The sequence below is a fragment of the Kribbella sp. WER1 genome (genome assembly GCF_054189145.1).
Genome location: NZ_CM135186.1, coordinates 3,768,948 through 3,884,290 on the forward strand (window position 1 = coordinate 3,768,948; position 115,343 = coordinate 3,884,290).

The 115,343-nt window shown below is 69.9% G+C and carries 90 protein-coding genes and 4 pseudogenes (2 of these 94 cut by a window edge); 48 read left to right on the forward strand and 46 right to left on the reverse strand.

All coding sequences use genetic code 11. The features are described from left to right. On the forward strand, nt 1-155 hold the 3' portion of the coding sequence (locus ACXJJ3_RS18190; RefSeq protein WP_458171357.1) for a G5 domain-containing protein. 244 nt of this gene lie to the left of the window's left edge; 155 of the gene's 399 nt are visible here — the last part of the coding sequence; its start codon lies beyond the left edge, outside the window; the stop codon is at nt 153-155. On the opposite strand, the gene ACXJJ3_RS18195 is transcribed toward ACXJJ3_RS18190, so the two are convergent. Together ACXJJ3_RS18195 and ACXJJ3_RS18200 are read right to left on the reverse strand one after the other, a co-directional pair. Continuing rightward, nucleotides 156-629, reverse strand: coding sequence for a YceI family protein (locus tag ACXJJ3_RS18195; RefSeq protein ID WP_458171358.1), 474 nt, complete (start codon nt 627-629; stop codon nt 156-158). It abuts the gene before it with no gap. Nucleotides 630-659: 30 nt separating this feature from the next. Further along, nucleotides 660-1,079: a pyridoxamine 5'-phosphate oxidase family protein gene (locus tag ACXJJ3_RS18200; RefSeq protein ID WP_458171359.1), complete on the reverse strand. Its 420-nt coding sequence runs from the start codon at nt 1,077-1,079 to the stop codon at nt 660-662. 38 nt (nt 1,080-1,117) lie between these two features. Between ACXJJ3_RS18200 and ACXJJ3_RS18205 the strand changes: the two genes are divergently transcribed. The 4 genes from ACXJJ3_RS18205 to ACXJJ3_RS18220 all read left to right on the forward strand — a co-directional run bounded on the left by ACXJJ3_RS18205 (nt 1,118) and on the right by ACXJJ3_RS18220 (nt 6,063). Beyond that, complete coding sequence (locus ACXJJ3_RS18205; RefSeq protein WP_458171360.1) at nt 1,118-2,071, forward strand: DUF5937 family protein; 954 nt, start codon at nt 1,118-1,120, stop codon at nt 2,069-2,071. 86 nt (nt 2,072-2,157) lie between these two features. Continuing rightward, entirely contained in the window at nt 2,158-4,716 is a 2,559-nt protein-coding gene (locus tag ACXJJ3_RS18210; RefSeq protein ID WP_458171361.1) for a glycosyl hydrolase, read from the forward strand. A 368-nt stretch (nt 4,717-5,084) separates the two neighbouring features. Beyond that, complete coding sequence (gene thiS / locus ACXJJ3_RS18215) at nt 5,085-5,288, forward strand: sulfur carrier protein ThiS (RefSeq protein ID WP_458171362.1); 204 nt, start codon at nt 5,085-5,087, stop codon at nt 5,286-5,288. 1 nt (nt 5,289) lies between these two features. Beyond that, on the forward strand, nt 5,290-6,063 hold the full coding sequence (locus ACXJJ3_RS18220) for a thiazole synthase (RefSeq protein WP_458171364.1): 774 nt from the start codon (nt 5,290-5,292) through the stop codon (nt 6,061-6,063). Here ACXJJ3_RS18220 and ACXJJ3_RS18225 read toward each other — a convergent pair. Beyond that, the gene (locus ACXJJ3_RS18225) at nt 6,038-7,894 is read right to left on the reverse strand and encodes a DUF6807 family protein (RefSeq protein WP_458171365.1); all 1,857 of its coding nucleotides are present in this window, start codon (nt 7,892-7,894) and stop codon (nt 6,038-6,040) included. The genes ACXJJ3_RS18220 and ACXJJ3_RS18225 overlap by 26 nt on opposite strands. An 81-nt stretch (nt 7,895-7,975) precedes the next feature. Between ACXJJ3_RS18225 and ACXJJ3_RS18230 the strand changes: the two genes are divergently transcribed. Further along, a complete protein-coding gene (locus ACXJJ3_RS18230; RefSeq protein ID WP_458171366.1) occupies nt 7,976-8,362 on the forward strand; it encodes a RidA family protein in 387 nt (128 codons plus the stop codon). Nucleotides 8,363-8,366: 4 nt separating this feature from the next. Here the strand turns inward: ACXJJ3_RS18230 and ACXJJ3_RS18235 are convergent, their stop codons facing one another. Further along, a complete protein-coding gene (locus ACXJJ3_RS18235) occupies nt 8,367-9,239 on the reverse strand; it encodes a serine hydrolase (RefSeq protein ID WP_458171367.1) in 873 nt (290 codons plus the stop codon). Then, nucleotides 9,236-10,336, reverse strand: coding sequence for a LysR family transcriptional regulator (locus tag ACXJJ3_RS18240; RefSeq protein ID WP_458171368.1), 1,101 nt, complete (start codon nt 10,334-10,336; stop codon nt 9,236-9,238). The genes ACXJJ3_RS18235 and ACXJJ3_RS18240 overlap by 4 nt, the downstream gene beginning before the upstream one ends. 121 nt (nt 10,337-10,457) lie before the next feature. Here ACXJJ3_RS18240 and ACXJJ3_RS18245 point away from each other — a divergent pair, with 121 nt between their 5' ends. Then, on the forward strand, nt 10,458-11,363 hold the full coding sequence (locus ACXJJ3_RS18245) for an MBL fold metallo-hydrolase (RefSeq protein ID WP_458171369.1): 906 nt from the start codon (nt 10,458-10,460) through the stop codon (nt 11,361-11,363). On the opposite strand, the pseudogene ACXJJ3_RS18250 reads toward ACXJJ3_RS18245, so the two are convergent. The 3 genes and pseudogenes from ACXJJ3_RS18250 to pdxR all read right to left on the reverse strand — a co-directional run. Next, nucleotides 11,353-11,811 (reverse strand): annotated as a pseudogene (locus tag ACXJJ3_RS18250) (GNAT family N-acetyltransferase); the annotation flags it as partial. The gene ACXJJ3_RS18245 and the pseudogene ACXJJ3_RS18250 sit on opposite strands and share 11 nt — an antisense overlap. Nucleotides 11,812-11,893: 82 nt before the next feature. After that, nucleotides 11,894-12,067 (reverse strand): annotated as a pseudogene (locus tag ACXJJ3_RS18255) (GNAT family N-acetyltransferase, cg3035/Rv0428c family); the annotation flags it as partial. A gap of 82 nt (nt 12,068-12,149) precedes the next feature. Further along, the gene (pdxR, locus tag ACXJJ3_RS18260; protein WP_458171371.1) at nt 12,150-13,529 is read right to left on the reverse strand and encodes a MocR-like pyridoxine biosynthesis transcription factor PdxR; all 1,380 of its coding nucleotides are present in this window, start codon (nt 13,527-13,529) and stop codon (nt 12,150-12,152) included. 83 nt (nt 13,530-13,612) lie between these two features. Between pdxR and ACXJJ3_RS18265 the strand changes: the two genes are divergently transcribed. Continuing rightward, a complete protein-coding gene (locus ACXJJ3_RS18265; RefSeq protein WP_458171373.1) occupies nt 13,613-14,893 on the forward strand; it encodes an FAD-binding oxidoreductase in 1,281 nt (426 codons plus the stop codon). Then, nucleotides 14,890-15,390 (forward strand): tetratricopeptide repeat protein, encoded by a 501-nt coding sequence (locus ACXJJ3_RS18270; RefSeq protein ID WP_458171375.1) that lies wholly within the window; start codon nt 14,890-14,892, stop codon nt 15,388-15,390. Before ACXJJ3_RS18265 ends, ACXJJ3_RS18270 begins: the two co-directional genes overlap by 4 nt. Here the strand turns inward: ACXJJ3_RS18270 and ACXJJ3_RS18275 are convergent. From ACXJJ3_RS18275 to nhaA, 3 genes are all read right to left on the reverse strand, one after another. Next, on the reverse strand, nt 15,387-16,229 hold the full coding sequence (locus ACXJJ3_RS18275; protein WP_458171376.1) for an SAM-dependent methyltransferase: 843 nt from the start codon (nt 16,227-16,229) through the stop codon (nt 15,387-15,389). The two genes, ACXJJ3_RS18270 and ACXJJ3_RS18275, sit on opposite strands and share 4 nt — an antisense overlap. A gap of 103 nt (nt 16,230-16,332) precedes the next feature. Then, nucleotides 16,333-16,773, reverse strand: coding sequence for a rhodanese-like domain-containing protein (locus tag ACXJJ3_RS18280; RefSeq protein WP_458171377.1), 441 nt, complete (start codon nt 16,771-16,773; stop codon nt 16,333-16,335). 65 nt (nt 16,774-16,838) lie between these two features. Continuing rightward, entirely contained in the window at nt 16,839-18,719 is a 1,881-nt protein-coding gene (nhaA, locus tag ACXJJ3_RS18285; protein WP_458171378.1) for a Na+/H+ antiporter NhaA, read from the reverse strand. A 109-nt stretch (nt 18,720-18,828) separates the two neighbouring features. Here nhaA and ACXJJ3_RS18290 point away from each other — a divergent pair, with 109 nt between their 5' ends. The 3 genes from ACXJJ3_RS18290 to ACXJJ3_RS18300 all read left to right on the forward strand — a co-directional run bounded on the left by ACXJJ3_RS18290 (nt 18,829) and on the right by ACXJJ3_RS18300 (nt 21,519). Then, nucleotides 18,829-19,521: a GAF and ANTAR domain-containing protein gene (locus ACXJJ3_RS18290; RefSeq protein WP_458171379.1), complete on the forward strand. Its 693-nt coding sequence runs from the start codon at nt 18,829-18,831 to the stop codon at nt 19,519-19,521. 150 nt (nt 19,522-19,671) lie between these two features. Continuing rightward, complete coding sequence (locus ACXJJ3_RS18295; protein WP_458171380.1) at nt 19,672-20,820, forward strand: ROK family transcriptional regulator; 1,149 nt, start codon at nt 19,672-19,674, stop codon at nt 20,818-20,820. Nucleotides 20,821-20,856: 36 nt separating this feature from the next. Then, on the forward strand, nt 20,857-21,519 hold the full coding sequence (locus tag ACXJJ3_RS18300) for a GNAT family N-acetyltransferase (RefSeq protein WP_458171381.1): 663 nt from the start codon (nt 20,857-20,859) through the stop codon (nt 21,517-21,519). Here ACXJJ3_RS18300 and ACXJJ3_RS18305 read toward each other — a convergent pair. Continuing rightward, nucleotides 21,460-21,999 carry a CGNR zinc finger domain-containing protein gene (locus ACXJJ3_RS18305; protein ID WP_458171382.1) on the reverse strand — a complete coding sequence of 180 codons (540 nt, stop codon included), beginning with the start codon at nt 21,997-21,999 and terminating at the stop codon, nt 21,460-21,462. The two genes, ACXJJ3_RS18300 and ACXJJ3_RS18305, sit on opposite strands and share 60 nt — an antisense overlap. A 146-nt stretch (nt 22,000-22,145) precedes the next feature. Here ACXJJ3_RS18305 and alr point away from each other — a divergent pair, with 146 nt between their 5' ends. From alr to ACXJJ3_RS18350, 9 genes are all read left to right on the forward strand, one after another. Continuing rightward, a complete protein-coding gene (gene alr, locus ACXJJ3_RS18310; protein WP_458171383.1) occupies nt 22,146-23,303 on the forward strand; it encodes an alanine racemase in 1,158 nt (385 codons plus the stop codon). Then, nucleotides 23,300-24,256 (forward strand): D-alanine--D-alanine ligase family protein, encoded by a 957-nt coding sequence (locus tag ACXJJ3_RS18315; RefSeq protein WP_458171384.1) that lies wholly within the window; start codon nt 23,300-23,302, stop codon nt 24,254-24,256. Before alr ends, ACXJJ3_RS18315 begins: the two co-directional genes overlap by 4 nt. Continuing rightward, nucleotides 24,253-24,873, forward strand: a complete 621-nt coding sequence (locus tag ACXJJ3_RS18320) for a M15 family metallopeptidase (RefSeq protein WP_458171385.1) — start codon at nt 24,253-24,255, stop codon at nt 24,871-24,873. The genes ACXJJ3_RS18315 and ACXJJ3_RS18320 overlap by 4 nt, the downstream gene beginning before the upstream one ends. A 71-nt stretch (nt 24,874-24,944) precedes the next feature. After that, the gene (locus tag ACXJJ3_RS18325; protein ID WP_458171387.1) at nt 24,945-25,424 is read left to right on the forward strand and encodes an NAD(P)H-dependent oxidoreductase subunit E; all 480 of its coding nucleotides are present in this window, start codon (nt 24,945-24,947) and stop codon (nt 25,422-25,424) included. Nucleotides 25,425-25,519: 95 nt separating this feature from the next. Beyond that, nucleotides 25,520-26,977 (forward strand): NADH-ubiquinone oxidoreductase-F iron-sulfur binding region domain-containing protein, encoded by a 1,458-nt coding sequence (locus ACXJJ3_RS18330; RefSeq protein WP_458171388.1) that lies wholly within the window; start codon nt 25,520-25,522, stop codon nt 26,975-26,977. Then, on the forward strand, nt 26,974-29,790 hold the full coding sequence (fdhF, locus tag ACXJJ3_RS18335) for a formate dehydrogenase subunit alpha (protein ID WP_458171389.1): 2,817 nt from the start codon (nt 26,974-26,976) through the stop codon (nt 29,788-29,790). Before ACXJJ3_RS18330 ends, fdhF begins: the two co-directional genes overlap by 4 nt. Next, nucleotides 29,787-30,005 carry a formate dehydrogenase subunit delta gene (locus ACXJJ3_RS18340; RefSeq protein ID WP_458171391.1) on the forward strand — a complete coding sequence of 73 codons (219 nt, stop codon included), beginning with the start codon at nt 29,787-29,789 and terminating at the stop codon, nt 30,003-30,005. The genes fdhF and ACXJJ3_RS18340 overlap by 4 nt, the downstream gene beginning before the upstream one ends. 176 nt (nt 30,006-30,181) lie before the next feature. Next, nucleotides 30,182-31,330: a molybdopterin molybdotransferase MoeA gene (locus ACXJJ3_RS18345; RefSeq protein ID WP_458171392.1), complete on the forward strand. Its 1,149-nt coding sequence runs from the start codon at nt 30,182-30,184 to the stop codon at nt 31,328-31,330. A 43-nt stretch (nt 31,331-31,373) separates the two neighbouring features. After that, nucleotides 31,374-31,850: an SRPBCC family protein gene (locus ACXJJ3_RS18350; protein WP_458171393.1), complete on the forward strand. Its 477-nt coding sequence runs from the start codon at nt 31,374-31,376 to the stop codon at nt 31,848-31,850. Nucleotides 31,851-31,874: 24 nt separating this feature from the next. Here the strand turns inward: ACXJJ3_RS18350 and ACXJJ3_RS18355 are convergent, their stop codons facing one another. Then, entirely contained in the window at nt 31,875-32,303 is a 429-nt protein-coding gene (locus ACXJJ3_RS18355) for a MerR family transcriptional regulator (protein WP_458171394.1), read from the reverse strand. Nucleotides 32,304-32,323: 20 nt separating this feature from the next. Continuing rightward, nucleotides 32,324-33,358, reverse strand: coding sequence for an aminotransferase class V-fold PLP-dependent enzyme (locus ACXJJ3_RS18360; protein ID WP_458171395.1), 1,035 nt, complete (start codon nt 33,356-33,358; stop codon nt 32,324-32,326). Between the two features lie 143 nt (nt 33,359-33,501). Between ACXJJ3_RS18360 and ACXJJ3_RS18365 the strand changes: the two genes are divergently transcribed. After that, on the forward strand, nt 33,502-34,536 hold the full coding sequence (locus tag ACXJJ3_RS18365) for an aldo/keto reductase (protein ID WP_458171396.1): 1,035 nt from the start codon (nt 33,502-33,504) through the stop codon (nt 34,534-34,536). Here the strand turns inward: ACXJJ3_RS18365 and ACXJJ3_RS18370 are convergent. After that, entirely contained in the window at nt 34,502-35,197 is a 696-nt protein-coding gene (locus ACXJJ3_RS18370) for a glycoside hydrolase family 75 protein (protein WP_458171397.1), read from the reverse strand. The genes ACXJJ3_RS18365 and ACXJJ3_RS18370 overlap by 35 nt on opposite strands. 118 nt (nt 35,198-35,315) lie before the next feature. Here ACXJJ3_RS18370 and ACXJJ3_RS18375 point away from each other — a divergent pair, with 118 nt between their 5' ends. The 4 genes from ACXJJ3_RS18375 (at nt 35,316) to ACXJJ3_RS18390 (ending at nt 38,813) form a co-directional block, all read left to right on the forward strand. Further along, nucleotides 35,316-35,495 carry a hypothetical protein gene (locus tag ACXJJ3_RS18375; RefSeq protein ID WP_458171398.1) on the forward strand — a complete coding sequence of 60 codons (180 nt, stop codon included), beginning with the start codon at nt 35,316-35,318 and terminating at the stop codon, nt 35,493-35,495. A gap of 45 nt (nt 35,496-35,540) precedes the next feature. Then, entirely contained in the window at nt 35,541-36,560 is a 1,020-nt protein-coding gene (locus ACXJJ3_RS18380) for a LacI family DNA-binding transcriptional regulator (protein ID WP_458171399.1), read from the forward strand. A gap of 98 nt (nt 36,561-36,658) precedes the next feature. Further along, nucleotides 36,659-38,161: an arabinosylfuranosidase ArfA gene (gene arfA, locus ACXJJ3_RS18385; protein WP_458171400.1), complete on the forward strand. Its 1,503-nt coding sequence runs from the start codon at nt 36,659-36,661 to the stop codon at nt 38,159-38,161. Between the two features lie 25 nt (nt 38,162-38,186). Next, a complete protein-coding gene (locus ACXJJ3_RS18390; RefSeq protein ID WP_458171401.1) occupies nt 38,187-38,813 on the forward strand; it encodes a TMEM175 family protein in 627 nt (208 codons plus the stop codon). On the opposite strand, the gene ACXJJ3_RS18395 is transcribed toward ACXJJ3_RS18390, so the two are convergent. Further along, the gene (locus ACXJJ3_RS18395) at nt 38,788-39,240 is read right to left on the reverse strand and encodes a GNAT family N-acetyltransferase (RefSeq protein ID WP_458171402.1); all 453 of its coding nucleotides are present in this window, start codon (nt 39,238-39,240) and stop codon (nt 38,788-38,790) included. The genes ACXJJ3_RS18390 and ACXJJ3_RS18395 overlap by 26 nt on opposite strands. Before the next feature lie 59 nt (nt 39,241-39,299). Here ACXJJ3_RS18395 and ACXJJ3_RS18400 point away from each other — a divergent pair, with 59 nt between their 5' ends. Then, nucleotides 39,300-41,867 (forward strand): GNAT family N-acetyltransferase, encoded by a 2,568-nt coding sequence (locus ACXJJ3_RS18400; protein WP_458171403.1) that lies wholly within the window; start codon nt 39,300-39,302, stop codon nt 41,865-41,867. On the opposite strand, the gene ACXJJ3_RS18405 is transcribed toward ACXJJ3_RS18400, so the two are convergent. The 3 genes from ACXJJ3_RS18405 to ACXJJ3_RS18415 form a co-directional block, all read right to left on the reverse strand. Then, nucleotides 41,847-42,371 (reverse strand): hypothetical protein, encoded by a 525-nt coding sequence (locus ACXJJ3_RS18405; RefSeq protein ID WP_458171404.1) that lies wholly within the window; start codon nt 42,369-42,371, stop codon nt 41,847-41,849. The two genes, ACXJJ3_RS18400 and ACXJJ3_RS18405, sit on opposite strands and share 21 nt — an antisense overlap. Beyond that, the gene (locus ACXJJ3_RS18410; RefSeq protein WP_458172031.1) at nt 42,368-52,126 is read right to left on the reverse strand and encodes a hypothetical protein; all 9,759 of its coding nucleotides are present in this window, start codon (nt 52,124-52,126) and stop codon (nt 42,368-42,370) included. Before ACXJJ3_RS18410 ends, ACXJJ3_RS18405 begins: the two co-directional genes overlap by 4 nt. Before the next feature lie 761 nt (nt 52,127-52,887). After that, nucleotides 52,888-53,154 carry a hypothetical protein gene (locus ACXJJ3_RS18415; protein ID WP_458172032.1) on the reverse strand — a complete coding sequence of 89 codons (267 nt, stop codon included), beginning with the start codon at nt 53,152-53,154 and terminating at the stop codon, nt 52,888-52,890. 707 nt (nt 53,155-53,861) lie between these two features. On the opposite strand from ACXJJ3_RS18415, the gene ACXJJ3_RS18420 reads away from it, so the two are divergent. Next, nucleotides 53,862-54,152, forward strand: a complete 291-nt coding sequence (locus ACXJJ3_RS18420) for a hypothetical protein (RefSeq protein ID WP_458172034.1) — start codon at nt 53,862-53,864, stop codon at nt 54,150-54,152. A gap of 1,130 nt (nt 54,153-55,282) precedes the next feature. On the opposite strand, the pseudogene ACXJJ3_RS18425 reads toward ACXJJ3_RS18420, so the two are convergent. From ACXJJ3_RS18425 to ACXJJ3_RS18435, 3 genes and pseudogenes are all read right to left on the reverse strand, one after another. Then, nucleotides 55,283-55,663 (reverse strand): annotated as a pseudogene (locus ACXJJ3_RS18425) (WXG100-like domain-containing protein); the annotation flags it as partial. Then, nucleotides 55,660-56,013 (reverse strand): hypothetical protein, encoded by a 354-nt coding sequence (locus tag ACXJJ3_RS18430; protein WP_458171405.1) that lies wholly within the window; start codon nt 56,011-56,013, stop codon nt 55,660-55,662. The pseudogene ACXJJ3_RS18425 and the gene ACXJJ3_RS18430, both read right to left, overlap by 4 nt. Beyond that, a complete protein-coding gene (locus ACXJJ3_RS18435) occupies nt 56,010-56,372 on the reverse strand; it encodes a YbaB/EbfC family nucleoid-associated protein (protein ID WP_458171407.1) in 363 nt (120 codons plus the stop codon). The genes ACXJJ3_RS18430 and ACXJJ3_RS18435 overlap by 4 nt, the downstream gene beginning before the upstream one ends. A gap of 120 nt (nt 56,373-56,492) precedes the next feature. Here ACXJJ3_RS18435 and mycP point away from each other — a divergent pair, with 120 nt between their 5' ends. After that, complete coding sequence (gene mycP, locus ACXJJ3_RS18440; protein ID WP_458171409.1) at nt 56,493-57,761, forward strand: type VII secretion-associated serine protease mycosin; 1,269 nt, start codon at nt 56,493-56,495, stop codon at nt 57,759-57,761. 46 nt (nt 57,762-57,807) lie between these two features. Here mycP and ACXJJ3_RS18445 read toward each other — a convergent pair whose 3' ends face one another. Both ACXJJ3_RS18445 and ACXJJ3_RS18450 read right to left on the reverse strand, forming a co-directional pair. Then, complete coding sequence (locus ACXJJ3_RS18445; RefSeq protein ID WP_458171410.1) at nt 57,808-58,113, reverse strand: hypothetical protein; 306 nt, start codon at nt 58,111-58,113, stop codon at nt 57,808-57,810. A gap of 29 nt (nt 58,114-58,142) precedes the next feature. Beyond that, nucleotides 58,143-58,463 carry a hypothetical protein gene (locus ACXJJ3_RS18450; RefSeq protein ID WP_458171411.1) on the reverse strand — a complete coding sequence of 107 codons (321 nt, stop codon included), beginning with the start codon at nt 58,461-58,463 and terminating at the stop codon, nt 58,143-58,145. A gap of 152 nt (nt 58,464-58,615) precedes the next feature. Between ACXJJ3_RS18450 and eccCa the strand changes: the two genes are divergently transcribed. Genes eccCa through ACXJJ3_RS18465 form a run of 3 tightly spaced genes read left to right on the forward strand, consistent with a single transcriptional unit; the run spans nt 58,616 to nt 64,530 of the window. Further along, the gene (gene eccCa / locus ACXJJ3_RS18455; RefSeq protein ID WP_458171412.1) at nt 58,616-62,551 is read left to right on the forward strand and encodes a type VII secretion protein EccCa; all 3,936 of its coding nucleotides are present in this window, start codon (nt 58,616-58,618) and stop codon (nt 62,549-62,551) included. Nucleotides 62,552-62,573: 22 nt separating this feature from the next. Next, nucleotides 62,574-62,969 (forward strand): hypothetical protein, encoded by a 396-nt coding sequence (locus ACXJJ3_RS18460; RefSeq protein ID WP_458171413.1) that lies wholly within the window; start codon nt 62,574-62,576, stop codon nt 62,967-62,969. 1 nt (nt 62,970) lies between these two features. Next, complete coding sequence (locus ACXJJ3_RS18465) at nt 62,971-64,530, forward strand: hypothetical protein (RefSeq protein ID WP_458171414.1); 1,560 nt, start codon at nt 62,971-62,973, stop codon at nt 64,528-64,530. A gap of 47 nt (nt 64,531-64,577) precedes the next feature. On the opposite strand, the gene eccB is transcribed toward ACXJJ3_RS18465, so the two are convergent. Beyond that, nucleotides 64,578-66,002, reverse strand: a complete 1,425-nt coding sequence (eccB, locus tag ACXJJ3_RS18470) for a type VII secretion protein EccB (protein ID WP_458171415.1) — start codon at nt 66,000-66,002, stop codon at nt 64,578-64,580. A gap of 1 nt (nt 66,003) precedes the next feature. Continuing rightward, nucleotides 66,004-67,386: a type VII secretion integral membrane protein EccD gene (eccD, locus tag ACXJJ3_RS18475; protein WP_458171416.1), complete on the reverse strand. Its 1,383-nt coding sequence runs from the start codon at nt 67,384-67,386 to the stop codon at nt 66,004-66,006. 121 nt (nt 67,387-67,507) lie between these two features. On the opposite strand from eccD, the gene ACXJJ3_RS18480 reads away from it, so the two are divergent. Genes ACXJJ3_RS18480 through ACXJJ3_RS18490 form a run of 3 tightly spaced genes read left to right on the forward strand, consistent with a single transcriptional unit; the run spans nt 67,508 to nt 70,027 of the window. After that, nucleotides 67,508-68,119, forward strand: a complete 612-nt coding sequence (locus ACXJJ3_RS18480; RefSeq protein ID WP_458171417.1) for a hypothetical protein — start codon at nt 67,508-67,510, stop codon at nt 68,117-68,119. Beyond that, on the forward strand, nt 68,116-68,682 hold the full coding sequence (locus tag ACXJJ3_RS18485) for a hypothetical protein (RefSeq protein ID WP_458171419.1): 567 nt from the start codon (nt 68,116-68,118) through the stop codon (nt 68,680-68,682). The genes ACXJJ3_RS18480 and ACXJJ3_RS18485 overlap by 4 nt, the downstream gene beginning before the upstream one ends. Before the next feature lie 4 nt (nt 68,683-68,686). After that, nucleotides 68,687-70,027 carry a serine/threonine protein kinase gene (locus ACXJJ3_RS18490; protein ID WP_458171420.1) on the forward strand — a complete coding sequence of 447 codons (1,341 nt, stop codon included), beginning with the start codon at nt 68,687-68,689 and terminating at the stop codon, nt 70,025-70,027. Nucleotides 70,028-71,098: 1,071 nt separating this feature from the next. Here ACXJJ3_RS18490 and ACXJJ3_RS18495 read toward each other — a convergent pair. After that, nucleotides 71,099-71,509 carry a pentapeptide repeat-containing protein gene (locus tag ACXJJ3_RS18495; protein WP_458171906.1) on the reverse strand — a complete coding sequence of 137 codons (411 nt, stop codon included), beginning with the start codon at nt 71,507-71,509 and terminating at the stop codon, nt 71,099-71,101. Here ACXJJ3_RS18495 and ACXJJ3_RS18500 point away from each other — a divergent pair. The 3 genes and pseudogenes from ACXJJ3_RS18500 to ACXJJ3_RS18510 all read left to right on the forward strand — a co-directional run bounded on the left by ACXJJ3_RS18500 (nt 71,406) and on the right by ACXJJ3_RS18510 (nt 75,968). Continuing rightward, a complete protein-coding gene (locus tag ACXJJ3_RS18500; protein ID WP_458171908.1) occupies nt 71,406-72,344 on the forward strand; it encodes a fibronectin type III domain-containing protein in 939 nt (312 codons plus the stop codon). The genes ACXJJ3_RS18495 and ACXJJ3_RS18500 overlap by 104 nt on opposite strands. 393 nt (nt 72,345-72,737) lie before the next feature. Next, entirely contained in the window at nt 72,738-74,360 is a 1,623-nt protein-coding gene (locus ACXJJ3_RS18505) for a DUF222 domain-containing protein (protein ID WP_458171421.1), read from the forward strand. Between the two features lie 362 nt (nt 74,361-74,722). After that, a pseudogene (locus ACXJJ3_RS18510) lies at nt 74,723-75,968 on the forward strand (IS256 family transposase). Between the two features lie 789 nt (nt 75,969-76,757). Here ACXJJ3_RS18510 and ACXJJ3_RS18515 read toward each other — a convergent pair. The 7 genes from ACXJJ3_RS18515 to ACXJJ3_RS18545 form a co-directional block, all read right to left on the reverse strand. Beyond that, the gene (locus ACXJJ3_RS18515; RefSeq protein ID WP_458171422.1) at nt 76,758-77,570 is read right to left on the reverse strand and encodes an SAM-dependent methyltransferase; all 813 of its coding nucleotides are present in this window, start codon (nt 77,568-77,570) and stop codon (nt 76,758-76,760) included. A 111-nt stretch (nt 77,571-77,681) separates the two neighbouring features. Next, nucleotides 77,682-79,799, reverse strand: a complete 2,118-nt coding sequence (locus tag ACXJJ3_RS18520; protein ID WP_458171424.1) for a transglutaminase TgpA family protein — start codon at nt 79,797-79,799, stop codon at nt 77,682-77,684. Next, on the reverse strand, nt 79,796-80,932 hold the full coding sequence (locus ACXJJ3_RS18525) for a DUF58 domain-containing protein (RefSeq protein WP_458171425.1): 1,137 nt from the start codon (nt 80,930-80,932) through the stop codon (nt 79,796-79,798). Before ACXJJ3_RS18525 ends, ACXJJ3_RS18520 begins: the two co-directional genes overlap by 4 nt. Continuing rightward, entirely contained in the window at nt 80,929-82,968 is a 2,040-nt protein-coding gene (locus tag ACXJJ3_RS18530) for a fibronectin type III domain-containing protein (RefSeq protein WP_458171426.1), read from the reverse strand. Before ACXJJ3_RS18530 ends, ACXJJ3_RS18525 begins: the two co-directional genes overlap by 4 nt. A gap of 2 nt (nt 82,969-82,970) precedes the next feature. After that, the gene (locus tag ACXJJ3_RS18535) at nt 82,971-83,933 is read right to left on the reverse strand and encodes an AAA family ATPase (RefSeq protein WP_458171427.1); all 963 of its coding nucleotides are present in this window, start codon (nt 83,931-83,933) and stop codon (nt 82,971-82,973) included. A 51-nt stretch (nt 83,934-83,984) separates the two neighbouring features. Beyond that, nucleotides 83,985-85,253 carry a sensor histidine kinase gene (locus tag ACXJJ3_RS18540; protein WP_458171428.1) on the reverse strand — a complete coding sequence of 423 codons (1,269 nt, stop codon included), beginning with the start codon at nt 85,251-85,253 and terminating at the stop codon, nt 83,985-83,987. Between the two features lie 34 nt (nt 85,254-85,287). After that, on the reverse strand, nt 85,288-85,962 hold the full coding sequence (locus tag ACXJJ3_RS18545) for a response regulator transcription factor (protein ID WP_458171429.1): 675 nt from the start codon (nt 85,960-85,962) through the stop codon (nt 85,288-85,290). A 53-nt stretch (nt 85,963-86,015) separates the two neighbouring features. Here ACXJJ3_RS18545 and ACXJJ3_RS18550 point away from each other — a divergent pair, with 53 nt between their 5' ends. Genes ACXJJ3_RS18550 through ACXJJ3_RS18565 form a run of 4 tightly spaced genes read left to right on the forward strand, consistent with a single transcriptional unit; the run spans nt 86,016 to nt 91,124 of the window. Then, nucleotides 86,016-87,614: a BTAD domain-containing putative transcriptional regulator gene (locus tag ACXJJ3_RS18550; RefSeq protein ID WP_458171430.1), complete on the forward strand. Its 1,599-nt coding sequence runs from the start codon at nt 86,016-86,018 to the stop codon at nt 87,612-87,614. Continuing rightward, nucleotides 87,611-88,864, forward strand: a complete 1,254-nt coding sequence (locus ACXJJ3_RS18555; protein ID WP_458171431.1) for a hypothetical protein — start codon at nt 87,611-87,613, stop codon at nt 88,862-88,864. The genes ACXJJ3_RS18550 and ACXJJ3_RS18555 overlap by 4 nt, the downstream gene beginning before the upstream one ends. After that, on the forward strand, nt 88,861-89,502 hold the full coding sequence (locus ACXJJ3_RS18560; RefSeq protein WP_458171432.1) for a LuxR C-terminal-related transcriptional regulator: 642 nt from the start codon (nt 88,861-88,863) through the stop codon (nt 89,500-89,502). The genes ACXJJ3_RS18555 and ACXJJ3_RS18560 overlap by 4 nt, the downstream gene beginning before the upstream one ends. Beyond that, nucleotides 89,499-91,124, forward strand: a complete 1,626-nt coding sequence (locus ACXJJ3_RS18565) for an AAA family ATPase (RefSeq protein ID WP_458171433.1) — start codon at nt 89,499-89,501, stop codon at nt 91,122-91,124. The genes ACXJJ3_RS18560 and ACXJJ3_RS18565 overlap by 4 nt, the downstream gene beginning before the upstream one ends. Before the next feature lie 659 nt (nt 91,125-91,783). On the opposite strand, the gene treZ is transcribed toward ACXJJ3_RS18565, so the two are convergent. The 4 genes from treZ to ACXJJ3_RS18585 all read right to left on the reverse strand — a co-directional run bounded on the left by treZ (nt 91,784) and on the right by ACXJJ3_RS18585 (nt 98,728). Continuing rightward, nucleotides 91,784-93,520, reverse strand: a complete 1,737-nt coding sequence (treZ, locus tag ACXJJ3_RS18570) for a malto-oligosyltrehalose trehalohydrolase (RefSeq protein WP_458171434.1) — start codon at nt 93,518-93,520, stop codon at nt 91,784-91,786. Between the two features lies 1 nt (nt 93,521). Beyond that, nucleotides 93,522-95,915: a malto-oligosyltrehalose synthase gene (gene treY, locus ACXJJ3_RS18575; RefSeq protein WP_458171436.1), complete on the reverse strand. Its 2,394-nt coding sequence runs from the start codon at nt 95,913-95,915 to the stop codon at nt 93,522-93,524. Then, a complete protein-coding gene (glgX, locus tag ACXJJ3_RS18580) occupies nt 95,912-98,023 on the reverse strand; it encodes a glycogen debranching protein GlgX (RefSeq protein WP_458171438.1) in 2,112 nt (703 codons plus the stop codon). Before glgX ends, treY begins: the two co-directional genes overlap by 4 nt. 246 nt (nt 98,024-98,269) lie before the next feature. Beyond that, on the reverse strand, nt 98,270-98,728 hold the full coding sequence (locus ACXJJ3_RS18585) for a hypothetical protein (protein WP_458171439.1): 459 nt from the start codon (nt 98,726-98,728) through the stop codon (nt 98,270-98,272). A gap of 45 nt (nt 98,729-98,773) precedes the next feature. Here ACXJJ3_RS18585 and ACXJJ3_RS18590 point away from each other — a divergent pair, with 45 nt between their 5' ends. The 6 genes from ACXJJ3_RS18590 (at nt 98,774) to ACXJJ3_RS18615 (ending at nt 106,280) form a co-directional block, all read left to right on the forward strand. After that, a complete protein-coding gene (locus ACXJJ3_RS18590; RefSeq protein WP_458171440.1) occupies nt 98,774-100,894 on the forward strand; it encodes a bifunctional polysaccharide deacetylase/glycosyltransferase family 2 protein in 2,121 nt (706 codons plus the stop codon). A gap of 9 nt (nt 100,895-100,903) precedes the next feature. After that, nucleotides 100,904-101,659, forward strand: a complete 756-nt coding sequence (locus tag ACXJJ3_RS18595) for a S1 family peptidase (protein WP_458171441.1) — start codon at nt 100,904-100,906, stop codon at nt 101,657-101,659. 4 nt (nt 101,660-101,663) lie between these two features. Then, nucleotides 101,664-102,032, forward strand: coding sequence for a cupin domain-containing protein (locus ACXJJ3_RS18600; protein ID WP_458171443.1), 369 nt, complete (start codon nt 101,664-101,666; stop codon nt 102,030-102,032). A 1-nt stretch (nt 102,033) separates the two neighbouring features. Further along, a complete protein-coding gene (locus ACXJJ3_RS18605; RefSeq protein WP_458171444.1) occupies nt 102,034-103,338 on the forward strand; it encodes a hypothetical protein in 1,305 nt (434 codons plus the stop codon). A gap of 69 nt (nt 103,339-103,407) precedes the next feature. Beyond that, nucleotides 103,408-105,150: a hypothetical protein gene (locus ACXJJ3_RS18610; RefSeq protein WP_458171445.1), complete on the forward strand. Its 1,743-nt coding sequence runs from the start codon at nt 103,408-103,410 to the stop codon at nt 105,148-105,150. After that, nucleotides 105,132-106,280 carry a DegT/DnrJ/EryC1/StrS family aminotransferase gene (locus ACXJJ3_RS18615; protein ID WP_458171446.1) on the forward strand — a complete coding sequence of 383 codons (1,149 nt, stop codon included), beginning with the start codon at nt 105,132-105,134 and terminating at the stop codon, nt 106,278-106,280. The genes ACXJJ3_RS18610 and ACXJJ3_RS18615 overlap by 19 nt, the downstream gene beginning before the upstream one ends. Nucleotides 106,281-106,292: 12 nt before the next feature. On the opposite strand, the gene ACXJJ3_RS18620 is transcribed toward ACXJJ3_RS18615, so the two are convergent. From ACXJJ3_RS18620 to aceB, 8 genes are all read right to left on the reverse strand, one after another. Beyond that, nucleotides 106,293-106,994 carry a hypothetical protein gene (locus tag ACXJJ3_RS18620; protein ID WP_458171447.1) on the reverse strand — a complete coding sequence of 234 codons (702 nt, stop codon included), beginning with the start codon at nt 106,992-106,994 and terminating at the stop codon, nt 106,293-106,295. Between the two features lie 197 nt (nt 106,995-107,191). Then, the gene (locus ACXJJ3_RS18625; RefSeq protein WP_458171448.1) at nt 107,192-108,160 is read right to left on the reverse strand and encodes a phosphotransferase; all 969 of its coding nucleotides are present in this window, start codon (nt 108,158-108,160) and stop codon (nt 107,192-107,194) included. A 345-nt stretch (nt 108,161-108,505) separates the two neighbouring features. Beyond that, entirely contained in the window at nt 108,506-109,285 is a 780-nt protein-coding gene (locus ACXJJ3_RS18630; protein WP_458171449.1) for an ATP-binding cassette domain-containing protein, read from the reverse strand. Then, nucleotides 109,278-110,243, reverse strand: coding sequence for an ABC transporter ATP-binding protein (locus tag ACXJJ3_RS18635; RefSeq protein WP_458171450.1), 966 nt, complete (start codon nt 110,241-110,243; stop codon nt 109,278-109,280). The genes ACXJJ3_RS18630 and ACXJJ3_RS18635 overlap by 8 nt, the downstream gene beginning before the upstream one ends. Then, nucleotides 110,240-111,145: an ABC transporter permease gene (locus tag ACXJJ3_RS18640; protein WP_458171451.1), complete on the reverse strand. Its 906-nt coding sequence runs from the start codon at nt 111,143-111,145 to the stop codon at nt 110,240-110,242. The genes ACXJJ3_RS18635 and ACXJJ3_RS18640 overlap by 4 nt, the downstream gene beginning before the upstream one ends. Continuing rightward, nucleotides 111,132-112,109 (reverse strand): ABC transporter permease, encoded by a 978-nt coding sequence (locus ACXJJ3_RS18645; RefSeq protein ID WP_458171453.1) that lies wholly within the window; start codon nt 112,107-112,109, stop codon nt 111,132-111,134. The genes ACXJJ3_RS18640 and ACXJJ3_RS18645 overlap by 14 nt, the downstream gene beginning before the upstream one ends. A 2-nt stretch (nt 112,110-112,111) precedes the next feature. Then, nucleotides 112,112-113,869, reverse strand: a complete 1,758-nt coding sequence (locus tag ACXJJ3_RS18650) for a peptide ABC transporter substrate-binding protein (RefSeq protein ID WP_458171454.1) — start codon at nt 113,867-113,869, stop codon at nt 112,112-112,114. Nucleotides 113,870-113,989: 120 nt separating this feature from the next. Further along, nucleotides 113,990-115,343: the 3' portion of a malate synthase A gene (gene aceB, locus ACXJJ3_RS18655; protein ID WP_458171455.1), read on the reverse strand. It continues 212 nt past the right edge of the window; 1,354 of the gene's 1,566 nt are visible here — the last part of the coding sequence; the start codon falls outside the window, past its right edge; its stop codon occupies nt 113,990-113,992.

A 115,343-nucleotide genomic window follows, 5' to 3' on the forward strand; every position in this document is an offset into this window, starting at 1 on the left:
ATCCGAACTACAGCGGCTGTGTTCCGATCGCGAGTGATGTCGACTGTGCGGGTGGCAGCGGCAACGGGCCGGAGTACGTGCAGGGGCCGATCCGGGTGATCGGGACCGATATCTATCGGTTGGACGCCGACCACGACGGGATCGCCTGCGAGTAGTCAGCGGCGGGTGGCGGTGACGTCCAGGTCGACGACCACGTCCGGATGGACCAGCGCGGTGGTGAACGCGTTCCAGTTGGCATGCCAGGTGTGGCGGTTGAGCGTGACGGTCGCGGTGAAGTGGGCTTCGCGGGCGGTCTGAGTCACAACGAAAGGGACCGTCAGCGGCTGGGTTGTTCCGCGCAGGGTCAGATCGCCGGTGACGTCGTACCGGTCGGCGGAGCGTTGGGTGATCGCGGTCGTCACGAAGGTCATCACCGGGTACGCCGCCGTACCGAAGAAGTCCTTGCGGAGTTGGTCGTCGCGGCGGGAGTTGCCGGTGTTGACACTGTCCAGCCGGACTGTCACCCGGCCGGCGGCGGGGTCCAGGGTGCCTTCGAAGGTCTCGAAGCGGCCGTGGACCCTGCTGCCGACCCGATGCGCGGCGGTGAACCCGATGCGGCTGCGCGTCTGGTCGAGAACGTATTCAGGCATGCCGGTACGACGAGGCAGCACCCCGAAGTGTCAGCCGATCACCCCCGTGGTGATCCGCCGGGGCGTGATGTCGAACATCGAGTCCTCCGGAGGATTCGCCAGGTACGCCGCCCGTGCCTCCTCCGGCAGGTACTTCGTGACCATCGCGTCCAGCAACGCCGGATCGAGCGGGAGGAACCGTGCGACGCCCTGCATGTTGACGTAGCGGGCGGTCGGCCCGTCGGCGGTCTGGATCGAGAGCGAGAGCTCACCCGAACCGGTCCGGTGCAGGCGGGTCTTCTTCGACCTGGCCGGGGTCATCACCTGGAAGCGATTGCCGTCCGGGACGTGGTGGAACCACACCGGCGTCACGTGCGGCGACCAGCCCGGGTCGTCGATCGCGAACACCGCGACCAGCGGCAGCGCCAGGAACTCGGCCATTTCCTTGTCGTCCATCGTTCGAAACCCCATGGACGCACCCTCCCACCCGCCACCGACATACTTGTCCGGTGCTCACGTACGTCCTGAACTCGCAGGACCTGGCCGACGTACGGTTCGCGGTGTCGCCGGTCGCGGAGATGGTGCTGTCATTGCGCGCTCTCCGGGAGCCCGGGCGCTTCCCGTTGCAACTCGGGTGGGTCCGGGCGGTGCAGCCGCGGGTGACCGAGCTCGACTGGGACGTACTGCGGTGGCTGGTCAACGACACCATGGGAAGCCCGGACTTCCTCACGCCGCGGCCCTCGTCGCCGTTGACGCAACTGTCGGACGAGCTGGACCTGATCGCGGCCGTGGACCAGGAAACGTTCGAGAAGCAGCTCATCGCGGTGAACGGCGAACTCCCGGAAGCCCTGATCATCGACAAGGTCGTCCAGGCGCTCGGCGACTACTGGCACGCGATGATCGCGCCGTACTGGAACCGTATGCGGACCCTGCTCTCCGCAGACATCAGCTACCGCGGCCACGTCCTCACACAGCACGGCACCGGCGCAATGCTCAACGGCCTAGGCCCTGCGATCAGCTACGCGGACGGACTCCTCAAAGTCGACAGGGTCGCCGCGCTGAGCCGTCAAGAAGACATCAACGGTCGCGGTCTCGTACTCCAACCGACGCTCTTCGGCCCGTACGCCGTCATTCCGTTCGCGCCTGGCGCCGATCCGCTGCTCGGCTACCCGCCACGCGGCCAGGCGAACCTGTGGTCGGTCGCCGAACCACCGTCCCACCAAGACCTGGCCCAGCTGATCGGTACGCCGCGGGCGCGCATCCTCGCGCTGTTGACGTACCCACGCACCACGACCGACCTGGCCGGCGAACTGCAGGTCACCCCGTCCGCGGTCAGCCAGCACCTGCAACTGCTCCGCCGTACCGGGCTGGTCGAGCCGCAGCGCACCGGCAAGCAGGTGCTCTACCGCCCGACCGAGCTTGCCGCACTGCTCACCGGTAGCGAACCGTTGACACCGCTTTAACATCCGGTAATAGTTTGCGAAAGCGATTTCGCATACACGTCGTGGCAGCCGACGTCCCCGCACACCGCCCTGAAACAGGAGTCGGCATGAGACGTACTGTTGCGCTCGTCCTCGGAGTTCTCCTCCTCGGCATCGGCACCATCACCCCGGCCCACGCCGCGACCCTCGCCCTGACCCCGATCACCACCGGCAACGTGTTCACCGACGGCCAGCCGGTCAAGATCGGCCTGACCACCGACGCCTCGACGGTGACCTGGTCGGCCGCCGACGTCAACGGCGCCGTGGTCGCCTCCGGCAGCCAGGCCGCCGCCAGTACCTTGCAGGTCGCGGTCACCACCCGCGGCTGGTACGACCTGACCGTCCAGGCCGGTACGGCGACCGCCCGGACCACCTTCGCCATCCTCAGCCCGCTCAGTACGGCGCCGGTCGCCGGCCTCACCACGAACCGGGTCGGCGACTTCGAGAGCACCGCCGAAGGCTGGACGTTCTACCCGGGCAGCGAGTACCCCGGCGCGACCGGGAGTTTCGCGCTGGACAGCACCGGAAACCACTCCGGAACAAGTTCCGGAAAACTTTCCGGCGATTTCTCTGCCGGTGGCGCGTACGTCAGCGTCAACCGCCCCCTCCCCTCGGTCGCCGCGACCAGCGTGAGCTTCTGGGCGAAGACGCCGAACCTGTCGTTCCTCACGTTCCGCATGACCGATTCGACCGGTCAGGTCCACCAGCAACGCCTGACGTTGTCAGGGGCAACGGACTGGCAGCCGTTGAGCGTCACCCGGTTCGACGGCGGCAAGCAGTACAGCCACTTCGGCGGCGCGAACGACGGCGTCTGGCACGGCCCGGCCAAGCAGATCGAGATCATCCTCGACAAGGGCGCGATCAGCGGCGCCACGAGCAGCAGCGTCAACCTCGACGACCTCACGCTGAACGCCCCGGCGGCCGCACCCACGACACCGCTCGGCGACTACGAGAGTGCCGCGGAAGGCTGGTCGTTCTACCCGGGCAGCGAGTTCCCCGGCGCGACCGGCAGCCTCAGCTACGACACGGTCGCCCCGGAAGCGGGCGCGCAGTCGGCCAAGCTCAGCGGCGACTTCACCGGTGGCGGCAACTACGTCGCACTGCAGCGCAACTTCGTCCCGATCGACCTCAAAGCCCTTGATCTGTGGGTGAAATCGAGCCAGCTCTCCTCGATCGGTCTGCGGCTCACGGACGCGACCGGCCAGGTCCACCAGCAGCGCCTCGCGATCTCCGGATCGGCCTGGCAGCACCTCAGCGTCAGCCGCTTCGACCAGGGCTCCGGCTACCTGCACTTCGGCGGCGCCGACGACGGCGTCTGGCACGGCCCGGCGAAGGCGATCACGCTCACGTTGGACAAGAGCGCCATCAACGCCAGCGGTACGACGGCGACCGTTAACGTCGATGCGGTCGCCGCGACCACGGCCCCGACGTACCAGGGTGCCGGGACGCACTTCGGCGGTGCATGGAACCAGGACCTGATGCCGGTGCTCGCGCAGTCCGGGGCCCGATCCGCGCGCGACGAGGCGCAGTGGTCCGCCATCGAGACGACCGTCGGAAACTACAGTTTCCCGCCGAAGTTCACGTCCTACCTGCAGTCCTTCCAGTCCAACGGGATCGACCCGCTGCTGATCGCGGACTACGGCAACGCGAAGTACGACGACGTTCCGGACAACATCTTCGACGCACCGTTCACCGACGCCGGACGGGCCGGGTTCGCGAACTACGCCGACCAGCTCGCGACGCAGTACCCGCAGGTGAAGAACATGGCGATCTGGAACGAGTGGGACGTCAACGCCGCCGGCCCGTCGAACTTCACCCCGGACAGCTACCTGGCGTTGCTCAAGGCAACGTATCCGAAGCTGAAGGCGAACCACCCGGGGCTCACCATCATCGGCGGCGGCGACACCGACGTCACGCAACAGGCGTGGTTCCAGCAGTTCTGCCAGCTCGGCGGGCTGAAGTACCTGGACGTCGTCTCGGTGCACCCGTACAACTACCTGAACGCCCCGGAGAGCCTCGGCACGTTCCTCGACCAGGTACGGGCGACGATCCGCCAGTACAACGGCGGTGTCGACAAACCGATCTGGATCACCGAGGCCGGCTGGTACACCGGGGCGGGCAGCGCGGCGCCGGTCAGCGAAGCGACCCAGGCGATGTACGTCGCGCGCGCAATGCTCAACGTCCCTGGGCACGACGCCGACCGGTTCTACCCGTACGACTTCAAGAACGACGGCATCGACCCCGCCAACCAGGAGCACAACTTCGGACTGGTGCACAACGAGGCCGACGCGCTCGGCGCCTACACCCCGAAGCCGTCGTACGTCGCCTTCGCCACGGCCGCTCGGCAGCTCCGCGGGGCGACGTTCCTCGGCAAGGAGTACCCAGGCAACGGGCTGATCGACCAGGTGTACGCCGCCAACGACGGCACCCCGTTCCGCGCGATCTGGGCGGCGTCCGGCGCCAACACCACCGTGACGGTCAACGCCACCGGCCCTGTCCAGGTCACCAGCCTGTACGGCCTCCCGTACACCCTGACCCCGAACGCGAACGGTCAGGCCACCGTCACCGTCGGCACCTGGCCGACCTACATCTCCGGCTCGACCGTGACGTCGGTGACGACCCCCTGAGCCGGGATCGCTCGTGACGGATCAACCCGTGACGAGCGATGCACTGATCGTGGTAGCAGCAGAGCTGCCGGAGGAGCTCGGTGTGATGGCGCACGACACCGAGCTCCCCGCCACGATGGAGAACCACACGGCCGAGTTGCGGAACGTTCCGAAACCGTGTTCCGAACTTTTCCGAACCGCGCCGGTTCGCCCCCGGCGACGACCTGCTCCTCATGCCCGCAGTGCGAGAGCAGGTGATACCGCTCCTGGCCGGGGCGCTATAGTCGGGACTGTCCGCGGGAGCTTGCAGGGAGTGGGCTGAGAGGGTGACTGGGCCGTCACCGACCGCTGAACCTGAATCGGGTAATTCCGGCGTAGGGAGGAGCGGGATGGAATCCGTCTGGGTGAACGGTACGGCGGTCGACGGGCCGGCCGGGCGTTCGGTGGCCGAACTGGTCGCGGAATACTCCGATCGGAGTACCGGGATCGCGGTCGCGGTGAATCAGAACGTGCTGACCAAGGCCGAGTGGGCGCAGACGACAGTGCGGCCGGGCGACCGGGTCGAGATCGTCAGCGCGACGCAGGGAGGCTGAGATGGACGATCCCCTCGAGCTCGGCGGGCGGACGTACGCGTCCCGGCTGATCATGGGCACCGGCGGTTCCGCGAACCTGGAGGTGCTGGAGGAGGCGTTGGTTGCCTCTGGCACCCAACTGACCACGGTCGCGATGCGGCGGCTCGGCACCGGCCACGAGGGCTCGGTGCTCGACGTACTGAAGAAGCACAGCATCGACGTACTGCCGAACACGGCCGGCTGCCACACCGCCGCCGAGGCCGTCCTGACCGCGAAGCTGGCCCGTGAGGCGCTGGAGACCGACCTGATCAAGGTCGAGGTGGTTGCCGACGACCACCTGTTGCTGCCGGACCCGATCGAGCTGCTGGACGCCGTGGACGCCTTGGTGGCCGACGGTTTCACGGTCCTCCCCTATACCAACGACGACCCGATCCTGGCCCGCCGGCTGGAGCAGGCGGGGTGTGCGGCCGTGATGCCGTTGGCCGCACCCATCGGTTCGGCGCTCGGCATCCGGAACCCGCACAACATCGCGCTGATCGCCGAAGCCGCGAACGTCCCGGTGGTCGTCGACGCCGGCATTGGTACGGCGAGTGACGCCGCGCTGGCGATGGAGCTCGGCTGCGACGCGGTGATGCTGGCGACCCCGGTGACCCGCGCCGAGAAGCCCGCGCTGATGGCGGCCGCGATGCGCGACGCGGTCTCCGCCGGCCGGAACGCCCGCCTGGCCGGACGGGTCCCGCGCCGCTGGCAGTCCGCGCTCGCGTCGTCGCCTACAACTGGCCTGCCAGCCTTTTAGCCTCCGCCGCATCCAGCGGCCGATCCAGGAGTACGGCGGTCAACGCCAACGTCAGCTCCTGGTTCGGTTGCAGCGCCAACGATTCGTCCCACGCCAGCGCCGGACACACGCCGACGTACTGCGAGACCCGCAGGAACCACGGCCGGACCTGCTCGGGCTGCACGAGCAGCAGGCTGACCTCGCCCTGCACGAACGCGATCCACGGGCTGGTCGACCCGAACGCCGCCTCCAGCCCTTCACCGTCCGCGCTCAGGACAACGATTTCGGAAAACGGCAACCGCCAGAAGATCCCGCCGTACGCCGCGCCGTCGCGACCGGTCGTCGCCGGGCTATCGATCCGGATCGAGCCGTACCGGGCGGTGAGCACGCTCCGCCAGTCGAGCCGCCAGCCGCCGAGCGCCAGGTCGCCCGTGAGGCTCCGGCGTTCCACCAGCTGCGGGCGGCCCTGTTCGTCGTACCAGGTGATGTCGTCGACGAGTTCGCGATCGTCGACGGTGACGCCGCGGCTGCGTTGCTGGCCGTGGTTCGTGAGCAGGGTCGGGCCTTGCCCGCGGACGTACGTGCGCGCGCCCCAGTGCGACGTCCCGTTCACCTGCGCGACGGCGAGCGAGACGCCGTAGTGGTGCCGGTGGTCGACCGGGCTGACCTGCGTCAACGGATGCCCGCCGAGCGTCCGGACCGGATGCAGGTACGGGCGCGGCGCATGCACCTGCGGCATCCGCCGGCCGAACTCGTACCGGGCGAGCAACCCCGCGGAACTCCCGAGCTCGTACACGTCGCCCTGCCGCTGCCACCCGATCCGGTCGTCCGCCGCCGCGGGTCGCCGCTCCTGCGGCACCGGCCCGGTACTCGCCCGCACCGCCAGCCGCAGCTCCGGTACGTCGTCCACCGCGTCCGACGGCCCCGCGATCGACGCGAGCAATCGCTGCCACGCCAGCTCCCCGAGGTCCTTCTGTGGCACCCGAACGGTCGTCAGCGAAGGTACGGCGAACCGTGCCAGCCCGATGTCGTCCATCCCGGTCACCGACAGATCCGCCGGTACGGCGACCCCGACCTCGTTGAGCCGCGCGAGCAGCCCGAACGCGACCAGATCGTTGAACGCGACCACCGCCGTCGACCGCGACTCGAGCACCCGCTCCATCGCGCCGTACCCGGCCTCGATCGACCAGCCGCACTCCAGCCGGACCAGGTCCAGCCCGGGGATCTCCCGCTCGGCGACCTCGAGCGCGCGGAGCCGCAGCGTGTTCGACGCGGACGCGGCCGGTCCGGACAGGAACGCCAGCCGTCGATGCCCGAGCCCGACCAGGTGATCCACGACGATCCGTACGGCGCGGCCGTAGTCGACCACCACCGACGCGACCTCCGCCGGGCCCTGGCGGTTGACCAGGATGACCGGCTGCACCTGCGGCAGCAGCTCGACCAGCCGCTCCTCGTCCATCCGCGGCGACACCATGATCAACGCGTCGCAGCGCCGCCGGGCCTCGATCGCGATCGCCGCCTCGGCCTCCGGGTCCTCGTCGGTCTCCGCGACCAGCACCTTGTACCCGGCCGCGGCGGAGGCGTTCGTGATGCCGCGCAGAATCTGTTGGAAAAGGGGGTTTCCGAGATCAGGAACAACGAGCGCCACCATGTTCGTCCGGCCGAGCGAGAGGCTCCGGGCCAGGTCGCTCGGGCGGTAGTTCAGCTGCTCGGCCGCGGCCCGGACCCGGGCGACGATCTCGGGTGCGACGCTGAGACGGCCGTTCATCACCCTGGACACGGTCGCCCGCGACACCGACGCTACGCGTGCGACGTCGGCGATCGTGATGGTGTCCTTCGGTGTCCGGCCCACGTCCGTATCCTCTCCCGATGGAAACCGGTTTCTCAACCCCCGGTGTGATCGGATGGACCTACACACCGAACGGAGGAAAAGGTGACAGAACTGGAGTTTCCGCAGGTCCAAGGCGTTGCCCCAGGCAACGGCTATAGCCATGTGGTGACCGGAACCGGCCAGTGGGTGGCGATCTCGGGGCAGGTGGCGCTGGATGCGGACGGGGCGTTCGTCGGGATCGGCGACCCGGGTGCCCAGGCCGAGCAGGTGTTCGCGAACCTCGAGCGCTGCCTCGCGGCGGCCGGTGCGACGTACGCGAACGTGGTGAAGCTGACGTTCTTCGTCACCGACATCGGGTTCCTGCCGGCGATCCGCGTCGTCCGCGACCGGTACCTTCCGGGACCGAAGCCTGCGAGTACGGCGGTGCAGGTCGCGGCGCTGTTCAGCCCCGACGCACTGATCGAGATCGAGGCCTACGCGGTGGTGTGAACGCTCAGCGGAGCAGGTCGACGGCGAGGCGGGCGGCTTCGCCGATGGCGGCGTCCACGCGGGGCTGGCGTACATCGCCGCGAGCCGCGAGGGTGAAGACGGCGAGCGCGTACGCCGATCCGCCCGGCAGCGTGACCACGCCGACCTCGTGGCGGAGCGCGCCGAACGTGCCGGTCTTCCCCGCGACGCGGATGCCGTCGTGCGGGAAGCCGGACGCCAGCCGGTGCAGGAAGATCTGCCGCTGCATGGCCGCCCGGACGAACTCGGTCTGCCCGGGCGACAGCAGTTCACCGGCCCACAGCCGGCGGAGCAGGAACGTCATGTCGCGCGCCGTACTCGCGGAGGCGTTCGCGGCCTCGTAGACACCGGCCGGGTCGGTGCGGTCGTTGTCGGCGAGGACGGCGAGCGCCGCGTCCGGATCGTTGGTCCCGGTACGTCGTTGCAGGTCGCGGAGGTTGCCCGCGGTACCTCGGCGTACCCACGTCCGTTCGAGGCCGAACTCGGTGAGCAGGCCGGCGAGACGACGGAGGCCGACGAGGTCGAGGAGGGCGTCGGCGGAGGCGTTGTCGGAGACGGTCATCATCGAGAGGGCCAGGTCGCGGAGGGACGCGGTGACGGGGTCCGCGAAGAGGGAAAGGCCGGTGGGGCCGGCGGTCTTCGTGGTCGGGTCGATCGTGAGTTGGTGGCGCGGGTCGAGTTCGCCGAGGTCCACGAGGCGGCAGAAGCCGGCGAGCAGCGGGAGCTTGTAGACCGAGGCGAGCGGCACGATTCCGTCCGGGTCGACCTCGACCGTGGCGGACGGGTCGTCCAGCGCGACGGCGTGCAGCCAGCCGCGGACGCCGGCGTCCTCGAACACGCCGCGGATCCGCGCGTTCACGAGGCGAGCGCTTCCGTGAGGTGCTCCATCACGTCGTTCGGACGGAGGAACGGCGTCCGCGTCCGCGACCACACCAGCCGCAGGCGCAACGGGAGTGGATCCCCGGCCAGGCGGTATCGGGCGACGCCGGGCGCAGCCAGCGTGGGATCGGCCGTCACCAGCAGAGCCTGACCCGCCGCGACCATCGCGAGCCCGGCCCGCTCGTCCGTCACCACCACCGTCCCACCGCCCGGCCGATGCAACGCCACCGTGTCCACAAACAGATCCCGCGCCGCCGGCGCCTCCGCCCGAGGCCGCACCGCCACCGGCAACCCCTTCAACTCCCGCAACCCCACCACCTCATGCAAGCTGTTGGAGAAGGCCGCACGCCCCGACTTACCTCCATCCACGGCGCGCTCGTCTCCCGCACCCCCGCTAACGGCACGCCCGCCACCCGCACCACGCCCGCCGCGGTCGGCACGGTCGGCACGATCAGCGCGGTCGCGTTCGCCGGCCCGAGGGGCGCGTCGGGCGGCCGCCAACGCTTCGCCCAGGTCCTGCACGTCGTCGCCGCCACGGACCCGGCGGCCGAGGTCGCCCGCCGTCTGCGGCACGAGGGCCCAGGTCGGCAGCAGCACCACGCAGCCGGCTTCCAGGCCGTCTAGGACTGTTGGGTGTTGTACGACGGCGAGCGTGAGTCGGCCGGTGCCTACCTGGTTGACCAGTGTGCTGGTGGGGGACGTGACCACCGTGACTCGGCTGCCGGGGATGGAGGCGGCGCAGGCGGCCGCGAGCGCCGCGCCGGCGGCGGGTGGGACTTCCGGGGTCAGGCCGAGACGGATTTCCGGGCCTTCGGGGTCGCGGGAGACGGCGGCCTGGTGGAGCTCTTCCAGCGAGGTGAGGGCGCGGCGGGCGTACGGCAGCAGGGCGGCACCAGCCGCGGTGAGTTCGACGCTGCCGGCGCCACGTTCGAAGAGCTTGGCGCCGACGAGGGACTCGAGCCGACGCAACCCCTGGGACAGCGGTGGCTGGGTGATGCCCACGACCCGGGCCGCGTCACCGAAGTGCTGCTCCTCGGCCAAGGCAACGAAGATCTGCAGATGACGCTCAGTCAGCATCAGGACCCCGCTGACCTGCAGTGATATCTCCAGACAATCGGTGCATGCCCAAGAGCATATTCGACAGGTGTGGCCGCCCTCCCCTTGACTGCAAGCCCAGGGACGACGAGAGGAGACGAGCGTGAAGGTGAGCAGGAGAGGCATGCTGGCCGGCGCGGCCGCCGTCGGAGCGGTTGGCGTGGTCGGCTTCGAAGGACAGGCAACCGCCGAGGTCAAGCGAGAGCCCGTGGAGCTGACCTGGTTCGGCACGCACGCGTGGGAGATCCGCTGCGGCAAGGCCGTCGTACTGACGGACCCGTGGTTGACGCGCTTCAAGACCGGCACGTTCACCCCGGAGGGCGCCGACCCGAAGACCAAGCTGGTCATCAAGCCGGCCGTGATCGACAAGTACCTCAGCACCGCGGACGCGATCCTCGTCCACCACGGCCACTACGACCATATGGCCGACGTCCCGTACGTCGCGCAGAAGACCCAGGCGACCGTCCTCTGCACCGAGACCCACGCGAACCTGCTCCGCGCGATGAAGACCCCGGGCGATCTGCTCTCACCGGTCCGTGGCGGCGAGTACCTCCCGTTCGACGGGTTCGCGATCGAGGTCTTCCCGTCGCTGCACTCCTGCGGCGGCACGCGCCACACGTACGCCTACCCGGGCTACCGGTACGCCGTCCCGCCGCGCCCGCGGGTCATCGAGGACCTGGTCGAAGGCGGCACGCTCGCGTTCGTGATCACGATCGGCGGCCTCCGGATCCTCAGCCTCAGTACGGCGAACTTCGACCCGATCGCGCTCCGCGACCTGCAGGTGGACGTCGTACTCGCGGCACCGGGCGGCGAGCCGGGCATCACCGACCGGCTCCTGCAGACGCTCAAGCCCGTCCGCAAGGTCGTCGCGACCCACTGGGACGACTTCGACCAGCCGCTCGACGAGCCTGGCGTCCCGTGGACCGACCTGACTCCGCTGCGGACCTCGGTCCAGAAGGCCGGCGCCGAGTTCGTCGTCCTGGATCACCTGCAGAAGGTCACGCTCTGACCCGGTAGTGGTACCGCGAGACCGTCCGGAACCCGAGCCGTTCGTACAGCGCCCGCGCCGGCCCGTTGCTCTCGACAACCTGCAGCCAGACCCGGCCGATCCCCAACGTGCTTGCCTCATGCAACAACCCGTGGATGACCGACTGCGCCAGCCCCTGGCGCCGATGGCCCGGGTCGACCGCGAGGCAGTACAGCCCGGCCCAGTCGTCGACGAGCGCGAGCCGGCCGATCGCCTTGACGGGTTCGCCGGACGGGATCACGGCGTACAGCGCCCGCGCCCGGTTCAGGATCTGCCGGGCGGCGGCCTGTGCGGCGGATCCGCCGCGGCCGTCGACGGCCCACCAGAAGTCCATCCAGGCGTCGTCGGGCGCGGCGGAAATATTCACCGGTGCGGCCGGTTCGCCGAGGTGTGCGAGGACGTCGGCGACCTCGGCGCCCATCACCCAGCGTCGGGTTCCGGACTTCGTATCCGCGAGCGGCGAGCCGGTCGTCGAGGTCGTCGGGCTGGGCCGCCGGGCCGACCTGGAAGGACGGCGCGATGTCGTGCGCGAGGTACAGGTTCTCCACGTAGTCCAAGGCTTTTCCGAGGTCGAACGGCGCGCCCTTGGGGAGCACGGAGTTCGCTCGGAGGGTGACGCCGGCGTTGCGTCGGACCACCCAGCCGTCGAGTTCGGTACTGTCGGCGGCGGGCCAGCCCTGGTTCATCAGGGTGTCGATTCGAGCTGCGGCGATCACTCCACCAAGCGTAGAACCGGCCGGATCGAATTGCAATGAAATGGATAGTTATTCATAGATCGCGGATCGCGTCGGCGAGCAGGTCGATGCCTTCGACAACCTCGCTCCGGCTCAGCGATCCGTACCCGAAGACCAGCCCGGCCGGCCCGTCTCCGGCCAGCCAGTATGGCGCCAGCCCGTACACCCCGAGCCCCCGCTCCAGCGCCGCGTCCTGCAACGCCACCTCGTCCAGCCCCGGCGGCAACCAAGTCATCACGTGCAGCCCGGCGGACACCCCGACCGGCTCCAGCTCCGGAACCCGCGCGGCCAGCCGTTCGACCAGTGTGTCCCGCAGCTCCCGGTACCGCGGCCGCATCCGCCGCAGATGCCGGTCGAACTCGCCGTGCGCGACGAAGTCCGCGAACGCCAACTGGTCCAGCACCGGCGACCCGCGATCGTCCATCAGCTTCGCCTGCGTCATCGGCTCGACCAGCGACGACGGCAGGATCAGCCACCCCAGCCGCAGCCCGGGCGCCAGCGTCTTCGACGCGGTCCCGGCGTACGCGACCCGATCCGGCGCCAGGCCCTGCAGCGCACCGATCGGCTCCCGGTCGTACCGGTACTCCGCGTCGTAGTCGTCCTCGATCACGAGCCCACCCCACGCGACCAGCGCGGCCCGCGTCTCGGCCGACGCCACCGCCCCGGTCGGGAACTGGTGCGCGGCCGTCACCAGTACGACGTCCGCGCCGGAGCGCGTCAGCGCCGCCACGTCGAGGCCGGTCGCCAGCATCGGTACGCCGACGACCTCGATCCCGGACGCCTCCGCGACCTCGCGCAGGTCGTTGTCGGACGGATCCTCGACCGCGAGCCGTTTGTAGCCTTGGGCAACCAGCACCTGCAGCAGCAGCCGCGAGCCCTGCGCGAAACCGTTGCAGATCATCATGTTCTCCGGACGCGCCGCCGTACCGCGGACCCGGTTCAGGTAGTCGGAAAGCGCCGTCCGAAGTTCGAGCGTGCCGCGTCCGTCGATGTAGGCGAGGCTGCGGTTCGGGGTCTCGTTCAGGACCCGCCGGACCGAGCGGAGCCAGGCGGCGCGCGGGAACTGCGACACGTCCGGCTTGCTGTACCGGAAGTCGATCCGCGGCGGACCGGCCGTGGGCCGGGCCGTGGCCGACGGGGAGATCACGGCGATGTCCGCGACCAGCGTGTAGCCGCCGCCCCGGCTGATCAGGTAGCCCTCGGCGACGAGCTGCTGGTACGCCTCGACGACCACGCCGCGGGACAGGCCGAGGTCCTGCGCGAGCGCGCGCGTCGACGGCATCACGGTCTCGGCGCGCAGCAGGCCCGCCCGGATCCGGGTCCGGATCGCGCTCTCGAGCTGCTGGTGCAGCGGTACGCCGTTGTCCCGGTGCAGCTCGACGAGGAGTTCGCCGGCTCCGGAACTGGTCCTCATTCGGCTCACAGAACTGGACCTTATCGGCGTACCGCCGCGCTGTCAGGGTGGTGACCACCACCGATTCACCAGGGGAGATGACGATGACCGAGATGCTGCGCAGTGGGGACGCCGGGTACGACGAGGCGCGGACCGTGTGGAACGCGATGATCGACCGGCGGCCGGCCGTCGTCGCCCGGTGCTCGAGCACCGCGGACGTCGCGGAAGCGGTCCGCTACGGACGCAAGGCCGGTCTGGAGATCGCGGTCCGCTGCGGCGGGCACAACATCGCCGGGCTCGCGGTCCCGGACGGCGGGCTGATGATCGACCTGACCCCGATGAACGCGGTCCGGGTGGACCCGGAGGCGCGCCGGGCGTGGGTGCAGGGCGGGGCGCTGCTGGGCGAGCTGGACCGGGCGGCGCAGGAGTACGGGCTGGCGACCACGGCGGGCAACGTCTCGCACACCGGCGTCGGCGGGCTGACGCTCGGCGGCGGGATGGGCTGGCTGGCCCGGCGGTGCGGGCTGGCCTGCGACAACGTCGTCTCGTACGAGGTCGTCACCGCGGACGGCTCCGTGGTGACCGCGAGCGCCGACGAGAACCCCGAGCTGTTCTGGGGCCTGCGCGGCGGTGGCGGGAACTTCGGGATCGTGACGTCGTTCGAGTTCCGGCTGCACAGGGTCGGGACGCGCGCGCTGATCGTCGAGTTCACGTACCCGTCGGCGGCCGGTGTCGACGTACTGCGGGGCTGGCGGGAGCTGAACGCGACGGCGCCGCGGGAGGCGACGTTCACCGCGGCGATCTCCGCCGACTCGGTGACCGTCGGATACATCTGGGTCGGCGAGGGTGGGGACGAGTTGCTGCCGGCGTTCCGGGCGCTCGGGCCGGTCACGGGCGAGGTCGTCGAGGAGACGACGTACCTGAAGCTGCAGACGCGGGACGACAGCCTGCAGGGCCACCGGTACCGGCGGTACTGGAAGGGGCACTACTTCAAGTCGCTGCCCGACGAGGTGATCCGGGCGCTGGTGGACAACCCGGGCGTCGGCGCGAGCCTGCAGGCGTACGGCGGCGCGATCGCCGAGGTGCCGGACGGCGACGCGGCGTTCAGCCACCGGGACACGCTGTTCGAGTTCGTCACCGCGACCCGCTGGGAGGACCCGGCCGAGGACGAGGCCAAGATCGAGATGCTCCGCTCGTACGCGGCCACGCTGGCGCCGTACGCCGGTGGCCTGTACGTGAACACGCTCAACGAGGACCCCATCCAGCGCGCGTTCCCGCCCGCGAAGCTCGAGCGGCTCGTCGCGCTCAAGACGGCGTACGACCCGGAGAACGTCTTCCACCTGAACCAGAACATCCGTCCGGCACGCGGCATGATGGTGGTGTGACGACTGAGCTGACGCCGGAACTGGCCGCGACGATCGAGGAAGGGTTCGCACGCCGGGACCGGGCGAACATGGGCCCGACGATCGCGTTCTTCGAGAAGCTGCTCGGCGAGCACCCGGACAACCCATACGTGCTGTACGAGGTCGGCGGGTCGTACGACACCGCCGGGCAGGAGGAGACCGCGGTCGGGTACTACGAGCGCGCGCTGCCCGGGCTGTCCGGCGAGACCCGCCGCAAGTGCCTGGTGCAGTACGGCAGCACGCTGCGGAACCTCGGCCGCTTCGACGAGTCGCTGGCGCTGTTCAAGAAGGCGTGCGCGGAGTACCCGGAATCGGACTCGCTGCGCGTCTTCAAGGCGCTCACGCTGCACGCGGGCGGCCACCAGGACAAGGCGCTCGCCACGCTGCTGCTGGTGATCGCCGACAAGGTCGACTCCCCCGAGATCAAGCGCTACGAGGCCGCGATCCGCGGCAACGCCGAATACCTCTCGGGACTCTAGTTCTTGCGGGCGAGGCCGCCGTAGATGGCGTCGCGGACGCCGGGCTCGGGCTCCTCGTCGACGCGGCCGCCCGGGACGTGCCAGTCGACCAGCCGGACGACGCCCGGATCGAGGATCTCCATCCCGCCGAACAGCGAGGAGATCTGCTCGACCGACCGGAACGCCAGCGTCGGGAACGCGTGCTTGATCTTCTCCTGCAGCTCGGTGACGAGCGCGTCGACCGCGCCGCCGTCGCCCGGCTTGCACGCGTGTGTGATCGCGAGGAACGACCCCGGCGGCAGCGCCTCGACGTACTGCCGGGCAACCGCCAGCGTCTCGTCGTAGTCGGCGATGTGGTGCAGCATCAGCGCCATCACCAGCGCGACCGGCTCACCGGCGGACAGCAGGTCCGCGATCGGCGGCTCGGCCAGCACCTCGGCCGGCTTGGTGAGGTCCGCCGCGACGAACTGGGTCCGGTCGTTGTCGAGCAGCAACGCCCGCCCGTGGGCGACCACCGACGGGTCGTTGTCGACGTACACCACCAGCGCCTCGGCGTTCGCCCGCTGGGCGATCTGGTGGGTGTTCTCGGCGGTCGGCAGCCCGGAGCCGGCGTCGATGAAGCGCCGGACCCCGCGCTCCTCGGCCAGCCAGGTGACGACCTCCTTGAGCCAGCGCCGGTTGGCCCGCGCCCACTCCGGCGCCTCCGGCGCGACCTTCATGATCTGCCGGTACAGCTCCCGGTCGGCCTCGTAGTTGTCCTTGCCGCCGAGGAAGTAGTCGTAGACCCGCGCGACGCTCGGGTGCGCGGTGTCGATACCGAACGCGACCAGCCCACCGTCGTACCTCGGCTGATCGGTCACGCTGTCTCCTCACGTCAGGTCTCGTCCGAGCCTAACGCACGGAGCGTCAGCGTTTCACCACGGCGTGTTCAATCCTTGTCAAACCTCAACATTCACAGGGTTTTCAGCAGGCACAGGCGACGCCGAGGGGCGCGCTCAGCGGGTCGGACGCGCGCCGTTCGATGCCGGCCGCGGTCTCGATCGGACCACCTTCGCGGACCCAGTACTCGAAGCCGCCGATCATCTCCTTCACCGGGTACCCGAGCCGCGCGAACGCGAGCGCCGCCTGGGTCGCGGCGTTGCATCCCGGACCCCAGCAGTACGTCACCACGGTCGCCCCGTCCGGTACGACGGCGGCCGCCGTACGCTCGGTGATCTCGCGGTGCGGCAGGTGCACCGCGCCCGGTACGTGGCCCTGGTCCCAGCTCTCCTGGCTGCGGCTGTCGATCAGCACCCAGCCGGTCACGCCGGCCCCGATGTCCGCGGCGACGTCGGCCGCGTCCGTCTCGTACGCCAGCCGCCCGGCGAAGTGCGCGACGGCGGCCTCATCGATCTGCTTGGTCATGACGCCCAGCGTCGGGGATTCCGCCGTGCACCGACAGTGGCAGGAATGCCCTACTGCATCAAGATTCAGCCGCGACGGATCTTCGACCGCGCCCGGGCCACCTTGATCGCCTGCTTCAGCGTGTCCACGTCGTACGCGCCGTAGTGCCGCTGCCCGTTCACGAAGAACGTCGGCGTCCCGGAGACACCGCTGGTGTCCGCGGACTCGACGTCCTGCGCGACCCGCGCGGCGGCCACGTGCCGCTTGACCTCGTCGTGCAACCGATCGGTGTCCAGACCGAGCCGTTCCGCGTAGCTCATCAGGTCCTTCGGCTGCAGGTTCTCCTGGTGCGCGAGCAGCAGGTCGTGCATCTCCCAGAACGCGCCCTGCGCCGCGGCCCCCTCCGCGAACTCGGCCGCGATCTGCGCGCGCGGGTGCACGTCGGACAGCGGCAGGTGCCGCCAGACGAAGCGCAGGTCGTCGTCCTGCAAGATGTCGCGGACGATCGGCTCGGCGAGCCCGCAGTACGGGCACTCGAAGTCGCCGTACTCGACCAGCGTCACCGACGCCTCCGCCGGGCCGCGGATGTGGTCGCGGTCCGGGTCGACCGGGTCCGTCAGGTCGAGCAGTTGCTCCGCGTCACCGAGCAGCGCGAGCGCCTTCCGCGGCGGCGACAGCAGCTTGGCGGCGCGGAACACCGCCCAGGTCAGCGCGGACGCCACGATCACCGCGGACAGCAGGCCGACCTTTGCCTCGGCCAACTGGTCGCCGTCGAACGCGATCGTTGCAATCAGCAACGAGACGGTGAAGCCGATGCCGGCGATCGTGCCGCTGCCGAGCACCGAGGCCCAGCCGACTCCCGGGCGGACCCGTCCGCCGGTGACCCGTTCGAGCAGCCAGGAGATCCCGGTCACCGCGATCGGCTTGCCGACGACGTACCCGAGCAGGATGCCGAGCGTGATCGGCGAGCTGAAGGCGCGGCCGAGGAACCCGGCGTCGATCGTCACGCCGGCGTTCGCGAGGCCGAACAGCGGGACGATCAGGTAGCTCGTCCACGGGTGGTAGAGGAACTGCAGGCGTTCGTTCGGCGAGATCGTCGTGGTCAGGCCGACCGTCGCGGAGCGCGCCAGCTCCGGCGTCGGCTGCTCGCGGAACAGCCGGAACAGGCCGGTCGCCTCCTCGAGTTCCTCACGACCGGGCGAGTACGCCGGCGCCGTCAGGCCGATCGCCAGCCCGGCGACGACCGGGTCGACCCCGCTCTTCAGCAGGAAGGCCCACATGAGGACGCCGAGAACGACGTACACCCAGGATTTGCGGACCTTGAGCAAGGCGAGGGCGAGGACGACGGCGAACGCGACGACGGCCAGTACGAGCGGGACCAGCTTCACGTCCGCGCTGTAGACGACCGCGATCACCACCAGCGCGAGCAGATCGTCGACCACGAACACCGTGAGCAGGAACACGCGGACGCGATCCGGTACGCCGCGACCGACCAGCGCGAGCAGCCCGAGCGCGAGCGCGGTGTCCGTCGACATCGCCACACCCCACCCGTGGGCGCCCGGCCCGCCGCCGTTGAACGCCGTATAGATCAGTACCGGCGCGACCATGCCCGCGACGCCTGCGAGCATCGGCAGCACGAACCGGCTGCGCTCCCGCAGATCGCCGAGGTCGAACTCCCGCCGCGCCTCCAGCCCCACCACCAGGAAGAACAGCGTCATCAGCCCGCTGTTGATCCACTCCCGAAGGTCCAGCGCGAGCTCGTGCCCTCCGAGCCCCAAGGAGAAGTCGGTCCGCCAGACCGCGTCGTACGTACCCGGCGCCACATTCGCCCACACCAGGGCAGCGACGATCGCCGCCGCCAGCACCCCGGAACTGCCCGCCTCGGTCCGCAGAAACGCCCGCAACGGCGCCGCGAACTCCCGCCGCCAGTCGGTCCGCCCGCCCAACAGACCAGCCACGTCCGCCATGAACACACTGTAAATGGAGGGCCTTGATTCTTGGGGCGGCTAACACTCTTCGGGCCTCGGCCTGCATGATGTGCGGTGCCCGACTGCAGTCCATGCCCTGGAGATTCCAGTGACTGAGCCCGATCTCGCCAACTCCGCGGACACGTTCGCCCGGTTGGCAATCGAGCTGCACGATGCGCCCGGTGTCGAGGAGACGATCGATGCGGTGGTGCAGTTCGCCCAGCAGGCGTTGAGCTGCACGTATGCCGGTGTCGCCCTGTACACGCGCGGTTCGCAGGCCGAGATCGCCGCGGTGACCGATCCGGTGGTGACCGCGTTCTACGAACGGCAGATCGCCACCGAGAGTGGCCCGCTGATCACGGCGCTGCGAGAACGGACGGTAGTCCTGATCCAGGACACCGCGTCCGACGCGCGCTGGCCCCAGCTCGGTGCGGATTCGCCGGCGATCCGGAGCGTTCTCGACGTACCGTTGGCCACCGGTGACGCAGCGCGACGGACGGTCGGGGTGCTCGGGCTGTACGGCGCCGAGCCGGGCGCGCTGACCGCCGACGACGAGGCGATCGCGTACGTCCTCGCGCAGCACGCGTCGGTCGCGGTGGCGTCCGCGCGGCACGAGGAGACGATGGCGCAGGCGGTCGACGCCCGGAAGCTGGTCGGCCAGGCGATGGGGATCCTGATGGAACGCTTCGACGTGGACGGCGACCGCGCGTTCGCGATCCTCAAGCGGTACTCGCAGGACACCAACACCAAACTGCGCGACGTCGCGCAGCAGCTCATCGATACGCGCAAACTCCCACACTGACAACGATCTGACACCGTTGTCCGCACGCGGTACCGGGCAAACCGTTGCATACTGCGAGATGAGCTTGACGCCGGGACTTGTGCGGCCAGTACTGCGGGCCGGGTCACGTCCCGGCGCCACAAGCCTTGGGCATCGCCTAATCTGAACGGCATGGGTGAGTGGCGGCCGTTGGCGGGGCCATCGAGGCAGGTCGCGCTGGAGATCCTGCTCGACGGGCCCTTGTCGCGCGCTGAGCTGTCCCGGCGGGTCGGCCTGTCGCCCGGGAGTCTGACCCGGCTGACGAAGCCGATGGTGGAGTCGGGGCTGCTGGTCGAGGTCGAGGGCGGTCCCACCGACGCCCGGGTCGGCCGCCCGTCGCAGCCGCTCGACCTGGACGCGAACGCGCACCACTTCGCGGGCATCAAGCTCACCGGCGACTCCGCGATCGGCGTCCTGACCACCCTGCGTGCCGACGTACTGGCCAGCGTCGAGCGCCCGATCGTCGACCAGACCCCGTCGGCCGTCGCGGACCTGGTCCTCGAGATCACCGACGAACTCCAGCTCCAGGTCCCGGGCGGCCGGCCGCTGACCGGGCTCGGCGTCTCGATCGGCGGCCGGATCGCGAACCGCTCCGAGGTCCGCTGGGGCCCGTACCTGAACTGGGTCGACGTACCGTTCGGCGACATCCTGGCCGCGCACACCGCGGTCCCGATCGTGCTCGCGAACGACCTGACCTCGCTCACCGAGGCCACCCACTGGTTCGGTGAGGGACGGAACTCGGACCGCTTCATCCTGGTCACGGTCGGCGCCGGCGTCGGCTACGGGCTGGTCGTCCACAACCAGGTCGTGGACAGCCCGGACGTCACGCTCGGCCTGATCGGGCACTACCCGCTGCTCCCCGACGGCCCGCTGTGTGACCGCGGCCACCGCGGCTGCGCGCTCAGCCTGCTGACCGTCGGCGCGATCACCAGCCAGCTCGGCACGGCGCTCGGCCGGACGGTCGGGTACGACGAGGCGCTGGATCTCGCGGCGAAAGGCGATCCCGCCGCGCGCGAGGTGGTCGGGCGCGCGGGCCGCGCACTGGGCAAGCTGATCGCGGCGGCCGCGAACTTCACCTTGCCGGAGCTGGTGGTCCTCGGTGGCGAAGGCATCCGGCTGGCCGAGGTCGCCCACGAGGACCTGCTGGCCGGGCTGCACGCCGACCGGCACCCGTCGGCGGCCGAGCTGCCGATGGTGATGCAGCCCGCCGACTTCAGCGAATGGGCCCGGGGCGCGGCAGTGGTGGCGATCCAGACCTTCGTCCTCGGAACGTCGCAGTAACTGTCTATTCTTCAATAGTCAGTTACACTCGTGGCCATGATGAGGCGATGGCTGGAGGGCTGGCGGCTGTGCCGCGGCCTGGAGCCGGTGATCGAGTACCCCGACGCGTACGTCGCCGTACTGCGGTTGCCGGGACGTGACCGCGAACTGTTCACCCGGACGGACGACCCCGCGACGGTGCACCGGCTGGCGACCGGCCTGCCGGAGGACACCTGGCTGACGGTCACCACGCGGACCCCGGATCGGATCACCGGCCAGCTGGTGGCCGCAGGCACCCATCCGTTCCCCGAGCACAACACGCTGATGTCGATCGACCTGCGCCCGGGCGCGCAGGCGGTTGACGGGTATCTGCTGAAGCTCACGTCCGAAGGGCCGCTCGACCACGTGCACCTGGTGACCTCGGACGGCGTCGTCGCCGCGCGCGGTAGGGCGGCCGTCGTCGGAGCGGATGCCGTGATGCACGACATCCAGACGGATCCGGCGTACCGGCGGCGCGGGCTCGGGAGCGTGGTGATGGGCGCGCTGGCTGGGCGAGCGATCGACCGGGGCGCACGGACCGGACTGTTGATGGCGACCGCCGACGGCTTCCAGCTGTACCGTCGCCTCGGCTGGACCGCCGAGGCGACAATGGTGACGGCGTCAGGTGCTCGTCTTGGCCCGGTGCGCGGCGACCTTGGTGCGGTTCTGGCAGGCGGTTGAGCAGAAGCGCTGGGTGCGGTTCCGCGTCGAGTCCAGGAACAGGTCGTCGCAGCGCACCGCCGCACACCGGCGTACCCGCTCCAGCTCTTCGCTGCCGAGCAGCATCGCGACCGCGGTGGCGAACTCGGCCAGCCACCCGGCCGCGGCGTCCGGGCTACCGAAGTGCAGGTGCCACGGTTCGCCCACGGCTCGGGTCAGTTGCGGCGCCGCCTTGGTCTGCTGCAGCAGTTGATTGACGAGCGGGACCGCCCGGTCGACGTCCGGCAGGCTGCCGAGCGCGTCGTACAGCGTCTTCGCACCGGTCGCGTAGTCGGCGGGATCGACGACCGGCGGGCGCTTGGTGGTCAGCCGCAGTACGGCGTCCACCGCGGCCGCGTCGACCGCGCGCGCCGGACGGCCCTGCCGCTCGGCGGATCCGAAGGTGTTCGCGAGCGCGATCGCGGCGGTCAGCGAGTCCTTCAGGTGATCGGTGGCTTCCACCGGACCAGTATCCGCGAAAGTTCGGTGCGGCGGGCGAATTCATTCACCGGGATGAGGTCCGTCATACCAGGGTCGTAGTCGGTGCCGGCAGACATCCGCCCGCACTCCGATGATGCCGATAGTTGCCAGAAACAACAATGATCGGCATGTACCTCGTGCAGTCCCACCACCGCCCGGCAACCCGTGGGATCGCCGGACTGGCCGAAGCGATCGTCGATCTGTCCGCCGTCCGGGAAAATGTCCGAAACTTCCGAAAGCGTGTTCCGCAGCAGCTGATGGCGGTCGTCAAGGCCGACGCCTTCGGCCACGGCGCCGTACCGGTCGCCCGGGCCGCGGTCGAGGCAGGCGCGAGCTGGCTCGGCGTCGCGCACGCCGACGAGGCGCTGCAGCTCCGCGCGGCCGGGCTGCGGGTCCCGATCCTGACCTGGCTGTACGACGCCGCCGAACTGATGCTGCTCGGCGACGTCGACGTCGACGTCAGCGTGTCAACGGTTTCCGAACTGCAGCGTGTGGTGTCCACACCGTCCGTCCAGCACGTCCACCTGAAACTGGACACCGGACTCCACCGGGCCGGCAGTACGCCTGACCAGTGGATCGAGCTCACCCGAACGGCGGCGCACTACGAGGCGCTCGGCGCCGTCACGGTCCGCGGGATCTGGTCGCACCTGTCGCACGGCAGTTCCGCCGACGCCGTCGAGAGCACGCGCCAGCTGCAGTTCCTGCGGACCGGGGTGGGCCTCGCACGGCGGGCCGGGCTGCGGCCGGACGTCGTCCACCTGGCGAACTCGGCCGGGTCGCTGACGCTCGACGCGCCGGACACCGACCTGGTCCGGCTCGGCGCCGGCCTGTACGGGATCGACGAGCTCGGCATCGGATTGCGCCCGGCGATGCGGTTGGTGACCAAGCTCGCCCAGGTACGCCGGATCCGCGCCGGCGAAGGGGTTTCGTACGGCCACGACTTCGTCGCCGACCGGGACACCACGATCGGCCTGGTCCCGATCGGGTACGCCGACGGCATCCCGCGGGTCGCCGGACGGCGCGCGAGCGTGTGGTGCCACGGCGTACGGATGCCGGTGGTCGGCCGGATCGCGATGGACCAGTTCGTCGTCGACGCCGGCAACCACCCGGTCGAACCAGGCACCCCCGTAACAATCTTCGGCCCCGACACCTCCGGCTCCGCCCCCGGCATCTCCGGGGAGCCGACGGTTGTGGAGTGGGCTGACTGGGCGGGCACCATCCCGCACGAGATCTACTGCGGCATCGGCCACCGCATCCCCCGACGCTACGAGGAAGGTGCGCGATGAAGGTCGCGATCGTGATGGGCGGCGCGAGCCCGGAACACCAGGTGTCCCTGGCCAGCGGCCGGGGAATCGCGAAGGCCGTCGAAATCCTCGGCCACACAGCGATTCCGCTGGTGATCGATGCCAACGGCAACTGGACCGACGGACAGCACGAGGCGATCGAGATCCTGCAGGCGTGCGACGTCACGATCCCCGCCCTGCACGGCGAAGGCGGCGAAGACGGCCGCCTGCAAGGGTTCTTCGACTCTCTAAACATCCCGTACGTCGGCAGCGGCGTCGCGGCCAGCGCGGTCGGGCTGGACAAACACCTGACCAAGGCGATCCTCACGGCGCACGGCATCCCGGTCACGCCCGGCGTCACCCTGCGCGGAACCGACCTCACCGACACCGAGGCGATGCTGCAGAAGCTGAAGGTGGCCGGCTTGGACTACCCGCTGTTCGTGAAGCCCGCGAACGGCGGATCCAGCTTCGGCGTCACCCGCGCGACGGACCTCCCGTCCTTGCTGACCGCGATCGCCGACGCCGCGCCGGACGTGCTGGTCGAGCGCGAGATGGTCGGCCGCGAGATCGACCTCGCCGTACTGGAGTTCCCGGACGGTCGCGTCGACACCGCGCCCGCGCTGGAGATCCACCCGGATCCGGAGCAGCCGTTCTTCAACGCGACCGCGAAGTACGACAGCAGCGCGACCCGGTTTGTCGTACCGGCACCGCTCGACGCCGACCTCGCGGCGCGGTTGCGCAGTACGGCGATCGAGGTCTTCGAGGTACTCGGCTGCGCGGGGCTGGCGCGGGTGGACTTCTTCGTCCCGGCGGACGGACGGCCGGTGGTGAACGAGATCAACACGTTCCCCGGGTTCACGCCCGCCTCGCAGTTCCCGCGGATGTGGGCGGCCGCCGGGCTGTCGTACGCAGAGGTCGTCGACACCCTGATCCGGACGGCGGTGGCGCGCGGATGACCGTACTGCTGAGCGACGACCGGATCACCGCGATCCCGGCGGTCGAGAGCGGCGAGCCGCTGGTCGACCTGTTCACCCGCGGGCTGGCGACGATCGGGCAGCAGTTCGCGCGGGAGAGTGTCGCGGACCGGCTCGCGGTGGCCGACACGTTCCTGCCGGCCGGGATCCGGTTGCAGATCGTCGAAGGTCTCCGGCCGGTGGAGAGCCAGCGCGAGATCTACGACGGGTACTGCGCCGAGCTCCAGCGGCTGCATCCGGGGATCTCGGACGCCGACGTCCGCGTACTGGCCAGCCGGTTCGTGTCGCCGATCGAGGTGGCGCCGCATGTCGCCGGCGCCGCGGTCGACCTGACGCTGCTCGGCGCGCACGGGCCGCTCGACCTGGGGACGCCGATCGACGCGACCCCCGAACAGAGCGACGGCGCCTGCTTCTTCGCGGCGGCGAACATCAGCCGCGAGGCCCGGACGAACCGCGCACTGCTGGCCGACGTACTCACCTCTGCCGGGCTGGTGAACTACCCGACCGAGTGGTGGCACTGGTCGTACGGCGACCGGTACTGGGCGTTCGTCGAGGACCGGCCGAGCGCGCTCTACGGTCCGGCGTACAGCATGCGCTGATAGGCGCTGCCTATCGGGTGATAGGCAGCGTTGCTTTGACTGCGGGCCATTGGCGACGGAATGTTGTATACATGAATGAGGTCATGGTCACCGCCCGCGTCCGCGCACGACGCGTCCGCGAGATCGCCGCGGGGCTGGCCGATCTGCGCGGCCCCTTGTTGCCGATCCTGCATGCGGTCCAGGAAGAACTCGGGTATGTCGACCAGCCGGACGTGGCGGTGATCGCCGACGTCCTGAACGTCGCGGTCGCCGAGGTCCACGGCGTCGTCACGTTCTACAAGGACTTCCGGCGTACTCCGGCCGGCCGGACGACGGTTTCCATCTGCCAGGCCGAGGCGTGTCGTGCCGCCGGTGCGGTGCCGCTCGGGGAGCACGCCCAGCGGTCGATCGGCTGCTCGTTCGGGGAGACGACCGCCGACGGACGGATCACGCTGGACGAGATCTACTGCTTCGGCAACTGCGCGTTGGGACCGGCCGTGCAGATAGCCGGCAGGCTGCACGGCCGGGTGACGCCGGGCAGGCTGGACGCCCTGCTCGGGGAGGCCCGATGACGACGCCGCCCAGCACGCGCGATCCTCGGGATGTGCCCGTCGTCCACGTCTATGTACCGAAGGACTCGGCTGCGCGTTCCGTGGGGGCGGACGAGGTGGCTGAGCGTTTTGGTCTGGTGGACGGAGTGGAGGTGGTCCGCACCGGGTCGCGGGGGATGTTGTGGCTGGAGCCGCTCGTGGAGGTGGAGACGGCGGACGGGCGGGTCGGGTACGGGCCCGTCGCGGTCGAGGACGTGGACGGACTGGTGGCCGGCGGGATGCTGGCGGGGGCTGAGGTTGGGCCATATCTCGGGCCGGTGGAGGAGCTGCCGTGGATGCGGCGGCAGCAGCGGTTGACGTTTGCGCGGGTGGGGGTGGTGGATCCGCTGTCGACCGCCGACTACGAGACGTACGGCGGTCTGCGCGGATTGCGGAAAGCGTTGGCGTTGCCGCCGGGTGAGGTCGTCGAGAGCGTGGTCGAGTCCGGGCTGCGCGGGCGTGGTGGCGCAGGCTTCCCGACCGGGATCAAGTGGCGGACCGTGATCGACGCCGACGCCGACCTGAAGTTCGTGTGCTGCAACGCCGACGAGGGCGACTCCGGCACGTACGCGGACCGGATGCTGATCGAGGGCGACCCGTTCACGCTCATCGAAGGGATGACGATCGCGGCATACGCCGTCGGTGCCGCGGAAGGGTACGTCTACCTGCGGTCGGAGTATCCGGACGCGGTCGAGACCTTGAGGGCTGCGATCGAGCGGGCCCGGGAGGTTGGCTGGTTGGGGCCGGACGTGCTCGGCGCAGGGTTCGGCTTCGACCTGCACGTCCGGGTCGGCGCCGGCGCGTACATCTGCGGCGAGGAAACCTCCATGCTGGAAAGCCTGGAAGGAAAACGTGGCATGGTCCGCGCCAAGCCACCGATCCCTGCACTACAAGGGCTTTTCGGCCGCCCGACGGTGGTCAACAACGTGTTGTCGTTGGCAACGGTTCCGGCGATTCTCGCGGACGGCGCCGCCGCGTACACGGCGTACGGGGTCGGGCGCTCCCGCGGTACCAGTGTCTTCCAGCTCGGCGGGAACGTCGCCCGCGGCGGAATCGCGGAAACCGCTTTCGGAATCACCCTCGGCGAGCTGGTGAACGACTTCGGCGGCGGTACGGCGTCCGGGCGCCCGGTGCGAGCCGTCCAGGTCGGCGGGCCGCTCGGCGCGTACCTGCCGGTCGACCAGTTCGACCTGCCGATGGACTACGAGGCGTTCGCGGCCGCCGGGGCGATGGTCGGGCACGGCGGGATCGTGGTGTTCGACGACACCGTGGACATGGCCGCGATGGCGCGGTTCGCGTTCGAGTTCTGCGCGGCCGAGTCGTGCGGCAAGTGCACGCCGTGCCGGGTCGGCGCGGTCCGCGGTGTCGAAACCGTCGACCGGATCGCCGCCGGCACCGACCGGCAACGGAACCTGGTGCTGCTCGAGGACCTGTGCGACCTGATGACCGACGGTTCCCTGTGCGCGATGGGCGGCCTCACCCCGATGCCGGTCCGCAGCGCCGTCCGCCACTTCGGAGAGGACTTCCAGGCATGACCCTGCTCAAGGAACCCGATTTCGGAACGCCGGAACGACCCGGTCCGGCGACGATCACGCTGACCGTCGACGGGGTCGCGGTCCAGGTCCCGCCCGGTACGTCGGTACTGCGGGCCGCGAAGCAGGCGGGCGTCGACGTACCGAAGCTGTGCGCGACCGACAACCTGGAGGCGTTCGGGTCGTGCCGGTTGTGCGTGGTCGAGATCGACGGCGTGAAAGGTACTCCGGCCTCCTGTACAACACCGGTCGCCGACGGCATGGTGGTCCGGACCCAGAACCAGCGGCTCGGGAAACTCCGCCGTGGCGTGATGGAGCTGTACATCTCCGACCACCCGCTCGACTGCCTCACCTGCTCCGCGAACGGCGACTGCGAACTGCAGGACATGGCCGGCGTCACGGGCCTCCGCGAGGTCCGGTACGGCTCCGGCGCCGAGGCCGGCGCGAACCACCTGGACGCGCCGACCGATTCGTCCAACCCGTACTTCGACTTCGAGGCGTCGAAGTGCATCGCCTGCTCCCGCTGCGTCCGCGCCTGCGACGAAGTCCAAGGCACGCTGGCGTTGACGATCGAGGGGCGCGGTTTCGACTCGAAGGTCGCGGCCGGTGCCGGCGTACCGTTCTTCGAGTCGGACTGCGTGTCCTGCGGGGCGTGCGTACAGGCGTGCCCGACCGCGACGTTGCAGGAGAAGTCCGTGGTCGAGCTCGGGATGCCGACACGGACCGTGCTGACGACGTGTGCGTACTGCGGGGTCGGCTGCTCGTTCAAGGCCGAGCTGCGCGGCGACGAGCTGGTCCGGATGGTCCCGTACAAGAACGGCGGTGCGAACGAGGGGCACTCGTGTGTGAAGGGCCGGTTCGCGTTCGGGTACGCGAGCCACCCCGACCGGGTGCTCGAGCCGATGATCAGGAACACGCTTTCGGAACCGTGGCGAACAGTTTCCTGGGACGAGGCGATCACGTTCACCGCGCGGCGGCTGCGGGAGATCCAGGCCGCGAACGGCCAGGGCTCGATCGGCGCGATCACCTCGTCGCGGACCACGAACGAAGAGGTGTACGCGGTCCAGAAAATGGTGCGCGCCGTGTTCGGAAACAACAACGTCGACACCTGCGCGCGGGTCTGCCATTCGCCGACCGGGTACGGGCTGAAGCAGACGTTCGGGGAATCTGCCGGCACTCAGGACTTCCGGTCCGTGGACGCGGCGGACGTGATCCTGGTGATCGGCTCGAACCCGACCGACGCGCACCCGGTGTTCGGGTCCCGGATGAAGCAGCGGCTCCGGCAGGGCGCGCAGCTGATCGTGATCGACCCGCGGCGGATCGACCTGGTGCGCTCGCCGCACGTCGAGGCGGCGTACCACCTGGAGCTCGCGCCCGGGACGAACGTCGCGATCGTCAACGCACTCGCACACGTGGTGGTCACCGAAGGCCTGGTGGACCGCGATTTCGTGAACAGCCGGTGCGAGGACTTCGAGGCCTGGGAACGGTTCATCGCGCAGCCGGAACACAGCCCGGAAACAGTTTCCGAAATTTCCGGCGTCCCGGCGGAGACGATCCGCGCGGCGGCCCGGCTGTATGGGACCGGCGGGAACGCGGCGATCTACTACGGCCTCGGCGTCACCGAACACAGCCAGGGCTCCACGATGGTGATGGGCATGGCCAACCTCGCGATGGCGACCGGCAACATCGGCCGCCCTGGCGTCGGCGTGAACCCGATGCGCGGGCAGAACAACGTGCAGGGATCGTGCGACATGGGTTCGTTCCCGCACGAGCTGCCCGGATACCGGCACGTGTCGGACGACGACGTACGGTCGGTCTACGAGCACCTCTGGGGTACGCCGATCCTGAACGAGCCCGGACTGCGGATTCCGAACATGTTCGACGCGGCGATCGACGGGTCGTTCAAGGCGCTGTTCGTGCAGGGCGAGGACATCGCCCAGTCGGATCCGAACACGCAGCACGTGTTCGCCGCGCTCGGCGCGCTGGAGTTGCTCGTCGTCCAGGACCTGTTCGTCAACGAGACCGCGAAGTTCGCGCACGTTTTGTTGCCGGGGACATCGTTCCTGGAGAAGGACGGGACGTTCACGAACGCCGAGCGGCGGATCAACCGGGTACGGCCGATCATGGCGCCGCGGACCGGGAAGCAGGAGTGGGAGATCGTCTGCGAGATCGCGCAGGCGATGGGATACCCGATGCACTACGACTCGGCCGCGCAGATCATGGACGAGATCGCGCTCACCACGCCGACGTTCGCCGGCGTCTCGTTCGGCAGGCTCGACGAGCTCGGCTCGATCCAGTGGCCGTGCGACGCGGCGCATCCGGCCGGCACGCCGATCATGCACGAGGACGACTTCACCCGCGGCAAGGGACGGTTCATGGAGACCGTGTACGTGCCGACGTCGGAGCGGTCGACGCGGAAGTACCCGCTGATCCTGACGACCGGGCGGATCCTGTCGCAGTACAACGTCGGTGCGCAGACGCGGCGGACCGCGAACGTGGCGTGGCATGCCGAGGACGTGCTGGAGATCCATCCCCACGACGCCGAGGTTCGCGGCGTGACGGACGGCGACCTGGTCGCGCTCTCCAGCCGGGTGGGGCGCACCGAACTCCGCGCGAAGATCTCCGACCGGATGCCGGTCGGGGTCTGCTACACCACGTTCCACCACCCGGTGAGCGGCGCGAACGTGGTCACCACCGACAACTCCGACTGGGCCACCAACTGCCCCGAGTACAAGGTCACGGCTGTCCAGGTCGACCTGGTCCCGTCGCCCGTCGCAGTCGAGTCCGAGGCGGTAGTTGCTGGGGGCAAACGATGACCGTCGGGGTGCCGCCGTACGTGCGACTGGCGAACGAGATCGCCGCCCAGTTCGCCCACCGCTCCCCCACGGAGGCTGCCACCGCGATCGCCAACCACATGAACGCGGTCTGGGACCCCCGCATGAAACAGGCCCTCATCGCCCACGCCAATTCCGGCGCCACCGACCTGACCCCCACCGCAGCCCTCGCCGCCCAGCAACTCCAAACCCCGTGACCCAGCCCGGCGAACCACACACGGCGTTACCCGGAGAGGAGCTCGCTCGCCGCGCGGGTGAGCAGGAGGTGTCGGGCCGGTTCGACAAGCGGCTGGGGGTTGGAGAGGGTGGGGGTGTGGACGACAGGCCCGGGGAGATACGCGCGCGTCGAAGGCGCGATGCCGTCGAGTGGGATGTGGCTCGGCAGTTGGCGTTTGCGGTCGCGCGGCCGGGGCGGGTGGTTTCCCGGGAGCTGGCGGACGCCGACGGATGCGTGCTGGGCACCCCGCTCGTCGCGCCCGTCGCCGTACCAGCCGTGGATCGGTCGGCGATGGACGGGTACGCCGTCCGCGGGGACGGGCCGTGGCGGATCGTCGGACACGTCGCGGCCGGAAGCGCGGATCCGGGCGCGCTGGAGGACGGCGAGGCGACCGGCATCGTCACCGGTGCGACGGTCCCGGCGGGAGCGACCTCCGTCGTACGGTCCGAGGATGCGGTCGTGAACGGCGACCGACTGGAAGGACCAGCGAAGACGGGACGGCACATCCGGCGGACAGGCGAGGAGTGCAAGCCCGGCGACCAGCTGCTGCCGGCAGGCATCGTCGTCGACCCGGCCGTCCTCGGACTCGCCGCGACCGTCGGCCTGAACCGCCTCACGGTCGTCCCGCACCCCACCGTCGCGGCCGTCATCACCGGCGACGAACTCGTCCGGCGCGGCCCGTCCTCCCCCGGCCGGATCCGCGACGCGATCGGCCCGATGCTGCCGGGGCTGATCACCCGCGCCGGCGCCCACAACGGACCGCTCACCCACCTCGGCGACGACCGCGACGCCCTGGTCAACACCCTCAAGGACACCGAGGCCGACCTCGTCCTCGTCTCCGGCTCGTCCGCCGCCGGGCCGGCCGACCACCTCCGCGCCGTACTCACGGACCTCGACGCCGAGCTGATCGTCGACGGTGTCGCCTGCCGCCCCGGTCATCCCCAGGCGCTCGCCCAGCTCCCCGACGGCCGTCTCGTCCTCGGCCTCCCCGGCAACCCGCACGCCGCGCTCGTCGCGTTCCTGACCCTCGGCGTCGCCGCGATCACCCGGATGCGCGGGCTCGCCCTCCCCGCGCTCGCGAACATCGCCGTACCGGGCGGCATCACCTGTCACCCGACCAACACGAGACTCGTCCCGATCCGCCGCACCCCGCAGGGCGCCGTACCGGTCGGCCACGACGGCGCCGCCATGCTCCGCGGCCCGGCCGTCGCCGACGCCCTCGCCGTGGTCGCTCCAGGCCCGTCCGAGGCGATCGCCGCCCGGCTGCTCCCGATCGACCCGGGCGCCCGCCCGTGGATCTTTTGACCCGAAATGTCGAGCCTGTCGCGGCACGTCCGACGTACCGGGCATGAATGACTACGGAGTGACCGGTGCGACCACCGGTGTCGAGGTACTGATGCAGCTGCCGGCCAGCACCGTCTGGGCAGGGATCACCGCGATCGACCGGTACGGCGAGTGGAGCCCGGAGTGCTACTACGGCGCCTGGCTGGAGCCCGCCGTCCGTTTCGAGGCACGAAACCGTTTTCCGAACGGCCTGGAAACCTATGTCACGTGTAGCGTCACCGCCTTCGAGGTGCCGAAGCGGTTCGGCTGGAACGTGTATGGCGGCGAGGAGGCCCCGCTGGCGAACTGGACCTACGAGCTGGAGGCCCGCGGCGACTCGACCCTTGTCCGGCAGACCTTCACGCACGGACCGGGCGACAGCGGCTTACGGCTGGGCGTCGGCAAGAACCCGGACCGCGCCGCCGAGATCATCCAGGGCCGCCTCGACGAACTGGCCGCGAACATGCGGAAAACACTCGCCGCGATGGAGTCCGCACTCTGACCTCGGCCGAGAGCACCCGGCAAATCAGGAGGCTTCGCTCTTCTCGGCCTGCGCGGGCGGCGTAGTCCACAGACAGTCGGCGGTCCCCGCGTCGACGTGCTGCTGGTAGATGTCGACCTTCCAGGTGATCACGTTCATGCACTCGTTGAGCTCGGCGATCTGCGCGGCCACGTAGTCCTGGTGGCTCTTCAGCAACGCGAGCCGGTCCGCCTCGTTGCCGGGACCCTGCCGGACCAGGTCCGTGTACTTGCGGATCGTGTCCAGCGGCATCCCGGACGAGCGGAACTTGATGCACATGTCCAGCCACTCGACGTCGTCCTCGGTGTAGACGCGCCGCCCGTTCGACTCCCGTCGTACCTGATCGGCGAGCAGGCCCTCGCGCTCGTAGAACCGCAGCGCGTGCACACTCAGCCCGGTCCGCTCCGCCACCTGCCCGATACTCAGTCCACCCATGTCCGCACCCTAACCCCGCACTAGATCAGCGGCTTCAACGCCGACAACGCCTGCTGTACGTCGGCCCGTGTCGTGTAGACGTGGAACGACGCCCGCAGCTTCCCGTCCCGTACGGCGGCCCGGATCCCCGCCGCGGCGAACGCCTCCTGCGCGCCGGGCAGCTCCGTACTGACGATCGCGCTGTTCGACGGCGGCAGCCCGAGCCCGGCGCGGAACTCGTTCGCCAGCTCCAGGTTGTGCCGGTTGATCGTGTCGACGCCGATCTGCTCGACCAGCTCCAGCGCGGGCGCCGCCCCGACGAAGCTGAACCACGCCGGCGACTGGTCGAACCGCCGCGCTCCCGGATCGAGCTCCATCGCCGGTCCGTAGTACGAGCCGTGCACGTCGCGGGCGGCGTACCACCCGGCGGCCGACGGGCGGCAGCGCTCCTGCAACCGCGGCGACAGGTACCCGAAGGTCGCGCCGCGCGGCGACATCAACCACTTGTAGCTGTGGGCGATCAGCGCATCCACGCCGTCCACGCTGAGCGGGTGCCAGCCGACCGCCTGAGTCGCGTCGAGCACCACGAGCGCGCCGATCTGCTTGCTCGCGGCAACTACCGCGGGGAGGTCGAGGACGTCGCCGGTCGACGACTGCACCGCACTCACCGCGACCACGTCGATCCCGGGCGTGATGGACGCGACCAGCTCCGCGGACGGTACGGCAACCACCTGGACGCCGCGGTCCGCGTGCACCTGCCACGGGAACACGTTCGACGTGAACTCGACGTTGTCGGTCAGCACCTTCGCGCCGTCCGGCAGCGCGTTCGCGATCGGCGCGACCGCCGCGGACACTGTGCTCCCGACGAACACGTCCGCCGCCTGCGCCCCGATCAGCCGCGCGAACGACTCCCGCGCCCGCGTCGTCGACTCGTCCCACGGCTCCCAGTTGGTCGCACCCACCCGCCAGTCCGCCAACGCCGCCTGCAACGCCTCCCACGCCGGCCGCGGCGGCAGCCCGTACGACGCGGTGTTCAGCCAGCCCGCCTCCGGTTCCCAAAGCTCCGCGATCTGCATCCCCTCACCTTACGGACCCCTCTTTGAGCACCCACCAACCACTCTCCCGGTCTCGAAACGGTTGGTGGGTGCCCAAAGAGGGTTGACCTAGACAGCGCTCTAGCTCCTAGCGTCGGGGCTCCGATACGAAGGAGTGACAAGAGATGCGTTACCGCATGCTGGGCGGGACCGGGATCGAGGTCAGCACCCACTGCCTCGGGGCGATGATGTTCGGTGCGGTCGGCAATCCCGACCACGACGACTGCGTCCGGATCATCCACGCCGCACTGGACCAGGGGATCAACTTCGTCGACACCGCGGACATGTACTCCGCGGGCGAGTCCGAGGTGATTGTCGGCAAGGCGCTCAAGGACCGCCGCGACGACGTCGTCCTGGCGACCAAGGTGCACTTCCCGTTCACCGAAGGACGGAACCGGAGCGGCAACTCGCGCCGCTGGATCACCCGCGCGGTCGAGGACAGCCTGCGCCGCCTCGGCACCGACTGGATCGACCTGTACCAGATCCACCGGCCGGACCACACCACCGATATCGAGGAGACGCTCTGGGTACTGAGCGACCTGGTCAGCGCCGGCAAGATCCGCGCGTTCGGCTGCTCGGCGTTCCCCGCCGAGGACATCGTCGAGGCGTACCACGTGTCCGACCGCCGCGGCTACGGCCGCTTCCGGACGAACCAGCCGCCGTACTCGATGATGGCCCGCGGCATCGAACGCTCCGTGCTCCCGACCAGCCGCCGCCTCGGCATGGGCGTGCTGACGTACAGCCCACTCGCCTTCGGCTTCCTGTCCGGCAAGGTCCGCAAGAACCAGCCCCTCGACTCCACCCGCGCCGCAATGGCCCCAGACCGCTTCGACCCGACCCTCCCCGCGAACGCGGCGAAGTACGACGCCGTCGAGCAACTGGTGGAGGTTGCCGACAGCATCGGTACGACGCTGCCCGAACTGGCACTGTCGTTCGTGACGTCCCACCCCGCCGTCACCTCGGTGATCACCGGCCCGCGCACCCTGGACCAACTCAACGGCCTGATCAACGCCGCCGACCGCACCCTCGACGACAAAACCCTCGACCGCATCGACGAAATCGTCCCACCCGGCACCGACCTCTACCGCGCCGACGCCGCCTGGCAACCCCAATCAATCACCGACATCACCCAATGGCGCCGCCCACTGTCCGACCGCTGACGAAGGCGTTCGCGGCCGCTTCTCCCTTGCTGACGGCGTCGGCGGTGTTCTCGATCGGGGTCGCTGTTATGCCGGGGAACAGGATGTAGGTGACGACTGGGCCGTCGACGCCGCCGGAGGAGGGGTCGGGGTTGATGCCGAGTTGCTGGGCGAGTTTGTACGAGCCTTCGCCGATGATGCCGGTGGGGCCCTCGTCGCCGACGACGGCGTACGCGACCTTGTCCTGGTAGACGACCGCGGCGACGGTGCCGCCGGTGATGCCGGAGTCGGGGTAGCGCCAGAGGGAGCTCGGGAGCGGGACGACGATGAACGGGAGGCCGGCCGAGTTCAGTGGCTGGTCGTCGGACTGATGGAACGAGGTGTCGTTCTGGAAGTCCGGGTCGGTGCTCTTGTTGCACTGGGTGGTCTGCTGGCCGTCGCAGTCGATGTCGAGGTCGGCGGTCCAGTGCACGGCGTCGCCGGACTTGCAGACGGCGACCGTGGCGGGTTCGTCCTCGTCGGTCGCGTACTTGCCGTTGGAGAGCTGCATCTCGCAGGAGGCGCGGGCGCGGAGCTGGTCGGCGGTCGGGCCGGCCTCGACGGCGGCCTGCGTCGGCTGGAGCGGGACGATCAGCCCGGTGAGGGCCAGGGCGAGGCAGAGCACGAGCGTACGGCGAACCATCGCAACCTCCGGTGGGGCGAACGGAAGATGAAGGTTTTCGCCAACGACACTACAGGTATTGGTTACTTATTGACAGTCGTATCGTGGTGATAGGCAACGATTCGCCAGGGAGGGTGTCATGAGCTTCGACAGGCCCGGTCTGCCGCATCCCGGTCACGAGATGGATCCCGCGGTCGACGACGCGCTCCGCGAGGAGGGCGTCGAGTTCACCGACGACGACGAGCCCGACATCCCCGACCACCCGGGCGGACCGTCCGCCGGTCCGCAGCCGAATCCCCCACGCCGCCCCAAGGACTGACCCACTCCGTACGTCGTGCACTACCGTGACGCCCATGGTGACGGCATGGCGGTGACGATGCGGGACGTCGCGCGCGCGGCCGGGGTGTCGCCGAAGACCGTGTCGAACGTGATGAACGGGTACCCGTACATCCGCGAGGAGACCCGGACCAAGGTGCTCGCGGCGATCGACGCGCTCGACTACCGGATGAACATCTCGGCCCGGAACCTCAAGTCCGGGCGCACCGGCGTGATCGCGCTCGCCGTCCCCGAGCTCAGCAACCCGTACTTCGCCGAACTCGCCGACGCCACCATCGAGGCCGCCGGCGACCACGGCCTGACCGTGATGATCGAGACCACCGGCGCCGACCGGGAACGCGAACTGTCCGCGCTCGCCCGCCCCCGCGGCCATCTCGTCGACGGGCTGCTCTACAGCCCGCTCGGGCTCGGCCCGGAGGACGTCGACGAACTCAACACCTCGACGCCGATGGTGCTACTCGGCGAGCGGATCTTCCACGGCCCGGTCGACCACGTGATGATCGACAACGTCGACGGCACCAAGGCGGTGATCCGGCACCTGCTCGACCAGGGCCGCCGGCGGATCGCGGTGCTCGGCGTCCGCCCGGGCGAACAGGTCGGCACGGCGGCCATCCGGTACGGCGCCTACACGTCGACGCTGGCCGAGTACGGCGTACCGGTGGCGGCGGAACTCGCCGTACCGGGTGGGGCGTGGCGGCGGTCGAGCGGTGCGGATGCAGTGCACGAACTGCTGGAGCGCGGGGTCGAGTTCGACGCGGTGTTCGCGTTGAACGACCTGTTGGCGCTCGGGGCGATGCGGGCGTTGATCGGTCGTGGGCTGCGGGTGCCGGAGGACGTTGCGGTGGCCGGGTTCGACAACATCGACGAGTCGGCGTTCAGCAGTCCGGCGCTGACCACGGTCGACGCCGGGCGGGTTCAGATCGCCCGGACCGCGGTCGAACTGCTGGTCCGCCGGCTGGGCGGCGACGACGCGGCGCCCGCGGAGATCGTCGCGCCGTACGAACTTCACCTGCGGGAGTCGACCGGAGCGCAGCCGACCTCCGGCTGACGCCCGACGGGCGGCCGAGGCCCGGCTCTTGACCTCGGGCGGGTGCTGCCCGATGATCTTCTACACCGATGTACTACACCGATGTAGAAGGAGTGCTCGTGCCGTCTGCCAGCCTCACCTTGGATCCCGCCTTCGGGGTCGCGCCGGTCAACCGGCGGACCTTCGGCACGTTCGTCGAGCACATGGGCCGGTGCGTCTACACCGGCATCTACGAGCCCGGCCACGCGACCGCCGACGAAAACGGTTTCCGAAACGATGTCCTGGAGTTGACGCGGGAGCTCGGCGTCTCCGTGGTCCGTTACCCCGGCGGGAACTTCGTGTCCGGCTACCGCTGGGAGGACGGCGTCGGCCCGCGCGATCAGCGCCCGCGCCGGCTCGACCTCGCCTGGCACAGCGTCGAGACGAACGAGTTCGGCCTGGACGAGTTCAGCCAGTGGTGCGTCAAGGCCGGCGTCGAGCCGATGATGGCGATCAACCTCGGCACTCGCGGCGTCCAGGAAGCGCTCGATCTACTCGAGTACACCAACCACCCCGGCGGTACGGCGCTGTCGGATCTCCGCGTGTCACACGGTGCGACGCCGTACGGGATCAAGCTCTGGTGTCTCGGCAACGAGCTCGACGGGCCGTGGCAGGTCGGCCACAAGACGCCGGCGGAGTACGGACGTCTGGCGGCCGAGACCGCGCGGGCGATGCGGATGATCGAACCGGACCTGCAGTTGGTCGCATGCGGATCGTCATCCTCGAAGATGCCGCTGTTCGGAACCTGGGAACGCGATGTCCTGCGCGAGACGTACGAGTTCGTCGACTACATCTCCTGCCACGCGTACTACGGCAACGACGACGGCGACACCGCGTCGTTCCTGGCGTCCGCGGTGGACATGGACCACTTCATCGACTCGGTCGTCGCAACCGCCGACGCGGTCGGCGCGGAACTCAAGAGCAGCAAGAAGATCGGCATTTCCTTCGACGAGTGGAACGTCTGGTACGGCGACCGCTCGCGCCGCACCGACGGGCCGGGCGACCGATGGGAGGTCGCCCCGCGGCGGATCGAGGACGAGTACAACGTCACCGATGCCGTTGTGGTCGGCAACCTGCTGATCTCGCTGCTGCGGCACAGCGACCGGGTCGGCGTCGCCTGCCTGGCGCAGCTCGCGAATGTGATCGCGCCGATCATGACCGAGCCAGGCGGCGCGGCCTGGCGGCAGCCGACGTTCCACCCGTTCGCGATCACCTCCCGGCTCGCGGCCGGTCAGGTACTGCGCGTCGAGATCGACTCGCCGACCGTGACCACCGCGAAGTTCGGCGAGGTCGCGGCGGTCGACGCCGTCGCCACCTACGACGACGGCCGGCTGTCCGTGTTCGCGGTGAACCGGTCGAGCGAAGGCCCGGTCGAGGTGACGATCGACCTCAGCCGGTGTGCCGCGACCGCGATCACCGAGGCCGTCATCGTGCACGACGACGACCCGGACGCCACCAACACGGCCGCCACTCCCGACCGAGTCACCGCGCGGCCGTTCGAGTCGGCGAAGCTCGTCGACGGAAAGCTCGTGGTTACGCTACCGGCGATCAGCTGGACAGCGTTTTCTCTGTCGACGGACTGACGTCGCTGGCTCAGACTGTGTGCCCGTGAGTACACAGTCCGACCTCGCCGAGACGACTCGGCTGGAAGCGTTCAGTGACGGCGTTTTCGCGATCGCGATCACCCTCCTCGTGCTGGAGCTGCATGCTCCGGTGCTCGAGGGGGGTCAGCGGTTGTGGCCGGCGTTGCTGCACGAGTGGCCGCAGTTCGCGGCGTACCTGGCCAGCTTCGCGATCCTCGGCATCATGTGGGTCAACCACCACTCGATGTTCCGCCAGATCCAGCGCGCGGATCGCGGGCTGATGTTCCTGAACCTGCTGCTGTTGCTGTGGGTCACGCTGCTGCCGTTCCCGACCAGCCTGTTCGCGGAGCACCTCGAGGACAAGACGAGCAACGGGCACGTCGCGGCCGCGGTCTACAGCGCGACGCTGACACTGGCGGCGATCGCGTTCAGCCTGATCTGGTGGTACGTCCTGCGGCACCACCTGGTCGAGCACAACATGTCGAAGAGCGAGATCCGCAAGTCGCTGCTGCGCTACTCGATCGGTACGGTGATCTACGCGGCGACGATCGGGGTCTCGTTCGTCTCGCCGCGGCTCACGCTGGTGATCGTGTTCCTGCTGGCGCTGTACTACGGGTTCGAGCAGGTCAGGACCCGCGACGGAAACGCGTGACGTAGATGCCGGGGGCAACTTCGACGCGGCCGGTCTCGGCGTACCCGCGGGACGTGTACAGGTTCACCGCCGGGACGTTCGCCGATCCGGTCGAGACCTCGCTGACCGGCCGCGGTTCGAGCTCGTCGAGGCGGTCGAGCAGCGCCCGTCCGTACCCGCGCCGCGCGTACGCCGGATCCACGATCAGCCGGGAGATCTCGACGGTCCGCTCGTCCGGGTACTCGTAGGCGACCGCGCCGACGAGCAGCGACCCGTCGTACACGCCGAGCCAGTGCTCGGGCGCGGCCATCAACTCGTGTAGATCCTCCTGCAACGGCGGGATCCCGTCGAACCCGATCAGCTTGGCCTCCACTGCGTACGCGGCGTGCTGGATCGCGAGCAACCGCACGGCGAGCGAGCGGTCGGAGACGTCGACCGTGGTGATCACAGGCGGCACCCTACTATTGATGCCGCAGAAGTTAGCCGAGCCTAACCTGGGGGGATGTTGTGAACGCGAGGGTGTTCCGGGACGCGTACGGCGTACCGCAACTGCAGGCCGGGGATCCGCTCGCGTTGGCGTACCTGCAGGGTGTGAACGCAGCACGCGACCGGGCCTGGCAGCTCGAACTGGAGCGCCGGCGCTGCCTCGGGACGAGTGCCGCGTTCCTCGGCGTGGAGGCGGTCGGGTGGGACGTGTTCGCGCGGCAGGCGCGGCTCGCGGACACTGCCCGGACGTGCTTCGAGTCGCTCGACACCGAGACGCAGGAATGGGTCTCGGCGTACGTCGACGGGGTGAACCATGCGCTCGCGGGCGGGGCGCGGCGCGCGCCGGAGTTCGCCGAGACCGGGCTGACGCCGCAGCAGTGGGAGCCGTGGGCGCCGCTCGGGATCTGGCTGACCGTGCACATCCTGTTCGCCGGGTTCCCGTCGAAGTTCTGGCGGACGCATGTCGCGTCGATCCTCGGGGACGACGCGCTCGAACTCTTCTCGTCCGAGGGCCCGCACGGCGCCGGCAGCAACGGGTGGCTGATCCCCGGTACGCACACCGCCTCGGGTCAGCCGATCGTCGCCGGCGACCCGCACCGGTACATCGAGAACCCCGGCGTTTATCAGCAGATCCGGCTCACCTGCCCGGAGTACGACGTCTTCGGCCTGGCCGTTCCGGGCATCCCGGGCCTGGCGCACTTCGGCCACACCGGGACCGTCGCGTGGGCGATCACGAACGCGATGTCCGACTACCAGGATCTGTACGCCGAACAGCTCCGCCGGACAGCTACACGTGTAGAAGCGCTCGGCCCGGACGGATGGTCGCCGGCCACCGCGCACACCGAGGTGGTGGAGGTCGCGGGCGGGGATCCGGTCGAGGTCGAGGTGATCGAGACCGACCGCGGCCCGGTGATCACGGGGCCGGGTACTCAGGCGTTCTCGCTGCGGTATCCGCCGCGGGTGACCGGCAAGCTCGGGTTCGAGGCGATGGCTCGGTTGCTGCGTGCAACCACCGTGGCCGATGTCGACGCCGCCTTCGACGACTGGGTCGAGCCGGTGAACGTCGTACTCGCCGCCGACACCGCGGGCGGGCTCTTGCACCGGACGGCCGGCGTCGTACCGCGGCGCGCGCGGGACAACATGCTGCGCGTCGTACCGGCCTGGGAGCCCGGGCACGAGTGGGACGGCTGGCACGCGATGCCCCGCGCGGAGGTCGACGGGCCGGCAGTGATGGCCAACGCCCGCGAGTTGGCGGCGGAGCTGGGCGTCGAGTTCGCCGCGCCGTACCGGGCGGACCGGATCCGATCGTTGCTGAACGCCCGCAACGACTGGACGGCCGACGACATGCCCGACATCCACCGGGACACGCACCTCGGCTCGGCCGGCTCCGTCCTCGACCTACTCGCCGGCCTGGACGACCTCTCCCCGCAGGCAGTTGCCCTCCGCAACGAGCTGCTCGCGTGGGACCGGCACATGGACGCGACGAGTACGACGGCGTCGTCGTACGCCGCGATCCGCAAGGCGCTTGTCTCGCGCCTCACCGACCACTTCACGATGCTCGAGAACGCCGAGGTCGCGGACGTCTTCACGCCCTGGATGGACCCGCTGGCGCACGTGTCGTACGCGCTGGAGAACCTGCTGGCCACGGACCTGATCCCCGAGGTCAACGTCGGATGGCTCGCTCGCGAGGCTCTGGAGGAAGTCGCGGCCAACAGTCCGCGGCCGGCGTGGGGCGAGACGCATCAGCTTGCGCCGCTACACGCGTTGCGCGGTCCGGTGTTCGCGCCGTGGGAGCAGCCGTTCGACCTCCCGTTGTCCGGCGATCACCATTGCGTGATGTCGACGTCGAGCCTTCCTGGGCTGACCGATGTGTCGATCCGGGCGTCGGCGGCGCGGTATGCCTGGGATGTCGGGGAGCGCGCGGCCAGCCGGTGGATCGTGCCGCTCGGCGCGTCCGGCGTACTCGGCGATCCGCACCACCACGACCAGCTTCCCCTGTGGCTGAAGGGATCCCTCGCGCCCGTCGACGCCGAGGCCGTCCGCGAAGACCACAGCTACGAGCAGACCGTGGACGGCTTCGGGGCGGTCCGCGTCGAGGAGGCGGATCCGGAGCGGGACCTCGAGCTCATCCACGAGTGGGTGACGGCGGAGCGGGCTGCGTTCTGGGGGATGCGGTCGCTGTCGCGGGACGAGGTCGGGGAGATTTACCGGTTCTTGGATTCGGTGCCTACGCATCATGTCTATGTGGTTCGGGTGGACGGGGCGGCGGTGGCGTTGCTGCAGACGTACGACCCGCAGGCGGATCCGGTCGGGGCATCGTACGAGGTGGAGGCGGGCGACCTCGGCGTACATCTGCTGGTCGCGCCCGGGGACGCTCGGTCCGGCTTCACCGGGACGCTGATCGAGGTACTGCTGACCTTCATCTTCGAACACCTCGGCAACCCGCGGATCGTGGTGGACCCGGACGTACGGAATGCGCCGGCGATCGAACGCTTCCAGCGAAGCGGCTTCATCCTTGGCCCGCAGGCAAAGATCGCCCACCCCAACGGCACCACCAAAACCGCGCAGCTAGCCTTCCGCCGCCGCTAGACGCCGCCAGGTGGAGCGGATGATTTCTAGACGAGCGCCGGTGAAGCGGGCTGGGTCTTCGGTGTAGATAGCTTGACCTTCGGCGGACCAGAAGGCAGCCGCGGGTACGGCGGTGGCGCCGGGCGGGATGAACTTGAGGACCTCATCCACGGTCGCGACCGCAAGCCGGAGCGCCTCTCCGACAGTCGTGGGATCGTCGGCGGGGAGGTTCGCCGCCAGGTGATCGGCCAGCGCGAGCCACCGGCCGGGGTCGATCAACTCCGACGGCTCGGCACCGCCGAAGTCCGGATACTCGCCGGCGGATTCATGGTCGGGAAGGGCGAAGGCGTACTCGCGGTCCGCGCCGCACTCAGGGCAGGTCGCGTCGTACATACTCGCCAACTGCTCGTCCACGAGCCCGGTCGCGTGCTGCCAGTCGGCGTCGATGGCGCCGCAGTCGCAGGCAGTCAGATCGAGGTACAGCCGAGCTTCGTCGCGGCTGCGCGCGACGGGTAGTTGCTTCACTCGGACCTCCGTCGGTTCTCCTCGGCCTGCCGCCTGGCCCGCTCAAACGCGAGCAAGGTAGCAGCCCCACCATGAACAGGCGTCCACCGCGGCCACCCACCACCCGCAGGCGACACACCTCCACCATCCTCTGCGGGCATGGTGGGAAGTGGGGGTGGCGTGGGGTGGGTCTGTGGGGTCGGGACGAGGGCCTCCTGGTCTGGGGTGTGGAGGGTTAGGTAGGCGCGGCCGGTGGTGGCTTCGGGGATGTGCAGGCTGTGGCTGGTTCGGGTGAGGGTCAGGTCGTAGGTGACCTGGGTGCGGATGGTGATCAGCTGGCTCTTTTCGAAGCGGCTGCGTTCCGTGCGGGTGCCTCGGACGTCGGTGGTCGTGTCGGTGAGTTGGGCGCCGGTGGTTGCGGAGCCGCTGGCGTCGAGGGCGGAGTACGTGCCGGAGCTTGTCGTGGGCAGCAGGCGGCCAGTGGTGGTGGAGTGGGTGGTGGTTTGCTGGTGGCGGTTGACCTCGCCGAGTTCGCCGTCGAAGGGCTCGGTGATCACCTCGACCCTCGACACCCGTGCCCGGATCGTCACCGACACCGTGTCCTGCTTCGACCCAGCCACCTCGAGCGGCGCCAACGTGAACCCCTCCGCCGACGCCATCCGGCTGAACTGTGCGTTCCGCGCCGAAGCCGACAGCTTGTTCTCCAACTCCGCGCGATGCAGCCGTACGCCGTCCGCGCCGAGGAACTGCTTGTCCGCCAACGCCGACGCCACCGCATCCAGCAGATCCACCCGCCCGTCCGCCGGCCCGACGCCCTCCACGTGATACGTCGACGGCAGCTCCACCTCCTCGCGTACGACGGGCCGCGGCGCCACGTTCTTGCCGACAGCAACCGTCGGCATCAGCTGGACGACCTTCCCTGAGATCTCCCGCACCTTTGTTGCCACCGACAACCGCGGCGACACCCGCCGGCCGAGCGGCGTCCGCGTCGGCGCCGCCGAGTCGTGTTCGACCTCGACCCGCAACCGCAGCCCGCGCCGGACCCGGGTCATCCCGTCGAACCCGGCGATCCGCTCCAGCCGCGTCACCTGGTCGCCGGCGCTGGTCGCCGTCCCCTCGCTCCGGGCCGTACTCGCGGCCCCCGAATGCGCCGCGTCCACCGTCGCGTCGGCGCCCATCCCGGTCGACCGGCCGCTGCTCGTCGACCGGCTCTGGTCGCCGTACAGGTACCGCTGCACGATCCCGACGACGTCCTTGGCCTCCCCCAGCCGCTCCGCCTCGTCGACGAACTCGGCCGTGACTCGCACCGTCACCTGCTGCGCCGACAACTGCCCGGGCCGCCCGACCGGATAGCTCCGCGCGAACCCGCCGCGCCCGAGCATGTCCTCCAGCCGACCCCACCACCGCTTCCCGGCGAAGTCCACGAACAACGCCTGCGCGAACGCCGGATCCGCCGCCGGATCCACCCCGAACTCGGACCGCAGTACGTCGTACACCTCCGCCAGCACCTCGTGATCCGTACTCTCGATCAAGCTGAACCCGAGATGCTCCTGGTAATGGGCCGGCAGCGCGATCTTCGGCGGCGCCTGCAACCGCAGGATCTTGGCCAACCGGTCCACCGCCGACCCCGGAACCGGCCGCGGACTCGGCCGCAGCTTCGCCGCCAGAGCCTCGACGGTGTGCCCGGACGACAACGCCGGAACGGGCGTCCCACCCCGGCGGGCCGCTGCGAGATCGGCGACGTACTGCCGCACCACGCCGACCGCCGCCCGCCGATCCAGCTCCAGGTCCCCGTGCAGGAACCGCTCGACCGCGTCGGCGACCTGCTGCAGCGGAAGCGCGAGCTCGTTCTGCGCATAGAACCGCAGCGCCTCCCGCTCGGCGAGCTGGAACACGGTCCCGGCAGTCACCTCCGACGACTTGTTGCCGACCGCAAGCGACAGGTCCGCGTCGGCCGTGAACACGTAGTGCCGTCCGGTCTCGACCGTCAGCCGTTCGACGCCCCAAATGTCCTGGTCCGACTTCGACACCGAGCTGTTCGTACCCAGTGAGGCGTTTGCCCCGCCACCGGAGACGTCCTGCGTCACGCCGGCCGACGCCTGCGCGCTGCCGCCGTACGAACGCGCTTTCCCCGATCCATGACTGCCGAGCGCGAGGTTGATATCGCCGCTCACACCCTCGGTCACCGCAACCACCTGCGCGTTCTGCAGCCGGCCGGTCAGCGTCACCGCGATCCGCCGCGAGACCCCGGCCAGCGCGGGTAGGAGGAGCGTCGTGCGGTACCCGGTGCCGGTCCATTCCGGGTGTGCCAGCAGGTTCCGCGGGTTGAGGAAGACGCCGAGCTGCTGCAGCGCGGTCGCCTCGGAACTGATTGCCTTGGGCAACTTCGCTGCGAACTCGGCGGACCCGAGCGCAAGCAGGTTCATCCGCTGCAGGACGGACGGCAGTACCGGCCCGGACGGCGCGGTCGCCGGCAGCGGTTCGGCGTACGGCAGCAGGTCGCCGTCGATCAGCACCCGCGCACTCTCGGATCTACTCGTGTGGAAGGTCTCGTTGTCCTCGCTGACGGAAAGCGTGTGCGGTACGTCGAACACTGCGACCGGCGACGTACTCTCCAGCAGGGTGACCTGGTTGATCGTGCCGCCGGTGAACCAAGCGACCGCCCGGCCGAGCGCCTGCCGCCCGTACGAGAGCGACACCTTCGCCTCGGCCGAACTCATCGCCAGCGGATCGGCCCGCCACGGCCACACCTTCGTCCGGGACATCGACCGCCCGGCGGTCTCGGAGCCGATGTTGAGCCGGACGACCGCCTCGTCGTTGGTGACCCCCACCGGTTTCGCCGCGTGTTGCTCGATCCCGATCCGCAGGACGACGGTCTGCACCGGCTGGGCGGTCCGGGCATGGGTGAGCGTGACAAGGATCCCGTCCCGGGCGGCGACGTCGTACCCGGCCTCGAGCCGCTCGGTCGACAGCTGCTCGCGGAGCTCCTCGAGGTTGAGCAGCTGGGCATGCCGTTCGACCGGATCGGTGGAGAGCTTGCCCAGATCCGGCTGACCGTTGCGGTCCAGCGGCGGTACGAACCCGCGCTCGGCGAGCCGTCCGACGATCGCCTCGAACGCGGCCTGTCCACCGGTGACGTCCTGCAGGTTCCACGGCCCCGCCGCGTTCAATCGGCCTGTCGAGTCCGTCGCCCACGCGGGCAGTTCCAGCTTCCGCCCGGGTACGACGCCCTGCGCGTCGACCTCGCCGTCGACGGTACGGCCGCCGGTGTGCACCGCATTCTCGTCGACGGGCAACCCGTGCCGGTACGCGTCCCGCACCCGGATCCGGGCGACGACCGTACTGTCGCCGTTCGCCACCGCCGCCTTGCCGTCCAGTACGACGGTGACGACATGTTCCAGCACCATCCGGTACGCCTGCGTCGGCCCGGTGAACCGCTGCACGCCGACGTGGATCGCCGTACCGCCTCCGGACAGCCCGTCCGACCGGGTCGCCGACCGGCCGCCGCTGACGTTCGGGCCGACGTCCGTGCCGTCCGCCGCGACGTCGTGGACGGCCGCACCGTCGTACCCGGCCTTGGCCGATGCCGCGGTGGACGCGCCGAACGTCTGCTGGGTGCTCGTGCTGCTGAACCCGATCCGCACCGACTCCTGCCAGTGCTCTGTACTCTGCACGCCGACCAGCTCGACCTTCTCGTACCGGATCCGCGTGCTGACGCCGACGTGTCCGACCGGCTTGCCGTCGACGGTGAGCGGTCGCAGTACCACGTGATCCGTGGAGTCGGTCAGCCGGCCGGGGAGGTCGTTGTTGAGGACCGCGTGCAGCTGCTCCTCGACCTGGGCTCGGCCCGCGCCGAGCTTGGCGAGACGGTCCGCGTTCGCGTCGATCACGTCGTCGGTCAGTTGCCCCAGGCCCTCGACGGAGGAGAGCACATGCGCGGGCAGTCGTCCGTTCGCAAGGTCGAGGCGTTGGTTGGTGCGCTGGGCGGCGGTCGTATATGCGTGTGAGACCCAGGCGCGCAGCTCGTCGTTGCTCTCCGCAACCGTCTCGGTGCGCGACCATCCGGTCGCCCGATCGGTCCGTACGTCGAGGTGCCAGGTCGCCTTGCCGGTGTACAGGACGGACTCGCCGCGGTTGTCCTCGACGGCGCCGGGCTGCGCGTACTCGGCGGCGTTCCCGGTGACGCTGCGGCTGCGACCGAGGTCGAGTTCACCCTTCAGCGTGAGATCGCCGAGCCACGGCTGGTGGGTGGCGGCACCGAGCAGCTGCAGGAGCGCCTTCATCGGCACGGTGAACGCCGTGCCGAACTTAGACGTCGCGGTCGTCGCAAGCCGCCGACCGCCCTGCGGGAAGACGCCGTGCATGGTCTCGGACGCCTTGATCTTCGGGTCGCGGACCTCGACCAGCTCGGCAACGGAGAGCTTGATGCGGAGCTCGGCGCGGTCGCCGACCCGGAGTACGACGCCATCACTGCTGAGCGCTCGTCCGAACTCGGCGCTGAGCAGCTGCTGCAGCTGATCCGTCGTGAAGACCTGGTCGATGTTGTTGGCAACAAGAGTTGCGTTGAGGCGAGCGGTGAGCGCGGCCAGGTGCGGCAGGCGGCCGGTCGGATGCATGCTCGGCAGCGCTGCGGCCGGCGGGGCGATGCTTTGCAGGGCGGTCTGGTACGCCGCGACTTCCGCGGCAAACTTGTGCGCTTCGGCAACGAGGCGCTGCGGTGCGGCGGTGTCGGCGTTCTGCAGGAGTTGGGTGTAGCCGGCGCGGGCCGTTGTGAGCTTGGCCAATGCCTGCTCGTAGTTGGCGGCCATCTTTTCGTGCCACTCGGCCAGGTCGGTCCGCTTCTGCTCCTCCGCTTGCGCCTCGCGCTGGCGTGCGAGCGCGCCGTTGTCCTTTGCACTCTGAGCTTTCGCCAGATCTTCCCTGGCTTCCTGGGCTTCCGCGATCGCCTCTGCGGCAGCGGCATGCTTGCTGTCGGCAAGAGATCTGAGCCCCGCGATGGTCTCGTCCAAGCCGGTGAGTTGGCGGGCGATCGCGGCCTTCAGTTCGGCCCGTGGGTCTTGCGGGATCGGCGAGTCCCACGGCAGCGTCGGCGGCACGTGACCACGCTTCGCGATCGCGTTGACGAGACCTTCGATGTCCTGGCGGAGCTGTAGTTGCTCTTGGCCCCAGGCGACGGACCAGCGGCGCTGGAGGTAGCGGAACTCGTTGTACTGGGCATCAACGCACGCGTTCGGTCCGGTGCCGGTGAGGCGGTGCCAGAGCCGTCGGAGGGGACCGCCATCCGGGGCGCGGAGTTCTTGCAGGGTGTGACTCAGCTCGTGGACCCAGACCCGGGTCAGCTGACTGTCGGCAACCCCAGCGGAGACGGTGACGACGTGCGGATCCTCCGCCGTACCACCCCGCGCCTCAGTCCCCGCCAGCCGCCCCCGGCGCACCACCCCAACCTGCACCCGAAAGTGCTGCGCCCCGCCGGAGGTAGGCACAACAACCCGTCCGACGACCTGCACGCCGTCCTGCAGGGCTGGCTGCGCACTGGACTGCACGTCGTGCTGCACGGAGGGCTGCCCGGTGGGCTGCACGTTGTGTTGCCCGGTGTGTTGCCCGGTGTGTTGCCCGGTGTGCTGCCCGGTGGGTTGCAGGGGGTGCTGCGCGGAGGGCGGCCCGGTCGGGTGCGCGGCTGGTTGCACGGTGGGGTCGCCGGTGGCGAGTCCGCCGAGGTCGGACGCGAGGACGCCGGCGACGGCGGCAAGCACGCGGCCGGTGGTGAGCGGACCGTCTGCAGCTTCGCGGCCGTTGGCGACGTACCGGGTGCCTTTGACCTGCGGCGAATACGTTTTCCGACCGTTTCCAAAGTTTCCTGGATCGTCGTTCGTGGCCGCCGAACGCGGCTGCTCCGGCGCAAGCTCTTCAGCACGCCGGACGACCTCGTCCGCAGCAACCCGATGAGCAGCCGCACGAAGTACATCAGCCGCCGAGCGCGCAGACCGGCCGTCCACCGCGGGTCCGGCATCCGCCGCGGACCGGCCGCCCACCGCGGGTCGTGTATCCGGCGCAGGGCGAGCGTCCGGCACGGAGCGGGGATCCGGCACGGAGCGATTGCCCGGCGTGGGGTTTGTGTCCAGCGCACGTTCCGTGTCCGCTGCGGGACGCACATCCGGCGCACGGCGCGTGTTCGGGGTGGGGTGGGTGGCTGGGTGGGCTAGGTGTTCGGCGATTCGGCGGGTGGCTTCGGTGTTGAGGGTCGCTTGGGAGATGCCTGGCTGGGTCAGGTTGGTGGTGAGGCGTTCGAGGGTTTTGGCGGGGATGGTTACCTGGCGGCCGTCGGGCGTGGTGACGCGGATGCTGCCGTCCTGCAGGTGGATCGCGTCGAGGGCTGCGACGGCCGTGTGGACGGCGACTTCCGCGACGCTGAGCGGGGCTTCGAGTTCGTGTAGGAGGTCGGGGAGGGACAGGTCCTGGTGTACGGCGCTGTTGCCGGAGGTTGTGTGCTGGACGTGGGCGTCGAGGGTCAGGTGGCCGTTGGCGACGTGCATCCGGAGTCGCACCACGTGACCGTCTGCGATCAGCTCGTGGACTCGTTGCTCCAGGCTCGCGAACTCCGGCGCGGGGATCGTCGTACCGGGCGGAATCAGACCTCGGGCCCGGTCCCGGGCGAATGCCCAGTCGAGCGGGATCCGTGGTAGCGGCTCGGGCTTGCCGCGCGGGTTCGCGAGGCCCTCAGGTGGGAGGACCTCGTGCAGTTCAAGGACGACCTCGGACTGGTCGCCGAAGCTCCACCTGGCGCGGTTCGCGGTCTGGTTCGAGACGACCTCGCCCGCGACGGGACCGAGGGACGGGTCGTACGGCGCCGGTGTCAGGTACGTCGGCCGGTGCCGGCCCGGGGTGGTGTCCTGTTCGGTGATCATCTCCTCGGCGATCCGCCGTACGTCGGCGGGACCGTACACGTCACGCGTCTCCGAGGGCACGGTGCTGTGCGGATCGGTGACCTCGACGGTGTACTCCAACGAGTCGACCGTCGCGTGCCGCCCGGCGGCCTTCGTCACGGTGACCTGCACCTGATACCCGTCCCGCACCAGCTCGGCCCATCGGGCTTCCACCGCGGCGAGCACCTGCGGATCGGACACCAGTTCGACCGGGACCGGTCGGGCCAGGCCGGCCTCCGTGACCGCGATTCCGAGCGTGTCTCCGACCTTCGCGAGTACCGGCGGTGCAGGGCTGATTGCCGGGCGTGGGAGTCCGCCAGGGAGATCCGCCTGGTCGAGCAGCTCCTCGTACGCGGCGATGCGGTTCGCCAGGTGTTGCTGGACGTGTGCGAGCGACTCCGGCGTACCGGATGCGACGTGTGCATCCACGGCGTCGGCCGCGCGCACGATCTCCTCGAGGGCGATCAGGCGCTGTTCGAGGAGCGGTTTGCCGACCGGTTCGGCGAGCATCCGGGCGAGGGCCCGGGCGGCGCCGGCGCGGATCTGGTCGGTAGGACCGCCGATCACGCGATGAGCCGGCGACACCTGGCCGAGGTCCGGGAACTTCTTGTGCGTACCGTGCTCGTCCGCAATCCCTTCGTACAAAGCGATTGCGTGCTCGAGACGGGATCGCGCAGTGTCGGACGGTTCCGCGTCCAGCGCGGCCGCCAGGTGGTCGATGCGTTCGAGCATCTCGAGCCGGTGCGTCTGCGCGACGCGGTCCGTGGTCGTGAGGTTGTCGACGTACGCGCGCTCAGCGGCGGCCCGCACGCGGTCCGTGTACTCGTCCGCGCGGACCTCCGTCGGCGACGAGAGGAAGGTGTCGCGCAGTTGCTGGATCTGGTCGAGCAACTGGGCGACGAGGTACTTGCCGATCGCCGCCTGCCGGTTCAGGTCGCTTCGGTCGATCGTCTGCTTCGCGAGGTCGGCCGCGTTCACCTCCTTCCGGTGCAGCTCAGCGCGCCGGAACAGCATCCGCGCGACCGGCGTACCGGTCACGCCGCCCACCGCGCCCGCCAGCGTGACGACCACGCTCACCGTGTCGAGGTCGAAGACCTGATCCAGGACGAGCACGCCACCCGCGGCACCGATCGCCGCGAACGCGACCTGCTGCAGATACACCCAGTACTTCGACTGCCCGGGCGGCCGCGCGCCCTCCGGCAACTGCGGCGCGGTCGGGAACGTCGCGCGGTCCGCGATCCGATCGGCGAGGTCGACGCCTCGGTGCGCAGCCGCCAACTGATGGAGTTCGCGGAGCGCGGTGTCGACCTGCTGCAACTGATCCGTGAGTACGTCGACCAGCGCCTGGCCGCGGACGGCGTCGCGCTCGGCCTGATCCCAGAACTTCTGCGCGTCACTGGCCCGCTCCTCGAGGTTGACGAAGATCTTGTCGCCGACCGCGCCCAGCAACAGACCGGTGACCGCCGGGCCGACCGCGTTCACCAGTGCCTGGGTTACCGCGTCCAGGTGTTGCGTCGGGGCCGGGTTCTGCGTCGGGGCCTGGTTCTGGGTCGCGGCGAGGTGGCTGAGGAGGCGGCGGGCCGCGGCCGTGACGTTGTCGATCGCCTGGGCGCCCGCCTGGATGCCGAATCCCGGCGTACCGGGTGATTCGTAGGTCTCGGGTTCGGTGGTCGCGCGCGGTGCGGTGGGCGTGGTGCCGGTGAGGAGGGCGTGGAGGTCGGCGATGTGGGTGCGGTAGTCCTGGAGGAGGTCGACGAGCTGGTTCTGCAGGGCTTTCGGGTCGGCGAGCTGGTTGAGGACGGTGCTGTTCACGCGGCCGAGACGGAAGTCGAACTTCTTCATGTCGACAAGTCGCTCGGCCAGGGACTTGGCGACTGCCGACATGCCGATCACGACGACGGCGGACATCGCGGGGATGCCGGAGATCGTGAGTGCCGCGGCGGTGCCGGACGCGGCGAGGAGAGGTACGGCGTGGCGGACCAGGTAGTGCGCCTGTTGTGTTGCTCGGGGCATCTTGGCTTGGTCCAGCGGGGCCGCTGGGGCGCCGTCGAGGAGGCCGGTCATGCCGGGGTAGCGGCGGTTGCGGACTTCGCGGTCGGCGTCGTACGCGGGTTGTCTGCCGGTTTCCTTGCGGCCGTCCAGCCAGCGTTCGGTGAGGGCGCCGACGAGGGAGTTGACGATGGTCGGTACGGAGAGGGCGATGCCGGTGACGGCGCTGCCGGTGGCGACGTAGCCGGCTGATCCGATCAGTACGGCCGAGAGGACGGAGCCGCGGACGGCCTTCACGACGTACGCGCGGGATGGGACGCGGTCGTCCTTCGGTGAGCGGCGGTCAGCGAAACGTTGCGCGATCGCGCTGTCGTCGGGGGTGAGGAGGGTGTGGAGGAGGTCGGAGTTGGGTTGCTCGGTGCCTAGGCTCATGGAGGCGATCAGGCTCGCCATCAGGCCGCGGAGGTGGCGGCGGCGGGTCATCGAGGCGGAGGCGTCGTGTTCGGCTGCCAGAGCGCGGGTCCCGGCGAGGGCACCGTGGTCCTCGGCCTTCAGGAGCGGGTCGTGCGCTGGATCGCTGTCGGGGCGGAGGGTGGGGTGCTCGTCGGCGGCTGCCAGTTGGGCGGGCGTTGGGTCGAGGGTGGCGGCGGCGGTCTCTGCCAGGACGCGCGCTGCCACGGCTGAGGCTTCCGCGAGGGACATACGGTCGGAGAACGTCACCTCGGCGGGGGCATTCGGCACGGCGACGTACTGCGCGACTGTTGTCGCGTCGAGTGGCCCTACCCGCACCTGCAGGACGAAGGTGCGGCCGTCTGCTCGCGTCACCTCGTACCGGCTCGCCCCCACCTGCACCACATCAACCACACCCGCTGCCTGCTGTACGTCCGCACTCAGAACAGCCCGACCAACCTCCACCCCCACCAACAACCACCCAGGCAGGAACCTGTCGCCCCGTCCAACAACCTCGCCCTCCACCGGCCCCACCCGCCCGGTGCTTGCCCCGTCCCCGAGTACCGCTCCACGTCGTCCGACGACGTGCTGCGCTTCGGATGCGGCTGCACGCTCAGTTGCTCGATCAGCAGTGGAGGCGGCCGACGTCCGCTCGGAGGCCGGGTGTGTGGCTGAGTTCGGGTGTGCGGCGGGGGTCCCGTGCGTGGTGGGAGTCGCGTGCGTGGTGGGTGTTGGGCGTGTGGTGGGGGTGGGGTTTGGTTGAGTGGATTGGTGGGTGGGGGTGCGGGCTACGGATGGGCGTAGGTGGGTTGCGAGGGTGGGGATGGGGGCTTGGCGGTGGGTTACTGATTCGCCGGTGGTGGGATCGTGGACTTGAGCGGTTGCCTCTAGCAACTTTGTGGTGGGGTTGGTTGTGAAGGTCAGGTCGACTTCCAGGCCTCGGCGTACGGCGTGTTCGATTGCGTCTTCCAGCCGCAGGAAGGCGTGCCAGGGGACGTGGGCGTCGGCGGGCAGTACCGCGCCGTTCTGGAAGAGGGACCAGCCGGGGACCCTTCCCTGTAGGCGTGGGCCGGGGTGCTGGGTTGCGTTCGGTTGGGGGTGGACTTCGCGGATTCGGAGTACCTGGTCGCCGTGCTCGTTGACGAAGAGCTCGTTGCGGCCCCAGGTGGACGGGGTCAGGTTGGGGTGACCAGTACTGTTCCCGGTTGCAGGAGTTGGGCGTGCTTGCGGTTCAGGATCAGGGTTACCTTGCGAGTCTCCGGGCTGGTTCCTTCGAAAGAGTGGAGTTCTATGCCCTGGACCTGGATTGTCTGGGTTGTGCCTTCGATCTGCAGGATCGTTCCGGTCTGGATCGTGCCGCTCTGCAGTTCGCCCGGGACCAGTAGGCTGCCCCGGCTCGCCAGGTCGAACGTCGACTCGATCGTGAACTTGATCGCGGTCATGCGCTCTCAACCTTTCCAGTGCGGGTGCTTCGCTCGCGTAGGCCTCGTCTTCGAGGTGCTTGAGGTTTTCGGTGTCGACGTCGGCGCCGGAGCGGAGCTGGTCCGTGTGCGTCTTCTCGTGGGCCAAGGTCGCTACCAGCGTCTCACGATCGGCGAAGGCTGCTGGGCCCAGGCGGATCTGTGCGCCGCCGAGCTCGGCGGGGGTGCAGGCGCAGGCGCCTTGGCAGTCGAGGTAGCGGATCTCGTCGGACTCTGTGACTACGACGACCTCGATTTCGGTGAGATCGATGCCGGCTGCCGCGGCGGCTTCGGCGATCGTCTCGGCCGTGCGGTCCAGGCCGCCACCGTTGTCGACCACGTCCTGGTTGGAACGCTCGGAGCCTCGCGAGTACAGGGTGTGGGCGTGCTGGGCGGTGGTCGCCTCGTGGGGTGTGGCCGGTGCTCTCTCTTGGGGGGTGGTCGGTGTCGCGTCGATGGGTGACGTTCGCGACGGGTCGTGCTGTGACGCCGGGGTCTGCTCGTCTGGTGAGGTCGGTGCGGGTTCGTGCTGTGCCGCCGGTGCCAGCTCGTGGGGTGTTGTCGACGGGGCGACTGATCGGGTGCGGGTGGGACGGGGTGCGGGTGCTTCGGCGGGCGTCGTGGGTGCGGGGACGGGGACTGGTGCGGCTGTTGGTGCGTACGCCGTCGCAGTGGGGGAGGTGGTTTCGGTGGGAGTTGCGGCGACGTTGGGGGCGGCGTCGGGCGTGGGGGTGGTGGCCGGATCACCTGTCACGGCGGGTCCTTGGTCACCCGAGGTGTCCGCCGCGCGCGGTGCTGGTCTGCCGTTGTTCGAGGCACCGTCGACCGTCGCGTTCCCGGTGGTGTTCGCCGTCGTGCTCGTGGTGGGGGTCGTGGCGGTGTTTGTTGTGGTGTTCGCGGTTGGGGTGGCGTTCGTGGTGGGTGAGCTGTTGGTGGGGTTGGTCGTGGTTGGTGAGGTTGTTGTGGAGGCAGGCTGCTGAGGTGTGCTCTGGGTGGGGGTTTGGGTGGCCGTGGGTTGGGCTGTGGCGAACTGGGTGGCGGGTGGTTGGGCGGTCGCTGGTTGGGCGGTGGAGGCGTGTGTGGGTGTTGGGGCGGCGGTTGTTGGTTGGAGGGTGTTGGTTGAGGCGGGATCCGCGCCGGGGGTCTGTTGGGCGTCGGAGGCTTGCTGGTGGGCGGACGGTTGTTCGTCCGGCGCTTGTTGGTGGTTGGGGGTCTCTTGATCGGCGGGGTTTTGGTGGTCTTCGGGTTGGGTTGTGCGTTGGGGTTGGTGGGATTCGGAGGTGGTGTTGTGGGAGGGGGATGTGTTGTGGGCGGTTGAGCTGGTGACAGCACCACCCGTGCTCGTACCGCTTGAGGTTGCAGCTCCTGAACCAGATGTTCCAGCAGTCGACGTACCTGCGCCTGGGGTGCCTGTGGTCGATGGGTCTGGGGTGGGGGTTGGGTTGGTGGGGGGTGTGTGGGGTGGGTCGGGGGTGTAGGGCGGGAGGCCTCGGATTTCTCGGGACCAGTCTCGGGTGGATTGGCCGGCTATGTCGCCGGTGTGGACGGCGGCTATTCGGCCGGCGCCGAGTACGCCGGCGTTGAAGCCGCCGGTGACTATGGCGTGGGCGTATTCGGCGGGGTTGACCAGCTGTTGCCAGTTGCCGTCGGCGATGGATTGGGCGGCGCTGCTGGTGATGGGGGACGAGATGCCGTTGACGACGAAGGCGTGACCGCTGTGTTCGAGGAGGTCTTTGCCGCGGCCGCGGATTCGGAGGAGGTCGGCGGCGCGGCCGGCGGGGGCCGAGCCGAGGCGGCCGAGGGGGCTGAGTTTGCGGCCCAGGGGTTCGCCCATGATCCCGGCGCCGCCGGCGACCAGGACCTGGCCCCAGTTCATGCCGTCGGGGCGGTAGCCGCGTTGGATGTCGAGTTGCTGGCCGATGACCTCGGTCACGCTTTCGTCGACGAACTCCTTCATCAGTTCGCCGCCGAGGCGTCGCAGCGCGGTGGAACCGGCGATTTCGGCGCCGTGTCCCATCAGGCCGGCGGCACTGCGGATCAAGGCCGCGAACCGCTGCACCAGCATTCTCGCCAGCTGCCAGCGGATCAAGTCGCCGGCCCCGGGCGGCAGCGCGAAGGTCGCCGCGAAGAAGACCGCGTTCATGATGAGTTCGGAGTAGATCTGGTCCTTGATCTGTGCGACGGTCTGCGCCAGGTTCCAGCACATCTGCGCGACCTGGCCGAACGAGTCGGCCGCCGAGGCGTATCCGTCGGCGCCGAGGTTGCGGGCGATGTTCTGGTGGTACAGCAGGCCGGTGGCGTCCTTCCACACGCCGGGCAGCTGGTTGTTCTGGCCGGACGCCGCGGTGATCGTGTCGCGCATCGCGACGTCGAGGCGGTGCCAGTTGTCGCCCATCCGCCGGGCCGCGTCCTCGTCGGTCCGCGGCCAGATGTTCGTGTCACTGAACTTCTGCAGCCAGTCCCACAGCGGGCCGGTGGGCTCGGGAATCACTCGAGCCTGCGCAACCGGTCGGTCTGCTGGTGGGTCAGCTCCATGTAGTGCATCACGATCTTGTTGCCGTTGGCCCCCATTGCCTGGAAGTTGCCTTGCGCGCCCTCCGCGACCTTTTCCAACTGGGGCTTGGCGGCGTTGTACTGCTGCCGGAACGCAGCACTCAGGTCGTCCATCCCGGTCCCGACCTTGGCCTCGTCGGCGGCGAGCGCGGGTGCGGCGGCGGCCCAGGCGGCGCCGATGATCTTGCCGGCGTCGGCGATCCCGCTGACGGCCGCGTTCGCCTCCGCCGGGTACATGTCGATGTCGCCGGTCGCGCCGGTGCTGATCGGGTGCGGTGCCTCGCTCATCGCGCTGCCTCCAGCTTGTTCAGGAGCGGGCCGAACGCCAGCCCCTCGGCCTCCGGACCGGCGCCGACGAGTTCCCGGCGTACCTTGTCCTGCGCCTCCTGGTACGCCGAGTTCACCGTCGCGCGGATCTGTTCCGCGAGCGCGGTCGCGTCCTGGCGGCGGAAGATCCGCGGGTCGAGGTCGAGCTCGACGAGTTCGCCGTACACGCCGACTGTCGCCTCGATCAGGCCGTCCGGCGACTCCGCCGTACCGGTGGTGTCGGCGACCGCGGCGCGGATCCGCAGGGCCTCGCGGTTCAGTTCCTCGAGCTGTCCGAGGCGTGCCTCGTCGCCGACGCGGTCGTTGTCACGCGAGCTCATCGTGCCTCCCTCAGCCGGAACCTGATTGCAGTTTCCGGCGCCCCGAGCAGGCCCGGACCCGGTTGACCTCTTCCGGCCATCGGCGGCTGTACGCCGGTCCGCGACCGCAGGCTCGTACCCGTGAAGACCAGACGGATCGGGGCCGTACTCGCGGCCGGCGCCCTTTTACTGGGCCTCGGCGCCCAGCCCGCACTCGCGGCGCCGCCGAAGGGCGCCTGCCAGAACCCGGAGCCGGCGCACCCCGTCGTCCACCTGCTGCCGTGGGCGCAGCAGCTGCTGATGCCGCAGCGCTCCTGGCCGTTCAGCAACGGCAGCGGCGTCACGGTCGCGGTGATCGACTCCGGCGTGGATGCCGACCACCCGCAGCTGCATCGCCCCGGGAAAGTCCTCCCAGGTCGCGACTTCTACCTGGTCGGCAAACTCCCCGGCAACTACGACTGCGTCTCGCACGGTACGGGCGTGGCCGGCATCATCGCCGCCGACGGCAAGCCCGGGATCGGCTTCCAGGGCGTCGCGCCGGGCGCCAAGATCCTCCCGGTCCGGGTCAGCGAACGCGAGGCCGACAACAACGGCAACACCGAGCTGATCGACCCGCTGATCCTTGCCAAGGGCATCCGGTACGCCGTGGACGCCGGCGCGCGGGTGATCAACCTGTCGGTGTCCGGCGACCAGGACCAGAAGCCCGTCCGGCAGGCGATCGCGTACGCGGTCCGCAAGGACGTCGTCGTGGTCGCTGCCGTGGGCAACCGTCAGGGCCTCGACGACGGACAGCTCCCGTCGTACCCGGCGTCGTACCCGGGCGTGATCGGCGTCGGCGCGATCGACAACACCGGCGCCCGCCTGAACGCCTCGCAGGTCGGCCCGTACGTCGACCTGGTCGCGCCCGGCGCCGGCGTCCTCAGCACCACCCGCGTCGCCGGTCACGCCTACGACGACGGCACCAGCTTCGCCGCCCCGTTCGTGTCCGGTACGGCGGCCCTGGTCCGCGCCGCGTGGCCGAAGCTGACCGCCGCCCAGGTCGCGCAACGCCTGCTGGCGACGGCGACTCCGGCCCGCGGTGGCCGGGACAGCATGGAGTACGGCGCCGGCATCGTCGATCCGTACCGCGCGGTGACGGAAGCAATGGCGGGTGCCGGCCGCGCCCTGCCCGCGGCTCACGTCGTACCGCCCGACCAGCAGCAGCTCGCGATCGCCGCCTGGTGGCGCGCCCGCGGCCTGGAGGCTCGGACCGTCGCGATGCTCGCCGCCGGCGCGATGACCACGATCCTGTTGCTCAGCTGGCTGGTCGTCACCGGCCACCGCCGCCGCTGGGCGGCCGCGCGCTCGAAGACCTCGTCGTCCCCGAGGCCCGCGCCGGATCTCCCGCCGGACTTCCTCTTCACGCGCTGAAGAAGCCCCGGCCGCCGGCGGCCGGGGCTTCTCGTGGTGCTGCCCGTCAGACCCGCAGGCTGGCGGCGATCGCGGAGGTGGTGGCCAGCGTCGACTGGCCGTCCGCCGCGCACTGGTCGACGACGCTGCCGCGGTTCATCAGGTCGGTCCCGTGGGCGTGCGCCTCGTTGACCATCTTGGTGACGTTGGCGAAGTACTCGTCGAAGTCCCGGCTCACCCAGGCGTTCTCGGGCTGCAGCGCCGCGGCGACGCCCTGGTGGTCGGTCGCATCGGTCATGTAGTTCTGACCGATGTTCTTGTAGCCCTGGGCGGCGTCCATCATGCCGCCGAACTGCTGGAAGATCTCAGCCATCGATGCGTTCCTCTCTGTCCCGTGCCGCGTCAGGCCGTCGGCATGTTGACGGTCGTCAGCGAGTGCACGTTGTTCATGCTCAACTGGCCGTAGTGGTTGGTGATCTGGCTGACCCCGTCGGAGTGCATCTGGGCCTGTGTCTGGCCCTTCAGGTGCGCCGCCTGCCGCCAGTTCTCGTGGCCCTGCACGTTCACCTGCGAGGCCTCACCACGGAACGACGCCGTCGAGAGGTCCATGGTGTTCGACTCGGACCGGCCGATCTTCTCGCCGACCGAGTCGGCGAACATCGCGGTCTGGTTGGCATGGTGCGCCATCGGGTCGGTCAGACCCTGGATGAACATCCCGGACATCACTGTCTCCTTCCTTCATGGATGTGTCAGCCACAAGCTAGGTTTCGGCCGCCGCCGCCCGGCCCCGGCGACACCTTCCTGCCATCCGGCTCCGGCCTCGCTCCGGCGGCGTGAAGATCGCAGCGGACAGCCGAAAGGGTTGGTGGTGCGAGATGGCGACGATGATGGTCCGGCGGCCGATGCGACGGCCCGCTCCGGAGCTCCCCAGCGGCGAACTGTTGCTGGAGGCACCGCCCGAGGTGCCGGAGCCGGGCGGCCGGCAGTGGACGCAGATGTTGATGGTGCTGCCCATGGTCGCGATGATGGGCGCGATGCTGCTGCTGTACTCGAGCAGCATCGTGAACGGGCTGCGGTACGTGATCTTCGGCCTGTTCGGGCTCGCGATGGTCGGCATGATCCTGATGTCGGTGCTCAGTCGCAGCGGCGCCGGCAAGGCCGAGATGGGCCAGGCGCGCCGGACGTACCTGCGGCATCTCGCCCAGCAGCGGCTTCGGCTGGGCCGGTCGATCGGCCAGCAGCGCGATGCACTCGCGTACCTGCACCCGGAACCGGAGTCGTTGTGGGCGTTGGCCGGCAGCTATCGCCTCTGGGAACGCCGCCAGGACGACCCGGACTTCGGCGCGACCCGGATCGGCGTCGGCCCGCAGCACCCGTCGACCACCGTCGTACCGCCGGACACGCAGCCGCTCGAACGCCTGGAGCCGCTGTCCGCGTTGGCGTTGCGCCGTTTCGTCTCGACGTACGCCGCTGTGCCCGGGCTGCCGTTGGCGATCGCGGTGACCGGCTTCGGGCGGATCTACCTGCCCGGCGACCGGGGCCGCTCCGTCGCGCTGGTCCGGGCGATGATCGCCCAACTCGTCACGCTGCAGGCGCCCGACAACCTCCGGATCGCCGTCTGTACGTCGAACCGCGACGAGTGGGACTGGGCGAAGTGGTTGCCGCACGCCCTGCATCCGGAGCGCGGTGACGCCCTCGGTCCGCTGCGGCTGATCGCCCCGTCGGTGACCGCGATCGAGGCGATGCTGGACGACGTACTGACGAACCGGCCGCGGTTCGACCCGGACGTCGCGGGGCGGGTGTCAGGGCCGCACCTGGTCGTGATCCTGGACGGCGGCGAGGTCGACGGCTCGGATCATCTTCTGGTCGGGGCGGGACTCGAAGGCGTCACGGTGCTGGACCTGACGATGACGCCGCCGCGGGCAATCGACTCGACCGCGATCAGCCTCGACGTCGATGCCGACGGCAATCTCTCGGCGGAGACGATGGAGGGCGAGGAGCGGCTGGGGTTCGCCGACGGGCTGGACGTCGCGACGCTGGAGGGTCTGGCCCGGCAGCTCGCGCCGTTGCGGTTGACGGCCGGTTCCCAGGGCGATGCGCCGCTGAGCGCGGACCTCGGGCTGGCGGAGTTGCTCGATCTCGGCGACCCGTACGACTTCGACCCGAACGACACCTGGTTGCCGCGGCCGAGCCGGGACCGGCTGCGGGTGAAGTTCGGGCTGCGCGCGGACGGGCAGCCGATCGAGCTGGACCTGAAGGAGTCCGCGCAGGAGGGCATGGGCCCGCACGGCCTGCTGATCGGCGCGACCGGCTCCGGCAAGAGCGAACTGCTCCGCACGCTGGTCCTCGCGCTGGCGATCACACATCCGCCGCGGTCGCTGAACTTCGCGCTCGTCGACTTTAAGGGTGGCGCCACGTTCACCCGGCTGGACAAGCTCCCGCACACCAGCGCGGTGATCACGAACCTTGCCGAGGAGCTGCATCTCGTCGACCGGATGACGGACGCGATCAACGGTGAGCTGCTCCGGCGCCAGGAGCTGTTGCGGGCCGCAGGCAACTTCTCCTCGCTGCGCGACTACGAGAAGGCCCGCGCCGCCGGTGCTCCGCTGGAGGAGGTGCCGACGCTGCTCGTGATCTGCGACGAGTTCAGCGAGCTGCTGACCGCGCGGCCGGACTTCATCGACATGTTCGTCCAGATCGGGCGGGTCGGGCGGTCGCTCGGCGTACATCTTTTGCTTGCGAGCCAGCGCCTGGAGGAAGGCCGGTTGCGCGGGCTCGAGACGCACCTGTCGTACCGGATCGGGCTGCGGACGTTCTCCGATATCGACAGCCGGACCGTGCTCGGCGTGAACGACGCGTTCCAGTTGCCGAGGGCACCGGGTCACGGGTTCCTCCGGGTCGGCACGGACCCGATGGACCGGTTCCGTTCGGCGTACGTCTCCGGCGTCCACCGGCGCCCGTCGGCGAACGGTCTCCCGGTGGCGCCGGACAACTCGATCGAGCTGCTCGACTACTCCAGCGGGTACGTCGCGCCCGCGGTCGCCGAGGAGGAAGAGGAGAACCCGGATCCGGACGGCGCGTTCGACGAGACCGTCGGCGAGACGCTGCTGGACATCCTCGTCGACCGCTTCGACGGCAAGGGCCGGCCCGCGCACCAGATCTGGCTGCCGCCGCTCGACCAGCCGCCCGCACTCGGCGACGTACTGCGCAGCGCCGGCGATCTGGTCCGCCCGCACAGCCTGACCACGGTCGCCGGGATCGTGGACCGGCCGCTTGACCAGCGCCGCGATCCGCTGTTGCTCGACCTGTCGGCGGGCGGCGGTCACGTCGCGGTCGCGGGCGCCCCGCAGAGCGGCAAGAGCACCACGCTGGCGGCTGTCCTGACCGGGCTGGCGCTCACACACACGCCCGAGGAGGTGCAGTTCTACTGCTTCGACTTCGGCGGCGGCGTGCTCTCCGCGCTGCGCGACCTGCCGCACGTCGGCGGTATCGCGGGCCGCCAGGACACCAACGCGGTACGGCGTACCGTGATCGAGCTGCTCGGGATCATCGCCGAACGCGAGAAGGCCTTCGCCGCGGCCGGGATCGACAGCATGCAGACGTACCGCGAGCGGCGCCGCCGGGGCGAGGCCGGCGATTCGCCGTACGGCGACGTGTTCCTGGTCGTCGACGGCTGGCAGACGATCCGCAACGACTACGAGGACCTGGAGCAGGCGCTCGGCGACATCGCGACCCGCGGTCTCGCGTACGGCGTCCACCTGGTGATCAGCGTTGCCCGTTGGTTCGACCTACGGAACCAGATCCGCGACCTGTGCGGCACCAAGCTCGAACTCCGGCTGGGCGACCCGATCGACTCGCTGATCGACCGACGGTGCGCGATCCTGGTCCCCGAGCACTCCCCCGGCCGCGGCATGACGACCGGCAAGCACCACTTCCTGATCGCGGCGCCGCGGCTGCAGGACGGTACCGAACGGGTCGCCACCGGGCTCGCCGAACTGGTTGCCACGATCAACGAGGCGTGGCCGGGCGCGCAGGCACCGCAGGTCCGGCTGCTGCCCGGCGACGTCGCGTACGAGACCGTCGACGGGGCGAGCTCGCGCGAGCAGGGCTTCGCGGTCGGTGTCGCCGAGAGCACGCTGGCGCCGGTCCTGCTCGACCCGATCGCGAACCCGACGTTCATCCTGCTCGGCGACACCGGCTCCGGGAAGTCCGGCTTCCTGCGGACGCTGGCTTCGCGGATCCGGGAGACGCATACGCCGGACGAGGCGCGGATCGTCGTCGTCGACCACCGGCGCAGCCTGATCGGCGGCGTCGAGAGCGACCACCTGCTCGGGTACGGCATGAACCACCAGGCGAGCGCCGAGCTGATCGCCGGGCTGGCGAACATCCTGCAGGAACGCGTGCCAGGTCCGGACGTGACGCCGCAGCAGCTCCGGGACCGGTCCTGGTGGAGCGGGCCGGACATCTTCGTCCTGATCGACGACTACGACATGGTCGCGTCCTCGGAGAACCACCCGTTGATGCCGCTGCTGCCGTTCATCCCGCAGGCGTCCGACCTCGGGCTGCGGATCTTCGTCGCCCGCCGGACCGGCGGCGCGATGCGCGGCCTGTTCGAGCCGGTGCTGGCCCGGATGCGGGACGTCGGCTCCCCCGGCCTGCTGCTGTCCGGCAGCCGCGAGGAAGGCCCGCTGCTCGGCGGCGTCCGCGCCCAGCCGATGCCACCCGGCCGCGGCTGGCTGATCAGCCGCCAGGGCACGAACCAGCTGATCCAGCTCACCAACCCCCCGACGGACGATCGCCAGGTCGTCTGACCATCCAGAAGGAGGATCATCCATGGCAGCCGACAACAGCGGCGGAGACGTCGTCCACGTCCAGGACGTCGACGCCCTCGACACATCCGCATCCGAACTAGGAACGGTGGCCGGCACCTTCCACGACGGCCTGGCGTCCGCGGGCGCGAAGGCCGGTGCCGCGGGCGCCGCCGGCGGGACCGCCGAGAGTCAGGTGTTCATGCAGCAACAGCAGCAGGCACACGATCTGCTGGCGCAGTTCATGACCAAGACCGCGGGCGGTCTGGAGGGCTACCACGGCGCGGCCCAGCAGCTGTCCAACGAGCATCACGGCCTGGTCCATCTCACCCGCAGCCGGCTGCAGACCCTGCTCCGGCCGCACGACGGGGCGGTCCCCAACGACCGGGCCTTCACCGTTCACCCAGCCGGAGGGAACTGACATGCCGACGGACTACGGAGCCGGCGCGATCGGGGCGCAGACCGTTGAACAGCTGCAGGCGGTGATGAACGACATCGCCGCGAAGGCCCAGGCCGACGCGGGCCTGCGCCCGTCGCTGCAGCAGGCCGCGGAGATGTGGCAGGCGTCGTACGACACGCTCAACAACACGGCGCAGACCTTCCGGGCGGCGAACAACAAGCTCATGTCGAACTGGCTGAGCCCGGCACCGGTCGCGGTCTACAAGGACGCCGCCGAGGCGTCGACGAACTCGCTGACGAACGCCGCGACCGCGATCATCGGCGGTGCCGGCGGTGGTGAGTCGATCCCGGTGATGCTGACCGGGCTCGCGACCTATATCGGGCAGGTGGCCACGGCGACCGCGGCGGCCAAGGAGGCGCTGGACAAGGCGGTCGAGACGTTCAGCCAGGACGTCGGCGCGCAGCTGCTGGAGAAGCTGTTCGTGGACATCAACCGTCCGACGGTGGTCCAGGCCGGGGCGCAGTTGAGTGCGTTGGCGGCGGAGTACGAGCGGGTCGGGCCGCAGATCGTCGGGTCGGCTCAGAGCATGCAGTGGAAGGGCCCTGGCGCCGGCAACACGTTGCCTGCTGGTACGCCGGCCGGGTCCGGGAACCAGGGTGGTTCGCCGGGTGGGGGCCAGGGCGGTCAGCAGGGCGGGCAAGGTGATCAGCAGGGTGGTGCCGGGCAGGATCAGCAGGGTGGCGATCAGGCCGGGCAGCAGGGTGACCAGCAGGGTGGTCAGAGCGGTGGGGATCAGCAGGGGCAGGTTCCCGGTAGTGACGTGCCGGGTAGCCAGGTGCCGGGGAGCCAAGTGCCTGGGACCGGGCTCGCCGGGTTGCCGACGTTGCCGAAGGCGCCGTTGGTGCCGCCGTCGCTGGAGCAGTTCGCGCCGCCGAACGTTCCGATGACGCCGACCACTCCGGCCGCCAGTCTCCCGGTCGGCGGCCTGCCGCTGCCGGGTGTCGGCGGCGGTCGCGGGATCGGCGGTGGTGGGCTCGGCGGCGGCCTGGGTGGCGGGATCGGTGGCGGTGTCGGCGGTGGGATCGGGCACGGGAAGTCCGACCTCCCGAAGGCCGGAGTGGTCGGCCTGAACGGCGACAAGCAGATCGCGCGCGCCGGCGAACAGCTCACCCCGCAGTCAGCGCCGACCGGCGGCCGGGCTCCCGGTTCACCGACCGGCAGCGGTCTCGCCGGTACGCCGGGTTCCGGCGCGGGCGGCGGTGGCGGCGTACCGCCGATGATGCCGCCGGGCGCAGGTGCCGCCGGGATGGGCGGTGGCGGTCGCAGCAGTACGTCCGGTACGGCGGGAACGATCCGCCCGGCCGCCCGGAAGCGGGACCGGCAGAGCGAGGAGACCCCCGGCGTACCGACCGGGCTGCGCGGGAAGGCCGGCAAGGACCTGCCGGGTGCGTTCCCGGTGGCACCGGCGAACACTCGGCGCCGGCAGGAGAAGGCGCCGGTCGAGACCCTCCAGCTCCTCGACGAGGACCTCTGGAAGGTCGAGGACACCGACACCGCACCGCAGCGCCACTACGCGAACTGATCCGCAACAACGGAAGGGCCCGGCTCGTGACGAGCCGGGCCCTTCTCTCAGTTGGTGGGTCGCAGCGCGGCCGTCGGGTTGAGCGCGGGACCTTGCGGCACGCGGGCGATCAGCGCGGCCGGGATCGGCACCGGGTCCACGTTGTCGTACCCCAGCGCCGACAACACCTTCGGGTCCGACAGCGAGTACGCCCGGCCGAGGTCGGTGACCAGTACGACGGTCCCGGACGGCGCCTGGTCGGACTGGCGCGCCTCGACGACCGCGGCGGTACCGGGCGTGACGACGATCCGGTCCGCGAGCGCCGTACCGGCCTTGCCGCGTTTGACGGTCTCGGTCATCACGTCGCGCGCGGGCATCGCCGGGTCGATCGCGACCGTGGGCAGTTCGGCGCCCGGCGCAAACGTCGCGCAGACCGTCCCGAGCCCGTCCCGCGGCGCCACGAACGTCGGCCGGCTCCGCGGCGCACGGCCCTCCTCGGCCGTGTTCGGCGGCTGCGCGGACTGGCCCACGGACAGCAGGCTCAGCTCGATCGCGGTCGGCGCCTTCCCGCCGTACGCCGCCTGCATCGGCCGGTACGCACGCTGGATGTCGAACTGCAGGTCCGAGATCGGCAGCAGCGTGTTCTTGGTGGCGATGTAGTGCTGCGCGCCGCCGCCCGACGTCCGGACCACGAACAGCTGGCCGATCAGCGTCTTCGGCCGATCCGGTACGGCGGTGGACGGCAGGCCGATGCCCGCGAGCTTGATCGGCGCGATCGGCTGGCCGTCCGGCAGCGCCGCGACGAAGGCCGCACCGACCCGCGCCCACGGCTCGGACGCCAGCGCCAGGCCGACCGTGACCGTGTCGGACTTGGTGATCCGGTGCCGGTAGCCCTTGCTGATCAGGTACTGGTCACCGGTCTCGATCACCTCGACGAGCATCGCGGTGTCCGCCATCGCGGTACCGCCGGCCGGTTGCTGACCGACCATCAGCACGGACTCGCTGGTGTGTGCGCCGCTCGGGTCGATGGCCGGCTGCGAGCACAGCGACCAGCCGCCGGTCAGCAGCTTGTTTGCCGGTGGCAACGCGTCGGGCGCGTCCGGGATGCCGATCCGCGGGCCGCGCGGGACGCCGTTCAGCGATCGTTGGGACACCCGCCGGGTCTCACCCTTCTTGCCGAGGGCAAGGAGTGCGGAGACGTAGTTCGTGACCGGATGCAGGTGCCCGTCGAGGTACACGAACCGGGTGCCGGTCTCCTTCTCGACGATCACGCTGTCGCCCTTGCTCCAGGACTTGTTGCCACCCGGGACGACCATCCCGTACACGCCGACGACGGCCAGCGCCACGACCATGATCGCGACCGAGCCGAACGCCGCCGAGGTGGCGCGTTTGAACGGCGGCTGCTCCGGATCGGTCTCGCGGGTGACGAGCGCGGACACCATCCGCTGGACGGAGAACTGATGCGACTGCAGCTGGTCCTTCCTGGTCGCCATCTCAGCCTCCCCAGCCCCGGACGACGGCATACAGGCCGAGCACCGAGCAGGCGAGCGGGATCAGCGCCAGCGTGACCAGTACTTCGAGGATCTCGGCGTACCGGCTCAGATACGGGCTCGGGAGTTGGGCGCTGTACCGCAGGCCGCAGAAGATCGTCAGCGCCGCGAACAGCACCATCATGGGCACCACCAACGACACCTGGCCATTCGTTGCTGCGCTCAACGGGCCGAGGACCAGGCAGGCGATCCCCGTCAGCGCCGTACCGAGCAGCAGCAGGCGATGTTTCACGATCGGGTAGACCCTTGCCCGGAGCAAACACCCGAGCGTGATCAGCCCGGTCAGCACCGTGGCCGACGTACTGCGGTCCGTGGTCAGCAGTACGAGGCACACCGAGACGGTGATCGCGACGCCGGCCAGCATCCCGGTGAGCAGACCGTCGGCGCGGACGACCGCGCCGTACACGTGCCGCCGGGGCGGTTGCGGGTCGTCGCGGACCAGGTCGGCGGTGGTACGCGGCAGGATCGGCATCGGCAGCCGGCCGATCCGCAACGCCAACGGGCCGAGCAACGGCGAGAACGCGAACGCCGCGGCGCCGACGATCGCGGCGACGTCCGGGCCGTCGAGCGAGTCCGCCGTACCGATCCAGCCGGCGATCAGCTCGAGGAGCCCGGTGGCCATCGCGGCCGCGAACAACGTGCCGCTGTCCACGATCCCCAGGTAGCACGCGACCCCGGCGAGCAGCAGCGCCATCCCGGACGCCAGTACCTGCGGCGCACCGATCGCCGGCCAGGTCGCCGTACCGGCGAGCAACAGCCCGCCGCCGGCGCCCGCGAACGGCAACGCGAGCCCGCCGAGCAGTGCGCCCGCGCCGGAATCCCCGACGACACGGGCGAGTGTGACGCCGGCGGCGACCAGCAGCGCGGACATGAGCAGCAGCCAGGTCGCGGCATCGGCCCACGGCGCGCCCCGCCGCAGTACGACGGCCATCACGACGAGTACGGCGAGCGCCGCACCGGTGAGGCCCGCGATCCGGGTGTGCCGGGCGGACCACGGTACGCCGAGCTTGCCGGCGCCGGAGGCAACCGCGTCGACCAGGTCGTCGTACTCGAGCTCCGGCCAGTCGAGGCCGCGGGACACCAGGTGCAGGATCTCGCCGTCGCGGATCCGGTGCGAGCCGAGGGTGCGGCCGAGGTTCAGCTCGGTGCCGTCGGCGCGGCGTAGTACCCAGCCGCCGTCCGGTGCGCCTTGGTCGGCGAGGTGTTCGCCGGCCTTGGTGAGCAGGCCGGGGAGGACCTCGGCGATGGCTGCTTGTTCCGGCAGCGCCAGGTCGAGTCGGCGCTGCGGCGCCGCGACTGTCACCCGGACCAGACCTGTGATGTTCATGCTGCTCAGGGTCTCCGCGAGCGGCCCGCCGTGCGCGCCCGCGACAGGTTCCTGCCGTCGCGGACCGGAGTACTTCGGAGCGCCTTAGCGTGCTGTGCGTACCGGCCGATGTGGAGGAACCGTGAGTGATCGGGAGCTGCTGATCCCCGTGGGGCACGACCTGGGTGTCGTGTACTCCGGGCCCGACGAGCGGCGGCAGCAGGTGCGGGTGGGCGTCGAGGTGGCCGAGCTGCCGGACCAGGAGTTCGCGGTCTGGCTGCTGGCGCACGGGGTCGACGACCAGGACCATCCGACGCGGTCGTCGCTGACGGACCGGGCGGCGAAGCTCGGGCTGGATGCCGGCCAGGTCGTCGAACGGTTCCTGCGGGACGGGCTGCTGATGGCGGTCGACCCGGACGGCGACGGCGCGGTCGAGTTCGCCGAACGGCATCAGCTGTTCCCGTTGCTCCAAGGACTCGGGCCGGACCCGGAGCAGCCGTGGATGCAGACCGTCGGGTTGCTGAACCAGCCGGTCGCTCAGGTCTCTGCAGCCGTGTACGACGTCCTGATGTGGTCGCAGCTCGCGCCGGAGCTGTGGAGCGGATGCCACGATGCCGCGAAGGTCGCCGTACAGGCCGGTGTCACGACGGCCGCGGAGACGGATCCGCGGCAGGTGCTGGCCGGCGTACTCGGGCAGGTGCACGGGCTGCTCTGCGTCCGGGCGGCGTACTTCGACCGGCGGAGGCTCCGATGATCGTGTTCCCGATCGGCCACTACCACGGGATCCGCGACGACGAGCAGGTCGTCCGGGTCGGCTGGAGCCAGCACCGGCTGGACGCGGACGCGTTCGCGATCTGGGTCCTCGCGCATGGCGTACCCGAGGTGGGCAAGGGCGCGTGGACCGTTGACGACCTGCTCGTGCACGCGGAGAAGTCCGGCGTCGAGGAGCCGGCGGCGTACGTCGAACGGCTCGCCGACGCGGGACTGCTCGCGGTCGTCACGGACGCCCGGGAGTTCGCGCGCCGGTACCGGATGGACGTCATGTTCGTCGGGCTCGGGAACACGCCGGATCGCCTGGAGGGGCACGCGATCGGGATCCCCGGACTCGGCACGGCGGCCGTACTCGATCCGGAGAGCTACGAGTTGTGGCAGTGGGGGTCGGTAGCGCCGACGGTGTGGCACAGCTGCGAGGTCCGGGCGACGGTGTCGGCGGAGCCGTCGGCGCGGCCGGATCCGGAGGCGGCGCTGGCCGAGATCCTCGGGGACCTGCGATTCCTGGTGGCACGCGGTTGCGCGTACCTCGACGTGGCGGGGTGACAAGATGACGCTGATGGCCGAGATCTCGCCCGACACGCTGGTGCCGCGGGCCACCGGGCCGGTGGCCACGCTGTACCTGGTCGTGTCCCCGGGCGGGCGGACCGCGGCGTTGAAGGTGTACCCGCAGCCGCTCGACCGGCGCACGTACAACGGCATCGAGGTCGAGCAGTCCAAGCTGGCCGGGATGCGGTCCGCGCCGTCGATCGTCCGGGTCGAGTCGCTCGACGACCTGCCGGACGGGCGGACCGGGCTACGGATGGAGTTCTGCCCGCAGTCGCTGACCGACCTGGTCGCGAACGGGCCGCTGCCGATCGGCGACGTGATCGTGCTCGGGCAGATCCTCAGCTCGGTGCTCGCCGAGGCGCACGACCTCGGGCTGGTGCACGGCGGGGTCACGCCGGCCAACGTGCTCGAACGGTCCAGCGGGCAGCCCGCGCTGGCCGACTTCGGGATGGCGCTGCGGCTGCGGTTCCCGCGCGATCTGATGGGCGACGCGGCGTACACGGCGCCCGAGGTACTGCGGGACGGCGAGCTGTCCGAGGCGGCCGACGTGTACGGGCTGGGCGCCGTACTGTATCTGGCGTTGACCGGGCGGCCACCGTTCCCGGCGCGGACCGGTGAGCCGCCGGACGGCGTCGTACTGCGGGTGCTTCGGGAGCCGCCCGCGGAGGTGACGGGCCGGGACGTGCCGCCGGCGTTGTCGGGGCTGCTGCAGCGGATGCTCGCGAAGGAACCAGCCGCGCGGCCGGAGGCGGCGGAGCTGGTCCGCGAGTTCGAGGCCTTGCTGGCCGGGGCGCCGGTGGAGGACGACCTCGACTTCGACGACTTCCGGGACGAGCTCGCTGCCGGGCGGAGCGCGCCGCTCGCGGTGGTCGAGGCGCCGAAGGCGCGGAAGCCGAAAGTACGGAAGGCCAAGCCTGCCGGGAAGTCCCGCAAGCCGTTGCTGTTCGGCGCGGGCGCCGCGATCGCGCTGGTCGCCGTCGTACCCGTGGTGATCCGGCCGGGCAACGACGACGCCGCGGACCGGACCCCGGCGCCGCCGGTGACGGTCAGTACGCCGAGCCCGACCCTGGTCGAGCAGGCCGCGATCAAGCTGAACCCGCCGGTGGACAACGGTACGTCGGTGGTCCTGACCTGGTCGTACCCGAAGACGCTGACGTACGCCGTCATCGTCGCGGAACAGGGCGTCGCCGAGTCCCGGACCACGCCGCGCGGGCACCTGACGTCGATGACCGTACAGGTCAGCAGCGGGCTCAAGTACTGCTTCCTGATCCAGGGCACCGACGGCTCGCAGGTCTTCGAGAGCGCGCCGACGCCGATCCGGGGCGCCACCTGCGCGAAATGAACCTGGACACGGAGTAGACCGGTTCTGGACCGGGCTCACTTAACCTTGTCCGGTGAAGCCGATCCCGTTCCGCCCCCGGCGGCTCACCGAGGCGCTCCGTGGGCGTGGCCGGTCCGAGGCCACGCTCGCCGCCGTGGTGGCCGGCTGTGTCGCGCTGCTGAGCGTGGTCGTACTCACCGGAGCTGGTTCGCCGGACAACGGCGTCCAGTTCACGCAGTCCGGGCACTGGGTCTACAACAGCGTCGTCGGGAAGATTTTCCACCTGGACGGCTCGACCGGCCGGGTGGACGCCGAGACCGCCACCCGGAACCCGCAGCCCGGCGCGCAGGTCGTACAGACCGACAAGCAGGGGTACGTGCTGTCGCGGAACCGGATCGACCAGTTCGGCAAGTCCGACCTGACCGTGCTCGACCCGGTCACCCCGCCGGCCGCGAACGAACAGCCGGTCGGCCTCGAGACGTCCGGCGCGGCGTTCGCCGTGTACCGGCAGGCCGGGCGGGTGATCCGGTTCGGCGACAAGGAGACGATCGCGCTCCCGGGCGGGCCGCTCGACGATCCGGTCGTGACGTCCGACGGCACGCTGTGGGTACACCGGACCGGTCAGGGCGACCTGTGCCGGCTGCCGCTGTCCGCGGACCGGATGACCTGCCCGGCGACCGCGCCGAAGGGCCACAAGGGCGGGCTGACCGCGGTCGGGACCGGCGCGGTGTTCGTCGACCTGACCGCGGGCAAGGTGTACTCGCTGAGCGGCGACGGGATGGACGACAGGGCCGACCTCGGGAACCTCGACGTACCGGACGACGCGCTGGTCGCCGGGAACGACGTCGCCGGGCGGGTCGCGATCGTCGACCGCAACCACCATCGGCTGCACCTGGTCGACCTGGCGCACGCGGACAAGCCGACCAGTACGCCGATCCCGCAGGGCAGCTACGACAAGGTCGCCTCCTCCGGCGACGGTCTCGCGCTCCTCGACCGGAAGAACTCCAGCCTGCTCACGCTCGACCGCGACGGCCGCCAGGTCGGCGACCCCACCAAGCTCCCGAGCCGCCCGGCCGCGCCCGAAGCGAACCTCTACCGCGGCGACGACTCCCGTGTGTACGTCGAGAACGGGACCGGCGACCGGGTCGTCGTCGTGGACCACGACGGGCGGGCCGAACCGGTGGACGTCGGCCAAGGCGACAAACCGACTGTTACGCCCCCAAAGCTCACGCCTCCTCCGAAGATCACTCCGCCTAAGACCACACCTCCTCCGAAGCGAACCCCGCCGAAGACCACGCCCCCGAAGACAACCCCACCCAAACGCACCACGCCGCCCCGACGCACGACACCGCCCAAACCGACGACCCCGCCCAAGCGCACAACCCCGCCCGAACCCACTATTCCGCCCAAACGCACCACACCCCCGAAACGCACGACACCGCCCAAACCACCGGCGCGCGCCACCCGCCCCGGCGCACCCCTCAACGTCACCGCACGCATCATCGACGGCGGCGCAGTCGTCACCTGGGGCGCGGCAGCCGCCCACGGCGCGACCATCACGGCGTACCGCCTGACCTGGACCGGCGGATCCACAACCACCAAGGGCACAACCCGCTCGGTCCTGATCCCGACCCTCAAAACCAAAACGCCGTACACCTTCACGATCACCGCGGCCAACAGCGTCGGCGCGGGCCCTGCCGTCAAGTCCAACCAGGTCGAGCTGAAATGGACCCCCGCCGAGTCGCCCCGCGAACTGCTCGTCTCGAAGGACGGCACCACCGGCGCGCTGACCCTCGGCTGGATGGCCCCGACGATGGGCGACGGCACCTTCCTGCGGTACGAGGTCTCGATCGGCTCCCGCACCGCCCCGGTCCGCGCGCGGACAACCACCACCGAGGCCACGATCACGGGCCTCACCGACGGCAAGGCCTCCACGTTCTACGTCCGCGCGATCACCAAGGCGCCGGACGGCCAGGAGGTGATCGGCAAGTTCACCAGCCTGTCCGCGGCATCGATCGGCAAGGACACCCCGACCCAACGCGTAGTCGCTTCCCGCGGCAACGGCACGACGTACGGCACCGACTGCCAGCACCCCGAATGCGCCTACGTCCAGGTCCGGATCGAGAACCTCACCCCGAACACGACGTACGACATCAAGCCGTACACCTCCGACTGGGGCAACTTCAACCCCGGCTACAGCACCAAGACCGACGCGCAGGGCCAACTCCTCGTCCCCGACCAGTTCCCCTGCAGCGCCGTAGGCCAACTCACGTGGGTCACCGTCCAAGGCGCCGGCAAGACCTACACCTCCAACAAGTTCTTCTGGAAGTCGGGCTAGAGGTGCCCCCTCAACCCACCGCCGCTCGATCGCACGACGATCGACCACGCCGCCGGCAACGCGGAGGCCCTCCGCCGTGCCGCACGGCTCTCGTCCGGCCAGCTGACCTACCGCGTGACGCCCGGCGACACCTGGTCGTTCGAGCGCCCGGGCAACTCGGGGCGTCGCGAGCAGAAGCAGGTCACGACAGCAGCGCCGGACTCTGCTGCGAGGACGGGCTCACGCCGGTCACCACCGAACACCGATCAAAGCTGACCCACGGAGCACTCGAACCAGCTCCACACGAAGCCGCTCAACCCTGAGGAACAGGCCAAATCTGTGGATAACTAATCTCCTTGAAAATAAGGGGATCCAGCTTTGAAAACTGTCGGAGGCGGTGGCTAGAGTTTGTGCATGGACATTCTCGGCGGACGCTCAGTGGTTGCTCTAGGCAACCACGAGGTGCTGCCCGCCCTCGACCAGGTCGACGCCGAGATCACCCGCCTCCAAGCCCTCCGCCTCCAGCTCATCTCCCGCGCCGAAGAGTCCGGCCTCCCCCAAGAACTAGGCGCCCGCGACACCGTCGAACTCCTCACCCTCCGCCACCGCCGAGACCGCCCCGAAGCCTGGCGCGACGTCCGCCTGGCCCGCGCCCTCCCCAGGTACGGCGCCGTCGCCACAACCCTCGCCGAGGGAATCGACGCACCCGACGGCACCCGCCTCCTGCAAACCGCCCACGCGTCCGCGATCATCACCGAACTAGAACGCGTCCGTACCCGGGTCCCAGTAGAAGACCTGGACGTCGCCGAACAGCAACTGGTCAGCCTCGCGACCCACCTCACCCCCAAGGAACTCCGCACCGCCGCCAAACAACTCTGCAACCTCCTGGACTCCGACGGCCCCGAACCCGAAGAACAGAAGGCGTACGAGCGCGAGTCCCTCACTCTCACCACTGCGGAGAACGGCGTAAAGTTCCGCGGCTACCTAGCCAACGAAAACGCCGAACTGTTGCGCGCCGTCATCCACACCGGCGCCCGCCCCCACAGGACCGTGGACGGCGAACACGACCCGCGCGCCCGCGACAAACGCCAGGCCGACGCCCTCACCACAGCACTAACGGTCGCCTCGAACGCCTGGGACACAGACACCGTCAGCCACGGCGCGAAAGCCAACATCACCGTCACCATCGACCTCGACGACCTGAAGTCGGCCACCGCAAACGCCACCGGCCAAACCACCTACGGCGACGACCTCTCCGCCGCCACCATCCGCCGCCTGGCCTGCGACGCCAACGTCATCCCGCTCGTCCTCGGCTCCAATTCCGAACCCCTGGACGTCGGCCGCCGCGAACGCCTAGTCACCCGCGCAATGCGCCACGCCCTGATCGCCCGCGACCACGGCTGCGTAGTCTGCGCCGCCCCACCCGTCATGTGCGACGCCCACCACCTAACCTCCTGGCTCGACGGCGGCCCCACCGCCATCGACAACCTGGCATTGCTGTGCCGTCGCCACCACGTAGACCTCCACGCCGGCCGCTGGCTAATCACCATCACCAACGGCCACCCCCACGTAGCCCGCCCACCGTGGGCCACCCCCTCGCCTCCCACCCCCAACCCCACCCAGCCACAAGCCAACATTCCCCCAGAACCCCAACCACCAGACCCCAAACCCCCACACCTCACCCCAGCCGACACGCCACCACATCCAACCCTGGATCACGCTCCACCGCGCCCCACCCCAGGCAGCGATTCACCACCGCCCGCGCCGGCCGACACTTCACCACGGTCCGCGTCGGATCGCGCTCGTCCGCGATCCGACCTGGCTGCGGCTCAGACCGCCGGGCCGCAGAACGACTGGGTCGACCCGTGGGCGGGGACGGATGCGCCTGCAGCTCGTACGAGGGGAGTACGACCAAGCCGGTGGAAAGCCGACGAAGCCACCCTCGCCGAGGCAGCCCGCTTCGCGGTCTGGGGCGACACCACATCACCACGCCGATCAGAGCCCCGTGCCGGACCACCGCCGTTCGCCACCCTCTGACCGCAGCGATCGCAGGCGCCTGCGCAGCACCTCGCCCGCGGTCAGCACCGCCGTACGCCCGCACGCCAACTCTGTCAGCTGAAACACGCCGCCGAGCCGCACGAGAAGACCAGCGGCGCCGCGCTCTGCGCGCGGCGTACTCCCACAACCGGCATGCCATTCAGGACACACCACGCGGCGCATCGCGGCCAGCGGCACCCGGGCAGAACGCGGGCCGGGCAGAGCCTGGCCCGCGCGCAAGAGTTGCGTCCAGCAGAGTGGTGTACGGCGTGGTGGCTGGCCCGGGCGTGGACGTGGGTGCGGTCACCGCGTGATTCTTCGAGGAATCTCTCACAACCCACTCGAAGAGAAAGTTCACAGCGATGACCGCATCACCCAGTATCGACCCTGCCGAGTTCCTGCACGAGCACCTCGAGCAGGCCAGCCCGGATCTGCTCCGGGAACTGATGGAAGGGTTCATCAACACGTTGCTGTCCGCGGATGCCGACAGCGTGTGCGGTGCCGCGTTCGGGACGCGTGATCCGGGCCGGGTGAACTCCCGCAACGGGTACCGCCACCGCGAGCTCGACACCCGGGTCGGCACCCTGGACGTCGCGGTGCCCAAGCTGCGCGAAGGTTCGTACTTTCCGGACTGGTTGCTCGAGCGGCGCCGGCGGGCGGAGGCGGCGCTCACGAGCGTAGTGGCGACGTGCTACCTGCTCGGGGTGTCGACGCGGCGGATGGACCGGCTGGTGCAGTCGCTGGGCGTCACCGGGCTCTCGCGGTCGCAGGTGTCGGTGATGGCCCGGGATCTCGACGAGCTGGTCCGCGACTTCCGGGAACGGCCGCTGGACGAGGGCCCGTACACGTTCCTGGCCGCTGACGCGTTGACGATGAAGGTCCGCGAGGGTGGGCGGGTGATCAAGATCGCGGTCATGGTCGCCACCGGCGTGAACGTCGACGGGTTCCGCGAGATCCTCGGCGTCGCCACCTCCACCGCGGAGTCCGGGGCCGGCTGGAACAGCTTCTTCAAGGACCTGGTCGCCCGCGGCCTCAACGGTGTCGCACTCGTCACCAGCGACGCGCACGCCGGGCTGGTCGACGCGATCGGCGCCAACCTGCCCGGCGCGTCCTGGCAACGCTGCCGCACCCACTACACCGCCAACCTGATGGCCACCTGTCCCAAACACGCCTGGGGCGGGGTGAAGGCGATGCTGCACCCTCAATGACTCGGTGTTCGACCAGATCGACGCCGCAGCCGTGCACACGCAGTACGACAAACTCCTCGACCAGGTCGAGCAGACCCTGCCCGACGTACATGCGCACCTCGACGCGGCCCGGGACGAGATCCTCGCGTTCACGACGTTCCCCAAGGACGTGTGGCGGCAGATCTGGTCGAACAACCCCAACGAACGCCTCAACCGCGAAATCCGCCGCCGCACCGACGTCGTCGGCATCTTCCCCGACCGGCCCTCGATCATCCGGCTCGTCGGCGCCGTCCTGGCCGAACAACACGACGAATGGGCCGACGGCCGCCGCTACCTCGGCCTCGACGCACTCCACCGCAGCCGGCTCACCCTCATCACCAACACCGAGGAGAACGCCACCACCGGCGCGATCAGCGCCTAACCAGACAACGAGAATCACCAAACGTCGTACACCACCCCACAGGACTTGACCCGCGCAAGCACCTACACCCCGAGCAGCACATCCGCCAGCCGCAAGCACCTACACCCCGAGCAGCGCTGGTGGCGGTCGCAAGCACGTGTGCGGCCGGCGGCTGGTGCGTGCTCGCTGGCACGACACGACTGTGGGGGCTGTACCTACCGCCAGGGGCTCGAACAGCATCCGCGTGGGACGCGCTGGCAGGTGGCGGTTCGTCCTGCACATGTGGTGAGCACCTGTCGCCGACCGCTCCGCGACGGATACCTGCGCGACGGGGCGACGGGACAGCTCCGGCGCCACGCTCAGCGCAGTACACGCTCGGGAGTCCCGGGCTGATGATGCCGGGTTCGGGCTGGCGCCTGGTGCCTGGCAGTCGCACGCGTGGTTCGCAAGCAGCTGCGCCTCGCCGAGGCAACTGCACCGTGTGGGGCTGCACCGTGTGGGGCTGTCAGCTTGGCGCTCGTGGCGTCGTGCCGCTTTCCTGGGCTCGGGCTGCGGATTGTGGGGCGTTTGCGTAGTCGTTCGGTGCACGCGGGAGAGGCGCCGGCGCAGGACGGCTCGCACGGTGGGCGGCCGCGACACCTTTCGGTACGCCGGTGGAGCGGGTCACGGTGGTTGGGTGGGGCTGATGCAGCCAACCCTGTGCGGAGACGCGGTGGGAGGAGCCGGGTGAGGCGCCGGGCCCTGTGGGGAGGGTGGTGGGAGGAGCCGGGTGAGGTTCTGGCTCCTCCGACCGGTGTGGGAGGTGGGGGGTTAGTTCTTGCGGGCCAGGACTGCGGTGATTAGTTGCTGGTAGTCCGTCAGGTCGTCGGGCTCGTCGTCGTTGCGCCATTCGGCGGCGGGGACGAGGCCGGGCTCGAGGACTGTGAAGGTGTCGCCGAAGAGGGCGAGGATCTGGTCGTTGGTGCGCCAGCGGCCGCGGCCCAGGGAGCCTTGGAGGACCTGTTCGAGCTCTTGGCTGCGGGGGTCGTTCTGGCTGCGGAAATGGCTGACGAAGACGTGGCTGCCGGAGGCGATGCGGTCGCTCCAGAAGGAGACGATGCCGACCGGGTCCTCGTCGTCGTTCACGTGGTGCAGGACCGCGCTGAAGATCACGCCGACTGGCTTCTCGAAGTCGATCAGGCGGTGCACGGCCTCGTTCTCGAAGATGGTCTTCGGGTCGCGGAGGTCGGCCTGCATGACGGCGGTGTTGTCGTTCTCGGCGAGCAGCGCGCGGCCGTGGGCGAGCACGATCGGGTCGTTGTCGACGTACACGACCTTGGTCTCGGGCGCGAAGCGCTGGGCGACCTGGTGCACGTTGTTCGCGGTCGGCAGGCCGCTGCCGAGGTCGATGAACTGCCGGATCGGCGTCGTCCGGACGATCTGGTCGACGGCGCGGACCAGGACGGCGCGGTTGTCGGTCGCGATCACCGGCGAGCCGGGCAGCTCGTTGATGAAGCGGTCGCCGAACGCGCGGTCGACGGCGAAGTTGTCCTTGCCCCCGATCAGGTAGTCGTACGTCCGGGCGATGCTCGGCGTGGTGATGTCGAAGCCCGGGTACGGCGGCTGGTCGTTTGCGTCCGTCATCGCACGAAAACCTTCCTGTCGAGAACGACGCTTACTCTATGCGACCCGGGGACTACCTCGCCCCCGACCCCGGCCTGTCCTTTTCTACCGCCCGGTTCCCGGACACCGGAACTACCGGGAGAACAGCGTCCGCAGCTCCAGCGCCGCCTGGAACCGGTCCACCAACGGCCGCCCCCGCAACGCCTTCCGGACCTCGCGAACCCCTGCCCACGCGTGGTTCGTGACCTCCGGCGTCGCCCCCGCGCCCGACCACAACGCGTGATCGACGGCCTGTGCGACCCGCCCCAGCCCGCCCGCGGTCTCCGGGATGTCCCGCGCGGCGTCCACAAGGTCCCGCACCGTCATCCCAGCGGTCACCGGTACGCCGTACGCGCGCAGCCGGTCCCGCGCCTCCGCCCATGCACCGACCACGCCCGCGCTCCCGGCCCGCCGCCGACGTCGCAGCGCCCGGACGGACTTCAGCAGCGGTACGCCGATCAACCAGAGCAGCAGCAGCCCGGCCGCGACCGCGAACACCGTGGTGAGCGAGATCCGCGGCAGCCCGATCCCGCCGTCGTCGGCCCTGTGGTCCGACGGCGGTGGTACCTCCGGGTCCTGGATCTCGTTCACCGGCGGTACGGCGGCCCGCGCCTGGCTGGTGATGTCGTCGATCGAGCCGGCCGCCGCGGTCTTCCCGGTGGCCGCGTTGACGGCCGGGTCGAGCGGCCACCAGCCGACGCCGTCGATCGCCACCTCGGGCCAGGCGAACGCGTCCGAGTTGTGCACCACGTAGTACCCGTCCGCCTCGGCCTTCGCCGGTGGGCGGAACCCGACCACGAGCCGCGCGGGGATCCCGTTCAGCCGGGCAAGGACGACGTACGCCGCCGCGAACTGCGCGCTGGTCCCCGGGTCCTTGGCGACCCCTTGCTCGCCGCCGGTCCGGTCCGCGAGCAGGAACTTCTTCAGCTGCGGCCATCCGTACCCGGTCGGCTGGTTGTCGCCGACGGCGAGCGTGTAGTGCTGCCGCAGGTACTTCTCCAGCGCGATCGCGGTCTCCACCGTCGCGCGCCGGCCCTTCAGCGGGTCGAGCGACGCGATCTCCGGCGGTACCGGCGGCAGGTCGCTGAGGCCGTCCATCACGTCCCCGTCGATCCCGGCGCTGATCAGGTACTTCGCGTCGACGCTCGGCTTCCGCCAGGTCAGCCGGTAGTCGCCGGGCCGCCCGGCCGCCATCAACGACCCGCCGAGCGGTTCTACCTGCGGATCCGGCACGCCGTTGACCGTTGCCAACAGCAACTGACTGGGCAACCACGGCCCGTCCAGCCCGTCGAGCCCGACGCTCGCCGACTCCACCGTCGTCGGCACCCGGACGCCGGACGCCAGCTCGGACCCCATCCGCAGGAACGGATGGTCGGTCGTCCAGTTCGACCCGTCGAAGTCGTCCAGCGCCACCTGCCGCCAGCGATCCACCGGCTGCGACGCCTTGTACCGGAACACCACATCGTCCCGCTCGCGCGAACTCAGCCGACCGGCCAGCTCGTCCAACGGGCTGGTCTGCCGTACGCCGGGCGCCGCCGCGGACTGCACTTTCTGCAACGAGTACGGCGCCCGACCGACCGGATCGACCGCGCTGACGAGCAGCCCGCACACGATCGCGGCCACCGTCACGACCGAGGTCGCCGGCCACGGCGCGATCCGCCGGTACTCGAGGTTCTCCGGGAGCAGCAACGCCACCACGATCAACCCGAGCGCGACCGCGAGCAGTACGGCGCTCCACCCGGAAGCCGCGATGTACAACTGGCTCGCGCCGATCACGCCCAGCCCCGGGAGCAGCGCGACCAGCGGAGGCGCGCGATCGAGCAGCTCGACCGCGAGCAGGCAGGCGATCAACGTCAACAGCGGAACGAAGACGACAAGCTCCGGATCCGGCCGCGCCGGCCAGGTCGACTCCAACGTCAACCGCCACCCGGTCAACCCACGCCCGAGCGCCCGGATCGACGCCACAGTTGGCAATCCGGCCAGAGTGGTTGCCCGCAGCACCGTCTCGACGACCACAAGCAGACCGCCCACGACGATCAGGACCGGTCGCCAAGCAGCCAGCCAGTGCCGGCAGATCTCCGTGACCAGAACCGTGATCAGGCACACCGATGCCACCGGCAACCACAGGTTTCGCAGCCCGAACACCGGACCGAAACACAGCCCGCCGACCAGCACCGCTGCCAGCACCGCGATCGTCTGCCGCCGGCTCACTGCAGCACTCCCGTCCACTGTTGCAACGCCTCGCGCGCCGAACTTCCGAGCACGACCTGCGCGCTCAGGATCGGCGCGACGCCCTGCGCCTCACCGAGGCCGATCACGGTCACCGACGAGTACCGGCTGAGCAGCGGCGCGAAGTCCGTCGCGGACCCGCGCGCGCCGGTGACGACGACGATCGCACCGCCCGCGGACGCTCCGGTCGTGAGCACCCGCGGCAGCAGCCCGGCCTTGTCGTCGCGCTGCTGGACCACGCACAGCTCGTCGAGGAACATCCGCGACGCGACCGCGCCACCCGGTGCGGCCAGGTCGGCGCCCGCGGTCGTGACGAGCCGGCAACGATGCCCGGCCGTCGAGGCGGCGAACAGGATCGACGCCGCGACCTCGGTCGCCTCCTCGAACGTTGCCTCGGCCAACGGTCCGCGCCGGGTGTCGAGCAGCACGGTGAGCCGTGGCTGGTCCGGGTCGGCGTAGTCGCGGACCATCAACTGCCCGGTCCGCGCGGTGGCCTTCCAGTGCAGGTGCCGGACCTCGTCGCCGACGACGTACGGGCGGACGTCGCGCAGGTCCGCCGAGCCGCGTAGCGAGTCGTCCGCCGTCCGGCCGACGTGGTGGTGCCGCGGACGGCCCGCGACCACGGTCTTGGTCGGGTGCCGGAGCGGGTGCACCCACAGGGTCGCGACCTCGCCGGTGGCCTTGCTGTTCCGCGCCAGCCCGAGCGGGTCCCGGCGTTCCAGCGTCAGCGGGCCGACGGCGATCTTCCCGCGCCGCGACGTCGGCAGCTCATAGCGGTACGTCGCTTCGCTGCCGGGGCCGAGCCGCCGGATCTTCACCTCCTGGCGCTCCTCGCCCGCCGAGTCGTGCGCGGCGAACGCGGCCTGCCACCGGGCGCCCTCGTTCCGCACTCGCAACGTCGCCAGCGCCGGACGCCCGCGCTCGACCCGGTCCGGCGACAGCACCCGCTGCACGGTCACCTGCGGTTGCCGAACCGTCAGTACGGTCGCCGCGATCAGCGCGCCGATCCCGATCCCGGCCAGCGCCCGGAAGACGGGGTACCCGGCCAGCTCGCCCAGGACGTACGCGGCGATCGAGCCGAGCAGGACGGCGCCCCCGCGCCCCGTCAGCCTCATCCGGGCGGCCACATGAACTTGTTGGACGTGTACGTCCCGCCCGGCCCGCTCGCCTTCACGTACACCGTCTCGCCGACGCGCGAGTTGTGGAACTTCTCCTGGTCCAGGTCGCCGTTGTCGTCGGTGGTCAGCGTGTACGAGTCGTGGATCTGCTTCCCGTTCGAGTACGCGCGGAACGTATAGTCGGTGTTCGGCTCGAACCCGCGGGCATGCAGCACCATGTAATGGCAGTCGGTCTTGTCGTCGTCCGGGCAGTTCGAGTCGGTGAACTTGCTGACCTGCGGCCCGTAGCTGATCGACAACTTCGGCGCCCCGGACGTGCCGGCCGTCGCGGTGATCGAGGCGGCGACCCCGATCAGCAGCTCCCCGTTGGTCCCGCGGGTCACCGCGCGGACCTCGAACGTGTACGACTTTCCGTTGTCCAGGCCGTCCCAGGTGTACTGCGTACCCGGGGCGGTCTCGGGGTCGCCGTTCTGCATCACGCTGTAGCTGATCAGCGTGCCGCCGTTCAGGTTCGGGCGGCGCCAGGTGAGGGTCACCTGGTTGTCGCCGGGGGTCGCACGCAGGCCGGTCGGCGCCGCGGCCGGGGTCGCCTTGACCGGCGGCTTCGGCTTGGGCTTCGGAGTCGGCTTGGGCGTCGGCTTCGGTTTGGGAGTGGGCTTCGGGGTCGGCTTGGTCGTCGGTGGTGGGGTCGGCTTGGCAGGTGGCGTGGTCCGGCGCACCGGCTTGTGGGTGGCGGGCGGTTCGGTCCGCTCCGGCGGCCGGGTGGTGTGTTTGCCCTGGTCCCCGTGGTCGGTATTCGCGGGCGGCTGCGTCGCCTGGGTCCGCGGCGGACGTGTGGACGGCGGCGTCGAGGGCGGGGGCGAGGGTGGCGTCGACGCGGGCGTCGCAGGCTTCTTGGTCTTCGCAGGCTTCTGCGGGCCGACAGCTTGGACCTCGGTGACCTCGCCGTCGTCGTCGACGACCATCGAGTGCTCGCCGGCCACGCTGTCGACGTACAACCGCTTGTCCGCGCCGCGGAACAAGGTCGGCCGGTCCTTGCCGTCCGGCTTCGCCTTCGCCGACGGCGGCGGGATCGCTTCCTCGGACCGTTCCTTGCCGTCGGCCCCCAACGTCACCAGCTTGTTGTTGGTCGAGTCAATCAACGCGACGCTGTGCCCGCTGGACGCGATCTGCGAGTACTTGCCCGGTGGCAACTTCTTCGCCACCGGCGCGGCCGGCTGCCGGTGGCCGAGTACCGGCGCGCCGTCGACCAGCCGCAGCTCGTTGTTGGCCGGGTCAACGATCGCGATCCGCCCACTCACGTCGTACGGCGCGATCAGCGACGCGGGCGTCAACGGTACGTCGGGAACGGGCACGGTCCGCCCGAACCCGTCGCCGGACAGCGCCCGCAGCTCCCGCGCGGTGGAGTCGACGAACACGACCTGGTCCGACACCACGGTCAGCGCCCCGGTGTGCCCGGCGGGTACGTCGGCCGGGCAGGCGAGCCGGTCCGCGCCCATCGGCAGCCGGCAGAGCTCGCGGCTGTTCAGCCGATGCACCCAGAGCGTCCCGTCCGCGGTCACCACCGGCGGGCCGAGCGCGCCGCTGCCCGGCACCGTCACCGGGTCCTCGCCGAGCCGGGCGATCGCGCCGGCCTCGCGGTAGACGGCGTACGCGACGCCCGCGGCCTCGAGCGCGACCGGCTGTTCCGCGGCCGGTGCCGCGACCGGGTCCTCGACCTTCAGGTCGGACTTGCCGAACTCGGTGATACTGCCGCGCGCCAGCATGAACCCGTGCTTGTCGGTCTGCACGGTCTGCACGCCCGGACCGAGGCCGGGGACCGACAGCTGCCCGTCGACGGACTTGGTCCCGCCGTCGATGTGGAACACGGTGCCGAGCGTGCTGTTGTAGATCAGGTGGCCGGTCTGCAGGAACTTCATCCCGCTGGTGTTCGCGCCGGCGCCGGTGACCGCGAGCGCGGTGGTCGCCACGCAGACGAGCACGACGACGGCCAGCGCCGCCCGGGAGCGCCACACGTCTTTGACCGGCCGCATCGTCAGCTCGCGGTGGAGCCGGCCGTCGGTGCCGGTACGGCGGACAGCACCTCGTCGACGACGGACGACGGCGGGCGTTGACTCAGCTCCGCGTCCGGGGTCAGCACCAACCGGTGCGCGAGCACCGGATGCGCGACCTGCTTGACGTCGTCGGGCGTCGTGAACGCCCGGCCGTCGGTGGCCGCGAACGCGCGGGCCGCCCGTACCAGCGCGATGCTTCCACGCGGGCTGGCGCCGTACCGGACCGCGGTGTGTTCGCGGGTCGCGGCGGCGAGCTTCACGGCGTACGAACTGATCGCGGGGTCGACATGCACCGACCGGACGGCGGCGATCGCGTTCCGCAGCGCCGGTACGTCGATCACCGGGCTGAGCGAGTCGGGCCCGACCCGGCCGGTGTCGCCGAGCACGATCCGAACCTCGGCGTCGTGGTCCGGGTACCCGATCTCGATCCGCATCAGGAACCGGTCGAGCTGGGCCTCCGGCAGCCGGTAGGTGCCTTCCATCTCGATCGGGTTCTGGGTGCCGATCACCAGGAACGGATCCGGTACGGCGCGGGTGTTCGAGTCGACCGTGACGCGGCGCTCGGCCATCACCTCGAGCAGCGCGGACTGGGTCTTCGGCGTACCGCGGTTGATCTCGTCGGCGACCACGACGTTCGCGAAGATGCCGCCCGGGTGGAACTCGAAGGCCTCGGTGCCCTGGTGGTACACCATCACGCCGGTGATGTCGCCGGGCAGCAGGTCCGGGGTGAACTGGATCCGGTTCCAGCTGGCGTCGATGCTGCGGGCGATACAGCGCGCCAGCGTGGTCTTGCCGAGTCCCGGCACGTCCTCGATCAGCAGGTGGCCCTCGGCGAACAGCGCGGTCAGCGCCAGCCGGATCACCTCGGGCTTGCCGTGGATCACCTTCGCCAGGTTGTCGGCCACCAAGCGGTAGGCCTCCCCCGGCGGGATCGTTGCGCTCATGGTGGGTGACCCTACTCAGCCGTGGTCCAGCTCACGTCCAGAACCGGTCCACTACTGGACGGTAGGCAGCTGGATCTCGAAAATCGCGCCGCCCTCGTCGGCGTTGTAGACCTTCAGGTCGCCGCCGTGCGCCAGCACCACCCAGCGGACGATCGACAGGCCGAGACCGGTGGAACCGCCGCCCGTGGTGTACGCGTCGAACAGGTCCGCGCCGACCTCCGGGGCGATCCCCGGCCCCTGGTCGGCGATCGTCACCCGGCCGTCGGCGACCGTCACCGTGATGATCGCCTGGTCCGCGCCGGGCGCCCGCCCGTGCCGCATCGCGTTGCCGAGCACGTTGCCGACCGCCCGCTGCAGCAGCGTCGGGTCGGCCTTCACCATCGTCGGCGCGGTCACCAGCGAGAACCGCGCGCCTTCGGTCGGCAGGTCCTCGACCACGCCCGCGACCAGCTGGTCCAGCCAGACCGGCTGCATCGCGAGGTGTTCCACACCGGCCGCCAATCGTGCCCGAACGAGCAGACCGTCCATGATGTCGCCCATCCGCCCGGCCAGCCGGACGGTCCGTGGCAGGAGTTCGGCGCGCTGCTCTGGATCGCGGGCAGCCGTCTCGGCCAGGGCGCGGAGCGCCGCGACCGGCGTACGAAGGTCGTGCGCGGTCTCGGCGAGCAAGGTCTCCTGCTGTTCGAGCGCGGCCATCGCGGGACGGATCGCGCGACCGGACAACCAGTAGCTGACCAGTGCGGCGGCGCCGATCAGGATCGCGCAGACAACCAGTACGGCGATCGTGAGCTGCTGGTGCCGGTCCGCCTGCGGGGTGGTGTCCTCCCAGGCGACGACGGCGCCGATGTACCGATCGCTGGAGTCCTTGAACGGCACCGCCGTGACGCGGATCGGATGCCCGTCCGCCGCTTTCCGGTCGAGGTACATGGTCCCCTTGACGCGGACCGCGTCGGCGGTGACCTCCGCCTTGATCCGGTCGTCGATCGCGAGGCAGTTGCCGGTGCTGGACTGGGGCGGAAAGTCACCTGACTTCGCCGGCATCACCACGAAGTCCGGGCAGCCGGAGGTCAGCGGATCGCCCTGGAACCGGGACGTCACGACCGCCCCGGGGTTGTCGCCGATCAGCCGCAGCACGGGCTGTACGACCACGCTCAGGTCGTTGTCGACCCGGTCACTCGCGCGCTGACCGTCGAGGATGATGATCACCGGGGCGAGCACGATCAGCGCGACCGTGTTGACCGCGGTGAACAGCACCGTCAGCCACCAGCGCAGCCGCCGCAGGCGATCGGCGGACGGGCCGCGCATGCCGCGCGCGCTCATCGCGCACGACCCGGGTCGCGGTTGTCCCGCCGGCTCATCCGGCGCCGCCCGGTGTGATCAGCCGGTACCCCTGGCCGCGGACCGCCTGGATCAGGTCCGGGCCGCCGCGCAGCCGGTTCCGCAGCCGGGTGATCGTGACGTCGACGACGTTCGACATCGGGCCGTCGCCGTCCCAGCAGTGGTCGATCAGCTCGGCCCGGGTGACCAGCTGCTCCGGGCGCGACATCAGGTACTCCAGCACGCTGAACTCCTTCCCTCGCAGGGTCAGCAGCACGCCGGCCCGGTGCACGGTCCGGCGCGCGGTGTCGAGTTCGACGTCGGCGTACCGGACGATCGGCGGGCGGATGGTCGGACCCCGGCGGACCAGGCTGAGCACCCGGACGATGAGCTCCTCGACCGCGAACGGCTTTCCCAGATAGTCGTCGGCTCCGCTCTCGAACCCGTCCAGCCGGTCCGGCAGCGTGGCCATCGCGGTCAGGAACAGTACCGGAACCGCGAACCCGCGCTGCCGCAGCTGCCGGACGTGCTCCAGCGAGTCCCCGTCCGGGAGCATCCGGTCGAACACCACGCAGTCGTAGGCGTTCACGAACAGCGCCTCGTCCGCGGCCGCGATGTCACCGGCCAGGTCGACGGCGAGCTTGGCGGAGCGGAGCGCCGCCGGGACGGCCACCTGGAGCTCCTCGTCGTCCTCTACCACCAGTACGCGCACGCTCAACCCCGTGTGTCATCGAAATGTCATCGTCTCCCCGGATCGTATGTGTCATGAACGGTCACGCAACGCACTCACCGGAGCGGTTGGCCTTTCGCGTGCTCGGCCCGCTGGAGGTCGACGGCCCGGACGGACACCCGCTGGACCTCTGCGGCGGCAAGCCCGCGACCGTCCTGACCCTGCTCCTGCTGCACCGCAACGCCTGGGTCAGCACCGAGCAGCTCGTCGACGCGGTCTGGGCCGGGCGGGACGTGCCGCAGTCGGCGCAGAACAACCTCAAGACGTACGTCTGGCAGCTCCGCCGGTCGCTCCCCGAGGAACGGATCGAGAGCCGCCCGGGCGCGTACCGGGTGCGGGTCCTGCCCGGCGAGCTGGACGCCGACGTCGCGGCTGCCCTGTGCGACGAGGCGCGAGACCTGCTCAGCCGCAAGGACGCAGGCCCGGCGGTACGGGTCGTCCAGCAGGCGCTCGGCCTCTGGCGAGGAGCGCCGTACGACGGGCTGACCGCCGACGCGACGTCCGCCGTCGACCGGCTGACCGAGCTGCACCGGGCGCTGCGTGAGGACCTCGCGGACGCGCAACTCCTGCTCGAACGGCCGGCCGAGGCGATTGCCGTACTGCGGGCGCTCACCGAGGAGGAGCCGCTCCGGGAGCTGGCATGGGCGCGGCTGATGGCGGCGTACCGGCAGGTCGGGCGCCGGCACGACGCGCTCGCGGCGTACCAGCGGGCCCGGACCGCGCTGGTCCGCGATCTCGGGATCGAGCCGGGCGCCGAGCTGACCGCGCTGCACCAGCAGATCCTCAGCGAGGAGTCGCCCGCGGTCCTCGCGCCGCCCGCGCCGCCGGTGAGCTCGAACCTGCCGCCGCGGGTCCGCGGATTCGTCGGCCGCGATCCCGAACTGCGGGCGCTCCGCGGCGCGACCGGCGTGCTGACGATCGACGGGATGCCGGGCATCGGCAAGACCGCGTTCGCACTCGAGGTCGCGGCCGCCTCCGGGCACGAGACCCAGCAGTACGTCGACCTGAACCGGCCCGGGTCCTTGCCAACGGCAACGGGTCTGCTGATCCTGGACAACGTCGAGCACGCCGGCCAGGTCCGGCACCTGCTCCCCAACGACCCGAACGTCCTGGTGCTGGTGATCAGTCGCCGCCGGCTCGCCGACCTCGACCGGTCCGCCGCGATCACGCTCGGCCTGCTCACCCCGGACGACGCCACCCGCCTCACCGACGTCGAGCAGATCCTCGACTGCTGCGGCGGGCATCCCGGCGCGATCCGGCACCTGGTCGAACGGCTGCGCAACCGGCAGCCGTGGACTGTGGAGCGGATGGCCGCGCGGCTGGAGGATCAGACAGCGCGATGCCAGGCGCTGGCCGACGTACTGGCGCGCTTCGACGGCGCGTACGAGGCGCTGCCCGGGCCGGTGCAACGGCTGTACCGGCTGATCGGGATGACGCCGCGGTTCGACCTCCGCCAGGCCGCCCGGCTCACCGGCTGCGGCCAGTCCGAGGCGGAACTGATGATCGACCAGCTGATGGACCTGAACCTGGTCACCGAGCCGGCGCCGGGACGCTTCGAACTGCTCCCGGTCGTCCGCGACCACGCCAACCAGCTGCTGGTCGCGGCCGGCCCGAAAGCGGAGCTGGTCGCATGAGTTCGGCCGCGTACGGCACGGCGCCGCAGCCCGACGGCGAGACGACGTACGCCGGGACCACCGCGACGCTGCCGCAGGCAACCGCGATCGGTACGCCGCTCGCGCAACCGCGGGTCCAGCAACCGCCGACGCGGACGCTGGTCGCGTCGGTCGGCACGGTCAAGCCGGCCGAACCGCGGGCGCACGCGAACGTCGAGCCGCCCGTGACCACGCCGACGGCGGACACGGTCGAGCGTCCGGACCAGGCCGTCCGGGTCGGGCAGATCATCTGCTGGCAGCTGGCCGTCGTCGCGATCGGTACCGCGACCACCGCGTCCCGGACCGTCCTGATCCTGACCTCGGTCGCGGCGGTCTCGCTGATCCTGCTGACCGCGATCCGGATCCGCGGCCTGTGGCTGTACCGATGGGTCGGCGTCCTGCTGCTGTTCGCGGTACGCCGGCGCAAGCTCGACCTCGGCGACGATATCGCGATCCGGCTGGTCAGCATGTTCCTCGGCCGCACCTCGACCGACCAGGTCGTCGTCCGCGAGCAGCCGTACGGCGTCCTCAGCCGGCCAGCCGGTGCGAGCGTCGCACTGCGGCTCGGCCCGGAGACGCAGCACCGGTTGCTGCCGCAGCTCGGGACGTTCGCGGAAGCCACGGACGAGCAGCCGGTCGGCATCGGCGTACAGCTGATCCTGCACACCGGCGTCAAGCAGCACCAGCCGCCGCGGGCCTGGATCGCGATCGCGGCCGAGCGGACGCCGGACATCGCCACCGACGAGCAGCTCCGCCAGGTGCTCGCGAACACGGTCCGGCGGCTGGTACGGCGGTTCGACCGCGAGCAGCTCGAGACGATGCCGCTCGACGAGTCCGACGTACTCGCGTCACTCGGGGCGCTCGCGCACGCGAACGCCGGCCGCGGACAGCTGCACGAACGCTGGACGTCCTGGTCCTGCGGGCCGGTCCGGCAACTGTGCGTCCGGCTGGCCGGATCCGCATCCTTGCCGGCAGCAACCACTCAGGCGTTGATCGGCACCCTGCTCGGCACCGGGACCGGCGCCGCCCAGACCATCGCCGTCACCGTCACCTCGACTTCCGCCCGCCACGACGTCGTACTGCGCCTGGCCGCGTCGCATCCGGCCACGCTCGACACGGCGTTCTCCGTCCTGATCACACTGGCCCGGTCCTTCGGGGTCGAGCCGGAACGCCTCGACGGCCGGCACGCCACCGGCGTCGCCGCCACCCTTCCCTTGGGGGTCCCACTATGACCGTAACGATGCTCAACCGGCCGTCCGGATTCCAGCAGATCCCTGCCCACGGCGGCGTCGCCGAGCTGCTCGCGTCCGCCGAGAACGAGGTGATCGCGATGGACACCCTAGCGGGCCCGACGTTCGGAGCGCGGGACGTCAAGCACGGCGTGCGGTACCGGGCGGTGTTCCCGGACCACGCCCGGACCACGCCCACCGTCGGGCGGCACCTCGGCGCGCTGTCCCAGGCCGGCGTCGCGGTCCGGACGATCCCGCAGGTACCGATGAACGCGATCGTGATCGACGGCGCGGTCGCCGTACTGCCTGCCGACACCGCGAACGGCAGCGTCGCCGTACTGCGGCTGACCAGTGTGGTCGTGACCGCGCTGGAGCTGTTCGAGCGGATCTGGCCGGACGCCGTACCGCTGGCCGACTGCGACCTGCCGGACGAGGCCGACCTGTCGCTGCGGGAGCAGGAGATGCTGCGGCTGCTGGCGCTCGGCGCGACCGACGAGGTGGCCGCCGCGCACCTGGACATCTCGGTCCGAACCGTCCGCCGGATGGTCGCGCAGATCATGAACCGGCTCGGCGCCCGCAGCCGGTTCCAGGCCGGCGTGAAGGCCGCCGACCGCGGCTGGCTGCTCGAGCGCGCGTCATGAGGATCCTGTCCGTCGCACCGGAACGGCCCGGTGCGTACCCGACCATCGGCGCCGCGCTGCTCGACGCACCCGACGGCGCCGCGGTCTCGATCGCCGCCGGGACGTACGCCGAGACGCTCGAGCTCACCGGCCGTACGGTCACGCTGCAGGCCGAGGACGGCGCGGACGTCGTACTGGACGGATCCGGGGCGGACTGGCCGACGATCCGGGCCGTCGACGGCGCGCTCACGGTCCGCGGGCTGGAGATCCGCGCGACCGACGGGATCGCGGTCTCGGCCGACCGGACCGCGCTGACGCTCACGCACTGCACCGTGACCGGCAAGACCCGCCCGGCCGTCGGCATCCACGCGACGACGGAGTTCCGGATCGAGCACTGCATGGTGACCGGCGCCGAGACCGGGATCGTGGTCGAAGGCGCCGGCGGGGAAATCCTCGACACCGTTGTCCGGGAGGTCTCCGGCGACGGGATTGTCGTTGCCCTGGGCGCCGATCCGGTGATCCGCGGCTGCACCGTCACCGGCTGCGGCGGGCGCGGCGTGTACATCTACCAGTACGGCCGGCCCGAGCTCGTCGACGTCGAGATCGGGCAGACCGGCGCCGAGGGGCTCGGGGTCGCGCACGGCAGCACGCCGGTGGTGCGCCGGCCCCAGGTCCACGACACGCGCGGACCGGCGCTGACGTTCGCGGCCGGGTGCGGCGGGACGGTCGAGGGGCTGCGTACGTCGAACACCGCCGAGCCCGCGCTGTCGCTGGCTTTGGGCAGCACGGTCGAGGTGGTGGAGGAGAGCACCGGGGCGGCCGAGAACGGCCCGGTCGACGACCTGCTCGGGGACCTCGACACGATGGTCGGGCTGCCCGGCGTGAAGTCCGAGGTACGGGCGCTGGTCGACGAGATCCAGGTCAACGAATGGCGCCGTACCGCCGGACTGTCGATCGGGGCGGTCAGCCACCACCTGATCTTCGCCGGAGCCCCTGGGACCGGGAAGACCACCGTGGCACGGCTGTACGGGAAGCTGCTGAAGGCGCTCGGGGTGCTGCCGGACGGCGGATTCGTCGAGGTGTCGCGGCGGGACCTGGTCGGGCAGTACATCGGGCACACCGCGGAGAAGACCGCGCAGGTGTTCGAGAAGGCGCTCGGCGGGGTGCTTTTCATCGACGAGGCATACACGCTGTCCCGCGCGGCCGGGAACGGCGACTTCGGGCAGGAGGCGATCGACGCCCTGGTCAAACTGATGGAGGACCACCGCGACGAGATAGCGATCATCGTCGCCGGATACACCACCGAAATGAACGACTTCCTGGCCGCGAACCCCGGCCTGGCGTCCCGCTTCTCCAAAACCGTCGAATTCGAGAACTACACCGCCGAAGAACTCCTCCTGATCACCGATCGAATGGTCACCGTCGGCGACTACCGCCTCGACCCGGCCGCCGGCGCTCCCCTCACCACCTACTTCGACCAGATAGCCACCACCCCCAACTTCGGCAACGCCCGAGAAGCCCGCCGCCTGGTAGAAGCCATCCGCAAAGCCCAATCCCAACGCCTACGCACCCTAGGCCGCCGCCCCACCACAGACGAACTCCGCTCCCTCCTAGCCACCGACGTAATAACCGCCGCCAGCTAACAGAGGTGGCTTCACCCCTCAGCCGGGCCGTCCGAGTCGTGGCAAACGGCCCGCACCCCTTGCACCGAGTCGTGAGAAGAGGCGCCAGAAACCAGCCATAATCCACGACTCGAGGACCAGGCGCGAGCCGTTCGCCACGACTCGCCAAATTCGCTGGTCAGACGGAAGTTGTCAGCGCGGACTTCGCGCGTCAGACCACGGCACATCACAGACTCGATCCGCTCTTGTACTTCGCTCTTGTACTTCGCGGGCAGGGTTCAGCGGTCGTCGCGGGGTTGGGGCGGCGACCGCTGGCCCGGGGAGTCAGTTGAGGGTGTGTTTTGGTATGTCGTGTGGTTGAGCGGCGTGGCGCTCGTGTGGTGTGGGGGTGTGCACCGCGTGGTCTGGGGTGCGTGGGGCCGGGCAGACGGGGCCGTGGTGGATCGGGCCACCGCCCAGTTTCCGGCTCTTCCACTGTTTTTCGTCGTAGTCGTAGTAGGTGTCGACGCCTCCGACTGTCATCCGGACCTCCCGTCAAATCCCCCGTCCCCTGCTGGCCCATCCACAGTCCGTCACGAGGACACCGCCAGACAAGCGATTCCGGAAATCACCACGGATCAACACGCTCGAACGCCGAGTTCTGTTGGATTGGCCCACAAACGTGCACTTGTTGGAAAGTCCTACACGGCAACGATCGCGACCCCGTGACCGGGCAACCACACGCCGTCGGTCGTCACGTCGGCCCCGCCGAACGCCATCACCAGGTACTCCGGCTCCTGATCCACCCGCACAACCGCCTCCGCCGCGCCCAGGTTCGCCACCACCCGCAGGCTGCCGCGGCTCACCACCAACCATGTTCCGCCGGGATCGAACGCGACCGCCACCGACTCCAGCGAGTCGTCCCGCAGCTCCGGCATCCGGGCGCGGAACGTGAGCAGATGCCGGTACCACGTCAGCACGTCGCGGTGCGGCGCCTCGTCCGGCTCCGACCAGTCGAGGACCGAGCTGCGCCACGTCTGCGGGTCCTGCGGGTCGGGGATCTCGTCCGCGTCCCACCCGAACTCCGCGAACTCCCGCCGCCGCCCGTTCCGTACTGCCTCGGCCAGCTCCGGCTCGGTGTCGGCAGAGAAGTCCGTGAAGAACCGCCACGGCGTCGACGCGCCCCACTCCTCGCCCATGAACAGCATCGGCGTGTACGGCGAGGTGAGCACCAGCGCGGCGCCGATCGCGAGCTGCCCGGGGGTCAGCGCCGGCCGGTCACCCAGCGCGCGGTTGCCGATCTGGTCGTGGTTCGACGTGTACGCGAGGAACTGCCCGCCGCGATGCGTCCGCGGATCCACCGGCCGCCCCCACAGCTTGTGCCGGAACGTCGAGTACGTCCCGTCGTGCAGGAACACCTTGGTCAGCGTCTTCGCGAACACGGCAGGATCCCCGAAGTCCACGTAGTACCCGAACCGCTCGCCGGTCAGCAGCGAGTGCAGCGCGTGGTGGAAGTCGTCGCTCCACTGCGCGGTCATCCCCATCCCACCGGCAGCAACCGGCTCGACAGTCCGCGGGTCGTTGAGGTCGGACTCGGCTACCAGTCCAAGAGGACGCCCTAGCTCACGGGAGAGCGCAGCCGTCTCCGTAGACAGCTGCTGGAGCAGGTGCACCGGGCTGTCGTCAACCAGCGCGTGTACGGCGTCCAGCCGCAGTGCGTCGAGGTGGAAGTCGCGGAACCAGCGCAGGGCGTTGTCGCAGATCCACCGGCGTACCTCGGTGCTGCCTGTGTCGTCCAGATTGACGGCAGGGCCCCACGGGGTGTCGTGCCGGGTGGTGAAGTACGGGCCGAAGCTCCCGAGGTAGTTCCCGCTCGGCCCGACGTGGTTGTAGACCACGTCCAGGCAAACGGCAAGCCCTGCGTCGTGGCAGCGGTCCACGAACCGCTGCAGCGCCTCCGGCCCGCCGTACGGCGCGTGCACCGCGTAGAGGTCGACGCCGTCGTACCCCCAACCGTGGACGCCGGGGAACGCGGCCACCGGCATCAGCGAGACCACCTCGACGCCCAGCACCGCCAGGTAGTCCAGGTGCTCCGCGGCCGCCTCGAGCGTGCCCTCGAGCGTGAACGTCCCGATGTGCAGCTCGTAGAAGACAGCACCGCGTGCGTCGCGCCCCGTCCAGCTGTCGTCGGTCCAGTCGAAGCGGTCCGCGTCGAACACCCTGCTGAACCCGTGTACGCCGTCCGGCTGCCACGGGCTGCGCGGGTCGGGCAACGGGTCACTGCCGTCGACGGAGTACGCGTAGTCCGTGCCGTGGTGGGCCTCGGCGACCTGGCGTTCCCACCAGCCCTCGGCGGCGGACCGCATCGGCAGCACGCCGTCCCGCAGCACCAGGTCGACGGTGGTTGCCTCCGGCACCCAGACGCGGAACGTGTGCATGTCAGCTCCTGACCAGCAAAGCGACCGGCAGGTCCGTCAACAGGTCGTCGATGCGGGCAGCGCCGGTGACGTCCCGGCCGGTCAGCACATTCTTCCACCGCCCGCTGGGCAGTACCACCGTGCTGTCGCCCCAGCCACCCAACCGCTGCAAAGCCGCCGGTAGACGAGTCGCCACGGTCACGACCTCGTCCCCACGGGCAAAGGCGACCGCATGGCCGTTCGACGTCGGCAGTGGCGTGTAGCCGCCAGCGAACGCGGCCGGGTACTGCCGACGCAGCCGGAGCGCACGGGACGTGACGAGCAGCTTCTCGTCGGACAGGTCGTCCGGCTTGCCCCCAGCGTCCAAACGCTGCAGCCGCTCGATCCTCTGCTGGTAGTCCACCGGCCGGCGGTTGTCAGGGTCCACCAGCGACAGGTCGACCAGCTCGGTCCCCTGGTACACATCCGGTACGCCGGGCATCGTCAGCTGCACCAGCTTCTGCCCGAGCGTTGCCGCGCGCACGTACTCGGCCTGCTCGTCCGCAAACCGCCGTACCGCGTCCAGCACGGTCTTGTCCTTCAGTACTGCGTTGGCGAACGCCGCGACGGTCTGCTCGTACTCCTCGTCCGGTGAGGTCCAAGAGGTGTGCCGTTTGGCCTCACGGATCGCCTTCAGCAGGTAGGCCTGCATCCGGTCCTCAGCCAGCGGTCCGTCGTCCCACGTACCGAACAAGGTCTGCCAGAACAGGTACTCCGTGCTGCCGTCCAGCAACGGATTCCGATGGTCCTCGGCCAGCCGCCGCCATTCACGTACCGCCTCGGACCAGGCGGCCGGCTGCTCGGACAGCACGCCCAACCGAGCCCGTACGTCCTCTGAGCGCTTGGTGTCGTGCGTAGACAGCGTGGTCATCGTTTTCGGCCAGTGCTTGTTCAACCGCGACGCATACGCGTGGAACTCCTCCGGCGAGACCCCGAAGTGCTCCGGGTCGCCACCGACCTCGTTGAGCGACGTGAGCCGCAGCCACCGGTAGAACGCGGTGTCCTCGACGCCTTTGGCCATCACCGGACCGCACGTCTGCTGGAACCGTACGATCAGCTCCGCCCGCGCCTGCTCGTCGATCGTGCTGGACTCCCGCCCGAGCAGCAGGTGCAGTACGACGTCCAGCGTGGCCTGCCGGTCCTCATCGAGGTTCGCCCGCGCCTTCTCGGCGGCCCGCTCCATCGCAGCCACCGCAGACGGCGGCGCCTCCTCGCCAGGGACGACGTACGCGCGGTAGACGTCAAAGTGGACCAGTAGCTCGGCCACGACCTCGTGGAACGCCCGCCTGGTGTGGTCACGCAGCCGTACGTCGTCCTGGCAGATGCGAGCCAATAGCTCGACCAGGCGATGCACCTCGGCGTACTGCCCGTGCTGGACGACCTCGCGCTTCGCTTCCTCGACAACCGGCCCGAAATCAGCAGGGGCTCCGGTGAGCTCGGTGTGCAGCGCAGAGAGCGGTGCAGCGCCCGCAGGGTCGATGAAGAGACCGCCTACGCGCAGCAGGGCGTCGTACCCGGTGGTGCCGGCACAGGGCCAGTCGCGGGGCAGCTCCTCGTCGCCTTCGAGGATCTTCTCGACCACGACCCACGCACCGCGCGTACGCTCGGCCAGCCGGCGCAGGTACCCGCGTGGGTCGGCCAGCCCGTCCGGGTGGTCGATGCGGTACCCGTTGAGCTTCCCCTCCTGCAGCAACGCCAACAGCAGCTGGTGCGTGGCGTCGAAGACCTCCTGCACCTCCTGGCGTACCGCGGCCAGCGTGTCCACGTCGAAGAACCGCCGGTAGTTCAGCTCCTCGTCCGCGACCCGCCAATGCGCCAGCCGGTACCACTGCTCCGTGACGAGCTCCTCCAGCGGCAGGGCCTCGGTCCCGGGACGCAACGGGTACTCGTGCTCGTAATACCGCAGTACGCCGTCGTCGACCGCCAGCTCGTTGTCCGCCAACACCTTGCCGATCCGCTGACCGAGCACGGCCATCAGCAACGGCTGGTTCCCCGCACCCCAGTCCACGTCGAACCAGTCCGCGTACTGCGAACCCGGCCCGAGCCGCAGCACCGACCACAGCGCCGCGTTCAGGCTCTCCGGCGTCGGCACGGCCACATGGTTCGGTACGACGTCCGCGATCGCGCCGAGCCGATGCTCCGCCAGCCGCGCCGACAACCGGTCGAACGCGGGCCGGCCGCCCATCGGTTCGGACAGCCGGCTGTGATCGACCACGTCGTACCCGTGGGTGGAACCGGGGGCCGCCTGCAGGATCGGGGACAGGTAGGCGTGGGAGGCCCCGAGGCTCGCTAGGTACGGGACCGTCGCGGCGGCGTCGTCGAAGCCGAACTCGGCGCGGAGCTGGAACCGGTAGGTGGCCTGCGGGACCTGCGTCATACCTGCCTCGCCCGCGTCAGCACCAAGGTGCTGCGCGCCTCCAGCTGGACGGTCGACCCGGCCGCGTGCGGATCGGCGTCGCCGGTCCCGGTCGACGTCGTCGTGTCCACCGCGACCGTCCAGGTCTCGCCGTACTCCTCCGGTGGCAGCAGGAAGTCGACCGGCTCGAAGTTGCCGTTCAGCAGCACCAGGAACGAGTCGTCGACGACCGGCTCGCCGCGTGGGTCCGGCTCGGAGATCGCGTCGCCGTTCAGGAACACCGCGATCGCCCGGGCGTCGTCGCGCTGCCAGTCGCCGTTCTGCATCTCGGTGCCGTTCGGGTTGAACCACACGAGGTCGCCGAGGCCGTCGATGCCGGTGTCACCATGGAAGAACCGGCGGCGGCGCAGTACCGGGTGGTTGTTGCGCAGCTTGACCAGCGCCCGGGTGAACTCCAGCAGGTGCTTCTGCGGCTCCTGCAGGTCCCAGTCGATCCAGGAGATCTCGTTGTCCTGGCAGTAGACGTTGTTGTTGCCGCGTTGGGTCCGGCCGAGTTCGTCGCCGTGCGCGATCATCGGCACACCCTGCGAGATCAGCAGCGTGGTGAGGAAGTTGCGCTCCTGCTTGTCCCGCAGCCGCAGTACGGCGGGGTCGTCGCTCGGACCCTCGGCGCCGCAGTTCCAGGAGCGGTTGAAGCTCTCGCCGTCCTTGCCGCCCTCGCCGTTCGCCTCGTTGTGCTTCTCGTTGTACGAGACCAGGTCGCGCATCGTGAAGCCGTCGTGCGCGGTGATGAAGTTGATGCTCGCCAGCGGCCGGCGGCTGTCGTCCTGGTACAGGTCGGAGGAGCCGGTCAGCCGGGACGCGAACTCGGCCAGCGTCGACTTCTCACCCCGCCAGTAGTCGCGGACGGTGTCGCGGTACTTGCCGTTCCACTCCGTCCACAGCGGCGGGAAGTTGCCGACCTGGTAGCCGCCGTCGCCGACGTCCCACGGCTCCGCGATCAGCTTGACCTGGCTGACCACCGGGTCCTGCTGGACCAGGTCGAAGAACGCCGACAGCCGGTCGACCTCGTGGAACTGGCGGGCCAGCGTCGCTGCGAGGTCGAAGCGGAAGCCGTCCACATGCATCTCGGTGACCCAGTAGCGCAGCGAGTCCATGATCAGCTGCAGTACGTGCGGGTGCCTCATGAGCAGGCTGTTACCGGTGCCGGTGGTGTCGTAGTAGTGCGTCTTGTCTTGGTCGACCAGCCGGTAGTAAGCCGCGTTGTCGATGCCCTTGAACGACAGCGTCGGGCCGAACTCGTTCCCCTCGGCGGTGTGGTTGTAGACGACGTCGAGGATCACCTCGATGTCCGCCTCGTGCAGCGCCTTCACCATCGCCTTGAACTCGGTCACCTGCTGCCCGCGGGTGCCGGTGGACGCGTAGGCGTTGTGCGGCGCGAAGAAGCCGATCGTGTTGTAGCCCCAGTAGTTCGACAGGCCGATCTCCTGCAGATGCCCGTCCTGCGCGAACTGGTGCACCGGCATCAGCTCGATCGCGGACACCCCGAGCTCCTTGAGGTGCTCGATGATCGCCGGGTGGCCGATCCCGGCGTACGTGCCGCGGATGTTCTCCGGCAGGCCCGGGTGGGTCTTGGTCAGGCCCTTGACGTGCGCCTCGTAGATCACGGTCTCGTGGTACGCGTGGCCCGGTGGGCGGTCGTTGCCCCAGTCGAAGAACGGGTTGGTGACCACCGAGAGCATCGTGTGCTCGCGGTTGTCCATGGTATTCAGCTCGTCCGGCTTCGCGAACCGGTAGCTGAACAGCGACTCGTCGCCGTCGATCTGCCCGTCGACCGCCTTCGCGTACGGGTCCAGCAGCAGCTTGGACGGGTTGCAGCGGTGGCCCTCGGGCGGGTTGTACGGGCCGTGGACGCGGAAGCCGTACCGCTGGCCGGGCTGCACACCGGGCAGGTACGCGTGCCAGACGAACCCGTCCACCTCGGTCAGTTGCACAAGCTGCTCGGTTCCGTCGTCGCCGAGCAGCGACAGATCAACGCGTTCGGCAACCTCCGAGAACACCGCGAAGTTCGTCCCGGCGCCGTCGTACGTGGCGCCGAGAGGGTAAGGACGACCTGGCCATTTCTGCACCTGACGACAGTAGCCACCCCGGACCGGTTCACTGCACACCCCGGTGTTTCAGTTCCGAGAATTCACCCGGGAAGGGCTTGCAGGAAGCTGCAAGGGTTGGAACGTCCCAATCTTCTTGCAGTTGCGCTAAGCTCCCACGCTTGTGAAACCGCCTTCCCCTCGGCGGCCCGTCTTCCTGGATTCGACCGGACGCCGGCGTCGTACCCTCCGACGGACCGGGGCTTTCCTGGCCGTGCCTACTGTCGGTTACCTCGTGCTCATGACCAGTAGTCTGCTCGGCGGACCGCGGATGGACACCCCGCTGATCCCGCTCCCCGAGCCGGCCAAGGCCAGGCACCAGCAGACGCCGGCGGTCGAGGCAGCGGTGCAGACACCGCAGCCGACGACCGGCTCGTCGACGCCGGGCAGCGGTCCGTCCCAGCAGTCGAGCACCAGCCCGGGCAGCGACTCCTCGACCCCCGCTCCGTCGACGAGCAGCAGCACGGCTCCGACCTCCGCGGTGAGCACCGCGCCGACCACGGCGCCGACGTCCGCCGCGACGACCGTCCCGACCGTGGGTACGACGGTGGTGCCGCCGACCGTCGTACCGACGACCGTGCCGACGACCGCACCGCCGGGCACCACCGCCCCGACCAGCACGCCGACCACGACGGCCACCACGACGACGCCGGCACCGACGGCGACCACCACGACGACGCACGGCAAGAAGCCGACCGCACCGCCCGGTAAGACCAAGACGCCGAACAACCCGTGAGCCGGCCGGCAGCGCGCCGGGCCAAGCAGGTACCGCTGCGGACGCACTGGATCGTGCTGACCATGCTGCTGGTCTGCCTGTCGACCATGCTGCTGCTGAACGGCTACACGCACCACATGTTCGGCGCGGCCCCCGACGGCGCCGTCCAGCCGGTCGGCGGGTCCGGAACCGTGCCGCGGCAGATCGTCAAGGGCGGCCCGGTGATCGACGCCGGCACCGGCGCACCGCGCTCGGTCGCGCCGCACGACCGGACGATCGCGATCACCTTCGACGACGGCCCGGATCCGGTCTGGACGCCGCGGATCCTCGACCTGCTGCGCGAACAGCAGGTGCACGCGACGTTCTTCGTCGTCGGTACCGCGGTCGCCGCGCATCCGGACCTCGCCCGCCGAATCGTTGCCGAAGGCCACCAGATTGCCGTGCACAGCTTCACCCACGCGAATCTGTCGACAGCAGCCCCGTGGCGACGCGCACTGGAGCTCCGGCAGAGCCAGCTGATCCTGGCCGGCGCCACGGGTGTCAATACGACGCTGCTGCGACCGCCGTACTCGTCTGAGCCGAGCGCACTGACCGACCTGGACTGGAAGGCGCTCCAGCAGGTCCGTGAGGCCGGTTACCTCGCCGTACTGACCAGCCAGGACAGTGAGGACTGGCGGCGTCCCGGTACTGACCAGGTGATCGCCAACTCGATGCCACGCAGTACTACCGGGCAGGTATTACTGATGCACGACGCTGGTGGTGACCGCAGCCAGACCATAGAGGCGCTCAACAAGCTCCTACCGCGACTGAAGGCACGTGGGTTCCGTTTTGCGACTGTGAGCGACGCAGTCGGCCTGCCGGACCCGACGCACAAGGCCGATGCGCTGGAGCAGGCGCGCGGGCTTGCGGTCATCTGGGTGATGCGGATCAGCGACTGGGTCCTGAGCGTCATCGGCTGGCTGCTGTACGCCGCGGGCGCGCTCAGCGTGCTGCGTGCGATCACGACCGTCATCGCCGCCCGCCGGCACGCCCGGATGCGCGGCTGGGTCTACGGGCCGCCCGTGACGGAGCCGGTCAGCGTCATCGTCCCGGCGTACAACGAGAGCGCGGGCATCGAGGCGGCGATCCGGTCGCTGGTGGCGTCCGACCATCCGCTCGAGGTGATCGTCGTCGACGACGGCTCCACGGACGGTACGGCGGACATCGTCGAGGGTCTGCGGATCCCCGGCGTCCGCGTCATCCGGCAGGCGAACGCGGGCAAGCCGGTCGCGCTGAACACCGGCCTGAAGGCGGCCCGGTGCGAGCTGATCGTGATGGTCGACGGCGACACCGTGTTCGAGCCGGACGCGATCCGCAAGCTCATCCAGCCGTTCGGGCACCCGGCCGTCGGCGCGGTGTCCGGCAACGCCAAGGTCGGCAACCGCGGCGGCCTGATCGGACGTTGGCAGCACATCGAGTACGTGATCGGCTTCAACCTGGACCGCCGGCTGTTCGACCTGGCCGAGTGCATGCCCACGGTGCCCGGCGCGGTCGGCGCGTTCCGGCGTACGGCGCTGGAACGCATCGGCGGGCTCAGCGACGTGACGCTGGCGGAGGACACCGACCTGACGATGGCGTTGTGCCGCGACGGGTGGCGGGTGGTCTACGAGGAGAGTGCGGTGGCCTGGACCGAGGCACCGGCTTCCATGGGCGCTCTCTGGCGGCAGCGGTACCGCTGGTGCTACGGGACGCTCCAGGCAATGTGGAAGCACCGGGGCGCAATGGTGCAGCGCGGGCGGGCCGGGAAGTTCGGCCGGCGCGGTCTGACGTACCTGATGCTGTTCCAGGTGTTGCTGCCGTTGCTGGCGCCGGTTGTGGACGTTTTCGCGATCTACGGCCTGATCTTCCTCAACCCGGTGCGTGTGCTCGGCGTATGGGCTGGCTTCGTGCTTCTGCAGCTGGTGATGGGCTTTTACGCGTTCCGATTGGACGGGGAGCGGCCTGGTCCATTGTGGACGTTGCCGCTGCAGCAGTTCGTCTACCGGCAGCTCATGTACCTCGTGGTGATCCAGTCCGTCTTCACGGCGCTGGCCGGGACCAGGCTGCGCTGGCAGCGCATGGAGAGGTACGGCAGTCTGCAGGCTCCGGTGGTTCGCTAACCTACAGCGATGAGACTTTCACGGGGCGTACTCGTTGTTGCCGGCCTGCTGACCCTCACCGCCGGTGCGAAGCCGTGCATCGTCGGCGGCACGGTCACCAGTACCAGCGAGGCCCCGTGGGTGATCGCGCTGAACACCACGCAGTCCCAGTCGTCCAGCGGGCGGTACTGCGGTGCGACGCTGATCAAGCCCGACAAGATCGTCACCGCCGCACATTGCATGGACGAGGCCACCTCGACGTACTACGCGGTCCAGGGCCGCGCCGACCTCGCCGACACGTCCGCCGGGCAGGTGTCGACGATCAGCAAGGTGTGGATCCACCCGGGGTACAACACGAAGAACAACCGGTACGACGTCGCCGTACTGACGCTGGCCAAGCCGTTCACCGGCGTACCGGTGCTGCCGCTCGAGACACGGGTCCGGGCGGACGCGGCGGGCGCCGTACCGACCGTGTACGGCTGGGGCGACACGCAGGACACCGGGCCGGACGAAACGCTGCAGAAGGCCGCCGTACCGGACCTGGGCGACAAGACATGCCTGGCCAACAAGAGCTACGTGGCCAACGGGTACGCGGCTGCCACCAACATCTGCGCCGGATACCTCAAGGGCGGCAGAGACGCGTGCCAGGGCGACTCCGGCGGGCCACTGGTTCTCAACGGCCGCCTGCTCGGCGTGGTGTCCTGGGGCCAGGGCTGCGCCCAGCCGGGCGACCCTGGCGTCTACGCCGAGATCGCGCCCGTGGCCGAGGCATTGCTGCAACACTGAAGGTATGTCCGACCCCGTTCGCGTGATCAAGGCCGGTGACCTGGTCGCCGCCGACCCGACGTCCGGCATGCTTCGGATGCGGGCGTTCGAGTTGCCGATCCTCTGGGCGGGCCAGGTGATCACCGAGCCCGGCATCAGCTCCGGCTGGCACCACCACGACAAGAACGAGAGCAGTCTGTACATCGTGTCCGGGGTGCTCCGGCTGGAGTTCGAAGGCACCGACGAGTACCTGGACGCGGTGGCCGGCGACTTCGTGCACGTGCCGGCGTTCACGGTCCACCGGGAGAGCAACCCGGGCCGCGAGCCGTCGCTGGCGATCATCGCCCGGGCAGGCGGCGGGATCCCGACCGTGAACGTCGACGCGCCGCGCTGACATGTCGATCCACGAACAGGTCACGGTCGGCGTCGTCGGGGCCGACCAGATCGTGCCCCGGATCATCAACCTGGCCCGGGAGCTCGACAACCCGGCGCTGCGGCTAGTGACCGCGGTCTACGACGACGAGCACGCCGCACACGAGCAGGCGGCCCGGATCGCGTCCCGGGTCGACGTCTTCCTGTTCGCCGGACCGCTGCCGTACGACGTGGCGGTCGCGGGCGGGCTGCCGGTGCCCGCGACATACGTGCCGAGCGGCGGGCCTGCGCTGTTCTCGGCGCTGCTCCGCGGCGTACTGGAGAAGGTCTTCGACCCGGCCCGGATCAGCGTCGACACGATGGCGCGCCGGGACCTCAAGCACGTGTACGAGGAGATCGGGCTGAGCGCGTCCGGGGTGCGGCTGAAGGAGTACGCCGGTCCGGAGTCGGCCGAGGAGTTCCTCGACTTCCACCGCACGCTGCACGAACGCGGCCGGACCACCGGGGCGGTCACCACCGTGCCGACCGTCGACGTCGCGCTCCGGAAGGCCGGCGTACCGACGCTGCGGATGACGCCGTCGTCGATGACGATCCGGCAGGCGCTGACCACCGCGATCCTGATGGGCGGCGGCGCCAAGCTGGAGGAGTCCCGGATCGTCACGATGATCGTCCGGGTGCCCGCGGCCTCGCTGCCGGCGCACGCCAGCGCGAGCGCGTACTGGTACCAGGAGCTGCGGCTGTCGCTGCACCGCGAACTGCTCCGCGACGCCCGGCCGATGGACGCCGCGGTGGTGCCGCGTGACGAGCACAGCTTCCTGATCGTCACCACGATGGGCTCGCTGCGGCTGGCCACCGACAATCTGTCGATGGCTCCGTTCCTGGACCGGATCTCCGAGGAGCTGGGGATCCGGCTCGAGGTCGGCATCGGCCTCGGTACGTCGACCCGCGAGGCCGAGGTGAACGCGCAGTCCGCCGTCGACAAGGCGGCCGGCGGCGGGACCGCGTTCGTGGTCGGGCCGCACGGCTTCGTCCTGCAGGTCCCGGGCGAACGGACCCGGGCCGCCGAACGCCCGGTGCCCGGCGACTCGCGCGCGCTGCAGATCCTGGCCACGCTGGCCGAACAACTGGAGAAGGCGAACGACACCGAGCGAGTCGTCGACGCGGAGAAGGTCGCCGAACTCCTCGGCGTCACGCTGCGGACCGCGCGCCGGACGCTGACCACGCTGGTGGACGAAGGCCTCGCCTGGCCGATGCCGCCGCCGCGCTCGAACAGGCTCGGCCGACCGCCGAGGCCGTTCCAGCTGCTGGTGGAGAAACTCCCGCGCTAGTTATTACGGACATCCATAACTGCTATTAGGACCTTGCCGAAGCTCACTTGCTGAGGCAGGGTGGTCGGCATGCCTGCAATCGCGGTGATCGACAACCGGGCGGCAACCGAGCAGGCCCACCAGGCGGGTCAGGACGCCTGGTGGGTCTACCTGAACGAGATCCTCGGGCAGCTGCGGCTGCCGTACGCGGCGGTCTCTCCTGACAACATTCCGGACGACGTGGCGGTGCTGATCGCCGCGACGCCGGGGCCGGCTCCCGACCTTGAGGACTGGGTACGGGCCGGCGGAGGGCTGGTAGTCGTCGGCGATCCGGGTCCACTCGCCACGCTCGCGGGCGTCTCGGCGTACTCCGTCGTCGCCGATGGGCACGTCACCGTCGACGGCCCGGTTTGGTCCCAGCGCCCGCCAGCTGCGCTGCACGCGATTGGCGGACGGCTCGAACCGTCCGACGCCGAGGTAATCGGCCGCTGGCAGGACGACGCGGCCGCGATCACACTGCGCCGGGTCGGCGCGGGCGTCGTCCTCACGTACGGCGTCGACCTCTGGCAGACGGTCGTCCGGATCCGGCAGGGGTACGCCGTCACCGCGGACGGCGCGCCCGCCGTGGACGGCACCGCGCCGATCGACGACGGGATCCTCAAGTGCGAGGACGGGATGGCGCTCAGCTTCGAGCACGACCGGGCGATGCCGCCGGGCGAGCCGGAGCTGGACGGGCGGTTTATGCATACGTATCCACCGCCGAGCGCCGTACCGATGTTCGATCAGCCACAGGCGGACTGGTGGTGCGCACTGTTCGCGCAGAGCCTGTGGTGGAGTGCCGAGCAGTCCGGCGGCGTGGTGCCGTGGCTCTGGTACTGGCCGGCCGGGGTGGACGCGGTCGCGCACATGTCGCACGACTCGGACGGGAACGTCGAGGAAGAAGGCCAGGCCGCGCTCGACGCATTCGCCGAGGCCGACGTCAAGGTCACGTGGTGCCACCTCTTCCCTGGTGGTTACTCCCCGGATCTACACGTGGAGATCACCGCGGCCGGCCACGAGAATGCCCTGCATTACAACGCGATGGGCGATGCGGACCTGGCGGTATGGGGCTGGCCGCAACTGCGCGCGCAGTACGCGTGGGCGCAGGCCGTCACCGGGACCGAGCGGATCGTCTCGAACAAGAACCACTACACCCGGTGGGAGGGCTGGACCGACTTCTACCCGTGGTGCGAGCGGCTCGGCATCCAGATCGACGAGTCCCGCGGGCCCAGTAAACAAGGGGATGTGGGCTTCACGTTCGGCACCGCACACCTGACGTTCCCGATGGCACCGGTGGCCGAGGGCAACCGGTTGTACGACGTACTCAACCTGCCGCTGCACACGCAGGACCTCGCGTGGGCCGGGCACTCCGCCGTCCGCGACGTGATCCTCGACGGGGCGCAGGCGGTGCACGGCGTCGCGCACTTCCTCTTCCACGGGCCGCACCTGTACCTGCGTCCGCCGACCCGATCCGCATGCATCGAGCTCGCCGCGGAGGCGCGTCGGCGCGGGATGCCGTGGTGGACGGCCGGGCAGCTCAACGCGTGGGAGCGGAGCCGGCGCGGCGTCACGCTGTCGGTCGCGCCGCATCCGGACGGGTTCACGGTGCGCGCGCAGGCCGCGGAGCCGGTCCCCGGCGCGGCGATACTGCTCGCCGTACCGGATGCCGGGCGCGACCCGATCGTCAAAGAGGGCGAGGGATCGACGCGGACGCTGGACCGGTTCGGCCGGACCTTCGTCGAGCTGACCGCGGATATTGTTGCCGGAGACAACAGATGGGTGATCACGCCATGATGCCGGAGTGGCCGCAGTACGACGACGAGGAAGCCAAGGCCCTGCTCGAGGTGCTGAGCTCGGGGAAGTGGGGCAGTACCAGCGGGGACACGGTCGCGGCGTTCGAGCGGGAGTTCGCGGCGTACCAGCAGGCCGGGCACGCGGTCTGCCTGGCGAACGGGACGCTCGCGATCGCGGTCGCGCTACGGGCCGCCGGCGTCGGGATCGGCGACGAGGTGATCGTCCCGCCGTACACGTTCATCGCGACGGCGTCGGCGGCGTTGTTCGTCGGCGCGGTGCCGGTCTTCGCGGACGTCGACCCGGACACCCACCTGCTCGACGCGGACGCCGCCGAGGCCGCGATCACCGAACGGACCAAGGCGATCGTCGTCGTCCACCTCGCCGGACGGCCGGCGGACCTGGACGCGTTCACCGCGCTCGCGGACCGGCACGGCCTGACGATCGTCGAGGACGCGGCCCAGGCGCACGGCGCGGCGTACAAAGGCCGGCCGGTCGGCGCGATCGGGAGCCTCGGCACGTTCAGCTTCCAGAGCAGCAAGAACATCACCGCCGGCGAGGGCGGCGTCGTACTCACCGACTCACCCGAACTGGCGGGCGCGGTCTACTCGCTCGTCAACGTGGGCCGGGTGCCCGGCGGCGGCTGGTACCAGCACGAGTCGGTCGGCTACAACCTCCGCCTGACCGAGTTCCAGGCCGCCATCCTCCGCGTCCAACTCCGCCGCCACCCCCACCTCCAGCAACTCCGCGAACGCAACGCCCGCCTCCTCACAGACCTCCTGTCCACGGTCGAAGGCATCCACCTACCCCCCGAAGACCCCGCCATCACCGCCCACGGCCGCCACCTCTTCATGCTCCGCATCCCCGGCCACCGCGACGCCGTCCTCAAATCCCTCACCACAACAGGCGTAGCCAAAGCCTCCCCCGGCTACGTCCCCCTCCACCGCAACACCGCAGTACTCCGCGAAGCCCAGTCCATCACCACCCGCCTCAACCAGCCCTACCCCCAACCCCCCTGCCCCAACGCCGACACCATCTCCCAAGACACCATCTGGCTCCCCCAGCCCTACCTACTAGGCACCGAAGCCCAAACCCAAGCCCTGGCAGCCGCCATCACCACCGCTGTCCGGTGAAGGACGGCGCGGTCAGGTTTGGGTGCCCCAGGCCGCGACCTCGTCGAGAGATCCGACGACATCGAGCTTCTTCAGCGGGAACGCTGCGACGAGATCGTCGACCTGCCTGGCTTGCTCACAGGCTCGAACGAACCGGTCGGTGCGGGGCTGGTACAACTCACCGTCACCTCTGACGAACTGCCCCCACAGCGCCAACTCGCCGACCTCACGCCGAGAGTCAGCCTCGACTGCACCCGCCAGGAAGGTAGGCGGGAACAGGGCCCGATATCCCGGTAGGTGGTACAGCCAAGAACCACCACGGAGCCGATCGGCCTGCGGCGCAACACTGCGGGCATCGTCCAGAGCACTGGCCAGCTCGGCGCGCCGAAACGCACGCCGGTCGGAACCGAGGGCGCCCGGCCCCTCGCGATTCGCGAAGTGCAGCCGGATCCGGCGGCCCTCGTCTTCGACCTCATACCAGAAACAGCCATGCTGCGGCGTACCCAGGCCCGCCCGCAGCGCAAGCCACGACCGGTGTGCCGCCTCGGCCGCCGCACCGTGGTGCACCGCGTCGTCAATCGCCCGCCATCCATCGGAATTCACCAGCGCCGACATGCTGGTCCAGTCATGCCAGGCGGTGTGCCGATCGATCCGCACCAACTCGACAACACGCTCGACCCAAAACGCCTGCAGCTCAAAGAACGCTCTCCCGAAATGCAGCGCCCATGTGCTCACCTGACGAGCGTGAGGCATACGACCCAGCCGCACAAACACTTTGCCGCACGACCACCCCGCTCACTCTTCGCCGAGTCGTGGCGAATGGCTCGGCACCTGTTCGTCGAGTCGTGGATTGTGGCTGGTTTCTGGCGCCTCTTCTCACGACTCGGCGCAGGGGGTGCGGGCCGTTTGCCACGACTCGGTGGAGGGGGAGATCAGTTGAGGGCAAGGTCGGCGGCTAGGTAGCGCAGGTCGGCGATCCGGCCGGGGAGGGCGCGCAAACTGTTGCTGATGGCATTCTCAATGGTTGTGGTGTTGCCCATCCAGCGGGCCGGAGGGTTTTCACCGAGGGCTACCTGGAGGTGTTCGCCGACGATCTGCAGGTGGTTTCTGGTGACGCTGAGGAAGAGGTCTTCGCCGGGCCAGGTGAGGTCGCCGGTGTAGCTGCTGAGGACTGCGGCGATCCCGTCGCGGTCGCCGGCGGCGACGATGTAGGCGACGCGGGCGGCTTCCAGGGCGGCGCTGTCGGTGCGGACGCTGTCCCAGTCGACCAGGACCGGGCCGGTCGGCGAGTTGACGATGTTGTGGGGTTTGAAGTCGCCGTGGGTTCTGACCAGGTCGGGCACGGAGTCGCAGATCGAGGTGATGCGTTCGGCGGCCGTCAGTAGATCCGGGAGGGCCTCGGCATACAGCCCCACCCAGGGCATGTCCTTGGCCTTGGTCAGCCAGGTTTCCCAGGTTTCCGGTGAGCGGACCGAGTCGCGCCACCACCTGGGCAGGGGCGCCTGGCCGATCGGCTGCAGCTCGTGGACCTGCTGCATCGTACGGCCGAGCCACACTGAGACGTCTGCGGGCTCCGGCCGGTGCTCGACCCAGCGATGGACCCGGAACAGGCGGTCCTCGACCCAAGTCAGCCAGCCGAGGTACGGATCGACCGGCCGCACCGGCTCCGGCATGTCCACGCCGGCGTCGAGTGCGAGCTGTTCGAACGCCATCGCGACCGCCAGCTGGTCGGTCAGCTCCGTACCGTTGAACTGGCCGCCCGTCGTCGGGAAGTACCCCTTGACGAAGTACTCGCCCAACCGCCAGGCGTCGTTGTCGCCGCGCCGTACATGGACCAGCTCGCGACCCGTCGATCCCAGGTCGAACGCGAGCGCGAGTTCATCCGGCGTCGGTGTGTACACAAGACTCAGTCTCCCAACCCGGCCGACGGACGGTAGCCGCCGGCCGATCCAACAGCCCACCTCGTCCGATACTTGCTGCCGTTTCAGGGGTTCACCCCTGAAACGGCCCCTTCGCCTGCTGCATGCGGTGTGTGAAGGGGCACGGCGAGGTGTGAACCTCTTGTATGCGCGTGGGCGGAAGGCCCAGCCGGAGGCAGGTGCGCGGAGCCAGGTACGGCGCTAGCCGAGGCCGGGCAGGTATGGCGCAAGCCGGACGGGGCCGGTACCGCGCTAGCCGGGGCCAGGCCGGGACGGCGCTGGCTGGGGTGGGGTGGTCGGGGTTGTGGCTGGTGGGGCCCGGGTGGGTTAGGTTTGTTGACGGATGGGGAGTACGGCGGCCAGGAGTTGTTGTGTGTAAGGGTCTTTCGGGTCTCGGAACAGGTCCTCTGTTGTGCTTTCCTCGACCAGTTTGCCCTTGTTCATCACCGCGACTCGGTCGGCGAGGCGTTCGACGACCGCCAGGTTGTGCGAGATGAAGAGGAAGGACAGGCCCAGTCGCTCCCGGAGGTCGGTGAAGAGCTCGAGGATTTGGGCCTGGATCGACACGTCCAGGGACGAGGTCGGCTCGTCACAGACGAGCAGTTCCGGTTCGAGTGCGAGCGCGCGGGCGATCGCGATCCGTTGCTGCTGGCCGCCGGAGAACTGTCGGGGGTACAGCTCCGCGTGGTTGGTGTTGATCCCGACCAGCTCCAGCAGTTCCAGCGCCGACGTACGGCGGGATTCCTTGGAACCTCGCTCGTGCAACCGCAGCGGCTCCATCACGTTGCCGAGGGCACTGAAGTGCGGGAGCAACGACCCGTACGGGTTCTGGAACACCATCTGCATCCGCGGCCGCAGCAACCGCAGCTCGCGGGCCGGCAGCTCTCCCAGATCGTGGCCGTCGAACTCGACCCGGCCGGCGGTCGGCGTCTGCAGTCCCATCATCAGCCGCGCCATCGTGGACTTGCCGCTGCCGCTCTCGCCGACCAGCCCGAGTGTCTCGCCGCGATGTACGGTCAGCGACACGTCGTCGACGGCCCGGACCTCACCGGCCCGGGTCTTGAACACCTTCGTCACCGACGAGGCGCGGATCAGCGGTTCAGGCATCGGCGGTCACCTTCCAGCAGGCGGCGTCCCGGGCGGGGCCGATCGTCAACGGTTCCTGTTCGGTACCGCAGCGCGGCAGCTCGGCCTGCGGGCAGCGCGGGTGGAACGGGCAGCCTTCCGGCCGCCGGGACAGGTCGGGCGGGCTCCCCGGGATCGGCCGCAACGGCAGGTCGCGGCCGCCGACCTCGACGCCGGACCCGAGCAGGCCGACGCTGTACGGATGCCGTGGGTCGTCGAGCAGTTGCCCCATCGGCGCGCGTTCGACGACCCGGCCGGCGTACATCACGACCGCGTCGTCGCAGAAGTACCGCGCGACGCCGAGGTCGTGGGTGATCATCACGATCCCGGTACCGCGGGACTTCAGGTCGGCGAGCAGGTCGAGGATCTGGCGCTGGACGGTGACGTCGACCGCGGTGGTCGGCTCGTCCGCGATCAGCAGCGCGGGCTCGGTCACCATCGCCATCGCGATCATCGCGCGTTGCCGCATCCCGCCGGAGAGCTGGAACGGGTACGTGCGGATCCGCTTCTCCGGATCCGGGATGCCGACGTCGCCGAGCGCCTTGATCGCGCGTTTGCGGGCCTCCGCCTTGGTGCACAGGCCGTGCCAGATCAGGTGTTCGGTGAGCTGCCGTTCCAGGGTCAGCGTCGGGTTCATCGCCTCCATCGCGCTCTGGAACACCATCGCGATGTCGCGCCCGCGGATCCGGCGCAGCTGCTTGTCGCCCAGCGCGAGCAGATCCCGGTCGCCGTACAACGCCTGGCCGGTGGTCCGGGCGGTCCGCGGCAGGATGCCGAGCACGCTCCGCATCGTCACGCTCTTCCCGCTGCCGCTCTCCCCGACGACCGCCAGCGCCTGGCCCCGCTCGACGTCGAACGAGACCCCGTCGACCGCGGTCAGCAGATCACCACCGTCGCGGCGGAACGTCGTCCGCAGCTCGCGGACCGACAACAGGCTCATCGCTGCTCCCCACTCGCGTCGAACGCGTCCCGTACGCCGTCTCCGATCCAGGTGAACGCCAGCAACGTCAGCGCGAACAGCACCGCCGGCGCGACCAGCAGATGCGGCGCGGCCAGCAGGTACCGGCTGCCGTCGCTGATCATCGCGCCCCACGAAGGCGTCGGCGGCTGTACGCCGAGCCCGAGCAGCGCGAGCCCTGCCTCGGCGGCGATCGCGGCCGGGATCGCGAAACTGGTCGTGACGAGGATCGGGCCGATCGCGTTCGGCAGGATGTACCGGATCGCGATCGTGGTGCCCTTCGCCCCCATCGACCGCGCCGCCTCGACGTACTCGCGTTGCTTCAGCGTAAGCACCTGCGCGCGGACCAGCCGGGCCTGCGTGACCCAGGAGGCGATGCCGATCGCGACCACCAGCGCGAAGATGCTCCGCCCGAGAACGGTCACCATCACGACCGCGAACAGGTACGTCGGGAACGCGTACATCACGTCGGTGAACGCCATCAGCACCTGCTCGACCCGGCCGCCGAGGTACCCCGCGAGCAGCCCGATCGCCAGCGCCAGCACGAGCGCCGTCAGTTCGGCGCCGAAGGCAACGGTCAACGCGGTCTGCAGACCGTAGATCAGCCGGCTCAGGATGTCCCGGCCGAGCAGGTCGGTGCCGAGCAGATGCCCCGCGGAGCCGGGCCCGGCGAGCGTGTGCCGGATGTCGGTCTCTTCGTAGCCGTACGGCGCGATCAGTGGCGCGGCGATCGCGACCACGATCAGGAACGCGCAGAAGATCAGGCTGCAGAACGCCAGCCGGTGCTTGCGGAACCGGGACCACGCCCGCGCCCACGGCCCGCGGGCGACGGTGACGTGCTCGGCCGGTTCGACCGCGGCCTCGATGCCCTCAGTCGCCGTCATGGGCTCCACCTCCGGCAGCACGGATACGGGGATCGAGGAGCCCGTACACCAGGTCCACGATCAGGTTGGTCACCATCAGGATCAGCGCGAAGAACAACGCCGTACCCATCAGCAGCGGCATGTCCCGGCTGGCGGCGGCGTTCGCGAAGTACAGGCCGAGACCGGGGATCCGCAGCAGTGCCTCGACGAACACGGTGCCGGTCATCAATGCCGCGAGCAACGGTCCGGCGACCGTGACCAGCGGGATCAGCGAGTTCCGCAACGCGTGCCGGACGATGACGGTACGCCGGGGTCCGCCCTTGGCCAGCGCCGCCGTGATGTACTCCTCGCGCAACGTCTCCAGCATGCTCGACCGGACGTACCGGGCGAGCACCGCGGCCGGGCCGAGGCTGAGCGCGAGCACCGGCAGGATCAGGTCCTTCGGCCCGTTCCAGCCGCCGGACGGCAGCAGCTTCAGCGTCGCGGAGAACAGCAGGATCATGAACGCCGCGGTGAGATAGCTAGGCAGCGCATGTCCGAGCGTGACCACGAACATCGTCGTGTGGTCGGACTTCGAGTTTTGCCGCAACGCCGCGAACACCCCGACCGGTACGGCGATCAGCAACGCGAGCAGGACGGCCAGCAACGCCAGCGTCGCCGACACCGGGAAGGCCTTCGCGATGATGTCCTGCACGTTCTGGCTGGCGTACTTGTACGACGGCCCGAAGTCCCAGTGCACCGCGCCCTTCATGAAGATCAGGTACTGCTTCCAGGCCGGGACGTCGGCGCCGTACCGGGACTCGAGCTCGCCGACCATCGACTCGGTGCCGACGCCGCCGAGGTTGGTCGCACCGCTGTTCACCCGCTGCAGGTCCGCGAAGTTGCCGGGTGCGAGCTGCAGCAGGGTGAAGGTCAGGACCGAGACCGCGATGAGGGACAGGATCAGCCGCACCAGGCGCTTGCCGATGTAGACGGCGAGCCCCACGGTCAGCTCACCACGCTCAGCGGCTTGAGGTAGAAGTAGTCCGGATACGCCCGCAGTTGCAGGCCGTGCACCTTCGGCTTGACCGCGTGGAACAGGCTCTGCCAGAGCACGGGCAGGTACAGGTACTGCTCCTCGCGCAGCTTGGCCGCCTGCTTGTACAGCGCGAGCCGCTTCGCGTCGTCGGACTCGGCCGCAGCCTGGTCGACCAGCGCGCCGATCTCCAACGCCGGCTTGGCCGCGAACCCGGTCCGGATCGCCTTCAGCTGAGCGGTCTTGGCAGCAGGCGTCATCTTCTTGTCGTCCTGCACGGCCTGGTACTTCTGCCACTGGTCGCTCGACAGGCTGATCTCCTGGACGTTCTGCGGCGACCAGAGCGAACCGACCATCGTCGGCCAGGTCGGCAGTCCGGCGAACGTACCGTAGTAGAAGCCGATGTAGTCGCCCTTCTGCACCTCCCACCGGCGCTCGGTATACACACCGGCCTCGACGTGGTCGACGAGCGCCTTGATCCCGAGCTGCCTCTTCCAGCTGTCCACGATCGCGTCCGCGAGCGTCGTGTCCGGTACGCCGACCAGCAACCGGATCGGCGGCAGGCCCTGCCCGTTCGGGTACCCGGCCTGCGCGAGCAGCTGCTTCGCCTCGCCGACGTCCTCCTTGATCGCGATGCTGTCGTCCCAGCCCGCGGTCCGGCTGGTCACCAGCGAGACGCCCGGCTGCTGACCGGGTTGTACGCCGGCCAGTGTCTTGCGGTCGAGCGCCAACGACAGGGCCTTGCGGACGCGGACGTCGTCCATCGCCTTGTGCTGGCTGCGAAGCTTCGCGAGGTACAGGATGCTGTAGTTCTCGGTCTGCTTGAGCTCCTTCGACAACGACTCGCTCTTCTGGAACCGCAGTACGTCGGGTCCGGCGAGCTGGACGAGGTCGGTCTCGCCGTTCTCGTACGGCACGGTGGCGGTCGCGGCCGCGCTCGGCTCGACCAGATTCACCTGGATCCGGCTGAGCTTGACGTTGCCGTGGTCCCAGTACTTCTCGTTAGGTACCAGGATCAGCCGCGAGTTCGTGACCCACTCGCTGACCGTGTACGGGCCGTTGGACACGTAGTTCGGTGGGTTCTGCCAGTCCTTCGGCTTGCTCTCGACGAGGTCCATCGGCAACGGAAGCATCGCCGGATGCGTGAGGGCGAGCAGGAAGTCCGGGTTCGGGTTGCCGAGCGTGAGGACGAGCTCGTGGTCACCGGTCGCCTTGACGCCGACCTTCGACCAGTCGGTCAGGACGCCGGACAGGAAGTCCTGCGCGCCCTTGATCCCGGTGGCGGTCTGGTAGCTGTTCGCGCCGAGCGTCGTACCGCCGGCCGAGCCGCCGGCCGGGGTGAACAGCCGCTTGTACGTCCGCTCGAAGTCCTGCGCGACGACCGGTTTGCCGTTCGACCACTGGGCGTTGTCGCGTAGCGTGAACGTGTACGTCAGGTGGTCGTCGGCGATCTTCCACTCGCTGGCGACACCGGGTACGACCGCATCGCCCTTCTCGTTCTGGGTGACCAGGCCCTCGGAGATCCCGCGACTGAGGATCCACATGCCGTTGGTGATCACCTGTGGATCCAGCACTTCGACCGGAACGTAGTCGATCGTCAACGTGGACTTGCCGTCCGAGGCCTTGCTGTCGTCACCGAACAGTCCACAGCCGGTCAAGGACCAACTGCCACCGATCGCGGCAAGCGTCAGGCCGGACAGCCGGAGGAAATCACGCCGGGTCTGGCCCACAGGGGGCGCGCTGTTAGCCAAGGGAGTGCCGCCTTTCTGGCGTCCTGAACTCGACTTATGGCGCGACCGTAGGGCCGTAAAGCGTCGGAGTCAACGCTTTACGGCCCTAACCGTAATTATTCAGCTGAAGCTGTCGTACGCCGGTAGTGTCAGGAAGTCGACGTACTCGTCGGCCAGCGCGACCTCGAGGAACAGCGACCGGGCGGCGGCGTACCGGGCCGGGTCCCCGAGCTTGCCGATCTCCTCGTCGGCGATCCGCTCGACCAGCTCGGTGCTGACCGTGTCGCCGGTGTCGAGCGTGACCTCGTTGCGGCGCCACTGCCAGATCTGGGACCGGGAGATCTCGGCGGTGGCGGCGTCCTCCATCAGGTTGAAGATGCCGACCGCACCGGTCCCGTCGAGCCAGACCGCGAGGTACTGCAGCGCGACGCTGACGTTGTTGCGCAGCCCCGCCTCGGTGACCTCGCCGGGTGTGGCGGCGACGTCGAGCAGCTGCTCCGCGGTCACGGAGACGTCCTCGCGGAGCTTGTCGATCTGGTTCGGGCGGTCGCCGAGGACCGAGTCGAACACCTTCCGGCAGGTGTCGACCATGCCCGGGTGCGCGACCCAGGAGCCGTCGAACCCGTCGTCGGCCTCGCGTGTCTTGTCCGCCTCGACCTTCGCGAACGCCTGCTCGTTCACCGCCGGGTCCTTGCTCGGGATGAACGCCGCCATGCCGCCGATCGCGTGCGCGCCGCGCTTGTGGCAGGTCCGCACCAGCAGCTCGGTGTACGCGCGCATGAACGGCACGGTCATCGTCACGCTGTTGCGGTCCGGCAGCTGGAAGGCCTTGCCGCTGGTGCGGTGCGTCTTGATCACGCTGAACATGTAGTCCCAGCGGCCCGCGTTCAGGCCGGCCGAGTGCTCGCGGAGCTCGTAGAGGATCTCCTCCATCTCGAACGCCGCCGGGTAGGTCTCGATCAGGACCGTCGCCCGGATCGTGCCGCGCGGGATCCCGAGCGCCTCCTGCGCGGTCACGAACACGTCGTTCCACAGCCGTGCCTCGAGGTGCGACTCCATCTTCGGCAGGTAGAAGTACGGGCCTTGGCCGCGGTCGAGCTGCAGCTGCGCGCAGGCCGCGAAGTACAGCGCGAAGTCGACCAGCGATCCCGAGGTGGGCGAGCCGTCCACCAGGATGTGCTTCTCGGGCAGGTGCCAGCCGCGCGGGCGGACCACGATCGTCGCCAGCTCGGCGTCCGGCTTCAGCGCGTAGCTCTTCGTGCCGGTGCTGAAGTCGATCTTCCGGGTGATCGCGTCCAGCAGGTTCAGCTGGCCGCCGACGACGTTCTCCCAGGTCGGCGTGTTCGCGTCCTCCTGGTCGGCCAGCCAGACCTTCGCGCCGGAGTTCAGCGCGTTGATCGTCATCTTCCGGTCGGTCGGCCCGGTGATCTCGACCCGGCGGTCGACGATCCCCGGAGCGGGCGGCGCCACCCGC

Bases quoted from the DNA above. Each gene is read 5' to 3' on its own strand.
- ACXJJ3_RS18195 (WP_458171358.1), bottom strand. From the start codon at position 629: ATGCCTGAATACGTTCTCGACCAGACGCGCAGCCGCATCGGGTTCACC.
- ACXJJ3_RS18200 (WP_458171359.1), bottom strand. From the start codon at position 1,079: ATGGGGTTTCGAACGATGGACGACAAGGAAATGGCCGAGTTCCTGGCG.
- ACXJJ3_RS18210 (WP_458171361.1), top strand. From the start codon at position 2,158: ATGAGACGTACTGTTGCGCTCGTCCTCGGAGTTCTCCTCCTCGGCATC.
- thiS (WP_458171362.1), top strand. From the start codon at position 5,085: ATGGAATCCGTCTGGGTGAACGGTACGGCGGTCGACGGGCCGGCCGGG.
- ACXJJ3_RS18220 (WP_458171364.1), top strand. From the start codon at position 5,290: ATGGACGATCCCCTCGAGCTCGGCGGGCGGACGTACGCGTCCCGGCTG.
- ACXJJ3_RS18240 (WP_458171368.1), bottom strand. From the start codon at position 10,336: ATGCTGACTGAGCGTCATCTGCAGATCTTCGTTGCCTTGGCCGAGGAG.
- pdxR (WP_458171371.1), bottom strand. From the start codon at position 13,529: ATGAGGACCAGTTCCGGAGCCGGCGAACTCCTCGTCGAGCTGCACCGG.
- ACXJJ3_RS18265 (WP_458171373.1), top strand. From the start codon at position 13,613: ATGACCGAGATGCTGCGCAGTGGGGACGCCGGGTACGACGAGGCGCGG.
- ACXJJ3_RS18280 (WP_458171377.1), bottom strand. From the start codon at position 16,773: ATGACCAAGCAGATCGATGAGGCCGCCGTCGCGCACTTCGCCGGGCGG.
- nhaA (WP_458171378.1), bottom strand. From the start codon at position 18,719: ATGGCGGACGTGGCTGGTCTGTTGGGCGGGCGGACCGACTGGCGGCGG.
- ACXJJ3_RS18295 (WP_458171380.1), top strand. From the start codon at position 19,672: ATGGGTGAGTGGCGGCCGTTGGCGGGGCCATCGAGGCAGGTCGCGCTG.
- ACXJJ3_RS18300 (WP_458171381.1), top strand. From the start codon at position 20,857: ATGATGAGGCGATGGCTGGAGGGCTGGCGGCTGTGCCGCGGCCTGGAG.
- alr (WP_458171383.1), top strand. From the start codon at position 22,146: ATGTACCTCGTGCAGTCCCACCACCGCCCGGCAACCCGTGGGATCGCC.
- ACXJJ3_RS18315 (WP_458171384.1), top strand. From the start codon at position 23,300: ATGAAGGTCGCGATCGTGATGGGCGGCGCGAGCCCGGAACACCAGGTG.
- ACXJJ3_RS18320 (WP_458171385.1), top strand. From the start codon at position 24,253: ATGACCGTACTGCTGAGCGACGACCGGATCACCGCGATCCCGGCGGTC.
- ACXJJ3_RS18325 (WP_458171387.1), top strand. From the start codon at position 24,945: ATGAATGAGGTCATGGTCACCGCCCGCGTCCGCGCACGACGCGTCCGC.
- fdhF (WP_458171389.1), top strand. From the start codon at position 26,974: ATGACCCTGCTCAAGGAACCCGATTTCGGAACGCCGGAACGACCCGGT.
- ACXJJ3_RS18340 (WP_458171391.1), top strand. From the start codon at position 29,787: ATGACCGTCGGGGTGCCGCCGTACGTGCGACTGGCGAACGAGATCGCC.
- ACXJJ3_RS18350 (WP_458171393.1), top strand. From the start codon at position 31,374: ATGAATGACTACGGAGTGACCGGTGCGACCACCGGTGTCGAGGTACTG.
- ACXJJ3_RS18355 (WP_458171394.1), bottom strand. From the start codon at position 32,303: ATGGGTGGACTGAGTATCGGGCAGGTGGCGGAGCGGACCGGGCTGAGT.
- ACXJJ3_RS18360 (WP_458171395.1), bottom strand. From the start codon at position 33,358: ATGCAGATCGCGGAGCTTTGGGAACCGGAGGCGGGCTGGCTGAACACC.
- ACXJJ3_RS18365 (WP_458171396.1), top strand. From the start codon at position 33,502: ATGCGTTACCGCATGCTGGGCGGGACCGGGATCGAGGTCAGCACCCAC.
- ACXJJ3_RS18370 (WP_458171397.1), bottom strand. From the start codon at position 35,197: ATGGTTCGCCGTACGCTCGTGCTCTGCCTCGCCCTGGCCCTCACCGGG.
- ACXJJ3_RS18375 (WP_458171398.1), top strand. From the start codon at position 35,316: ATGAGCTTCGACAGGCCCGGTCTGCCGCATCCCGGTCACGAGATGGAT.
- ACXJJ3_RS18380 (WP_458171399.1), top strand. From the start codon at position 35,541: ATGGCGGTGACGATGCGGGACGTCGCGCGCGCGGCCGGGGTGTCGCCG.
- ACXJJ3_RS18415 (WP_458172032.1), bottom strand. From the start codon at position 53,154: ATGACCGCGATCAAGTTCACGATCGAGTCGACGTTCGACCTGGCGAGC.
- ACXJJ3_RS18430 (WP_458171405.1), bottom strand. From the start codon at position 56,013: ATGAGCGAGGCACCGCACCCGATCAGCACCGGCGCGACCGGCGACATC.
- ACXJJ3_RS18435 (WP_458171407.1), bottom strand. From the start codon at position 56,372: ATGAGCTCGCGTGACAACGACCGCGTCGGCGACGAGGCACGCCTCGGA.
- ACXJJ3_RS18445 (WP_458171410.1), bottom strand. From the start codon at position 58,113: ATGGCTGAGATCTTCCAGCAGTTCGGCGGCATGATGGACGCCGCCCAG.
- ACXJJ3_RS18450 (WP_458171411.1), bottom strand. From the start codon at position 58,463: ATGTCCGGGATGTTCATCCAGGGTCTGACCGACCCGATGGCGCACCAT.
- eccCa (WP_458171412.1), top strand. From the start codon at position 58,616: ATGGCGACGATGATGGTCCGGCGGCCGATGCGACGGCCCGCTCCGGAG.
- ACXJJ3_RS18460 (WP_458171413.1), top strand. From the start codon at position 62,574: ATGGCAGCCGACAACAGCGGCGGAGACGTCGTCCACGTCCAGGACGTC.
- ACXJJ3_RS18465 (WP_458171414.1), top strand. From the start codon at position 62,971: ATGCCGACGGACTACGGAGCCGGCGCGATCGGGGCGCAGACCGTTGAA.
- eccB (WP_458171415.1), bottom strand. From the start codon at position 66,002: ATGGCGACCAGGAAGGACCAGCTGCAGTCGCATCAGTTCTCCGTCCAG.
- eccD (WP_458171416.1), bottom strand. From the start codon at position 67,386: ATGAACATCACAGGTCTGGTCCGGGTGACAGTCGCGGCGCCGCAGCGC.
- ACXJJ3_RS18485 (WP_458171419.1), top strand. From the start codon at position 68,116: ATGATCGTGTTCCCGATCGGCCACTACCACGGGATCCGCGACGACGAG.
- ACXJJ3_RS18490 (WP_458171420.1), top strand. From the start codon at position 68,687: ATGACGCTGATGGCCGAGATCTCGCCCGACACGCTGGTGCCGCGGGCC.
- ACXJJ3_RS18495 (WP_458171906.1), bottom strand. From the start codon at position 71,509: ATGATGCGTGCGGTGACGTTGAGGGGTGCGCCGGGGCGGGTGGCGCGC.
- ACXJJ3_RS18505 (WP_458171421.1), top strand. From the start codon at position 72,738: ATGGACATTCTCGGCGGACGCTCAGTGGTTGCTCTAGGCAACCACGAG.
- ACXJJ3_RS18515 (WP_458171422.1), bottom strand. From the start codon at position 77,570: ATGACGGACGCAAACGACCAGCCGCCGTACCCGGGCTTCGACATCACC.
- ACXJJ3_RS18525 (WP_458171425.1), bottom strand. From the start codon at position 80,932: ATGAGGCTGACGGGGCGCGGGGGCGCCGTCCTGCTCGGCTCGATCGCC.
- ACXJJ3_RS18530 (WP_458171426.1), bottom strand. From the start codon at position 82,968: ATGCGGCCGGTCAAAGACGTGTGGCGCTCCCGGGCGGCGCTGGCCGTC.
- ACXJJ3_RS18535 (WP_458171427.1), bottom strand. From the start codon at position 83,933: ATGAGCGCAACGATCCCGCCGGGGGAGGCCTACCGCTTGGTGGCCGAC.
- ACXJJ3_RS18540 (WP_458171428.1), bottom strand. From the start codon at position 85,253: ATGAGCGCGCGCGGCATGCGCGGCCCGTCCGCCGATCGCCTGCGGCGG.
- ACXJJ3_RS18550 (WP_458171430.1), top strand. From the start codon at position 86,016: ATGAACGGTCACGCAACGCACTCACCGGAGCGGTTGGCCTTTCGCGTG.
- ACXJJ3_RS18555 (WP_458171431.1), top strand. From the start codon at position 87,611: ATGAGTTCGGCCGCGTACGGCACGGCGCCGCAGCCCGACGGCGAGACG.
- ACXJJ3_RS18560 (WP_458171432.1), top strand. From the start codon at position 88,861: ATGACCGTAACGATGCTCAACCGGCCGTCCGGATTCCAGCAGATCCCT.
- ACXJJ3_RS18565 (WP_458171433.1), top strand. From the start codon at position 89,499: ATGAGGATCCTGTCCGTCGCACCGGAACGGCCCGGTGCGTACCCGACC.
- treZ (WP_458171434.1), bottom strand. From the start codon at position 93,520: ATGCACACGTTCCGCGTCTGGGTGCCGGAGGCAACCACCGTCGACCTG.
- treY (WP_458171436.1), bottom strand. From the start codon at position 95,915: ATGACGCAGGTCCCGCAGGCCACCTACCGGTTCCAGCTCCGCGCCGAG.
- ACXJJ3_RS18595 (WP_458171441.1), top strand. From the start codon at position 100,904: ATGAGACTTTCACGGGGCGTACTCGTTGTTGCCGGCCTGCTGACCCTC.
- ACXJJ3_RS18600 (WP_458171443.1), top strand. From the start codon at position 101,664: ATGTCCGACCCCGTTCGCGTGATCAAGGCCGGTGACCTGGTCGCCGCC.
- ACXJJ3_RS18605 (WP_458171444.1), top strand. From the start codon at position 102,034: ATGTCGATCCACGAACAGGTCACGGTCGGCGTCGTCGGGGCCGACCAG.
- ACXJJ3_RS18610 (WP_458171445.1), top strand. From the start codon at position 103,408: ATGCCTGCAATCGCGGTGATCGACAACCGGGCGGCAACCGAGCAGGCC.
- ACXJJ3_RS18615 (WP_458171446.1), top strand. From the start codon at position 105,132: ATGGGTGATCACGCCATGATGCCGGAGTGGCCGCAGTACGACGACGAG.
- ACXJJ3_RS18630 (WP_458171449.1), bottom strand. From the start codon at position 109,285: ATGCCTGAACCGCTGATCCGCGCCTCGTCGGTGACGAAGGTGTTCAAG.
- ACXJJ3_RS18635 (WP_458171450.1), bottom strand. From the start codon at position 110,243: ATGAGCCTGTTGTCGGTCCGCGAGCTGCGGACGACGTTCCGCCGCGAC.
- ACXJJ3_RS18640 (WP_458171451.1), bottom strand. From the start codon at position 111,145: ATGACGGCGACTGAGGGCATCGAGGCCGCGGTCGAACCGGCCGAGCAC.